General features: G+C 51.2%; 103 protein-coding genes (1 of these 103 running past the window's edge). 55 read left to right on the top strand and 48 right to left on the bottom strand.

What is annotated here, in order from left to right; translation table 11 throughout:
* The 6 genes from JI741_RS04830 to JI741_RS04855 all read left to right on the top strand — a co-directional run.
* Positions 1-423: the 3' end of an RNA polymerase sigma factor gene (locus JI741_RS04830; protein WP_202007861.1), read on the top strand. 810 nt of this gene lie to the left of the window's left edge; only the last 423 of its 1233 coding nucleotides appear in the window; its start codon lies beyond the left edge, outside the window; it ends in the stop codon at positions 421-423.
* 198 nt (positions 424-621) lie between these two features.
* Entirely contained in the window at positions 622-1017 is a 396-nt protein-coding gene (locus JI741_RS04835; protein WP_236675865.1) for a response regulator, read from the top strand.
* Between the two features lie 3 nt (positions 1018-1020).
* Positions 1021-2631, top strand: a complete 1611-nt coding sequence (locus JI741_RS04840; RefSeq protein ID WP_202007862.1) for a sensor histidine kinase — start codon at positions 1021-1023, stop codon at positions 2629-2631.
* A 325-nt stretch (positions 2632-2956) separates the two neighbouring features.
* Complete coding sequence (locus JI741_RS04845; RefSeq protein ID WP_202007863.1) at positions 2957-3304, top strand: PadR family transcriptional regulator; 348 nt, start codon at positions 2957-2959, stop codon at positions 3302-3304.
* Positions 3304-5886 carry an ABC transporter permease gene (locus JI741_RS04850; protein ID WP_236675866.1) on the top strand — a complete coding sequence of 861 codons (2583 nt, stop codon included), beginning with the start codon at positions 3304-3306 and terminating at the stop codon, positions 5884-5886. Before JI741_RS04845 ends, JI741_RS04850 begins: the two co-directional genes overlap by 1 nt.
* Before the next feature lie 438 nt (positions 5887-6324).
* The gene (locus tag JI741_RS04855; protein WP_202007864.1) at positions 6325-7590 is read left to right on the top strand and encodes an amidohydrolase family protein; all 1266 of its coding nucleotides are present in this window, start codon (positions 6325-6327) and stop codon (positions 7588-7590) included.
* Positions 7591-7946: 356 nt separating this feature from the next.
* On the opposite strand, the gene JI741_RS04860 is transcribed toward JI741_RS04855, so the two are convergent.
* Positions 7947-8315 (bottom strand): hypothetical protein, encoded by a 369-nt coding sequence (locus JI741_RS04860; protein ID WP_202007865.1) that lies wholly within the window; start codon positions 8313-8315, stop codon positions 7947-7949.
* A 257-nt stretch (positions 8316-8572) separates the two neighbouring features.
* Between JI741_RS04860 and JI741_RS04865 the strand changes: the two genes are divergently transcribed.
* Both JI741_RS04865 and JI741_RS04870 read left to right on the top strand, forming a co-directional pair.
* Positions 8573-9163, top strand: a complete 591-nt coding sequence (locus tag JI741_RS04865) for a hypothetical protein (protein WP_202007866.1) — start codon at positions 8573-8575, stop codon at positions 9161-9163.
* A gap of 396 nt (positions 9164-9559) precedes the next feature.
* Positions 9560-10843 carry a Shedu immune nuclease family protein gene (locus tag JI741_RS04870; RefSeq protein WP_202007867.1) on the top strand — a complete coding sequence of 428 codons (1284 nt, stop codon included), beginning with the start codon at positions 9560-9562 and terminating at the stop codon, positions 10841-10843.
* 148 nt (positions 10844-10991) lie between these two features.
* On the opposite strand, the gene JI741_RS04875 is transcribed toward JI741_RS04870, so the two are convergent.
* Entirely contained in the window at positions 10992-11234 is a 243-nt protein-coding gene (locus tag JI741_RS04875; protein WP_202007868.1) for a DUF1059 domain-containing protein, read from the bottom strand.
* Positions 11235-11261: 27 nt separating this feature from the next.
* Positions 11262-11708, bottom strand: a complete 447-nt coding sequence (locus JI741_RS04880; protein ID WP_202007869.1) for a hypothetical protein — start codon at positions 11706-11708, stop codon at positions 11262-11264.
* 257 nt (positions 11709-11965) lie between these two features.
* Here JI741_RS04880 and JI741_RS04885 point away from each other — a divergent pair, with 257 nt between their 5' ends.
* From JI741_RS04885 to JI741_RS04895, 3 genes are all read left to right on the top strand, one after another.
* Positions 11966-12778: an SMP-30/gluconolactonase/LRE family protein gene (locus JI741_RS04885; protein ID WP_202007870.1), complete on the top strand. Its 813-nt coding sequence runs from the start codon at positions 11966-11968 to the stop codon at positions 12776-12778.
* Between the two features lie 82 nt (positions 12779-12860).
* Entirely contained in the window at positions 12861-14099 is a 1239-nt protein-coding gene (locus JI741_RS04890) for a PQQ-dependent sugar dehydrogenase (RefSeq protein ID WP_202007871.1), read from the top strand.
* 316 nt (positions 14100-14415) lie between these two features.
* Positions 14416-14991, top strand: a complete 576-nt coding sequence (locus JI741_RS04895) for an arylesterase (RefSeq protein WP_202007872.1) — start codon at positions 14416-14418, stop codon at positions 14989-14991.
* Between the two features lie 3 nt (positions 14992-14994).
* Here JI741_RS04895 and JI741_RS04900 read toward each other — a convergent pair whose 3' ends face one another.
* Complete coding sequence (locus JI741_RS04900) at positions 14995-15378, bottom strand: response regulator (RefSeq protein WP_202007873.1); 384 nt, start codon at positions 15376-15378, stop codon at positions 14995-14997.
* Positions 15379-15734: 356 nt separating this feature from the next.
* Between JI741_RS04900 and JI741_RS04905 the strand changes: the two genes are divergently transcribed.
* The 3 genes from JI741_RS04905 to JI741_RS04915 all read left to right on the top strand — a co-directional run bounded on the left by JI741_RS04905 (position 15735) and on the right by JI741_RS04915 (position 17594).
* A complete protein-coding gene (locus JI741_RS04905; RefSeq protein WP_202007874.1) occupies positions 15735-16166 on the top strand; it encodes a VOC family protein in 432 nt (143 codons plus the stop codon).
* 177 nt (positions 16167-16343) lie between these two features.
* Complete coding sequence (locus JI741_RS04910) at positions 16344-16841, top strand: methylated-DNA--[protein]-cysteine S-methyltransferase (RefSeq protein ID WP_202007875.1); 498 nt, start codon at positions 16344-16346, stop codon at positions 16839-16841.
* Between the two features lie 84 nt (positions 16842-16925).
* Positions 16926-17594, top strand: a complete 669-nt coding sequence (locus JI741_RS04915) for a DNA-3-methyladenine glycosylase family protein (protein ID WP_202007876.1) — start codon at positions 16926-16928, stop codon at positions 17592-17594.
* 30 nt (positions 17595-17624) lie between these two features.
* On the opposite strand, the gene JI741_RS04920 is transcribed toward JI741_RS04915, so the two are convergent.
* The 10 genes from JI741_RS04920 to JI741_RS04965 all read right to left on the bottom strand — a co-directional run bounded on the left by JI741_RS04920 (position 17625) and on the right by JI741_RS04965 (position 32488).
* Complete coding sequence (locus tag JI741_RS04920; protein ID WP_202007877.1) at positions 17625-18995, bottom strand: DUF4302 domain-containing protein; 1371 nt, start codon at positions 18993-18995, stop codon at positions 17625-17627.
* 13 nt (positions 18996-19008) lie between these two features.
* Positions 19009-20379, bottom strand: coding sequence for a zinc-binding metallopeptidase (locus tag JI741_RS04925; protein WP_202007878.1), 1371 nt, complete (start codon positions 20377-20379; stop codon positions 19009-19011).
* Positions 20380-20399: 20 nt separating this feature from the next.
* Complete coding sequence (locus JI741_RS04930; RefSeq protein WP_202007879.1) at positions 20400-21875, bottom strand: RagB/SusD family nutrient uptake outer membrane protein; 1476 nt, start codon at positions 21873-21875, stop codon at positions 20400-20402.
* 48 nt (positions 21876-21923) lie between these two features.
* Positions 21924-25499: a SusC/RagA family TonB-linked outer membrane protein gene (locus JI741_RS04935; RefSeq protein WP_202007880.1), complete on the bottom strand. Its 3576-nt coding sequence runs from the start codon at positions 25497-25499 to the stop codon at positions 21924-21926.
* 247 nt (positions 25500-25746) lie between these two features.
* Positions 25747-26802 carry a FecR family protein gene (locus tag JI741_RS04940; protein ID WP_202007881.1) on the bottom strand — a complete coding sequence of 352 codons (1056 nt, stop codon included), beginning with the start codon at positions 26800-26802 and terminating at the stop codon, positions 25747-25749.
* Positions 26803-26837: 35 nt separating this feature from the next.
* A complete protein-coding gene (locus tag JI741_RS04945) occupies positions 26838-28730 on the bottom strand; it encodes a T9SS-dependent choice-of-anchor J family protein (RefSeq protein ID WP_202007882.1) in 1893 nt (630 codons plus the stop codon).
* A 133-nt stretch (positions 28731-28863) separates the two neighbouring features.
* A complete protein-coding gene (locus JI741_RS04950; RefSeq protein WP_202007883.1) occupies positions 28864-29439 on the bottom strand; it encodes an RNA polymerase sigma-70 factor in 576 nt (191 codons plus the stop codon).
* A 224-nt stretch (positions 29440-29663) separates the two neighbouring features.
* Positions 29664-30425: a LytR/AlgR family response regulator transcription factor gene (locus tag JI741_RS04955; RefSeq protein ID WP_202007884.1), complete on the bottom strand. Its 762-nt coding sequence runs from the start codon at positions 30423-30425 to the stop codon at positions 29664-29666.
* On the bottom strand, positions 30406-31425 hold the full coding sequence (locus JI741_RS04960; RefSeq protein WP_202007885.1) for a sensor histidine kinase: 1020 nt from the start codon (positions 31423-31425) through the stop codon (positions 30406-30408). Before JI741_RS04960 ends, JI741_RS04955 begins: the two co-directional genes overlap by 20 nt.
* A gap of 280 nt (positions 31426-31705) precedes the next feature.
* A complete protein-coding gene (locus JI741_RS04965; RefSeq protein ID WP_236675867.1) occupies positions 31706-32488 on the bottom strand; it encodes a DUF1223 domain-containing protein in 783 nt (260 codons plus the stop codon).
* 413 nt (positions 32489-32901) lie between these two features.
* Here JI741_RS04965 and JI741_RS04970 point away from each other — a divergent pair, with 413 nt between their 5' ends.
* From JI741_RS04970 to JI741_RS04990, 5 genes are all read left to right on the top strand, one after another.
* Positions 32902-33846 carry a heme-binding domain-containing protein gene (locus JI741_RS04970; protein ID WP_202007887.1) on the top strand — a complete coding sequence of 315 codons (945 nt, stop codon included), beginning with the start codon at positions 32902-32904 and terminating at the stop codon, positions 33844-33846.
* A 10-nt stretch (positions 33847-33856) separates the two neighbouring features.
* Positions 33857-34312: a hypothetical protein gene (locus JI741_RS04975; protein WP_202007888.1), complete on the top strand. Its 456-nt coding sequence runs from the start codon at positions 33857-33859 to the stop codon at positions 34310-34312.
* A gap of 83 nt (positions 34313-34395) precedes the next feature.
* Positions 34396-35172 carry an alpha/beta hydrolase gene (locus JI741_RS04980; RefSeq protein WP_236675868.1) on the top strand — a complete coding sequence of 259 codons (777 nt, stop codon included), beginning with the start codon at positions 34396-34398 and terminating at the stop codon, positions 35170-35172.
* Between the two features lie 162 nt (positions 35173-35334).
* Positions 35335-35802, top strand: coding sequence for an organic hydroperoxide resistance protein (locus JI741_RS04985; protein WP_202007889.1), 468 nt, complete (start codon positions 35335-35337; stop codon positions 35800-35802).
* Between the two features lie 89 nt (positions 35803-35891).
* Positions 35892-36917, top strand: coding sequence for an alpha/beta fold hydrolase (locus JI741_RS04990; RefSeq protein WP_236675869.1), 1026 nt, complete (start codon positions 35892-35894; stop codon positions 36915-36917).
* Positions 36918-36920: 3 nt separating this feature from the next.
* Here JI741_RS04990 and JI741_RS04995 read toward each other — a convergent pair whose 3' ends face one another.
* The 6 genes from JI741_RS04995 to JI741_RS05020 form a co-directional block, all read right to left on the bottom strand.
* Positions 36921-37826, bottom strand: a complete 906-nt coding sequence (locus JI741_RS04995) for a DUF4249 domain-containing protein (protein ID WP_202007890.1) — start codon at positions 37824-37826, stop codon at positions 36921-36923.
* 4 nt (positions 37827-37830) lie between these two features.
* Positions 37831-40434: a TonB-dependent receptor gene (locus tag JI741_RS05000; protein WP_202007891.1), complete on the bottom strand. Its 2604-nt coding sequence runs from the start codon at positions 40432-40434 to the stop codon at positions 37831-37833.
* Positions 40435-40447: 13 nt separating this feature from the next.
* On the bottom strand, positions 40448-41398 hold the full coding sequence (locus JI741_RS05005; protein WP_202007892.1) for a FecR family protein: 951 nt from the start codon (positions 41396-41398) through the stop codon (positions 40448-40450).
* Positions 41399-41468: 70 nt separating this feature from the next.
* Positions 41469-41969, bottom strand: coding sequence for an RNA polymerase sigma-70 factor (locus tag JI741_RS05010; protein WP_202007893.1), 501 nt, complete (start codon positions 41967-41969; stop codon positions 41469-41471).
* Between the two features lie 241 nt (positions 41970-42210).
* Positions 42211-43074: an SDR family oxidoreductase gene (locus tag JI741_RS05015; protein WP_202007894.1), complete on the bottom strand. Its 864-nt coding sequence runs from the start codon at positions 43072-43074 to the stop codon at positions 42211-42213.
* A gap of 147 nt (positions 43075-43221) precedes the next feature.
* Positions 43222-43797, bottom strand: coding sequence for a Crp/Fnr family transcriptional regulator (locus JI741_RS05020; RefSeq protein ID WP_202007895.1), 576 nt, complete (start codon positions 43795-43797; stop codon positions 43222-43224).
* Between the two features lie 274 nt (positions 43798-44071).
* Here JI741_RS05020 and JI741_RS05025 point away from each other — a divergent pair, with 274 nt between their 5' ends.
* The 4 genes from JI741_RS05025 to JI741_RS05040 all read left to right on the top strand — a co-directional run bounded on the left by JI741_RS05025 (position 44072) and on the right by JI741_RS05040 (position 48950).
* Positions 44072-46459 carry an ABC transporter permease gene (locus JI741_RS05025; protein ID WP_202007896.1) on the top strand — a complete coding sequence of 796 codons (2388 nt, stop codon included), beginning with the start codon at positions 44072-44074 and terminating at the stop codon, positions 46457-46459.
* 336 nt (positions 46460-46795) lie between these two features.
* Positions 46796-47560, top strand: a complete 765-nt coding sequence (locus tag JI741_RS05030; protein WP_202007897.1) for an SDR family NAD(P)-dependent oxidoreductase — start codon at positions 46796-46798, stop codon at positions 47558-47560.
* 81 nt (positions 47561-47641) lie between these two features.
* Positions 47642-48547 carry a helix-turn-helix domain-containing protein gene (locus JI741_RS05035; protein WP_202007898.1) on the top strand — a complete coding sequence of 302 codons (906 nt, stop codon included), beginning with the start codon at positions 47642-47644 and terminating at the stop codon, positions 48545-48547.
* Positions 48548-48578: 31 nt separating this feature from the next.
* Positions 48579-48950: a VOC family protein gene (locus JI741_RS05040; protein ID WP_202007899.1), complete on the top strand. Its 372-nt coding sequence runs from the start codon at positions 48579-48581 to the stop codon at positions 48948-48950.
* Between the two features lie 80 nt (positions 48951-49030).
* Here the strand turns inward: JI741_RS05040 and JI741_RS05045 are convergent, their stop codons facing one another.
* Entirely contained in the window at positions 49031-49783 is a 753-nt protein-coding gene (locus tag JI741_RS05045; protein ID WP_202007900.1) for an SDR family NAD(P)-dependent oxidoreductase, read from the bottom strand.
* Between the two features lie 193 nt (positions 49784-49976).
* Here JI741_RS05045 and JI741_RS05050 point away from each other — a divergent pair, with 193 nt between their 5' ends.
* Positions 49977-50228, top strand: a complete 252-nt coding sequence (locus JI741_RS05050; RefSeq protein ID WP_236675870.1) for a winged helix-turn-helix transcriptional regulator — start codon at positions 49977-49979, stop codon at positions 50226-50228.
* A 34-nt stretch (positions 50229-50262) separates the two neighbouring features.
* Here JI741_RS05050 and JI741_RS05055 read toward each other — a convergent pair whose 3' ends face one another.
* Complete coding sequence (locus tag JI741_RS05055) at positions 50263-52659, bottom strand: ABC transporter permease (RefSeq protein ID WP_202007901.1); 2397 nt, start codon at positions 52657-52659, stop codon at positions 50263-50265.
* Positions 52660-52962: 303 nt separating this feature from the next.
* Complete coding sequence (locus tag JI741_RS05060) at positions 52963-53373, bottom strand: DoxX family protein (RefSeq protein WP_202007902.1); 411 nt, start codon at positions 53371-53373, stop codon at positions 52963-52965.
* Between the two features lie 139 nt (positions 53374-53512).
* On the opposite strand from JI741_RS05060, the gene JI741_RS05065 reads away from it, so the two are divergent.
* Together JI741_RS05065 and JI741_RS05070 are read left to right on the top strand one after the other, a co-directional pair.
* Positions 53513-53854, top strand: coding sequence for a winged helix-turn-helix transcriptional regulator (locus JI741_RS05065; RefSeq protein ID WP_202007903.1), 342 nt, complete (start codon positions 53513-53515; stop codon positions 53852-53854).
* Between the two features lie 295 nt (positions 53855-54149).
* Positions 54150-55295, top strand: a complete 1146-nt coding sequence (locus JI741_RS05070; protein WP_202007904.1) for an OmpA family protein — start codon at positions 54150-54152, stop codon at positions 55293-55295.
* 30 nt (positions 55296-55325) lie between these two features.
* On the opposite strand, the gene JI741_RS05075 is transcribed toward JI741_RS05070, so the two are convergent.
* On the bottom strand, positions 55326-55784 hold the full coding sequence (locus tag JI741_RS05075; protein ID WP_202007905.1) for a DUF4268 domain-containing protein: 459 nt from the start codon (positions 55782-55784) through the stop codon (positions 55326-55328).
* 179 nt (positions 55785-55963) lie between these two features.
* On the opposite strand from JI741_RS05075, the gene JI741_RS05080 reads away from it, so the two are divergent.
* The 4 genes from JI741_RS05080 to JI741_RS05095 all read left to right on the top strand — a co-directional run bounded on the left by JI741_RS05080 (position 55964) and on the right by JI741_RS05095 (position 60597).
* Positions 55964-58492 (top strand): trehalase family glycosidase, encoded by a 2529-nt coding sequence (locus JI741_RS05080; protein WP_202007906.1) that lies wholly within the window; start codon positions 55964-55966, stop codon positions 58490-58492.
* Positions 58493-58498: 6 nt separating this feature from the next.
* Positions 58499-59362, top strand: coding sequence for a helix-turn-helix transcriptional regulator (locus JI741_RS05085; protein WP_202007907.1), 864 nt, complete (start codon positions 58499-58501; stop codon positions 59360-59362).
* A gap of 87 nt (positions 59363-59449) precedes the next feature.
* Positions 59450-59674 carry a putative antibiotic biosynthesis monooxygenase gene (locus tag JI741_RS05090; RefSeq protein ID WP_202007908.1) on the top strand — a complete coding sequence of 75 codons (225 nt, stop codon included), beginning with the start codon at positions 59450-59452 and terminating at the stop codon, positions 59672-59674.
* Between the two features lie 14 nt (positions 59675-59688).
* Entirely contained in the window at positions 59689-60597 is a 909-nt protein-coding gene (locus JI741_RS05095) for an NAD(P)/FAD-dependent oxidoreductase (RefSeq protein ID WP_202007909.1), read from the top strand.
* Between the two features lie 60 nt (positions 60598-60657).
* On the opposite strand, the gene JI741_RS05100 is transcribed toward JI741_RS05095, so the two are convergent.
* From JI741_RS05100 to JI741_RS05120, 5 genes are all read right to left on the bottom strand, one after another.
* Positions 60658-61332 (bottom strand): energy transducer TonB, encoded by a 675-nt coding sequence (locus tag JI741_RS05100; protein WP_202007910.1) that lies wholly within the window; start codon positions 61330-61332, stop codon positions 60658-60660.
* Positions 61333-61493: 161 nt separating this feature from the next.
* Positions 61494-63962, bottom strand: a complete 2469-nt coding sequence (locus tag JI741_RS05105; RefSeq protein WP_202007911.1) for a hypothetical protein — start codon at positions 63960-63962, stop codon at positions 61494-61496.
* Positions 63963-63982: 20 nt separating this feature from the next.
* Positions 63983-65671: a RagB/SusD family nutrient uptake outer membrane protein gene (locus tag JI741_RS05110; protein WP_202007912.1), complete on the bottom strand. Its 1689-nt coding sequence runs from the start codon at positions 65669-65671 to the stop codon at positions 63983-63985.
* Positions 65672-65683: 12 nt separating this feature from the next.
* The gene (locus JI741_RS05115) at positions 65684-69118 is read right to left on the bottom strand and encodes a TonB-dependent receptor (protein ID WP_202007913.1); all 3435 of its coding nucleotides are present in this window, start codon (positions 69116-69118) and stop codon (positions 65684-65686) included.
* Positions 69119-69282: 164 nt separating this feature from the next.
* On the bottom strand, positions 69283-70353 hold the full coding sequence (locus JI741_RS05120) for a FecR family protein (protein ID WP_202007914.1): 1071 nt from the start codon (positions 70351-70353) through the stop codon (positions 69283-69285).
* Between the two features lie 134 nt (positions 70354-70487).
* On the opposite strand from JI741_RS05120, the gene JI741_RS05125 reads away from it, so the two are divergent.
* The 3 genes from JI741_RS05125 to JI741_RS05135 all read left to right on the top strand — a co-directional run bounded on the left by JI741_RS05125 (position 70488) and on the right by JI741_RS05135 (position 71844).
* Complete coding sequence (locus tag JI741_RS05125; RefSeq protein ID WP_202007915.1) at positions 70488-71024, top strand: RNA polymerase sigma factor; 537 nt, start codon at positions 70488-70490, stop codon at positions 71022-71024.
* A 200-nt stretch (positions 71025-71224) separates the two neighbouring features.
* A complete protein-coding gene (locus tag JI741_RS05130) occupies positions 71225-71569 on the top strand; it encodes a hypothetical protein (RefSeq protein ID WP_202007916.1) in 345 nt (114 codons plus the stop codon).
* A 44-nt stretch (positions 71570-71613) separates the two neighbouring features.
* Entirely contained in the window at positions 71614-71844 is a 231-nt protein-coding gene (locus tag JI741_RS05135; protein WP_202007917.1) for a hypothetical protein, read from the top strand.
* A 128-nt stretch (positions 71845-71972) separates the two neighbouring features.
* On the opposite strand, the gene treY is transcribed toward JI741_RS05135, so the two are convergent.
* The 11 genes from treY to JI741_RS05190 all read right to left on the bottom strand — a co-directional run bounded on the left by treY (position 71973) and on the right by JI741_RS05190 (position 88558).
* A complete protein-coding gene (gene treY / locus JI741_RS05140; RefSeq protein ID WP_202007918.1) occupies positions 71973-76154 on the bottom strand; it encodes a malto-oligosyltrehalose synthase in 4182 nt (1393 codons plus the stop codon).
* Positions 76147-77982: a malto-oligosyltrehalose trehalohydrolase gene (treZ, locus tag JI741_RS05145; protein ID WP_202007919.1), complete on the bottom strand. Its 1836-nt coding sequence runs from the start codon at positions 77980-77982 to the stop codon at positions 76147-76149. Before treZ ends, treY begins: the two co-directional genes overlap by 8 nt.
* The gene (gene glgX / locus JI741_RS05150) at positions 77975-80134 is read right to left on the bottom strand and encodes a glycogen debranching protein GlgX (RefSeq protein ID WP_202007920.1); all 2160 of its coding nucleotides are present in this window, start codon (positions 80132-80134) and stop codon (positions 77975-77977) included. The genes treZ and glgX overlap by 8 nt, the downstream gene beginning before the upstream one ends.
* Positions 80124-81437 carry a glycoside hydrolase family 57 protein gene (locus JI741_RS05155; RefSeq protein WP_202007921.1) on the bottom strand — a complete coding sequence of 438 codons (1314 nt, stop codon included), beginning with the start codon at positions 81435-81437 and terminating at the stop codon, positions 80124-80126. The genes glgX and JI741_RS05155 overlap by 11 nt, the downstream gene beginning before the upstream one ends.
* Entirely contained in the window at positions 81421-83004 is a 1584-nt protein-coding gene (locus JI741_RS05160) for a glycosyltransferase family 4 protein (RefSeq protein ID WP_202007922.1), read from the bottom strand. Before JI741_RS05160 ends, JI741_RS05155 begins: the two co-directional genes overlap by 17 nt.
* Positions 83005-83440: 436 nt before the next feature.
* On the bottom strand, positions 83441-83800 hold the full coding sequence (locus JI741_RS05165) for a hypothetical protein (protein ID WP_202007923.1): 360 nt from the start codon (positions 83798-83800) through the stop codon (positions 83441-83443).
* A gap of 273 nt (positions 83801-84073) precedes the next feature.
* On the bottom strand, positions 84074-84304 hold the full coding sequence (locus JI741_RS05170) for a hypothetical protein (protein WP_202007924.1): 231 nt from the start codon (positions 84302-84304) through the stop codon (positions 84074-84076).
* 266 nt (positions 84305-84570) lie between these two features.
* A complete protein-coding gene (locus JI741_RS05175) occupies positions 84571-85002 on the bottom strand; it encodes a chemotaxis protein CheD (RefSeq protein WP_202007925.1) in 432 nt (143 codons plus the stop codon).
* Between the two features lie 51 nt (positions 85003-85053).
* Positions 85054-86499, bottom strand: coding sequence for a sensor histidine kinase (locus JI741_RS05180; protein WP_202007926.1), 1446 nt, complete (start codon positions 86497-86499; stop codon positions 85054-85056).
* A gap of 14 nt (positions 86500-86513) precedes the next feature.
* Complete coding sequence (locus tag JI741_RS05185) at positions 86514-87569, bottom strand: ATP-binding protein (protein WP_202007927.1); 1056 nt, start codon at positions 87567-87569, stop codon at positions 86514-86516.
* A 23-nt stretch (positions 87570-87592) separates the two neighbouring features.
* Positions 87593-88558 (bottom strand): histidine kinase, encoded by a 966-nt coding sequence (locus JI741_RS05190; RefSeq protein WP_202007928.1) that lies wholly within the window; start codon positions 88556-88558, stop codon positions 87593-87595.
* Positions 88559-88829: 271 nt separating this feature from the next.
* On the opposite strand from JI741_RS05190, the gene JI741_RS05195 reads away from it, so the two are divergent.
* Entirely contained in the window at positions 88830-89891 is a 1062-nt protein-coding gene (locus JI741_RS05195; RefSeq protein ID WP_202007929.1) for a sensor histidine kinase, read from the top strand.
* Between the two features lie 4 nt (positions 89892-89895).
* Positions 89896-90627 carry a LytR/AlgR family response regulator transcription factor gene (locus JI741_RS05200; RefSeq protein ID WP_202007930.1) on the top strand — a complete coding sequence of 244 codons (732 nt, stop codon included), beginning with the start codon at positions 89896-89898 and terminating at the stop codon, positions 90625-90627.
* A 38-nt stretch (positions 90628-90665) separates the two neighbouring features.
* On the opposite strand, the gene JI741_RS05205 is transcribed toward JI741_RS05200, so the two are convergent.
* The 3 genes from JI741_RS05205 to JI741_RS05215 form a co-directional block, all read right to left on the bottom strand.
* Positions 90666-91082, bottom strand: coding sequence for an SRPBCC family protein (locus tag JI741_RS05205; RefSeq protein ID WP_202007931.1), 417 nt, complete (start codon positions 91080-91082; stop codon positions 90666-90668).
* A 102-nt stretch (positions 91083-91184) separates the two neighbouring features.
* The gene (locus JI741_RS05210) at positions 91185-91688 is read right to left on the bottom strand and encodes an SRPBCC family protein (RefSeq protein ID WP_202007932.1); all 504 of its coding nucleotides are present in this window, start codon (positions 91686-91688) and stop codon (positions 91185-91187) included.
* The gene (locus JI741_RS05215) at positions 91685-92011 is read right to left on the bottom strand and encodes a metalloregulator ArsR/SmtB family transcription factor (RefSeq protein WP_202007933.1); all 327 of its coding nucleotides are present in this window, start codon (positions 92009-92011) and stop codon (positions 91685-91687) included. The genes JI741_RS05210 and JI741_RS05215 overlap by 4 nt, the downstream gene beginning before the upstream one ends.
* A gap of 386 nt (positions 92012-92397) precedes the next feature.
* Here JI741_RS05215 and JI741_RS05220 point away from each other — a divergent pair, with 386 nt between their 5' ends.
* Complete coding sequence (locus tag JI741_RS05220; RefSeq protein ID WP_202007934.1) at positions 92398-92823, top strand: DoxX family protein; 426 nt, start codon at positions 92398-92400, stop codon at positions 92821-92823.
* Between the two features lie 114 nt (positions 92824-92937).
* Here JI741_RS05220 and JI741_RS05225 read toward each other — a convergent pair whose 3' ends face one another.
* On the bottom strand, positions 92938-93435 hold the full coding sequence (locus JI741_RS05225; RefSeq protein ID WP_202007935.1) for a PepSY domain-containing protein: 498 nt from the start codon (positions 93433-93435) through the stop codon (positions 92938-92940).
* Between the two features lie 130 nt (positions 93436-93565).
* Between JI741_RS05225 and JI741_RS05230 the strand changes: the two genes are divergently transcribed.
* From JI741_RS05230 to JI741_RS05275, 10 genes are all read left to right on the top strand, one after another.
* A complete protein-coding gene (locus JI741_RS05230; protein WP_202007936.1) occupies positions 93566-94450 on the top strand; it encodes an AraC family transcriptional regulator in 885 nt (294 codons plus the stop codon).
* Between the two features lie 127 nt (positions 94451-94577).
* Positions 94578-95657: a class I SAM-dependent methyltransferase gene (locus tag JI741_RS05235; protein ID WP_202007937.1), complete on the top strand. Its 1080-nt coding sequence runs from the start codon at positions 94578-94580 to the stop codon at positions 95655-95657.
* A gap of 122 nt (positions 95658-95779) precedes the next feature.
* On the top strand, positions 95780-96190 hold the full coding sequence (locus tag JI741_RS05240; protein ID WP_202007938.1) for a MerC domain-containing protein: 411 nt from the start codon (positions 95780-95782) through the stop codon (positions 96188-96190).
* A 308-nt stretch (positions 96191-96498) separates the two neighbouring features.
* The gene (locus JI741_RS05245; protein ID WP_202007939.1) at positions 96499-97191 is read left to right on the top strand and encodes a hypothetical protein; all 693 of its coding nucleotides are present in this window, start codon (positions 96499-96501) and stop codon (positions 97189-97191) included.
* Positions 97188-97523 carry a hypothetical protein gene (locus tag JI741_RS05250; protein WP_202007940.1) on the top strand — a complete coding sequence of 112 codons (336 nt, stop codon included), beginning with the start codon at positions 97188-97190 and terminating at the stop codon, positions 97521-97523. The genes JI741_RS05245 and JI741_RS05250 overlap by 4 nt, the downstream gene beginning before the upstream one ends.
* A 106-nt stretch (positions 97524-97629) precedes the next feature.
* Positions 97630-99672, top strand: coding sequence for a chemotaxis protein CheA (locus JI741_RS05255; protein ID WP_202007941.1), 2043 nt, complete (start codon positions 97630-97632; stop codon positions 99670-99672).
* A gap of 15 nt (positions 99673-99687) precedes the next feature.
* Positions 99688-100179 carry a chemotaxis protein CheW gene (locus JI741_RS05260; RefSeq protein ID WP_202007942.1) on the top strand — a complete coding sequence of 164 codons (492 nt, stop codon included), beginning with the start codon at positions 99688-99690 and terminating at the stop codon, positions 100177-100179.
* A 24-nt stretch (positions 100180-100203) separates the two neighbouring features.
* Complete coding sequence (locus tag JI741_RS05265; RefSeq protein WP_202007943.1) at positions 100204-101868, top strand: methyl-accepting chemotaxis protein; 1665 nt, start codon at positions 100204-100206, stop codon at positions 101866-101868.
* Between the two features lie 13 nt (positions 101869-101881).
* Positions 101882-102730, top strand: coding sequence for a CheR family methyltransferase (locus JI741_RS05270; protein WP_202007944.1), 849 nt, complete (start codon positions 101882-101884; stop codon positions 102728-102730).
* 84 nt (positions 102731-102814) lie between these two features.
* A complete protein-coding gene (locus JI741_RS05275; RefSeq protein WP_236675873.1) occupies positions 102815-103861 on the top strand; it encodes a protein-glutamate methylesterase/protein-glutamine glutaminase in 1047 nt (348 codons plus the stop codon).
* A 40-nt stretch (positions 103862-103901) separates the two neighbouring features.
* On the opposite strand, the gene JI741_RS05280 is transcribed toward JI741_RS05275, so the two are convergent.
* Complete coding sequence (locus JI741_RS05280; RefSeq protein ID WP_202007945.1) at positions 103902-104468, bottom strand: ankyrin repeat domain-containing protein; 567 nt, start codon at positions 104466-104468, stop codon at positions 103902-103904.
* A 174-nt stretch (positions 104469-104642) separates the two neighbouring features.
* On the opposite strand from JI741_RS05280, the gene JI741_RS05285 reads away from it, so the two are divergent.
* From JI741_RS05285 to JI741_RS05310, 6 genes are all read left to right on the top strand, one after another.
* Entirely contained in the window at positions 104643-105212 is a 570-nt protein-coding gene (locus JI741_RS05285) for a Crp/Fnr family transcriptional regulator (protein WP_202008120.1), read from the top strand.
* A gap of 108 nt (positions 105213-105320) precedes the next feature.
* Complete coding sequence (locus JI741_RS05290) at positions 105321-105863, top strand: YceI family protein (protein ID WP_202007946.1); 543 nt, start codon at positions 105321-105323, stop codon at positions 105861-105863.
* Between the two features lie 12 nt (positions 105864-105875).
* Positions 105876-106094, top strand: a complete 219-nt coding sequence (locus tag JI741_RS05295; protein WP_202007947.1) for a tautomerase family protein — start codon at positions 105876-105878, stop codon at positions 106092-106094.
* A 6-nt stretch (positions 106095-106100) separates the two neighbouring features.
* On the top strand, positions 106101-106835 hold the full coding sequence (locus tag JI741_RS05300; RefSeq protein WP_202007948.1) for an SDR family NAD(P)-dependent oxidoreductase: 735 nt from the start codon (positions 106101-106103) through the stop codon (positions 106833-106835).
* Between the two features lie 65 nt (positions 106836-106900).
* Positions 106901-107281, top strand: coding sequence for a nuclear transport factor 2 family protein (locus tag JI741_RS05305; RefSeq protein ID WP_202007949.1), 381 nt, complete (start codon positions 106901-106903; stop codon positions 107279-107281).
* Between the two features lie 13 nt (positions 107282-107294).
* Positions 107295-108380 carry an NAD(P)H-dependent flavin oxidoreductase gene (locus JI741_RS05310; protein ID WP_202007950.1) on the top strand — a complete coding sequence of 362 codons (1086 nt, stop codon included), beginning with the start codon at positions 107295-107297 and terminating at the stop codon, positions 108378-108380.
* A 36-nt stretch (positions 108381-108416) separates the two neighbouring features.
* Here the strand turns inward: JI741_RS05310 and JI741_RS05315 are convergent, their stop codons facing one another.
* Positions 108417-109061: a hypothetical protein gene (locus JI741_RS05315; RefSeq protein ID WP_202007951.1), complete on the bottom strand. Its 645-nt coding sequence runs from the start codon at positions 109059-109061 to the stop codon at positions 108417-108419.
* A 186-nt stretch (positions 109062-109247) separates the two neighbouring features.
* Between JI741_RS05315 and JI741_RS05320 the strand changes: the two genes are divergently transcribed.
* Positions 109248-109589 (top strand): PadR family transcriptional regulator, encoded by a 342-nt coding sequence (locus JI741_RS05320; protein WP_202007952.1) that lies wholly within the window; start codon positions 109248-109250, stop codon positions 109587-109589.
* A gap of 6 nt (positions 109590-109595) precedes the next feature.
* Positions 109596-112226, top strand: coding sequence for an ABC transporter permease (locus JI741_RS05325; protein WP_202007953.1), 2631 nt, complete (start codon positions 109596-109598; stop codon positions 112224-112226).
* Positions 112227-112330: 104 nt separating this feature from the next.
* Here JI741_RS05325 and JI741_RS05330 read toward each other — a convergent pair whose 3' ends face one another.
* Both JI741_RS05330 and JI741_RS05335 read right to left on the bottom strand, forming a co-directional pair.
* Entirely contained in the window at positions 112331-113554 is a 1224-nt protein-coding gene (locus tag JI741_RS05330) for an MFS transporter (protein WP_202007954.1), read from the bottom strand.
* Positions 113555-113619: 65 nt separating this feature from the next.
* Positions 113620-114201, bottom strand: coding sequence for a TetR/AcrR family transcriptional regulator (locus tag JI741_RS05335; protein ID WP_202007955.1), 582 nt, complete (start codon positions 114199-114201; stop codon positions 113620-113622).
* A gap of 327 nt (positions 114202-114528) precedes the next feature.
* Between JI741_RS05335 and JI741_RS05340 the strand changes: the two genes are divergently transcribed.
* A complete protein-coding gene (locus JI741_RS05340; protein ID WP_202007956.1) occupies positions 114529-115254 on the top strand; it encodes a DUF4386 domain-containing protein in 726 nt (241 codons plus the stop codon).
* The last annotated feature ends 89 nt before the right edge of the window (positions 115255-115343 follow it).

The following is a 115343-nucleotide window of genomic DNA, read 5'->3' on the forward strand; positions in this document are numbered from 1 at the left end:
GACAAAAATCTGATTGCCCAGGGAACCCATTTTCTGAACATGGCATCTACGGGGCCAGCGGTCACAAAATATCACCTGGAGGCAGGCATTGCCTATTGGCACACGCAAAAAGAAAACACGGATGAAAAGTGGCAGAACATTCTGAGTCTTTACAACGAGCTGCTGATTCTGGAATATTCGCCGGTGGCGGCCCTGAACCGAACGTTCGCCCTCGCCAAAACCAACGGCAAGGCCGAAGCGATTCGCGAAGCCGAAAAACTGAAACTGACCGACAACCCCTTCTACTACTCATTGCTTGGCAGCCTCTATTCTGATTTAGACAACGGCAAGGCTATACAACATTTTGAAGCCGCCCTGGCGATTACAAACTCGCCGACGGATAAGGTGACGCTGGCGCGGAATATTGAGCGCCTAAAGACATAGCTGCCCTGCCCTGTTTGACGAACGTTAAATTAGCCTCCCTTGGTGGGGCTTTTTTTCCACACTCCCGGGAAGCATCAGCGTTTGGGTTGCCGTGTGCAGGTTTTTCCAACAAAGGCCGCCCCGTGCCACCTCTCTTACCGAAATTGTTTAACACAATCCCTCAAAAAGCGTTAAATTCATATAATCTAACGCGCAACATTGAACAAATCTATACTCTGCCTGCTCATAGACGACGATCAAGATGATCAGGAAATTTTTTCCATGGCGCTGGAAGAGGTGGACCGGGAGATTGAGTGCATTATGGCAAACAACGGCATCTCGGCCCTGAACACCCTGCGGTCGGACAACGCGCCAACTCCCGACTACATTTTTATTGATCTGAACATGCCCAAAATGAATGGCCTGGAGTGCCTGCAGGAAATTCAAAAACTCTCGCACCTGAAAGATGCGCGGGTGTTTATGTATTCCACTTCTGTGGATGACTATGTGCTTCAGAAAAGCAAGGCGCTTGGCGCAATGGAATTTATTGTGAAACCCACGGGCATCACGCCCCTGATCGAAAAGTTGTCGGAGGTTTTCACGCAAAACAGATAACGCATGGCCACCCTCCACACGCCTTCTACCGAACGGGACTTCATTAAAGCCATTGACGAACTGCGAAAGAGTGAGGAGCGCTATCATAAAATGATTGCCGAGGTGGAAGACTATGCCATCATTCTGCTCGACACCGACGGCATCATTCAAAACTGGAACAAGGGCGCCGAAAAAATAAAACAATATAACGAGTCGGAAATTCTGGGGCAGCACTTCAGCAAGTTCTATCTGCCCGAAGACCTTGCGCGCAACCTGCCTAATGTTCTTTTAAACGAAGCCAAACAAAACGGCCGCGCCACACAAGAGGGCTGGCGCAAACGAAAAGACGGCTCGCGCTTCTGGGGCAGCATCACCATCACGGCGCTGCACGATTCTGACAACGCGCTTATCGGCTACTCGAAAGTGACGCGCGACCTCACCGAACGCAAACTTGCCGAAGACGAGCAACGCAAGATTACCGAAGACCTGCGGGAAGCCAATGCCGAACTGATGCTGAGCGAAGAACGCTATCACCAAATGGTGGCCGAAGTGCAGGACTACGCCATCATTCTGCTCGACCCCGAGGGCAACATTCAGAACTGGAACATGGGTGCGCAATACATCAAAGGCTACTCGTCGGAAATTATCGGTCAGAATTTCAAACTCTTCTACACGGCCGAAGATCAACGCAACAACCTGCCGGGTTCCCTGCTCGAAAAAGCGAAGTCCACAGGCAGGGCGGTTCACGAAGGGTGGCGTGTGCGCAAAGACGGCACAAAATTCTGGGGCAGCATTGTGATCACGGCCCTGCACAACAAAACGGGCGACCTCATTGGCTACACGAAAGTGACGCGCGACCTCACCGAACGAAAACAAGCCGAAGAGAAACTGCTGGCCTATGCCAAAGAACTCGAAATTCGCAACCGCGACCTCGAACAGTTTGCCTATGTGACCTCGCACGATTTGCAAGAACCCCTGCGCAAGATCAGAACGTTTACCGACATCATTGAGAAAAATCCCGACAACACCGCGCTGGTGAATCGCTATTTTGCCAAAATAAACAAGGCGGCCGAACGCATGACCGACCTCATCAAGTCGGTGCTCAACTATAGTCGCCTCTCGCAAAACTCGTCGCCGCTCGCGATGGTTGACCTTAACGACGTGGTGGCGCAAGTGAAAAGCGATTTCGAATTGCTCATTGCCGAGAAGCAGGCGGTGATTGTCCACGACACACTGCCCAGCATTCCGGCAAACCGCCCGCAGCTGGAACAACTGTTTTCTAACCTCATCAGCAACGCCATCAAGTTCAACGAAAACAACCCTGTGATCACCCTTCGCGCACGCACCGTGAACACGCACGAGGCACTGAACCCACCCCACGACCTGCCCGCACAAATGCTAATGGAAATTGCCGTGGCCGACAACGGCATTGGTTTCGAGCCGCAATATGCCAAGCTCATCTTCACCATGTTTCAACGCCTCGAAGACCAGGCCACCTATGCAGGCACGGGCATTGGCCTTGCGCTGTGCAAAAAAATTATGGAGAACCATCACGGCTACATCGCCGTGGCGAGCGAACGCGGCAAGGGAACCACGTTCTATGTGTACTTCCCACTGCATCCACCACAGCACTAAGAAACATTGTCTTGGCCGTGCCCCCGCCAGCCGGCGGGGTCGCGCTGTCCGTTGCAAGTCCGGCGCTCCGCAGACCAGCACACTTCGGGCTTTCTACTACCATCGCTCACGGACGTTTCTCTACGATTATGCAGTTCGAAAAACGGTGAGCGCATGAGACCAAAAATTTAATGACCGCATCCCTTCCCTGCGACGTTCATGCCCGGGCAAACCTGTTCACATGCGAACAACCCAAATGCCGACCGCCTTGCTATTTGCGCTGGTTTGCCCGATGTAGCGTTTGGCACAATTATTACTATTCCTACATTTAGGAATAAAGTCAGGCATGAAAAAATATCAACTCGGCGAGTTCGAAGAAATTGTTTTGCTCACCATTGGCGTGCTCTTCAACGAGGCCTATGGTGTGTCGATCAAAAACGAAATTCAAACACGCCTGTCGCGCACCGTGAGCATGGGCGCACTGCACACGGCGCTGGTGCGCCTGGAAGACAAAGGCTATATTAAAACCTTCGACGGCGAAGCCACGGAAGAACGCATGGGCCGACCAAAAAAATATTTTCAGATCACGGCCCTCGGCAAAAAAGCCATGGCCTATTCGAAAGCCACACGCGACGAGCTGTGGAACGCCATTCCGAAAGTGGTTTTTAAACTTGAACCGCTCGCCGGGCGCTGATGATGAAAAACGCTCCGCCAAAAATTTTTATGCGCCTGTTCCGGTGGTATGCACGCCCGTCGCTGGTCAATCACATTGAAGGCGATCTGATTGAAGACTACCAACAACGCCTGAAAACATCCGGACCGCTGAAAGCAAACCTGGGCTTTGCCAAGGATGTGTTGTTGCTGTTCAGGCCCGGCATTGTGAGACCCATTTTTGAATTTAATTCTGCAAACAACCTTCCCATGTTTAGAAGCTATTTTAAAATTGCCTGGAGAAACCTGTTGAAGAACAGAGGCTATTCGTCTATCAACATTGTGGGCCTGGCCGCGGGCATGACGGTGGCCACCCTTATCGGCCTCTGGATTGCCGACGAGCTTTCGTTCGATTCGTATTTCGACAATCACGCGCGCATTGCCGAAGTGATGCTGGACCAAACCGACAAAGGCATTGTGTATACCGGCCCCACCATTGCTTCGCCTGTGGAAGAACCGCTGCGCAGCAAGTTTGGCGGCGACTTCAAAGCCATTGCGCTCTGCTCTTATGCCAACGAAACCATTGTTGCGTTTGGCGACAAAAAACTGGTGATGCCCGCGCGCTGGGTGCAAGCCGACTTTCCCGAAATGTTTACGCTGCACATGCTGGCTGGCACACGCCAGGCCCTGAAAGATCCCTCCACCATTTTGCTGAGCCGCTCTGTGGCCAAAGCCTTGTTTGGCGATGCCGACCCCATGAACAAGATGGTGCGCGCCGACAACCGACACGACCTGACCGTGGGCGGTGTGTTTGAAGACCTGCCGCAGAACACCACGTTTGCCAATACCAAAATGCTGATGCCGTGGCACAACCCCCAGAACTGGAACTTTACGGTGACCGACTGGGACAACCATTCGTGCCTGCTGTTTGTGCAGCTGGCCGACCACGCCAACCTTGAACAGGTGTCGCAAAAAATCAGATCGCTGCCCACACCACACATCAAAGACTGGAAAGAAGAGATCACCCTCTTTGCCTTCGACAGGCTGCACCTCTATGGCTCCGAACAACTTAATGGCGAAGCCAACAATGCGCACATTCAATTTGTGTGGCTCTTTGGCACCATTGGTGGTTTTGTGTTGCTGCTCGCTTGCATCAACTTCATGAACCTTTCCACGGCCCGAAGCGAGAGCCGCGCCAAAGAAGTGGGCATCCGCAAAACCATTGGCTCGGTGCGCGGCCAACTGGTGGGACAATTTCTGACCGAGTCGATTGTGGTGGTGCTGGCTGCCTTTGTGCTTTCACTCGTGCTCACGCAACTGACCCTTCCGTTCTTTAACACCCTGGCCAACAAACAAACCACCATTCCGTGGACGAGCCCCGCGTTCTGGATGACAGCCCTGGGCTTTGCGTTGTTTACGGGTTTGATTTCGGGAAGCTATCCGGCGTTTTATCTGTCGGCCTTTAACCCTGCGCGTGTGCTGAAGGGCGCTGTGAAAACGGGACGTCTTGCTTTGCTGCCGCGCAAGGTGCTGGTGGTGGTGCAGTTCACCGTGTCGGTGACGCTGATCATTTGCACCGTGGTTGTTTTTAAACAGGTGGAGTTTGCTAAAAGCCGCATGGCCGGGTTTTCGCGCGATGGCCTCATTACCGTTTACATTAACACGCCGGAGCTGAACACCCATTTTGATATGATTGCCAACGAGGCGATGCGCACCGGTGCCATAGAGAACGTGGCGCGCACGTCGCAGTCGCCGGCACACTTTGGCAACAACAACAGCGTGGAGTGGCGTGGCAAAGATCCCAACCTGGTGATCTTCTTTAACAACGTGGCCGTGACGCCCACGTTTGGAAAAACTGTGGGCTGGAAAATTAAAGAAGGCCGCGACTTTCATGCCCACACACCCGACTCGACTTCGGTGTTGCTGAACGAAGCGGCCATTAAAGTGATGGGCTTTAAAGATCCAATTGGCGAGACCATTGTGTTCTGGGACAAACCCTACACCGTGGCCGGCGTGGTGCACGACATGATTACGCAATCGCCCTATGAGCCCGTGCAGCCCGCCATTTTTTTGCCCGACGGCTGGATGGGTGTGATTTTGATGAAGTTGAATCCGGCACTTACCGTTCAGGAAGCCATTGCCAAACTGGAGCCTGTGTTTAAGAAAAATAATCCTTCGGGCCCGTTCGAGTTCAGCTTTGTGGACCAGGCGTTTGGCCACAAGTTTGCCAGCGAAGAGCGCATTGGAAAGCTGGCGGCGTTCTTTACCATTCTGGCTGTGTTCATTTCGTGTCTGGGGCTTTTTGGTCTTGCCTCTTTTGTGGCGGCACAACGCACCAAAGAAATCGGCATACGCAAAGTGCTGGGTGCGTCGGTGACCAACCTGTGGCAAATGCTGTCGAAAGACTTTGTGGTGCTGGTGCTGATTTCGTGTGCCATCTCCATTCCCCTGTCGGTGTGGCTGATGGGCGACTGGCTGGAACACTATGACTACAGAACGTCCATTACGTGGCATGTGCTGGCGGGATCGGCGTTTGGTGCGTTTGCCATTACGTTGCTGACGGTGAGCTTTCAGGCGATTCGGGCGGCGGTTAGTAATCCGGTGAAGAGTTTAAGGTCGGAGTGAGATCTGCTTGTTTTGTTTTGCCGAATCTATTGCTGGGTGCTTGAGTTGTTCTTGTTTCGAAAGCTAATGCGATGGTGGGCTAGTGTTCTTTTTGGTGCTGAGCGTTTGGTGCGATAGGAGAAAATCTGCCTGGGAGTTCTTTTGCTTTTCATAGCCCCGCTCCCGGGCCGCGGGGGCCCCGCATGCCCCCATCAGGGCTAAACCTTACCCGCACTTGCCATGACCAGGCCGAAGGTAAGCTTATGCCCTGATGGAGGCATGCTGGAGATTGGGTGTGGCTTGAGTGTGAGGGGGAGGGATGGAATAAATGCAAGGTAGCGTTATGACCCAAAAGGGTTATTGAGCTTCACGCAATGAGGCATTAATTTGAATGCAATATTTAGCCACAACCCGCCTTAGTGGATTCTCACCCCTGGGGCATTAAAAAAACCTGACACTATGCGTTCGATTATTGAAGGCCAGAGGATGCGCGTTAAAAAAGCTTCTATGAAGGCGCAAAATGTAGTTTCTTCAAGCATTGACAGAAGGACTGCCTTAAAAAATATTTCGTCGATGGTGGCGGCGGTGACGCTGCCTATTGCTGCGGAATCGAAAGAAAAAGACTCAACGCAAGAATTGCAATCGGACAAACCGCCAAAACCCTTGCGCAAGATCGCTACTGAAGAAGCGTTCAATATTCCTGAAATAGCGGAGGCGATCGCAGACGTGGTGAAGGAGGGAGGAACAAATCTGGATTTACTTCTTTTGAAACAAATTTATGCCGCGCCCCGCACGTCGCCGCCGACATCGTCGTTGCCCGAAAATGCTGTTGCTGATCGGGACCGCGCTGCGCTGAGTCTCCTGCCAAAGCTTCTTGATTTGAACGAGATACGGCTGGCTGACATGGAAAAAAGTGGCGTCGACATGCATGTTCTTTCACTGGCCATGCCCGGTGTGCAAATTTTTGAGCGCGACAAGGCTGCACAACTGGCCAGTCTTTCGAACGACCGTTTGAGTGAAGCCATTCGCCGCAATCCGAAACGATTTGCCGGTCTTGCCAGTTTTGCTCCTCACCATCCGGGCTCGGCGGCAAAAGAAATGCAACGGGCCATTCATGACCTGAAGCTGAACGGCTTTATTGTGAACTCGCACACCGAAAATTTCTATCTTGATGATGCCCGGTTTTGGCCCATACTGGAGGCTGCCGAAGCACTAGGCGCCCCGTTGTATATCCATCCACGCGCGCCGTCTGACGGCATGGCTGCTCCCTTTCGTGACTACCGTTTGGAAGGAGCCGTTTGGGGCTACGGTCTTGAAACCAGTACACATATTCTACGGCTGATCTTTAGCGGCGTTCTGGACAAGTTTCCGAAGCTTCAAATTGTTATTGGACACATGGGCGAGGCGCTGCCGTTCTGGCTGTGGCGGCTCGACTTTATGGGGGCACCCGGTGCACGCGCCGGCCGCAAGAATGCGCTCAAGCCCAGTGAATATTTTCAACGCAATATCTCCATCACAACCAGTGGTGTTGAAGATCCGCTTGCCCTTCGCTTCTGCATTGACAAAATCGGAATTGATCGCATTATGTGGGCCATTGATTATCCTTTTCAACCTACGGCACCGGCTGTCGCATTTATTGAATCTGCACAACTCTCGGACACTGAACGCGCTAAAATTGCGCATGGCAATGCGGAACGTATTTTCAAAATTAAACCGGTGGACTAGTTGGTGGAAAAGCCAGGAAAAGAAGTCTCATGCTATTTTTTATAATTATTATAATTAAACTCTTCTGGCATAAGTAACAGAATCTAAAATTTATGCAAATCAATTTCAATCTGATGAACACAAAATATTTTTCAGCATTGGCGAGTGGCTTGCAAATGGCGATGTGCTCTTCAAAGCTGTTTGCTCTGGCGCAACATTCAAATATGTGCTCGTTGGTTATGTGAACAAAATCGTTCATGTAGTGCCTCGTGATTTGCGAAACAATGTTCTCGGCACCGTGTAGGTGATAGCCTGGGTAGTTTATGCCTGGTATGTTGGCTTTGATATAGGCGGCGAGCTCGTTAACGGTCATGACACTATGTGATGAGGTGAAGTTGGGCGGGGTTTAGCTGAGCGTCGAGGAGGGTGTCGATTTCTTGGAAGAAGTTTTTTGCGGGGACGTGATAGGTCGTAGTGTTTTGTATTTCTTTGACGATGGCGCTGTAGGTGGCAAGGCTGATTTTGGAAGCGGCGAGGTCGAGAAGCTTTTCCCTGATGATGTACTTATGATGGTTGTCGACTTTTAGATAGAATTTGAATTCTAGGTAGGTTGTGAGGTCGTTTAGGATGCGGTTGATCAGGTTGGAGCGATGCTCCGATAAGATTTCCTGGATTCGGAAGAGGGTGACGTTTTGGTCTGCTTCTTCGAGATGTTTTACGTCGTTTGCTATTCTGATGACTTTCATACACCATTACTATTAGTTTTTCTAAAGATAAATAACTAATAATATTAGTACTTTAAAATGGCGATTCTAAATCGTAAGGTTCTGGTTTTCAGTTACAAAAATTCAGAGAAAACGATACTCTCGATCATTCTCCCTTGTAAATTCACTTACAAAAGTGTATCATTACAATAGAGCCCATCAATAGCAGCAGTGCTATGGATGGGCTTTTTTTATTTTTTTGAAATTCGACACGTCGGCAACGCCTTCCAATTCATCTTATGGAAAAACTTACAACCCTGAACCTCACATTCGACCGAATTATAATTCAACTAGTGACCCCCGGTCTAATAGCCGCCTATCCATACATTCTCCTTTTTTTTCACGAGCGCGAGGACTCTAAGGAATTCTTTTTATCCAATAAAGACGGAATATTTATCGCCTTTCTGATCGTTATCGGACTGATTGTTGGACTACTGCTTGAAAACATAGGAAGCCGAATTGAACTACACTACTACGATCGAAAACAAAAAGAAAAGGATAGTGGCTTTGTTGATACTTGGCAAAAATTTCTACAGCTTCCTATAAAAGGGGATGGCGAAAATGAGCCGGTGGGACACGGCTATATCCGGAATATACTTTTTAGAATGAAATTTGAACTTTCCGTTGGCGTTGCGCTGCTGTTTATGGTTGTCGGCTTGGGAATCTATAATGCGGACAATACAATTTTTAAAAGTTGCTATTTGAATCTACTTCTCGTCTACGTTCTTCCAATTGCTCTAAGTCTCTACTTGATTCTGTTCGAAGGATACGCTAGCGCAAAGATTCTCGGAGAAACGCGAAAACTTCTGGTCATCAAATATTACAAATAGACATCCGTCGACTAAGCCAGAATATATTGAATATGTGTTCCAACCCTTTAAGAACGAACGATCTTAATAATTCAATGGCGCGGCTAAAGATGAAATATTTTTTGCCATTAAAATAATGGAGGAATGCCTGGTTTACTCGAGGAACTCAAGAATAGCAAGTCGTTAGAACTTTCTTTAACAAATAATGAACGATTTCTTTGAACTCTTGAGCCGGGATTCTAAAAAAAACGAAGCCTCATTAGTATGAAGGTACAGCCGAAGAAAGCCATCTCGAAATATGACGCATCAACGTGGATGCATGTATTAGCAGAAGAGCTATGAATAATATCTCATCCACTACAGGGCGACGGTCAAGTAAATTATGAAAGTGATTAATAATCTTTATTCAGATAAGTTATGCCAAAAGGAACCGAGTCGCGGACTAAAAACACGAAGCAACTTCAAACGTACTACTTTCAGCTTGAAGGGGGTAAGGAAAAACAGCTCTCAAGGGAGATTATCAAAGTTGGGAAAGGCTTCACGCAGATTCACTACCCAATTGGATTCAAGGGTGGACCGAAATACAAAACAATTAAGAGGTTTGTCTACAAAGGGTTTCCTCTGAACGATCTTCCAGTCGGAGTTTCTGCATCACCGACCAAGGGGTATGGATTCACAAGGCACCTGAAGACGTTCGAAAAGTTCATCGACAAAGAGTACAAGTTTGACGATATCGTCATTGAAAAAGGCGGCACGATACTTTTCGACCCCAAAAAAAAGGAACTACTGTTGAATGAGTCGGTATTGAGGGATCTAAAGAATTCCTTCGACACCATTGATCGCAGGAGTAAAGATGAAGCGAAGCAAGCATTGGAGACTGTCCTGCATGATTTATTTCCAAAGGTTTTCAAAAAATCAAAAAAGAATTCTTACAGAGCCGGTACCCTTGCCTATACAATTAATTCATGGGGTAATTCGATGGACGAGTTCTCTGAAAATGATAAGCAAGCAATTCGCGATCTATTTGATAAGCTGTCGCTTAAGGACGGCTTCTTGTCCGATGACTCTCTAAAGAAGACGAAGGAGATCATCGACGTTCAGTATTTGCAAAAAACACTTATCAAATATCAAAAACTTTTAGGGACGCCAACGGCAGAAAAACGGTGGCAAGATTTCTTAAGAACAAATAGTTGGATTTTTTCCAGCATCCTTGCTCAACCTGTTATACTCTATCAGGCGGAAGCATTTGTTGGTGGCAAAAAGCTAGACAATACCAACGGAAAAATCACTGATTTTCTCCTGCAAAACTCACTCAGCGATAATATCTCATTCCTGGAGATCAAGACGCATAAAACAAGCCTTTGTGAAAAAAATGCGTATCGTGGTGATGACGTTTTTAGCCCCTCAAATGATCTCGCGGGCTCTATTATTCAAGTCCTCAACCAACGCGACACTTTTCAGAAGGAATTTTATGCAAACCGGTATAAATCAGGACAAGGCAAGAAGCCAGAAGAAGTTCCGAGGTACGAGACGTATAACTCGAAATGCATCGTCCTTTGTGGAATGCTCAAAGATTTAACTCCGAACCAACGCAATGCTTTTGAGTTATTTAGAAACAATAGCCGTGATGTGGATGTATTTACATTTGACGAGCTGGAAGCGAAGATTTCAGCATTGCAGAACTTGATGAACAGAAAATAACCTTTATGAATATAATAACTGTTGTGCTACCTGGTTTGAGATTTATATGGCCATAATTTTACGTCAAAATCAACGTCAACGCAACAAATCTCCGATGCGTTAATGATTTCGCGCGCCCAGTGATTAACTCAAGTGGAGCTGAAAAAAATCACCCGTTACCCTCCGGCGCCGCCTCAAACGCTTTCCGCTTCTCATCCATCCACGCCACCATGGCATCGGGCGATGACATACTACTCCGCATTTCATTCATGGCCTGGATGTGGTCTGCGTCGCCTTGCTGCACTTTTTCGCGGGCGTGTTTGCTGACCATCATGGCGAGCTCGTCGAAGGTGTTGGCGGTGAAGGTTTGGTTGCAGGCGCCGCCCAGTTGGTGGCAGGTCATTGTTTTCATGTGTGCTGAGGTTGGTTGAATTTTTTTTTATAGTTTCTCGAAGGTGAGGAAGTCGGTGCCGCCGTTGCCGCCGCTGATGTGGCGGAGTTCGATTTTTGTGCTGGTGATGGAGAGGATTTCCCAGTCTTCGGTGAGTTCCTGAAAAGCGCTGGGTGTTGTGAAGGCGATGTTGAAGTCGATGTCGTCGTAGTTGGGGTTATCGTCGCTGCTGTCGTTATCGGTTATGGACCAGGTGCCGGTGTGGCCGGCGCTGATGCTGCTTGCCTTGAGCTCGCCGGCGTCGTTGAACATGAAGGCAAAGCCGTTGAAGTTGCTGGTTTGGTCGGAGCCGGAATCTTCGAAGCGGGTGATTTGCCAGGGACCTTGTTTGGCTATGTTTTCGACGTTGGTGGCCTGGGTGCTTTTTGAGGGGGAGTCGTCGTGGCAGGCGGCCAGGGAGAGGGCGGCCAGCAGGAAAAGGATGGTTGTTTTCATGGGGGCTGTGTTTATACGTTAAACATTGGTGAAGATAAAAAGAATGAACGGATTGGTGGGACGTTTATTTGATCGGTGTGGGTGGTTGGGCAAGTCGGAGACTTGGGGGAGGTGGGGCACGGTCCGCCAGCTGGCGGATCGCGCCGGGAATCGTGCCGGGACCATTGAAAAGAATTTATGGCTGTCTGTACCAAGTTTGATTGCCGGGTGGTTGCGGGGGTGTAACTTCGCCGTTAACCATTTTAAATTAAACCCTCATGAAAATTACACTTTCGTTTCTTTTTGCTTTGACGCTTGGTGTGAGCCAGGCACAACATTCTATTGAAAAAATCTGGGAGAGCGACACCACGCTGGCCGTGCCGGAGTCGGTGCTGTTTGACAAAACTATTCTCTATGTTTCACTTATTGACGGCCAACCCTGGGATGTTGACGGGAAGGGCGAGATTGCCAAGGTGGACACCAACGGAAAAATTGTGAACGCCACGTGGGTGACCGGTCTGAATGCTCCGAAAGGGATGGGCATCTGGGATAAAAAATTGTATGTGGCCGATGTTTCGGAAGTGGTGGTGATTAACACCGCTACGGGAAAGATTGAATCGAAAATTGCTGTGGACGGTGCCACCGGACTGAACGACATTACGATCGACAAAAAAGGTGTTGTGTATGTTTCTGACTCCAAGCTGGGACGGGTACATCAGATTAAAAAAGGCAAAGCAGAACTTTATCTCAGCGACCTGAGGGGTGTGAATGGCCTGAAGGCTGTTGACAACGATCTGTATCTGCTCACGGCCAACGACGTGTTCAAAACCGGTGCCGACAAAAAGCTGGTGACCGTGGCCACCACCGAGATGGGCGGCGATGGCATTGAGCCGGTTGGGAACGGCGACTTTGTGGTGTCGTGCTGGCCCGGGTTGGTCTACTACCTGGAGAAAGACGGCAAGCTGACCACGTTGCTCGACACGCGCGAGCAAAAACGAAACACTGCCGACATTGGCTACAACGCCGCCGAACGCATTGTTTATGTTCCTACGTTTTTCAAGAAGTCGATTGTGGCTTACAAACTGAAGTGAGCGGTTTGCTTTGTGCCCTGTGTGGGCGATGAAAAACCGTTTGCTCTTTATCTTTAATTTCGAAACACTAATTTTTTTTATAATGACCAAGACTATTCCCCTACTCGTTGCCGGAGCGGCCCTTGTGCTTGCCTCGTGTGGACCTAAAAAAACAGAACAGACCGCGCCGGTTGCCGATAGCGCAGCCGTGGCCAACGCGCCCGTGGAGACCAAGAAAGCAAACAGCGACTACAAGCCTGCCTTTGAAGGACAGACCCGCACCGCCGGCGTGAAATCGGCAACAGCCTATGAAGGAACCTTGCTTGACAGCACACTGACCAGACCGTGGGGCATTGCCAGCCTGCCCGACGGACGATTTGTTGTTACGGAAAAAGGTGGCTCCATGAAAATTGTTACGGCCGCCGGACAAGTGGGCGCAGCCCTTGGCGGCATGGTGAAAGTGGACAGCGACGGACAAGGCGGTTTGCTGGGCGTGTGCATTGACCCGGCCTTTGAACAAAACAGAATGATTTACTGGGCCTTCTCGGAACCCGTGACCGGCGGCAACCTGACGGCGGTGGCGAAAGGCAAACTATCGGCCGACGAAAAGAAGCTGGAAGGTGTGAAGGTTATTTATCGTGCCACACCGGCGTTTAAAGGCACGCTCCATTTTGGTGGCCGTGTGAAGTTTGCCAAAGATGGCAACCTGATTGTGTCGACAGGCGAGCGCTCGGATCTTGAAACCAGACCCCAAGCACAAGACCTGAACTCGGGCCTTGGCAAAGTGATTCGCATCACCACCGATGGCAAACCCGCAGCGGGCAATCCGTTTGAAGGCAAGGTCGGAGCAAGACCTGAGCTGTATTCGTATGGCCACCGGAATGTGCAGAGCATTGCGTTTCATCCGGAAACCGGCGACCTGTGGGAAGCCGAGTTTGGACCACGCGGCGGCGATGAGCTTAACCGCATTGAGGCTGGAAAAAATTATGGCTGGCCCACAATCACCTACGGCATTGAATATTCGGGCAAGAAGGTGGGCGATTCTATTCAACAGAAAATGGATCTTGAACAACCCACGTATTATTGGGACCCCGTTATTTCGCCCAGCGGTATGACGTTCTATAGCAGCGACAGCATTCCGGAATGGAAAAACAATTTGTTTATTTCATGCCTCAGCGGCATGCACATTTGCAGGCTGATTATCGAGAACAACAAAGTGGTTGGCGAAGAACGATTGCTGGCCGAAGTTGAACAACGCTTCCGCGACATTGCAGAAGGAAAAGATGGTGCGCTGTATGCGGTTACTGATCAGGGAAGGTTGTATCGGATTTATAAGAAGTGAGCGGTCGCTTTTAAATAATCTAGAAAAAAAGGGTTTCTGCATAAGAAACCCTTTTCTTTTTTACGCCAGGGCAGTTGGGGCATAATCCCCCAAATAGCCGCCGCCCAGGGCCAAATCTCCTCTATTGAACATTCAGAAAAGTGGCTTTTCATTTTGACGGGGGCGACGTGAGATTTGGCATGTATTTTACCATAGTGACCGCAAAAGACACCACACTTGGGTGAAACGAAACTATTTTGATGGAATTCAGGGTTTCGTATGGAGAAAAACGAAAACTTTGTTGAACATCTAAGGCACTTACTTCTTTAACGGAAACATGCAAAACATTCTCTTTTTTGGCGACAGCATTACGGCGGGCTATGGGTTGGCAAATCCGACGACGGAGTCTTTTCCGGCGTTGATCCAGCAAAAAATTCAGCTTGAGCATCTGCCCTATAAAGTGACCAACGGGGGCTTGAGTGGCGACACATCGTCGGGCGGGCTGAGCAGGCTTGATCACTGGCTACGGCAGCCGGCGGATGTGTTTGTGCTGGAGCTTGGCCTGAACGACATTATCCGCGGTCTTCCCAACTCGTCTACCCATCACAACCTGGAAAAGATTCTTCAAAAGGTTTCGCTCAAGTATCCTTCGTGCCAGCTGGTGATTCTTGGCGTTGAAGTTCCCTTGTTTAGCTCGGCCGAAAAAATTGAGGAGTTCAGAAAGATTTTTCGTGCGCTGGCCACGGCACACGGCGCCGTGTTTGTGCCGTCGTTGCTGGAGGGTGTGGTGGGTGTGAAACACCATATTCTCAAAGACGGTCTTCATCCTTCTGACAAAGGTCACCAGGTGATTGCCGAAACCGTGTGGGCTGTGCTGAAACCTTTGCTGGCACCGCAGCTGCACAAGCTGTGAAGTCTATTCCGAAGTGATGCTGGCCATGAAACCGCGCAAGGCCATCACCAGGTCGCTGAAGCTGTCGGGCTTTTTCAGGAATTTGACGTGGGGGTCGGAAAAATGGGCTGTGAGGGTGGGATTGAATTCGGTGCTGATGAGCACGATGGTGAGCGCACTCATCCCCGGAAGCGCACGGATGATATCTACGGATTCGTATCCCCCCAGCAAGGGCATGTTCACATCGATGAACAACAGGTCGGGTTTCAGCGTGCCTTCCTTTAAACACGCCACTATGTTTTGACCGCTTTCAATTGCAATGCAGGGCTGATGGGGATTTATTTCCAACAGCGCTTCACAAAACAGCACCCGGTCGTCTTCATCATCATCTACTACGACTATTACCATGGCCTATCTTTGATTTGACTTTGAAAGGGCGTTTCTCACCGTATGGATACACGCCAGTAAGCAGAAGTTGATAATAACCATGCCGTGTTTGCGAAACCCGTTAGATTGAACGATTCGCAGGTGTGCGTTGCTCCCCCATCGTGAAGTTGGGCAATTCGTTTCACGCTTATGGTGCGGCCGTCACCTTATGTCTACAACGCTGCCGGCACGCATCGGGAGTAAATTATTTGTCACTTGAGTTTGTGCCCACCTGCATTCCATATGATTTCTGTGTTCTGCGTGAAGTTTTAGTTTTATCTTCAGGTTAACGTATGACGCACGGGGTATCGCCCTGGCATTTGCAGACACGGACCATTATGACTAAAGTTAATCCCTACCTGTTTTTTGACGGCAACTGTGAAGAGGCTTTTCTCTTTTATAAGTCAGTTTTCCGGAGAGAGTTCAACTACTTAGGACGCTACAAAGACGTTCCGAAAACAGACCGGCACATCTTTGCCGCGCACGACGAAAAGATCATGCATGTGACATTGCCGATCAGCGACGAAACCACCCTGATGGGCTCGGACCATGCAGAATCGCATTCCGCATCAGCATCGGGACCGGTTGATAATTTTGCGCTCTACATCAATACGGACAGCCGGGCCGAAGCAGACCGGTTGTTTAGTGAACTTTCGGTTGGTGGTGACATTAAAGTGCCCATGACAGAAACCTTCTGGGGATCTTACTATGGAATTTTTAAAGATCGATTTGGAATCAACTGGAAGATAACGTTTGACTTGCCGCGATGAATAAACCTTCTAGCTCAAAAAAAATACGGCTTCTGGTTTGATGTGGCCGGGCCATCTCCCTATGCTGTGACGCCTGCCAATTTGGAGCACACAGTTCTATTTTTACTGCCGATGTCGCAACCTGATGTAGTGTTTGATGGTTTATGGTTTGACAACGACATGATTAAAACGGTGCGCATGGAATACGCTTACACAACCATCAACTCCCCCGTCGGCATTTTGAAATTGATTGCCAGCACACAGGCACTGGTCGCCATTTTGTGGCAACACGACGATGGCGAGCGCGTGTCGGTGCATGGCGATGCCGAAAGGGATGATGCACATCCCATACTCCTGGAAACAAAAAAGCAGCTGACGGAATATTTTGACAAGAAGCGCGAAACCTTCACGCTTGCGCTGGACTTTGAAGGGACGGGGTTTCAGAAAAAGGTGTGGCAGGCGTTGCTCACCATTCCCTATGGCACCACCACAACCTATGGCCACATTGCCGAACAGGTTGGCAATGCAAAAGCCGTTCGCGCTGTGGGCGGTGCGGTCAACAAAAATCCGATCTCGATCATTGCCCCGTGTCACCGGGTGGTGGGCAGCACGGGCAACCCGGTTGGGTTTGGCGGAGGGCTTCACAACAAAGCCATTCTGCTACGCCTGGAAGATCGGAATCCTTCGCTTTTTTAAACGTGGTGCGCAACTCTGTTGGTGTATTTTCGTCTTCACTTCTATTGTGGCTTCACCAACACCCCTTCATATCCCCCAACCTTTGTGATACAAACCTTCTCGACCGAAAACTTCCACACGCTGTGCGACACGCTGGCCGCGCAGGATCGTGCGCTGGATCTGATTCTGAAAACGCATGGCTACCCGCCCATGTGGACAAGACCCAACACGTTCGAATCGCTGGTGCACATCATTCTGGAACAACAGGTGTCGCTGGCTTCGGCACTGGCGGCGTTAAATAAACTCCGTGACAAGATAAAAAAGATAACGCCCGAACGACTTCTGTCGCTGACGGACGAAGAACTGAAAGCGTGCTATTTCAGCCGGCAGAAAATGGTGTATGCACGCCTGCTGGCCGAAGCCATTCAAAACAAAACGTTTGTTCCCAAAGCGCAGGAGAAATTATCCGACAGCGCGGTGCGTACCAACATCGTGGCCCTGAAAGGTCTTGGGAACTGGAGTGCCGATATCTACCTCATGTTTGTGTTGCGCCGGGCCGACATTTTTCCGCCGGGCGATCTTGCCGCCGTGAATGCCCTGAAGCAGGTGAAGAAGTTGCCCAAGGATGTTGATCCTGAAAAGTTGCTGAGCATCACGAAGCGATGGCAACCCTATCGCAGCGTGGGCACCATGATGTTGTGGCATCATTATCTGGAGACCCGGAAAAAACCGAGTGCTGCCGGGGAGAAGATCAAGAAAGCGATATCGTTGTGATATCGCTATTCTGCCTGACGACAATTCTCCTTACTGCGCGGGCAAGTATCCGCCGAAATGATAGTCTTGTTCCTCCTGGCTAAAAAATCCGGCCACCACGTTGAAGCCGCCGCCGACATACTTCACGGCAAACGTGTCGTTGTCGAAATGATTGAGCATGCCGATGAGGTCGTTGTAGAGCAGGCCTCCGTTCTGGTCGACGTCTTCCATTTTAAATTTCAGAATGCCGCCGTCGCGTAGCTGATACGAGTATGTGTATTGCGCTGCGTAGAGACTGACTGAACCGTTTTGTCCGGGCTGTGTGAACGTGACCACAAATTGCATGAGGCCGGTGTTGGGTGGGAACACCAACCGGATGTCGCGAAGGGTCAGGCGGTAGAGACCGTTGTATAGTGCGGCCGCCGTTTCATTGTAAAGATCCGTGAACGCGTCTGACTGGCCGGGCAGCGGGTAGATGCCTGCGCCTTCGGGCAAGGTGGCGGTGATCAGTTTTTTGTCGAGCAGGCTGGCGAGCGAAACTGTGGGTTCAAAAATGAACGTATCTTCCGAGCCCACCAGCGGCAGGCCATCGGCTTCGTTCACGAAATAGGATTTTGTTTCGTCGTTCCACAACAGCGCGTGGACGGAAAAGCCGTGAATGGTGATGGGGGCTTTCAGCACGATGCCGTTGATTGAAAACGTGTAGGAGGTGCGTGGCGATTTGATGGTTGTGCCGTCGCTGTCGATGTACTGGAATGACACCAGCTTTTGTGGAATGCTCAGCGCCATGGGCACCACCGTTTGGTCGGGCAGGGTGAGGCGATAGCCGTTGAAGGCTGTGAGGTAGGCGGACGTTTCCTGTAACAAATCCAGAATCCGATCGCCCACAATGGCGCTTTGTTCTTCGGCGCTGGCTTTCACCAACACCAGTTCGGCGCTGTGTTGCACACCCTTCATCACCACGCTGTCGCCCGCGGTGCGCACAATGGCAAACTCAAAATCCGACAACAGGCCACTGCCGGGCAGACCGTTGTTCACGTTGCCGTCGGGATCGGCTGGCAAGTGAATGTAGGAGTAGGTGGTGAAGCTTAGCGTGGCACGTTGCAGGGCCTTTAGTGCCCAGGTGGTTTCCATGGGCTCTCCTGCTGTTTCCTCGTTAAAGTCCGAGAGCATCGTTACCTGTCCGCCGGGTTTGAAATCGAAATAATAAAAATAGCCTGCGCCGGTGCCCGTGTAGAGCGATGCCTTCCAGCCATTGGGTGCGTTCATGAGCAGGGTGTTGTATTGGTCCAGTTCGGCCTGCGCGCGCTGGTCGGGTGTTTCTTTAAAGATGGTGTCATAGTTCCGGTCGCACGCGGTTGTCAACAGCAATGCACAGAGCCAGACGATGCCAAGGGTGGGCTGTATAAAAAGTTTCTTCATCGTTGTCGGGTCCTTAATTTTCCAATACACCAAAACAGAAATTTGCGGGAGAGTCTTGTGGATAGAGTCCAACATACACCTCGCCGCCACACGATTCCACCCAGTCGAAACGGAACGTCCGGTTCGCGAAGAATGCGTTGAGCGCTCCCACACCAAGGTCGTTGTTGAGATACATGCCGTTCTCGTCGGCATAGCTCATCAACACCGCGATGGTGCCGTCGTCCTGGGGAATGAGGAAATAATAGAATGTTGCCTGCTTGTATACTTTGTCTTCGTCGCTCAGATCGTAGTAATATAATTTCAGGGCGAGTTCGTCGGCGGCGGTGTAGTAGAGTTTGAAATTGTAGTCAAGAGCAAGACCGGCTTCGTGCAACACGCGATTGTCTTGTGCGAAGCGCAGCGAAAATTCGCTCGGCTCTGCCATTTGACTCAGGTCAAAACGCACGGTGGTTTTTTCTTTTTCAAAGCCCCACACATCGGCCAGCGGTGGCAGTTCTTCGGGGCCTTCGCCGGGAGGTGCAATGGCGTTGATGGCTTCCTGCACCTTGGTTTGCAACGCATAAAAATCGATGTTGAACGACTCGCGATAATATTGCACCACGAGCGCTTCTTTCTTTCGCAACAGTGAAAGGCTGTTGCTGTTTGTTCCACACGCCAGAATAGCCTCATAGCCTTCCTTGCCTTCGATGAGCATGGTGGCAATCATCTCCACAAAATCTTCGTCGGGCGACGCCATGGCATAGTTGGTGATGAACCCGGCCCCGCGTGCCTGCGCCACCGAGTTGAAACGCCAGTCGCTGGTGTATAGTCCGGGTGTTATTTCGCGGAAGGCCGATGGATAGGAAAGTGTTTGATTGAGGATGTGGCCAAATTCGTGTTGCACAATGTGCATGAGTTGCTTCACGGCCGAACGTTGTGTGGGATCGAACGCGTTCACCACATAGAGCATCACCTTGCGTCCGCCTTCGGCTGTGCCCAGCGTAAACGTGCCGTCGGGGTTGTAGCGCGCACTGCCGATGGTGACAAACTGTTTCGGGCAATATTGTTTCACAAAGGTGGCGCCGGCCAGATCGGAATAGGGATCGATCCACACTTTTTTCACCACCTCCATCACCGGCCGGATCTGCGAAACTTTGGGTGGCACAAGCGTGCGGAAAAGATCGCCTTCGGATGCATCCCAATGATATTTCACTTCGATGTTGTAGGGGTTTGTGAAATTGGACAGCAGCCATTTGTCAAGCTCCGAATCGGGATGGTTGTTGTCGTTGGTCACATAGTCGGTCCTGGAAGGATCGACCGCTTCGTTGTAGCCATCCTTGCACGCCAGCGGCAACACCAGCAGGAGGAGCATCAGCATCCCTATCGATAGTTTCTGTGTCTTCATGATCATGGTCGTTTGGGGCGTTAGCGCGGATTTGGGTTGAGACCGCCAACCGAAATAGCCTCGGCCGGAATTTGCAGTGTGCGTCGCGGATCGTTTGGTCCCAGCGTCAGGCTTTGTCCGTCGTACGATGTGTGTGTTACCGGAATTTTGTGCCGGAGAATGTCGAACCACCGCAGACCTTCGTGCAAAAATTCTACACGGCGCAGTTCCAGTATGCCGCGCACGATGGCCTTCTTGTTGTCGGTTTCCTCATAGAGATTGTAGAGGCGGTTAAACGTGACGTTGTTCACCTTGGGGTCGTAGTTGAGCACCCGCATGCTGATGAAGCGGTTCATGTCGTCGAGTGCTTCGTGAAGCTGCACCTGCATGGCCAGCGCTTCCGCACGACTCAGCAACACTTCTTCTACCGAGAACAACGGGATGATGGCATACGAATAGCCCGTGCTGGCGTTCATGCCCGTGCGCACAAAGTGTTCGCGAAACTTGAACACAAAATTCACCCCGGTGTTGGTATAGTATGTTGAATAGGCATAGTTGCCCGCAGCGGGATTGTTGAGGAAAAACATTTCTGCTCTCCTGACCGCGCCGGTGGAATAGCGCAGCTGGTTGAAGCTCGTGCCCCAGTTCGATTGCGTGTCGCACAACAACAGGTTTGCTTTTTCGGTGGAGCGTGTGTAGGTCAGCGTCAATTCATTCGACGTGAGCGTGCGGTAGGTTGTGGTCCAGGGGCGCAGCATCGACGGGATGTCGTTCACGTTGAGCACGGCGTTGGCGTGTTCAATCACTTTGTCATATTCTTTTTTGAACAGATAGAACCGTGTGGCAAAAGCATGCGATGCGGCCCGTGTGAAATGAAAGCGTGCAAGGTTTGCGCCGTTTGTGCCTGATCCTTCATAGGCATGATCGTCGATGAGGGGCAGGCCTTCGGTGAGATCCTTCTCGATCATGGCATAGACATAGGCCACGGTTTTGCGATCGTATAGTTTGAGCGACACGGTTTCCGGATCGGTCACATAGGGAATGCCCTGATCGCCCGTGGCGGTTTGGGGATCATACATTTTGGCAAACAGGCTCACCAGCATGAAGTGCGAATAGGCTCTTGCCAAAAGTGCTTCGCCTTTCTGCGCGTCATAAAACGTTGAGTCGTTGCTTTGGCGGATGGCACGCAGGGCGTGATTGGCTGCCGCGATGGCGGTGTAGCATCCGTTCCAGTAAAATTCGGGCGAGTCCTGCCACGTAGCCGACGCATCGCGCCAGAACCAGGGGTCGCCGTTGGTCACGTCTTCGGTGCCACCAAAGTTGTCTTCCACGTTGTCGGACAACGCTTCACAAAAGGGAATGTAGTTCGCCTCCGGATATGCCGTCACCAATAGCTCCGCGATCTTCTCTTTCGAATCGAGACTGGCCCGGTTGTCGGGCGTCTCCGATAAAAAGTCGTTGCAGCCCGTCATCAACACCACGGTGGCTGCAAACAGGATCGATACTTTCTTTTTCATCCGATTACGTTTTAATACTTCGTTTTCAAATTTCATCTCCACCTTTCATCACAAGGTTAGTTTTAGCGACAGCGTGATTTGTCGCGGCACCGGCAGCGCCACCCCGCCCGAGCTAAAGAACTCCGGGTCCTGTCCATACAATTTTTTGTCGGCATAGACCAGCCACAGGTTTGTGCCCGTCACACTGACGGACGCATTGGTGAATGTGGTGCCGGACACCAATTTGTTGGGGAGCATGTAGCTGAGGGAAATGGTGCGCATCCGCACAAACGAACCGTCGGCCACGCGGGCGTTTGAATAGTTGTAGGTGTTGTAGGGATAGGTTGAGCTGAGGCCCGCCAGTACGTTGAGGTCGGCAATGGCCGGAATGTCGGTGCTCTTTTCATCGCCCGGCCTAATCCAACGGTCAAGAAATTCGCGCGGCATGGCGTCGAGGTCTGAGTAGCCATTTTTGAATGAAGGGTTGAGCCTGATTTTGTTTCCGGCCTGGTAGGTGAAAAACACGTTCAGCGTAAGTTGCTTATAGCGGAACGTGTTTGACAAACCTCCGGTGATGGTGGGATCGACCGACCCTTCATATTTGAGATATTGTGTGTTGAGGCTTTGCAGAAAAACATTCGTGCCCAGTTTGCCTTCGTGATCGATGAACGTGGGCACGCCGTTCTCCGGGTTCAGGCCCTGATAGTCGATGGAAAAAAGTCCGCGCACCGGGTAGCCCTGTTGCGCGCCGCCGTCCTGGAACACCAGGTTGTAGATGCGTGGCTGATTCTTCAGGTTGGTGATGCGGCTCTTGTTGTGGCTGAAAACAAAGTTGGTTGTCCACGTCAGTCCGCGGCGATCATAGAGTGTGGCGCCCAGCGAAAAGTCTATGCCGTGCGATTTCATGTCGGCATAGTTGATGGCCTTGTAGGGTTCGCCGCCAATGCCCGATGTTTTGATGACGCTGATGAGGTCGAAATGATTCCGGTTGTAGTAGTCGAAGGTGACGGTGAATTTGTTGAAGAAGCCCGTGCTTAATCCTACGTTCAGTTCATATTGTTTTTCCCACGTCAGGTCCTGATTCTCCAATCCGTCGATGATGATCTGCGACTCGGTTTCGTCGAAGTGTGGATGGGGTGTGGTGCCGCTGCGATACACCACCGACGAGTTTGTGGCATTGCCCACGTTTGCCGTGAGACCGTAGCCCGCCTTGAGTGTGAGGTAGTCGATGGCGCGCGCGTTGCTCATGAAACGTTCGGCATCGAGGTTCCACGCGCCGCTCACGTTCCAGGTGGGAAGCCAGCGGGCCGTGCGGGCTTCACCCAGTTTGTTCGAGCCGTCCATGCGCGTGGTGGCGTTCAGCACATACTTGTCGTTGAACGCATAGTTTGCCGACGCATAGAAGCTTGCATAACGTTCTTTGGAATAGCCCATGCCGAAATAGTTGAAGTTGCCTTCCAGCAGTTGTTTGATGATGAGATAGTCGGTGAATGCCACACCGCCTTTGTTGAATTGATAGCCGTAGCCGTTGTTGTAGGAATTCTGCCGGTCGATCATGCGCAACTCGTGACCCGCCACAAAATTCACCTGGTGTTTGGTGTTGAACACCTGCTTCAGCGTAAGCTGATTTTTCACATAGTAGCTTCGCATCTGGTCGTCGGACCGGTTATAGAAACCGCCTTCGGGCAACACCACCACGGGGTCGAGGTTGGGATAGTCGGGATTGTAATAGAGAAATTTGTTTCCCTGGCGGATCACCTGCGAGCCAGCGGCGCGATAGGCATTGGCCATATTTGAATCGTCGCCCACTTTGTGTTCGGTGGTGGTGCGCACGTCGCGCACGGCGCCGACAAATTCATACTTCAAGGCTTTTACGATCTGATAGCTGAAGTCGCCCTGCAGGCGAAGGTCGAGCAGGTTCAGGTCGATGAAGTTGGTCTGCGATTCTTTGATGATGTTGAACGGTGCATAGTTGCGTGTGAAATATTCCAGGTTGCCCGCGCCATCTTCGGCGGTGAGCACGCGGCTGGTGTTGAGGGCATAGCTGAAGGGGTTGATGTCGAAGTCGCGGTTGTAGCGTCCTTCCACCACATCGACCTGTCGTGCCACGGTGCCGGGCACGCGTTGCTTGCGCGACGAGCCGTTGGCGGTGAGGCCGAAGCGAACCTTGTCGGAAAGTTTGAACGTTGCGCTGGCATTCAGGGTGTAGCGGTCCACGTGGTCGGCAATGGTCCAGCCGTTGTCGTCATAGTAGCTTGTGGAGAAATACAACTGCGACACCTCCGTGCCCGACGACACTCCGAGGGAATGTTCCTGCACAAACGAATTTTTGAAGAGCTCGTCGAACCAGTCGGTGTTGACCAGCGCATAGCGCTGCAAAAACGCGCGACGCTCCTGCGGCGTGTTCAACAATTCGAACTGATCGGTTTCTTCGTTGAACGAGCTGTTGATGATGTCGTACATTTTTTTGTAGACCCCACCGTTTGGTCGCGACACCAGGTCGGAATGATTCAGCAACCCCTTGCGCTCCATCTCGGCATAGACCGACATCTGATCGGCCGAGTTCAGAATGTTGTAGTTGTTGTAGGAAGGCTTGAGATAGGTTGAGAAGTTTCCCGTGTAGGTGATGACCGGCTTGCCCACACGTCCTTTTTTTGTTTTGATAACAATCACCCCGTCTTTGGCGCGCGCGCCATACAACGCCGTGGCCGAAGCGTCTTTCAGGATGGTGATGCTCTCGATGTCGTCGGAGTTGAGTCCTGCCACCGAAGAACCGATGAGGGTGTTGGGATCACCCGTGGTAAGTTGTTCCGCAGAAATATTCACCACGTCTTCCAGCACCACGTTGTCGACCACCCACAAGGGTTTGTTGTCGCCGGTGATGGACGTGGCACCGCGCACTCTGATTTTTGGCGCAGCCCCAAACGTGCCCGACACATTTTGCACCGACACGCCCGCAGCGCGGCCTTGCAACATGCGACTCACATCGAGGGTGCCGTCGGTTTTAAAATCTTTCGAGGCCAGTGTCACCACCGCGCCCGTGAACAAACGCTTGTCCACTTCCTGATAGCCGGTAGAAACCACGGTGACTTCGTTCAGCGTTTTTGCCTCCACCGCCAACTCGATGTTGATGGTTGTTTCGTTGGTCACCTTCACTTCGGAGCTGATATAACCCACAAACGAAAACACGAGCGTGACACCGGGGTCCACGTCCAGCACATATTCACCATTCACATTCGTAACAGTTCCGGTGCCCGTTCCTTTCACGGTCACGTTCACACCGGGCAGCGAAGATTTTATGTCGGCACCCGTCACTTGTCCGCGCACTCTTATTTTTTCGGGACTGTCTTTCAGCACGATCACGATCAGCTTGCCCTCCAGAAATTTATGAGTGAGCTGTGTGTTGTTCAGCATGCGAATGAGCAGGGCACCGATGGGTTCGTTCTGTGCCGTGAGTGAAATTTTCTTTTCCAGGTCTCGAAACGAATCGTTATAGAAAAAAGAATATCCGCTCTCGCGCTCAATGGCATGCAACGCCTGACGGATGGTGACATCCTTCAGCTCAAGACTCACGTTTTGAGAATGCGCCGTGCCCGCCAGCGAAACACCGAGGGGGATCAATAGTAGCAAAAGCCAGATTTTCATAACCAACGCCGTTTTAAGTAATACTGGCCACAGGTTTCCTTGGCCGTATCCATTTTTTTTCATAGAATTCGCTGGGATTAGGTAAAATAATATCGTTCCACTCCGTCACAGGGTTGGTAACTGTTTTGTCTGTCCTAAGGGATCAGGAGATGTGTCAGCATCTTTTGATCCCGCTTTTTTTCAGGCGATGACTATGGTTATGTGAGGTTGTATTGTCTTTTCATCGATCGGGGTTTAAGGTTTGTTATCAAGGTGTGGGTGTTGTCTGATATTTTGATTTCGTGTTTTTGTTCTCGCGCAGTGTCACGCTTTTTTCGTGAATCACAAATTCGATCGGCGACGTGAGCGCCAGCGCCTTCAACACTTGTTCCAAACTGAATTGCTGAATGCGGCCGGTATATTTGTAAGCCTCCAGGTTTTCGTCTTCAAACTGAATGGTGACGTTGTAGAGCCGTTCGATTTTTTTTGACAACTCGCGCAACGATTCGCCGCGCACGGTCAGCCAGCCGTCTTTCCAATCGGCTTCCGCAGCACCATCGATATTTTTCTGAAGCACCAGCGGATGTGTGCCGCGTTCGGCGGGCAATCCCTGCAGGGTGAGTTTCTCGTTGGGGCGAATCAATATTTCTTCGGCCACACCGGCGGCGTTCACGCGGTTCACTTTCAGGCTGCCGCGGATCAGGGTGGTGCTCACCTCATCGTCGTCGCGATAGGCTTTCACATTAAATGCTGTTCCCAACACCGAAATCTCGTAGGCCACGGTTTGCACTTTGAAAGGAACCTTGCGTTTCTCCACATCAAAAAACGCTTCGCCTTCCAATGCCAGGTCGCGATTGTCGCTTCCGAAATGTTGATCGAACGAAATGCGCGAGCCGGCATTCAGCCACACGTGCGAGCTGTCGGGCAACGTCACATAGGTGCGCGCACCGGCCGGCGCTTCAATTCGCGTGAGGAGGGTTTGGGTGGTCGACGGTTTGCTGAACATCCACGCGCCATAGGCACTCACGATCACAAAGGCAAGCATGGCCGCATAGCGCAGCCACGTTGTCAACACAAATTGCTTCGCGGGTTGTTGTGTGGTCCGGATCTTTGCCAGCACCGTTTGCCAGTCTTCGCCCACATTGATCTTTGCATAGGCCGAGGCCTCGAGGGCATGCCAGTGTTTTTCGATCAATGCAAAATCATTTTTAAATTTTTCATTGCGCAGCACAACCTCCCACTCTACTTGCTCGGCATCGGAAAGACCTTCTGTTAACCGCTTCGAAGCGAGATACCAGTTTCTGTCGTCGTTGTTTTCTTCCATCGTGTTTGTATAAAAATGATTTCCTGTTTTGTCGATCAATGCGCGCCCGTGTCTTTCACCACCATGAGCTTGCGGGCTGTGGTGTTGCTTCCGCGCAGGCGCACCACATAGGGTCCTGCCGGAAGATGCGCCACATCAAGTTCCACACGCTCGTGTTTGCCCGCTGGCATAAACCCTTTGTCCTGAACATGCACCGTCTGGCCCATCGTGTTTGTTACTTCCAGCACCACGTTGGTGGGTCTGTGCAACAGCATGTCGATGTTGGCTTTTTCGTTTGTGGGATTGGGGTAGAGTTCAGAGAGCTCGTAGGAGAAAGGACCTTCAACGCCCAGGGGCACTTCGAATGTGAAGTCCAGGTTCACCACACCGTTGGCGGCGTTGGGATCGCCCGGGCCCGCGCCTTCGCCTGTTACACGAATGAAAAACTCCTGCCCATTGGCCACCGGGAAATTCGAAATGCGCGATTGCAACACCAGTGCGCTTTCGTCGATGTCTTTGCTGCACGCCAGCTGGTCGCCGTTCACATCCTGAATGAGCAGCATCGTGTTGAACTTGCTCGTGGACAGATCGACCGTGATCACCCCCGCGGCCGGTGCTTTGAAATGCCACCACACCGAGTTCGATCCATCTTTGGCCGAACCATTGTTGGGCGTGGCACAATAGGCAAGACGCTCCACCACAATCTCTGTTTCGAACGTGGCCTTATAGTTGTAAGAACCCGTGTGCACGGTGGTGCCGGGCGAAGGTTCAATTTCAATGGCATCGGCATAGTTGTCGTTCACCGGCACATCGGGCACCACGGCATGGGTGGCTGCTGTTGTGCTCAACGTGGTGGCATGTTCAACACCGTTCACCACCACACGCTCGAACGTGGCATCCACTTCGGGATAGGGAAAGGTGAGCACGGCATCGTCGGCTTCGAGCGTATACATGAGCCAGAAATAGTTGTCGCCGCGTGCAAGGTCCTGAAAACCTTCGATGGTGAATTCATTTCCGGGATCGGTAATCGAGCCATACACGTCGGCATACACTTCGCCTGTTTCTTCATTGGTAGACAGGAACGAATCGCCATAGGTGGTGTAGAGCATGGCTTTCTTGATCTTCACTTTGGGAGACGAGGCGGCCGTGGTGAAGGTGAGCGCCGAAATGTCGGCGCTGCCGTTGTCGCCCGCTGTGCGCACCACCACGCTGATGATGACCGTGGTGCCCGACTCCACCACGCGGATCACGTTGCTGAACGAACCAAATATTTCTCCCGCGGTATAGTCGAGCGGCTGCACGGCGCGTACCCACACGTTGTCGAGATACCAGTTCTCGCTTCGGGGAAATGGATTCTCCGGGTCGGAGCTCTCGCCCGTCACCGGATTTTTATGCACGAACGCAATGTAGATGGGCTTGTCTTTGTAGGCGGCAAGGTTGAGCAAGAGGCGCTCGGAATATAAATAGCCGGGAAACTCCGGTTCCGTATAACTCTTCAACACCGTGGTGAAGTCGGCGCGGTTAGCGGTCTTGGTAGAGATGCGTACTTCGTAGGTTGATCCATAATCATCCCACACAAACTCCTGGCCCGAGTCGAAGATGAGGTAGTCGTTGGCGCGGGGTGTGATCTGCGGCGTGACCAGCCAGTCTTCGTCTATTTTTCCGGGCAGCGCATACTCCACGCCGCTGGTCATCACTTTGGGACCAAAGAAGCCATAGACCGAGCGCACCCAGCCGTTGCCCTGGTCGCCGTTGAGCGAATAGGATTTCCAACCCACGGGCACTTCGCCCGAGGCGGTGCCGTCGAACGTTTCATAAAACGTGGGGTCCTGTGCCCGGGCCTGCAGCGTGGCCATCGCCAACACCACCGCCATGAATCCCTTCCGGAATTCAATCCCAATCCTAACCTTGCCGACGCGAGAAAAGAAGACCGTAAAAATTCTATCCATAGAAAACCATTAGGGTGAAGCGCTGCTTGAATTATGCTACAGACAGCAAAAGGATGAGCACCCCTTAAAAGGTTTTCGGATTTTTTTGAATATTTTTCTTGAGACGCTGCGGCGCGCCACGGAAAGACGCGTGTCAGAAGAGGGCGGTCAGTGCGTCGCAGCAAAACATCGCGAGGGTGATGACCCACTCGGCCAGGCGCTTCAGGGCAATGGAAATCTGGGTTTCAACCGTTTTCACGGAGATGTTGAGTTGGGTGGCGATGGCCTGGTGCGAGAGCCTGTTCATGCGGCTCATGACAAAAATCTCGCGGCATTTTTCGGGAAGGCGGTCGATGGCCTGCATCAGAATTTCTTCCTGCTCGGCGGCCATCATGTGTTCGAGCGCATTGTCGTTCGACACCAGGGGATAGTTATACCCCATCATGCGTTTCTTCTCCACCTTGTCTGACGCGATGAAATTGAGACAGGCGTTGCGCACACTTTGATAGAGATACATGCGCAGTGAAAAGCGGATGTCGAGCGTTGCCTGCTTTGACCACATGCGCACAAAAAATTCCTGCACAATCTCCTTGGCATCCTCCACGTCGCCCACATATTTTATGGCGAACACGGTGAGCGGACGGTAATAGAGATCGAACACGAGCTTGAATGCTCGTTCGTCTCCGTCGCGCATCCGACGAATCACATCCTCTTCCAGGTTTTCTTCCACAGGCTATTTGCTCCACTGCCGCACGGGTATGACCACATCGCCTCAAAAAAACGATCAGGGCTTCCGGGCAGGCGGATAAAAATAGCAAAAAAGTTTATCGCGCAACTTCAAACGATTGTTCGACGGCGGTGGGGCTGGATTTCCCGCGGCTTTAGCAAGAGGATGAAGGCGGGAATTTTTCCCGGTTGATCTTTGGATTATTTACAAAAAATGAAGGCGCCGCATTATCGCGTCTCCAGCCAGTTCAAAAAACCGCTGGTCTTTTCTTTTCCGATGAGCAGTTTGTCGGGCGTGGGCACCGTGAGTTTAACAAACAGCTTTCTGTCAAAATAATGCTCCACCTCCTTCACGGCACTGAAGTTGACGAGGTACTGGCGGTTGAGCCTGAAAAATTGTTTGACCGACAACATGGCCTGCACCTGGTCCATAGTCTGTGTGAGGTTGTATTCCTGCCCCTGGAAGGTCACGATGGTGGTGGATTCGTTTTTGATGTAGATGAACGCGATGGCGTCGGTTTGCACCGTGGTGTATTTGTTGCTCTTGAAAACCAGGAAGCTTTTTTTGCCTTCGTCGAGCCCCATTTTTTTTAGCAGCCCATCCAGATCGGGTTGCTGATTTTGCTGGAAGAAGTTTTTAAAGTTATCGACTTTTTCGAATGCTTCTTCCAGTTGTTCTTTCGAAAACGGCTTCAGCAAATAGTCGATGCCGTTTGCTTTTATGGCGTCCATGGCATATTCGCCAAAGGCGGTGCAGAACACCACGGGGCATTGAATTTTCACGGCCTTGAAGATGTCGAAGCACATGCCATCGGAAAGCTGCACGTCCATGAAGATGAGGTCGGGCTGTGCGTTCTGCGTCAAAAACTCCACGGCGCTTTCGATGCTCTGCAGTTGCGCCACCAGGGTGGCGTCGGGCCGGAGTTTTGCGATGAGTGCCGCCAGCGACTTCGCCGCTTTTATTTCGTCTTCAATGATTACTATTTTCATGAATGATGGGAAGTTTGATAGAGAATGTGGTCTCACTGACCTTGATCTCGATCTTCTTGTTGATTAAATGGATATAGCGCTGATTGATGTTCTCAAGTCCCATGCCGGTTGATGCTTCCGGGGTGCGTTTAAGTTGCAAGGCATTTTCCACCACCAGCTCATCGCGCTCGGCGTAGACACGAATGTGAAGCGGCCGGTGCAACGACACAACATTATGCTTGATGCAATTCTCTACGAGCAGTTGCAGTGTGAAGGGAGGAATGAATGATGCATAAAGCGCCTTGTCGATGTCGATGTTCAACGCGAAACCTTCTTCGAAGCGTGCTTTCAGCAGGAACACATAGGACTGCAATATTTCCAGCTCTTCGGAAAGTTTGATCAGGTTAAGCTTGCGGCTCTCCAACGTGAAGCGATAGAAATCGGAGAGCTTGAGTATAAAATCTTCGGCATGCGCATCGTGGCTTTCCACCATATACTTCAGGGTGTTCAAACTGTTGAACAGAAAATGCGGATTCACCTGTTGTTTCACCAATTCATATTGCGCGCCCATGTTGTCGGTTTTGGTGCGCTCCAGCTCGATGGCAACCTGCTGGTTCTGGTAGCTCTGATACACCAGGTGCAGAAACATATAGAACGTGAGGTTGATGAGAATGCCCCGCACCTCGATCATGAGCATGACCGGACCAAAGTCGAGGTGCGACAGGATGTACTGTTGGGCGCAGGCCAGAATAAACATCATGGCCATTCCGATGAGCAGGCTTTTCACAAGTCGCACCACAGACAACCCGCTGGCCACATCGCGCGAGGAATAGACCGGCAGCGTGTAGATGTTGTAGTACCATATAAATATGGCAAACAAAAACGTGATCAATGAATTGACGGCGGCCTCATAGGGATTGAAGTGCGACTCGGCCACTTTGGGCACCGACATGAGCACGCCCAGAAAAAAGGAGCTTAGCCAGACTATCCAGTTCGATATTTTAAATGCTTTTGTATTCATGTGTAGCGCCGCTGACGGCTCACTTTTTTTGTTGGCGTTTCGAGAGCATTGATACTTTACCTCCCAGGCCTGCGTAAAAATATTCAACATTCCGTATGATGTTGTCTTTTCAATAGCCGAAGTGGACAAATTTTGAGGTGAGGTTGGCCATTTCTCACGTCATCTGCCCGGCGTGAACCGGGTCCGGACCGTGTGGCGGCTGAATATACCACAGAATCCACGGTATACTTCATGCCATTGTCCAACCTACCTCCGCTCCTGCGCGTTCCAGCAGGAATCGCTAGTTCACATCAAACCGCGCCGCGCCGAGGATGTGACCATCGGATTTCTGCTGCACAAAGCCGATCACTTCCCACCCGTTGGCACCATCGTCCGGAAAATTGAGGGACACATTTTGCTGATCGTTGCGTGCTACAGGCACGCGTAACAATCCGCGCACGATTTGAATGTGGGCCAGGCTCCGGCCCATATTTTCGCCAGCCTTCACTTTGCTCAATGCCGATTTTTGCACCAACGCCAGCACCAGCTCCGTGTCTTTTTTCGAAACCGAAACCTGATAAACAATGTCAACACGCTTGTCTGCTAATGTTCCTTTAAGTGTCAACACATTTGCGGCGGATTGTGCCAGACCGTTGGCGATGGCGCGGCCGATGCGGGATTCGTCGGAACCAACATATTCGGTTGCGCCGTTCACGACCACCTGGGGTGTATACAATGTTCCGAGGTTGAGCCATTCGGCATACTGACGTTGCCGGTTCGAAAATTCGGGATCGCCAAAGCGGTCTTTCCATCCCTGGTGATCCCAATAGTCGACGTGAAAGGCAAGAATATAAATCTGATCGTTGTTGTTTTCGCGCTGAATCTTTTCCACCAAGGCATCAGCTGGAGGACAGCTCGAGCAGCCTTCGGACGTGAAGAGTTCCACTACGGCAAAGCCCCTGGCATCGTCCGCACGTCCTGGATTTTTAATTACGTCGGCCGCAGGCGAAAACGAAAAGGCCGCGGCGGCCACGACCACCACGGCAAGGACAAGAAGATTAATTGATTTCATTACGATGTTCATAAAAAGTTAAAATCAGGTCGACCGACCCGATTGCTGACACAAAATTATTTGACACACCACCGGGCTCATAGTGCATCGCCGCCCAAGCAGACAAATTCGGTGGTGAGCCTGGCAGCTTCCATCCTAAACTATACAGCCCGTTTTCCGCCTATGAGCCTGCACACGCCTTGGGTTGTCGTCCTAAAAGTTGAACGCAACACCACAGCATGTTTTTGAAATAAAGTCGTGCTGTCTGCCTGGGGTCGGCTTTGTCCACTTCACACCTCATTCTGCCGACTTAGCCCAGATTCTGACAGCCCACGTGACACGGGCCGCCTACTTTTGAAACGAACTCAAAAACAAACGCCCTGCGCGGCGCGACAATCACCTGCACACACTTCACTCATTATATCACGACTTAAAAAAATCAACACATGAAATTATCCAGCACGAAACGATCGAGAATACTCCTGGTGGCATTGGGCATTCTATCCCTGATTGTGATCGGGATGCAATTTGCAGAACCCGCAATCAGCAACCCTCCGCCAACCGGCACCTTTGCCGGGCCCGACTCGGTGGTGACTATACTTGAGCGGTCGTGCTACAATTGTCACTCCAACGAAACACGTCTGGCGTGGTATGACAAGATTGCTCCGGTGTCGTGGCTGGTTTCGGCCGATGTGCGCAAAGCCCGGAGCCGTTTCAACTTTTCGCATTGGGATAGTTTGTCGACTACCGATCAGGTCACCAAACTTTGGTATATGGTGAACATGGCTGATCAGGGAAAAATGCCGCTGGCGACCTACACCGCCGTCAACCCTTCCGCGAAATTATCTGAACGCGAAATCAGGACGCTGAAAAATTATGTGGTGGCGCTCGCCGCGAACACTTCGAAAACAAATGGCGCTAAAACTCCGCCATCAACACCCGTGACCCGTCCCTCCACAATACCCGCTTCACCAAATGGCATCCGCTACATCGAAGGCTTTCGGAACTGGAAGGTGATTGCCACTACCAATCGCTTTGACAACGGCACGATGCGCGTGGTGTATGGCAACGACATTGCCGTGAAAGCCATTACCGAAAACACCATCAACCCCTGGCCCAACGGTGCCATCATTGCCAAGGTGGTGTGGAACAAACAGGCTGAAGACACAACGGGAACCGTACGCGCCGGAGACTTTAACAATGTGCAGTTCATGGTGCGCGACGACGTCAAGTATAAAAACACAGAGGGCTGGGGGTTTGCGCGGTTCAGCACACCCAAGCTTGTGCCCTACGGCAACACGATTGCATTCGACGTGGACTGCATCAACTGTCACCGTCTTGCGTCGGCAAACGGCTTCGTGTTCGACATTCCCACTCACCAGAAATACTAAAACCCACATCATGAAAACAAAAACCTTGCTCTTTGCCATGCTGCCCCTGCTGGTTGCGGCATGCCAAACCCCATCCCAACCCGATCTGGCACCCGAGACGTTGTTTGACAACGCGGGGCTTGACGTGATCACCTCGTCGTTCAACACCCGCCAGCAAACCATGTCGACGCTCTATGGCAACACCGCGGCGCTGCGCGCGGCCACAGACTCCAGCAAACACGTGGCGGGCGAAGAATATACGCTGGTGACGTGGGAACAGAAACCCAATCCGCTGTGGTTTGGCAGCAACATTAACGGCGCCGTCAAAACCATCGAACACGTGACCACATCGCTCGACTCCGGAGGTGTGGTGGTTATGCACTACGAACTCGTTCAAGGCAAACCTGAAGACCGCGTGCCAGCTACCCCCGACGATGCGCAACGGATCGTGTATATCCTTCAGCAACGGGCGTCCTTTTTTCCATAGTGCATCGCCTCAGAATATTTTGTTTCATCTCATCATAAACACAGTTCATAACCTAATCAACAAACAAACAAAAAATGAAAACCATGATTCGTAAACAAACACTTCTTTCGGCCTTGCTTGCCGTTGTTCTTTCCTTTATCACGTTGGGTATGGCGAATGCTCAAACGACGGGCGCTGCAAAAAACATTGTCATTGTACACGGGGCTTTTGCCGACGGCTCCGGTTGGGAAACCGTTTTCAAAATTCTGACACGCCGGGGGTATCGCGTGACGATGGTGCAGAATCCGCTCACCTCGCTCGAAGACGACGTTGCCGCCACAGAACGCGCGCTCGACAAACAAGAGGGTCCGGTGGTGTTGGTTGGACATTCGTGGGGCGGCACGGTGATCACGCAGGCCGGTGTGTCTTCGAAGGTGAAAAGCCTTGTGTATGTGGCCGCCTTTGCACCCGACGCAGGCGAGTCTACCCTTGACCTGGCCAAGACCGCGTCGCCCTCGCCCGAAAATGGAATTCTTCCTCCCGACGACAAAGGTTTTATCTACTATGACAAGGCAAAGTTTCGCGCGGGATTTGCCGCCGATGTGAGCCAGGAAAAAGCCGACTACATGTATGCTTCACAAGGCCCGATTGCCGTGAAATCGTTTATCACCCCCGTGACCCAGGCTGCCTGGAAAACAAAACCAGCGTTTGGCATCGTGGCAACGGAAGACAAAAGCATCGCGCCCGACCTTGAACGCTCTATGTATAAACGCATCGGCGCTGTGGTGACGGAAGTGAAAGGCAGTCATGTCATTTTCATTTCCAAACCGGAAGCCGTGGCCAATGTGATCGAGGCTGCCGCCAAAGCCGCGGCGAAATAAACCCGCTCCGCGATGGACAACGTGAGCGGAGGTTCGCGGCGAGCAATGTCCACTTCGCGGCCGAAGTAGTCCAGTTGGAGGGTTTTGCTCCAACCCGGCCCTGAGGCCCGCGTATCTTTACATATCAAATACAAAACATCACTTACTAAAAAAAATAAAATTATGGAAACGCACACTGTAGATTCTGTTATCGCCACCAACGCCCCTGCGCAAATCACCGAAGCCGCCAAAGTATTGTATACCGGCAAGACCCACACCACCGGCGGCCGCGACGGCGCATCGTTAAGTTCGGATGGTCAGTTGAACATCAAGCTGTCAACACCCGGCACACCGCACCCCGGCACAAACCCCGAGCAGTTGTTTGCTGCCGGATGGTCGGCCTGTTTCATTGGCGCCATCGGCATTGCCGCCGGTAAACTAAAAATCAAACTGCCCAAAGAACTGGCTGTTGACACCGAAGTGGACCTGTGTAACCAAGACGGCGGCTACTTTCTGCAAGCCCGTCTTAATGTGAGCCTGCCCGGCATTGACCCTGAAGTGGCCCGTGCCCTTGTGGACACTGCGCATCAAACTTGCCCTTATTCAAAAGCCACACGCGGCAACATCAATGTGGCCATCAACCTGGTTTAATTTCATTCAGAAAAGAACCCTACCCGCGTTCATGGGCAGGGTTCTTTTTTTTTCCCATTCATCACGCAACACGTCTAACCGCTAAACCCATGTCGCAAGTCTCCACGCATACCCCGCGCAGCTTTTCTAATGCTGTCTCTAAATTTCTGATCGTTGCCGGAATTTTCATGTCCGGTCTCAGCACTGCCCAACCTTCATCAACACAAAAAACTGTTTCCGCTTTCAGCACACTGAAGCAGATCAATGCCGGGTTGCTCAATGTTGGATATGTGGATGCCGGACCTTCGCACGGCAAGGTGGTGATTCTGTTGCATGGCTGGCCCTATGACATCCACAGTTTTGTGGACGTGGTTCCCATCCTGACGTCGGCTGGCTATCGTGTCATTGTTCCGCACCTGCGCGGCCACGGCACCACGCGCTTTCTTTCCGATAGCACTGTTCGCAACGGACAACAGTCTGTGGTGGCGCTCGACATCATTGCTTTGATGGACGCGCTGAAAATAGACAAGGCCATTCTGGCGGGCTATGATTGGGGCGCCCGCACGGCCGACATCATCGCGGCACTGTGGCCAGACCGTTGCAAGGCGCTGGTGTCGGTGAACGGATACCTCATCAACAACCTGGAACGCAACAAACAGCCGCTGCCTGCGCGCGCCGAGTGGGGCTGGTGGTATCAATATTATTTTGCCACCGAACGCGGACGCGCCGGCCTTGACGCAAACCGCGCCGACCTGGCCAAACTCATCTGGAAATTTAATTCTCCGAAATGGAACTTCGACGACGCCACGTTCGCACGAACCGCCAAGTCTTTCGACAACCCGGACTATGTTACCATAGTCATTCACAACTACCGCTGGCGACTTAGTTTGGCCGAAGGCGAATCGCAATACGATTCCCTGGAGAAAACGTTGGCCGCCGGTCCTGTCATCACCGTTCCAACCATCACCTTAGACGGCGATGCCGACGGCGTGGTGCCTGCAACCGATGGAACATCGTACAGCAAAAAGTTTTCAGGCAAGCGCACGCACCGCATTGTTGCTGGCGCAGGTCACAACCTGCCGCTCGAAGCACCTCAGGCATTTGCACAGGCCGTGATGGATGTGGATGGGCATTGAACGCTACCGGACTTTGTGCTTCACCACCGACTGACTGTAGCCCGCAAATATTCCATAGCCGTTCTGAATGTTGTTGTAGATCTGCACCGGCTGGGCAAACGGATCGTCTTTTGATTCCAGTTGAAGATTGTAGGTGACGCGGTATTGATAATATTCTTCACCTATTGATTTCAGGATGATGATATATTCCAGCGGTGTTGCCTCATCAATATTTTGCTCAAAGCAGGCGACTTTAAACGTATAGTCGCTGCCGTCGAAAAGGCGATCGTTGAACAAGAGGTTGTATTCGGCGGTGCTTACTTTATAATGCTGAAACCATTCCGAGTAATAGTCTTCTGCAAACGTGGGGTTTAACGGCCGCGTCAGCATCGGTGTGTTTTCGCGGTTAAACGAGTTGTTGCTAACGTTTTGAATGGACAACGCATAATAGTTCAACCGGTGTGCCGGATCTTTGAACCGGATCTCGAAGATGCGCTGATAATACTCCGGCATTTCGGGAAACAAGGTGCGCTCGCTCTTCACTTCCACAATCTCAACCGCCTCGGGAATGGTTACGGTCGACGCGATGGTTTCGTAGCCGGGAGCCGACACGGTTAACGTATACGACTTTCCGGTCGTAGCTTTTTCTTTCGACCGAAAGGTGAGGTATTGTCCATCATAGGAAAGCGGATTGGCGGTGGCACCATCCTTCACCACCACGGTGGCATTGGGCACACGGTCAGCTTCCACGTTCTTGGCGTCGAGTGCATGTTTGCTTTTCCAAACGTGAACATCCCACACGCTGTCGGCTGAGAAAAAACAATTGGCCACGAGCTTTTGCTGTTCTGCGGGAATGTCGAGCTCAACCTGTGTTTGCAACCCGCAGGAAACAAAGACGAACAGCACAAAAATTATAGAAGCAGAGCGCATGTGTTCAAAACTTAAAGGTGTAGGAAATGGCCGGTATGACCGGGAACAAACTGTGTTGAATGACTTTTGAATTGGATTGCCCAGTGGGATCTTCCTGAATGGAGAGGTAGAACGGATTGTTGCGGCTGTAGGCATTATACAACCCGAAGATCCATTTTCGCTCGCCCCACTTTTTTTGCTTGAAAAAACTCAGGGTCACATCCAGGCGGTGATAGGCCCGCATGCGAAAATTGTTTCGCGACGGATAGGCATAGCCATAATGATATCCGAAGTCGGCATGATCATCGCCATGATAACCCGAATACGACGCTGTGGGAAGTGACGTGGGATATCCGGAGCCATACACCCAGGTGAACGCAAGGTCGATGCGTTTGTTCCAGGTGTAGATCACCGCCAGTTCAAGATCGTGGCGACGATCATATTTAAAAGGGAACCGGCGGCCGTTGTCGATGTTTTCAAATTTGCGATAGGCCCACGACAACGTGTAGCCGAGCCAGCCCGTCCAGGCGCCTTCTTTTTTCTTCAGAAAAATTTCACCGCCATAGCTTTCGCCGTTGCCGGTTTCAATTTTTGTTTGCCAGTCTTTGTCGAGGTTCATGAAGCTTGCGCCGTTCTTGTATTCCACGAGGCCGGTCATGTTTTTATAATATCCTTCCACTATCAATTCATAGGTGTTGTCGGGATTGTAGGTGAACCCCACGGCGCCCTGCCACGATTGCTCGGGTGTGGCTACGGATGTGGCCGGCACCCAAAGGTCGGTGGGCAACCCCACCCCCACATTGCTGAGCAAGTGGATGTATTGCTGCATCTGCGCATAGGATGCCTTCACCGAAATTTTGTCAGACACCAGGTAGCGCAGCGCAAGCCGGGGCTGCACGGAACTATACTTTTTTGCTTCCACATGAAAGCCCGAATAGTGAACCCCCAGGTTGACCTTGAGGCGCTTCGACACCGTGATGTCATCTTCGGCATAGGCACCAAACTCCACGGCATTAATTCGATAGGACCCAACGGTTGTGTCGGCAGCGCCTACGCGATAGGTGAGCGATCCCGGCGAAAACTCATGCGCGATGCCATAGCCACCGAACTTGATGGCATGCGTGAGGCTGGGAATGTAGTCTATGTCGGCCTTCAGGGCGAAGTCGCGGATCTCTGACGTATACAGATTTTTGAAATGATCGTGTTTTTCTTCCTTCGAGTTTTTGGTGAACTCGTCAATCTCCTTTCGGGTATCCATTTTGAAACGACTATACGTTGCTGTGATATTCGAAAACAACGTTGGCGTGAGCACGCTGTTGAGGCGCAGCGCGGTGGTGATGTTTCCCCAGGCCAGGTCATAGTCATCTTTCCGGCGGTAGTGCACATCGTCACGAAACAGTTCTTCGGTGGTTGACGTGCGGGTCTTGTCTCTGCCCGAGTATGCGCTCAGGTAGAGGCGATTGTGACTGTTGATGGTTTGATTGAACTTGGCGTTCACATCATAGAAATAATAGCCCTGATCTTCTTTGCCATCCGATGTTTTCCGGAGAATGGGGCGAACAAACAAATCGGCAAACGTTCGCCTGCCGGAAATGATGAACGACGATTTGTTTTTTTTGATAGGCCCTTCAAGCGTGAGCCGCGAGGCCACCAGCCCGATCGATCCTTCGCCGTGAAGCTCCTGCTGATTGCCTTCTTTCATGGTGATGTTCACCACCGACGAAAGTCGCCCGCCATACCGCGCGGGAAACCCGCCTTTGATGAGCTCCACATGGTTGATGGCGTCGGAGTTGAACACCGAGAAGAACCCAAACAAATGCGACACATTATAGACCGGCACGCCATCGAGCAGGATCAGGTTTTGGTCGGGGCTTCCGCCGCGCACATAGAGCCCGCTCGAACCCTCTGATCCACCCTGCACACCCGGCAGCAATTGAAGTCCTTTCATCACATCCACTTCGCCCGCAAGCCGGGGCAACGCTTCAAGCTGACCAACCGACATCTCCACGGTGCTCATGTGGGTGATGTCTCTGGCCGATTCATCGCTCGTCACCACCACTTCATCCAACACTTCCGACGTGAGGCTAACATTCAGCACAGTATCTTTTTCCAGAAAGAACTTCATGCGTTTTGTCTGATAGCCCACATAGGAGACGGAGAGCGTGACGCTATCCGACAACAGGGTAAGGCTGTAGTATCCGTATGCATTGGCGGTGGTGCCGCGAAAATCGGGAAGCGTGTAGATGTTTGCTCCGATCAGGTTTTCGCCGCTGGCCTCGTCGCGTAAAAAACCACTGACCGAATATTTTTTTGCGGGCGGAATGAGAATGATTTTGTCGCCCTGGATTTTATGGGTGAAGCCCGTGGCTTCCCTGATCAGGCGCAAAATCGTGGACACGGCAACGTTGGTTGTTTCAAATTTAAGTACCCGGTTCAGCGGAAGGCTGTTGCCATAGGAAAGCACAATGTTGCCTTGCCCTTTCATCTCCGTGAAAACAGTTTGGATAGAGCATTCCTTTTGGGGCACCGTGATGCGGCGCGAGGCCACATCCTGCGCCATGATTCTGAAAGCCATCAAAACCATCAGCACCAGGATAAGAAACACTTTGGTATAGATCGAACGACGCATAGAGATCTGACTATTATTTTATGTTGATCGTGATGGCTTTTCCCGACGATGCATACTCCATGGGCAGGATCAATTTCATTTCATCGAGCACTTCGGTTAAGGTCGGGTTGGTGAATGTGGATGTATATAACGGAACAACTTTTCCGACACCCCGCAGGGTTATACTAACACCAAAATGTTTCTCCAGGTCATGCACCACGCGGTCGATCGGCGCATTTTCAAAAACAAGAACATGGCTTTGCCACGACAAACGATTCGAGTCGTTGCTGGTTCTTTCGGTCAGCTGGTTTGTGCCCGGATCGAAAACGCCGGTTTCATTTTTCACAAGCTGAACCATTTGATTGTCGGGCGAGCGAAACGAAACCTTGCCGGTCTTCACCACAACTTCCACCAACGCGCTGTCGGCATCCACCAGAAACGATGTGCCCAGCACTTTCACTTCGCATTGCTGCGCCTGAATGGTGAACGGATGCTGCTCGTCGCGCTTCACATCAAAGAAAGCTTCGCCTTGCAGTTCCAGGTTTCGGGCCTCCGCAAAATTTTCGGCGTAGCGAACGGATGCCCCGCCGTTGAGATAGACGGTGCTGCCATCGGCAAGCACAATTTGTTTTTCGTGTTGTGTTGTGTTGATGGCTGTTGTATAGGCCACGGGCGCCGATGTGAATACGGTTTTGTAGGCAGCCACTCCCACCAGTCCAACCAAAACCAGCGAAGCAGCAATTTTGAGCCATAGACGACCACGTTGAGAATGCTGCTGAAGCTGTGCGTTCACCTTTTTCCAGTCGGCATCGGCATCCACAGCCAGCATCACCCGCACACCTTCCGGCGGTGTGGCCAGTTTCTGGAGCGTAGAGCGGTCGATTTCGTTGTGGAGCATCCAGCTTTCAACATGGTCGATCTCTTCCGGCGTGGCCTTGTTGGCCAGGTAGCGGCTGAGCAGTTCGGGATTGAGCGTGTCGCGCATGAGGTCGTGTTTCCCCTATGACAGCGCGGCCGGGCAAAACACGTAGGCGATCGAAAACTTTTTTTAGAATTTAGAATAAAAAGAAAGAAAGCGTCTCCCGCAGCAGGCGAAGGGCATTGGAAATCTGCGTTTCTACGGTGCGTATGGAAATGGACAGCGCATCGGCAATGTCCTGATTCTTACGATTGTCGAGACGGCTCATCACAAAAATCTGCTGGCATTTGGGCGGTAGCTTTTTGATGGCGTTATAGAGTTTGTGCTCCTCTTCTGTTTGCTCCACGGCCTCTTCAAATCCGTCGGTGTTCAACTCGCGTGCATAAAGTTCATGATGCCCCAGCCGCACGGCCTCGCTCTTTTTATGATTGACACAAGCGTTGAAAACCGCTTTATACAAATAGGCCTTCATGCTGTCGTGAACAAGCAGTGTGTCTTTTTTTTCGAAGAGTTTGATGAAGACGGATTGCACGATGTCTTTGGCCGTGTCCTGATCCCTGACAAACCGAAAGGCAAACGCCACCAGCATCGGATAATATTCCGAAAAAAGCTCTTGAAACGAACGGTTGCTTTTCATGAAGGGTCGGCGCGATGCAGCGCAAAACTATCAAGAAGGAAGTACTTAGTCAAATGCGAGTCATCGCGAACAACACTATGTTAATAAGGGAACACACCGCGGTGAATACCAAAATCAGTAGCGAAACGAAATTAAAACTCGTGTGTGCTCCTGTCGCCGCATCATGATTATCATCCACAAAAAACATAAAAGCCGGTCGGACCAAAACGATCCGACCGGCTTTGTCATGATGTGAAAATCATCAGAAGGGAAAGCCGTAGTTCTTCACCCATTTGTCTTTCATGGCGGCACGTGTATCCATGAACTCCTGATCGGCACCCAGCGCCACGGCGTCCATGGCGATGCGCAGCGGGCGTGTGCCTTTGGGCATTTCAATTAAGTTGAGAATGCCATCGGCAACCGTTTGGGGATTCATGTTGAAGTCTGCCATCTTGCCAAACAATGCACCACCCATCGCTTCGAAGCGCTTCGTGGCCTCCTCGCCATAGGCAACAACAATCGCCTCTTTGTTGGCACCGATGCCAGCCTTGGATCCGTTGTTCATTTCGGTTGGATAAACACCTGAAGCGATGCTCACGTTCTCGATGTTATACGGCTTCAATTCCAGGTCGAAACCTTCCACCAGCGATTCCATGGCAAACTTCGAAGCAAAGTAGGGAACCATAAACGGCAACGTGAAGCCGCTTGCTCCGGTAGACAGGTTGATGATCAACCCCGACTTCGCCGACCGCATGTGCGGCAACACGGCCTGGTAGGTGCGATACACACCGTAGAAGTTCACATCAAACATTTTCCTCACCTGATCCAGCGTGTAGGCTTCGGCCACCCCAAACCCGGCAACACCCGCGTTGTTCACCACCACGTCTATCTTGCCGTGTTTCGAAATCACTTGCCCGATGCCGTCTTCCACCGACTGGTCGCTGGTGACATCGAAGTCCAGCACTTCTATATTGCGCACCGCGGCAAGTTCTTTCGCGACGGCCTGATTTTTTCCCTTGGTGTCGCGCATGGCGGCAATGGTGGTGTGACCTGCTTTTGCCAACGTGAGGGCCGTTAATTTGCCCATGCCGGTACTTGTACCGGTTACTAAAATTACTTGTGACATGGTTTTGTTTTTTTTGTTGGAACAAAGCTATGTCGACCCTCGCCGCAGGAAAATGATCTGAAATAAGAAAGGAATTGATCTATATCAAGTGCCGGACAACGCGTGCAAAAAGACGGCCTGGTGTTGACACGTGATGACTGTGACTATTTATTTCTTGACCTGATTCCGGATCCGGCTCAGGGTTTCGGGGGTGATGCCCAGATAGGACGCGATCATGCCAAGCGGGATGCGAAGGATGAAATCGGGATACTTCTCCATCATGTCGAGGTACTTTTCTTCGGCCGTAAAATCCTTGTGGACCAGGAGTCTGTTTTGGGTGGCCACGAAACTTTTCTGGATGATGTCGTGCACCATTGTGGCCATGGCGGGAATTTCGCGGCAGATCACGTCAAACTCTTCCTTGCCAATCAGCAACACTTCGGTGGGCTCCACGGCATCGATGTTGAACTTCGACGGCTTGCCCGATAGCAAACTTTCGCGGTCGCCGGTCCACCAGTTTTCTTTCGCGAAATTAACCACGTGTTCCGTGCCCTTGTCGTCTACACGATACAGTCTCACCAGCCCGCTGACTACGAAAGCATTAAATCGCCACACGTCGCCTTCCTGCAACAGGTACTGTTTTTTCCGGAGCCTTCTGATGGTGCTCACGGCAGCAATGCGTTCAAACTCCGCATCCGTGATGACAACCCGGCTTAGAATATATTTCTTGAAAGACTCAAACACCTTGATTTTTTTTTGACGTGGCCCGAACCGGAACAACGGTTAAAGATACAACGTCTTTTTCTGTTTTAAATGAAATACCAAGTACTGTGGTGCCCTCTCGCGGACCAATTGTCCAACAGCAAACCAACGCAACACCGCCCAACCCAAGTCTCATTTCCGAACGATGTTGTTCGCAATCGAATTTATACATTGACAGGCACCGTGGCATAACCCGGAGAAAGGCGTAATTTTAGATTGGCCCAATCCTTGAATACCACGGGCAAAACCTTTGTCTATGTTCAGAAACTACCTCGTCGTTGCCTGGAGAAGTCTGTTAAAGCACCGGCTCTTCTCGTTTATCAATATTGCCGGGCTGTCGCTGAGCATGGCCGTTTGCATGATGATTATGGTGCGCACGATCGACTTTTTTGGCTACGACACCTTTCATCCCAACCTTTCACAATCCTATCGCATCCTGTCGCGCATCAACAGCGCCGGTGGCGACTCGTGGCGACTGGCCAGCACCCCGCTTCCCCTCACCGACGCACTTGTCCCCAACGACCAGGCTATTGCCGCCACTACCAGTTTGTATCCGGCACTGAACACCACGTTGGTGGGAGGCGTTGAAGAATTGCCGATGGCAGGCGCGTTCACCCAACCCTCGTTCTTTCGGGTGTTCGGATTTTCGCTGCAGCATGGCAACCCACAAACTGCGCTCAACCATCCCTACAGCATTGTCTTGTCGAACCGGATGGCCACAACGTTTTTTGGTAACGTGAATCCCCTGGGCAAAACCGTGACGCTGAAAAACTTTGGAGAATTTCTGGTGACTGGCGTGTTGAATGAACCTCCGGCAAAATCGCATTTCGAATTCGATGCCTACGTTTCGTGGTCCACCGTGGCGCCCCTTGAACACCTGGGACGCCTGTCGAAAAAATCGCAGACGTGGGATTCGTTTGAGTATGGCTACACCTACGTGACCTTACAACCACACGCCACCAAGGCCGCGCTGAACAATGTCCTCAACAACATCAGCCGCACGATCACAAAAGAATCGACAGCGGGAGGAAGTTATGCGTTCGAGTTGCAGCCCCTGGCATCGGTCACACCCGGCTGGGACCATATCAACAACGACATTGCGCGCGGAGGTTCGTGGGGCAAGATCATTGCCGAAGTGAGCATTGCTTTCATCATCCTCATCTCGGCAACGTTCAACTATACCAACCTGTCGATTGCCCGCTCGTTGTCGCGCACGCGCGAAGTGGGCATACGCAAACTGGCCGGTGCGCGGCGCACACAGATCTTTGCGCAGTATATTGTCGAAGCTGTTGTCATCGCTTTGGGGGCGTTGTGTTTTGCGCAGGTCATGCTGGAGTTCATCCTGGAATACAAACCTTTTAACGACAGCTATGAATTTATACCCAGCATGGCCATGAACTGGAAAGTGATGTCGTGCTTTTTACTATTTGCCCTGGTGGTCGGATTTCTGGCGGGGTCGCTTCCGGCGTGGATACTGTCGTCGTTCAGGCCGGTGAAGATGTTGCAGAACGTGGGGGCACAACGCATCATGGGCGCGCTCACCCTGCGCAAGGCATTGCTGGTGTTTCAGTTCTCGCTGTCGCTGCTGGTCATGATTTTTCTGAGCACGTTCTACCGGCAGTTTTCGTTTCTGGCCAGCGGTGACAATGGTTTTCAAAAAGACAATTGCATCAGCATTCACATCAATCCCAAAGACCGGTCGGTCATTAAAACAGCGCTCGACGAACGCAGCACCGTGCAACAGGTGGCGGCCGTGTCGCAGAGTTTTGGAAGCCGCGCGGTTTCAGCATTGCAACTGGGTTTGCCCGATCAGCAAAAGGTGAAGGTGTCGAGCTATGCGGGCGATGCCGGCGTGGTGCCCGTTTTTAATCTCACATTGGTGGCGGGTGCAAACTTCGACAAAACCGCCGAACAACGCGGCGACCAGGTGTTGATCAACGAAGCCGCCGTGAAAGCCCTGGGTTTGAAAACAAACGGTGACGCCATTGGCAAATACCTGCAGGCCAACGACAGTGTGAACCTGCACGTTGCCGGTGTGCTGAAAGATTTCTATCACGAAGGACTCGGCAATGCCATACGGCCCATGATGATCCGCTGCAAACCCGAAGGCTATGCGCTACTCACCCTCCGCGTGCACGAATCCAAAACATCGGCCGCGGTGAAAGACCTGGAGAACATCTGGAAAACTATCTATCCACAACATCCCTTCGTCTACCGCTGGCTCGACCGGACGCTGGAAGAATCTTACTCACAACGCGCCACGGTTTCGTTGCTGGGCTTCCTGGCGTTCACCACCTTGTCTATTGCCGCGTTGGGGTTGCTGGGGCTGGTTGTATACACCGTGGAAACCCGTCGCAAGGAAATCAGCATCCGCAGAGTGGTTGGGGCGCACATCGTGTCCATCATCGCGCTGCTGTCGAAAGGTTATCTGATGTTGCTGGTCGTTGCCGGTTGTATCGCGCTTCCTCTCGGCTATATGCTGAGCAAATTCTTCCTGACCAATTTTGCCAACCAGGTAACACTCGGCATCGGAAGTTTAGTGTTGTGCTTCGGGATGTTGTTGTGTCTGGGAATTTTACTGATCGTTCCACAAACCTATCGTGCATCGATTCAAAATCCGGCTGAAAATTTAAGGAACGAATAGCGCCTACTTCGGGAGCGGTTTGATATTCCACGAGGTCCACGCCGTCCATCGTGCAGTATTCAACTATCAAAGGCAGCGCGTTTATCTTGTTCAGGGGAATGACATAGGTTGTGTCGCCTGCACCGGTGAGTAAACTTTTTATTTGAAAGGTCTGCCACGCGCACTTTTTTCGCCACAAACATAAGATACCCGAATCTAAATTCCCAGCTGCCTTGTTTAGAGAAAAAACGATTCTTTTGGGGCCATCCTTGAAAAGTATAAGGAATGCGTGGATGGATATAAATCAGTCTTTGATTTTACGGTCAGCTTTGTGCCATATTAAAAACTTATCAAAAAATGGAAACAACAAAAATTGCCCTGGTAACCGGCGGAAGCCGCGGGCTGGGAAAAGACATGGCCCTGAGCCTGGCCCGGAAGGGAAACGACGTGATCATTACCTACAACTCCAAAAAAGATGAAGCCTCGGCAGTGGTCGGCGAAATCATAAAAATGGGTCGACGCGCGGTGGCCTTGCAACTCAACACGGGCATGGTGAAAACGTTCGACGCTTTTTTTCAAACTTTGCAGAGTGCTCTCAAAGACACCTTTCACGCCGAACGTTTTGATTTTCTGATAAACAACGCTGGCCATGGCATTGTTGTGCCGTCGTTTGCGCAGACGTCGGAAGAACAATTTGACGAGCTGGTGCAGGTGCACCTGAAGGGTGTTTTTTTTCTTACGCAAAAAGCACTGCCCTTCCTGAACGATGGCGGCGCAATTGTGAACCTGTCGTCGGGATTGACGCGCTTCACCCATCCGGGCAGCGGTGCCTATGCCAGTGTGAAGTCGGGCGTTGAAACGCTCACAAAATACATGGCAAAAGAACTGGGCTCGCGCTTCATTCGCGCCAACGTTGTGGCCCCCGGCGCCATCGCCACCGACTTCAATGGCGGACGGTTAAGAGAAACACCACAGGTGCAGGAACTCATCAAGTCCATCACCGCCCTGCCCCGCATTGGTCAGGCCGACGATATCGGAGGTGTGGTTGCCTTCTTGTGTTCGGACGATGCCAAGTGGGTGAATGGACAACGCATTGAAGTGGCCGGTGGAATGTATCTGTGATCAAAACCAGGCAGCACACCACCATGGCCGGAGATGTGCTGCTGACTGATCTTTATTTTTCTGTACTTTTATTCTATCGTCATGCCAAACCAATTTGTCGATATCACAACCCTTTCCGAACTGCATACCTTATACGGTTGCGCCAAGCCGCGGCATCCCTTGGTGTCGTTCGTGGACCTGAAAGAAGTGACACGCGAAAATTTCAGGGATGAGGAAACCGCCTATCGTTTGGGTTTCTATTCCGTCTATCTGAAACAACTGAAGGGCACCATGAAATACGGCAAGTCATTCTACGACTTCGACGAAGGCACCATGGTGTTCACAGCTCCCGGCCAGGCCATTTCTACCACACGGAAAATTTCCTACAACGAAGGCTGGGGTCTGTTCTTTCATGCCGACCTGCTGCACCGGACAGGGCTTGGCAAAAAAATCAATACGTATTCTTTTTTTCACTATGATGCCAACGAAGCCCTGCATGTGTCGGACGAAGAGAAGGCCATCCTGAGGGACTGTGCCGAAAACATAAAACGCGAATACACCCAGCCCATCGACAAACATTCGCAAGGCGTTATCGTGAGCAACATCGAGCTGCTGCTCAACTACTGCGACCGGTTCTATGACCGGCAGTTCATTACCCGCGCCAACGTGAACCACGACATCGTGCAGCAATTTGAAAAGTTGTTGCTGGACTATTTCTCGCAAGACTCGCTCATCGAAACCGGATTGCCCGATGTGAAGCATTTTGCATCACAGTTAAATTTGTCTCCTAACTATCTATCGGATCTTCTGAAACGCTACACGGGCAAAACCACGCAGGAACACATTCACCTGCAACTTGTGGAGCGGGCCAAGTCCATGTTGTGGAGTTCAGACAAATCGATCAGCGAAATTGCCTATGCCCTTGGCTTTGAACATCCCTCACACTTCACAAAACTTTTTAAGACAAAAGCAGGGAAGTCGCCAAAAGAATTCAGACACTTGAATTAGAAACCGAAGCCTCAAAACTAAAAAACAATTCATGGAACCAAACACAGTATCCATTCGTCCTTTCATCGGTGCCAAAAACTTTGACGTGTCGCGGAGCTTCTACAGAGCCTGCGGCTTTGAGGAAGTTGTTTTGGCGCCTGGCATGTCGCTATTCAAAATCGAGGCGTTGGGATTTTATTTGCAGGACGCCTATGTGAAGGACTGGATCGACAACACGATGGTGTTTGTGGAAGTGAAGGATGTGGATCGTTATTGGAATGATCTTGTGGCCTTAGACCTGCCATCGAAATACGAAGGTGTGAAGCTGGTTCCTATTCGCCATCACGATTGGGGACGGGAATGTTTTCTGCACGACCCGTCGGGAATTCTCTGGCACTTCGGGCAGTTTACCAAAGCAAAATAAATTCGCGTTAGCGTTCATCATAAAAAAACAGCACAGTCGTGCCATTGCTGCAGGAGCTGTGCTGTGAGATAACGCAATGCTCAAAACGGATAATGCCGCAAGCCACCATCCACTACGGCCACCGTGCCGGTGATGTAGCGGGCGCGGGGCGACACCAGGAATGTAACCATGTTGGCTACGTCTTGTGGTGCGCCAAAATCGCCCAGGGCAATTTCGCGTTCAGCAAATTTCCGACGCTCGTCGCCGGGAAAAAACGGGCGAATGTTTTCGGTGTCGATGAGGCCCGGTTGCAGGCAGTTGACCCGGATGCCATAGGGACCCAGTTGTGCCGACAGCTGCTTCGACCACACCACCACCGCCGCCTTGGCCACGGCCGACGCATTGATGGAACGCAACTCGTATGTGCTGGCCAGATTCACGATGGCGCCGGTCTTGCGTTCCATAAGATGCGGCAACAACTGCTGCGTCAGTTGTCGGTGGCGATCAAAGTCCAGCGTCATGGCGGCGCTCCACTCCTCCTCTGCTCCAACCACATCCAACGGGCGACTGCGGCCTGCGTTGTTGATGAGAATGTCTACATGGCCCAGGCTCGCCAGTGCTGCCGATGCAATTTTTTGCGGGCCATCGGGCGCCACAAAATCCTGTATGAGTGTGATCGGTGACACGCCCCCGGCCGCGACAACCTCCGCTTCAAGACTCTTCAACAAATCTTCATTTCTGGCCGTGGCCAGCACATGCACGCCTTCCAACGCCAGCGTTTTGGCAATGGCACGACCAATGCCCTGGCTTGCGCCAGACACCACCGCGGTTTTTCCTTTCAGATACAGATCCATAAATAATTCGGTTTTGAACTTTCCTTCAAAACTAGCGGTAGTCTATGCACGTACGCAGTGCCACCGGCATTTGTATGACACTAACAAACATGTAAGGAATGGCAGCGCGAAAGGAAAACTCAACGTATACCCACAACGAAAAAAATCTCACGGCCTGTGATCTCACCTATGCAATCAACACGATTGACGGGCGATGGAAACTACAGATTTTAAGCAGCCTGGAAAACAAAACGCTTCGCTTCGGCGAACTAAGAAAGAATTTCCGTCCATCACCGAACGTATACTGATCCTGCAACTGCGGGCGTTGGAAAACGATGGATTGCTGACGCGCACGGTCTATGCCGAAGTTCCACCCCGCGTGGAATATGAGCTTACGGCGAAAGCTTTGGAGCTGACACCGATTCTGAAGCAGCTTAGCGAATGGGGAGGCAAGCACCGGAATTAACGGCCTCCCCATTCGCAAAACAGAAACAAAAAACTTATTCCGACCGCAGAATCTTGGCGGGGTTCACCCAGGCAGCCTTGATGGCTTGCGTGCTCACGGTGAGTACTGAAATCAGCAGGGGTATGGCCAGTGCAATGACCAGCACAACCCAGCCCACCGTGGTGTGATAGGTGAATGTGGCGAGCCATTCCTTCATGAGCATCCACCCAATGGGCGTGGCAATGAGCACCGACAGCAGCACGAGCTTTGAAAAATCTTTTGTGAGCAGCAACACAATTTTCGCGACCGGAGCCCCCAACACTTTGCGGATGCTGATCTCCTGCAGGCGCTGACGGATCATGAACGTGGAGAGTCCAAACAAGCCCAGGCAGGCTATGAAAAATGACAGGGCAGCAAAAACATAAAACACCGTTTCCATTTTGCGCTCGTTGGCGTATTGCTGAGCGAGCGATTCGTCTATAAATTTATAGTGCAACGGCACTTCGGGCATGATCTTTTTCCAGGAGGTTTGCAGGTGTTCCATTCCCTCCTGCAGGTGCGCCGTGTTTACACGCACCGACATGTTGTCGCCGTTTATGGAATATCCAACAAGAAGGGGTTGAACGGCCACGTGGAGATTTTCGAAGTGAAAATCGCGCACCACTCCAACCACATAGCGTGTATTGTCGCCGTTACCAAAGGGTTTGCCCAGGGCATTTTCGGCAGTACCCCACCCCAGGTTCTTCACGGCGGCTTCGTTCACCAACACGGCCTTTGCCGAATCGGCTGTGCCTCGCAGAAAGTGACGACCGGCCACAAAACTCATTTTGTATGTATCGAAATAGTCAGGGTCCACATTCATTTGATAGATGCTGGTGGTCACTTCCTTGTCGTCTTTGTCGCGCGTGCTGATCCAGCCGTTGCCCAGGCCTCCCACCACACTGGCGCTGTGCTGACTGGTGCCCTCGATGTAGGGCGCCGTGAGCAACGCGTCGCGCAACACCTGATACCGTTTCTGCACACTTTCGTCGCCATTAAAATCTATCGTGAGCACGCCGTTGCCCTCATAGCCCAGGGGCTTGCTGGCGATGAACTGCATCTGTCGGTTCACGGTGAGAATGGAAATGAGCAACACGGTGGAGATGGTGAACTGAAGTACCACCAACGCTTTCCGAAAAGTTTGTCCACTCTCGCTGCTGAAGAATTTTCCACGCAGCGCCACCATCGGTTGAAATGAAGAAAGCACGATGGACGGATAGATGCCCGACAACAGGGTGACGACCAACACAAAGGCGCCGAGTCCCAGCACATGCAGACCGTCGAACGGTATTGAATACGACTGCCCCATCCACGTTGAAAAGAGCGGCAACACCATTTGCGCCAACGCCACGCCCACCACCACAGCAAGCACGGTGGTGACAAAGGTCTCGAAAAGGAATTGACGTATCAGTTGTCCTTTGCTGGCACCGGCCACTTTGCGCAGCGAAATCTCCTTGGCACGCCGCACCGAGGTGGCGGTGGTCAGGTTGATGTAGTTGAAGCAGGCCAGCAGCAACACCAGAATAGCCACGGCAATGAACACACGCACCGTCATCACATCGCCGTTGTTGGCCGAGTCGTAGCGGTGATGAGAATGAAGATGGATGCTTTTGATGGGCTGAAGAAAATATTGATACGACATTTTGTTGTCTGCCCAGGCTTTCTTCGAATGTTCGGCCACCACCTGGTTCACCATCTTTTCTACCGACTTCCATTTCGATGCATCGTGAATCTCAATGTAGGTGTGAGGCCAACCGCCTAACCATTGGTTGTCGAGGTCCTGCTTCCAATGTTCCATGGCATAGCGATGCATGGTCATATAGGGAACCACGATGTCGAACTGAATGTGGGCGTTGGCGGGGGCATCCTCCACAACTGCTGTCACCGTGACGGGCACATCATTCATGAGCACTATTTTGTCTAATGCCTTTTCGACGCTACCAAAATATTTGATCGCGGCCGAACGTGTGAACACCACTTGATCGGGATTGGTTAGCAGGCGTTGTGCCGAGCCAGACACGATGGGAAAATTGAAGAATGAAAAGAATGTGGAGTCTGCTATAACCACTTTGTTCTCCACATATACTTCGCCTTCATATTTAAACTGAAAGCTCGAATTGAATACACGGCAGGCGCTGGCGATGTCGGCAATTTCTTTGGGCAATTGCGCACCCAACGCGACACCCGATGGCGCTTGCGTGAACGTTTCGGCTTCGCTTTTAAACTCATTCCAGATCCTGAATTTGGCATCGGCGTTGGCATGGAAATTATCGAACGTCAATTCGCGTTCGGCCCACACCGCGATGATGAGGCAGGTGGCCAGGCCAATGGTGAGTCCGGTCACGTTGAGGATGGCCGACACTTTGTTCTTGGTGAGGTGTCGCCAGGCTGCATGGAATATGGTCTTAAACATAAGGCAGGTCAATTTACAACATCCTATATCAATATCATGCCAGTGCTGCCAGCGCGTAAAATGACTTCCATTCACCTTTTCAGAACCAGGTCATGTTCGTTGGTGGGGCGTGGCTGTTCATTTCCGGAACGTCATCAAAAGTATTAAGCCCTGTGGCATGAAGCCCCAGAAGCCCTATGAAAAAGTTATTTAAGAATGACTATCATCCGTAGATTCCCGGAATTATTCATTCAACAGCGCATGAGTGTTGGAGAAACGAACGTTCAGAATTCAGTGGATCATCACAACCTGAACCAACGGGTTTCATTTCGGAACAATAGGTGCTTTCATAAACCTGCCCCACGCCACAAACGCAGCAAGCACTGCCACCACCACATTCACACCAATCAACGAAGCTTCGCCGCGGGCAATGTGAAAAATGCTGGCGCACACCATAAGCACTATCATGAACAGCGCTGTGATGGGTATGAGTGTTGGCTTCACGCGCAACAGCGCGGGCAGTATCAATCCCACCGCTCCCATCAAATCGACAAGCCCCGTGAATTTCACCAGCGCCACCGAAACCTGCCCGGTCCACGGCCACATGGCCGACAATTGTTCGATGGGCTGAAACAACTTCACCATGGCAGCCCAGACGAGATTGATTGCCAAAAGAACTTGTACCACCCAAAGGCCGATATGAATTATCCTCGAAGGTTTTTGTTGATGTGTCATGCGATGCTATTTTTTTAATACAGCATCAAAAGTATTTATATTTGCTACCCCACCGACAGCGCTTCCTGTTTGGATAGCGCTATCCAACGGGATAGTATCGCCAGACAAGCGCACACATAACCTTCTTAATCCTCACACCATGCTGACCAACGGCGGTTGCCCCAAGACGATGCTTTCCATCCGCGATGCCCTGGAGGCCCTGGAAGGAAAATGGAAGCTGTTGATTTTGTTCGCCCTGTCGGCCGGCCCGAAGCGCTTCAAACAAATCTCAAAAGAAGTGCACGGCATCACCGACAAAACCCTTTCGAAAGAACTGAAAAGTTTGGAAGCGAACCGGTTGGTGAAGCGCGATGTCTACGACACCTTCCCGCCCACGGTAGAATATTCCATCACCGAACATGGCAAGTCTTTGGAGATGGTGATGGAAGCGTTACATTATTGGGGGTTATCGCATCGGCGTGAGATTATTGGAAAGAATTGACAATTTCAAACCCCTTCGCCCAACCGTCGCTTCAACCTCTCCAAACTGCACTTCACATTCGCCGGCAAACCATTCATCGCCGGAATCCGTATTGTGAAAGCTACTACCATCTCGTCTTCAAATTTTTATCGATTACCATCTGCTTACATTTCTTTTTCCCTTTGTATCAAGTGCTGGATTTGGAATCTGTGGAAATAGAATTTAAATCGCTGCTCGTTTAGATTATACTTAGATTTTTCACTCGTCGATGAAGTGGGCTTGTTCTGGAGTTTCCGAAATGCGAAATGCATTTTTAGTGTTTGTTATATTGTTAACGGTTGCCGTCAACCAAGCCTCGGGCCAGGGCCAGTTCTATCCTTACTACTATGTGGTGGTGGGCGGGTTTGCTTCCCAGCAGAATGCAGAACGCTTTGTGGCTCAGGTTCACACGCTTAACTATCCGGCCCGCTATGGGTTCAACACCAACCGGAAATTATTTTACGTCTATGTGCGGGTAACAAAAGACAAACAGATTGCGCGCGAAACAACCTACCGCCTTCGCCTCGAATCGGACTTCCGAAAAGCCTGGATCTATAACGGACCGCTTGAAGGCGGGGACATTGCCAAGTCTACAGCAGAAGCCGACAAGGCGGAAACGGATGAAGCCGCACAACACGCTCCTCCTACCATTGACCAACCTATTGCAGGCAAAGACACCACGCAGAACAACGCGACCCAACCCATCACGTCCACACCATCAACCCCTGAGCCGATCAACAAAACGTTTGTTTTTCAACTGACAACCGGTGCCGACAAAAGAACGGTGAACACACGCATCCACGTGCTCGACAAAGAGCCCGACGATCATGTTGAACACTACAACGCGAACGAACGGATCACGGTGAACGCCCCGGAAAAAGGAAAGCTCGTGGTGGTTTGCAATCCCTTGGGCTACAAGCTGGCAAAACGAACCATCAACTTTGCCGACCCGCTGCAAAGCATCAAAGGCGCATTCATTGGCACTGAAAACGAAGTGATCATTCCCATCACACTCATGCCCATTGTGCGGGGTGACTATATTGAATTGGAGAACGTGAAATTTTTCGACAAGACCGCGATCCTCACACCGGCTTCGGAAGAAGAGCTCACGGAGTTGCTGAACCTCATGGCCAACCCGCGCTACAAGATCAGGCTGTTTGGTCACACCAGCAGCGCCGAGTCTGGCGAGATCACGACGATGGGAAGCAGCACCAACTTTTTTGCGCTTGATCCGGCCAACAAACACGGGCAGGGTTCAGCCAAAGAATTGTCGCGCCAACGGGCCGAGGTTGTCAAGGCCTATCTGGTGAGCAAAGGCATTGCGGCCGGGCGCATCGCCATTCAGGGCTACGGCGCCGTGCTGGCCATCTACGAAAATGCGGATGCCAACAACAGAATTGAAGTGGAGATTGTGAGGAATTGATGCGTCAGGATGGAGCCTGTCTCCCGGGCTTCACCTCAACCCGTCAAAACTATACTTCGCGTTTTCCCAAAAACCATCCAGTGCAATGATGCGGGGTTTGAAAAACGAAATGAGGTCGGGCCAGTGATCTTTGTTCATCACCGATACCCCGGGCAACGTTTTGCTGATTCTGCTCACCACCTTTCCTTCCACGGCAACGTGCAGTTGCCATTCCCATTCTTCGTCCAGCGCTTCGTGCAGCAGGTCTTTAAATTGCTGGAACTGCTCGAAGTATAGTTCCTGTATGCCGGCATCGTGTTGTTCGAGCGAAATAGAAATGGTGGCCGACTTCAGACCGGCATCCATGCGAAAGTAGAGATCTTTGATTTTTGTGTGATAGTTGACCCAATTCACCTTGGTGCCTTCGGCGGAGAGCACGGGGTTCATGTATCGGCCAAAGGTGGTCCAGAACTCGTGTCTTGTGCGCGATGCCTCTTCCCGGGTAAACATTGACAATGATGTTGGTTCAATTCAGTCCGCTTGTGTGCAGATCGTATGATGATTAAAAGGCAAGGATAACAATTGACGGAGAATTTTCAAATCTGTGTTAATCCCCGTGACCGGGCGAAAAAAATATCTCAAATGAAGTATATTTAAATCCGTTCTTCCCACCAAACAAACACCAGCCCATGGCTATCCGCAAACCACTCTACTTCTTTTGCATCGTCAGCTTTTTTATTGCATGGCATAACGGCCTCGCGCAATCCGTGCAAATAAAAAACAACAGTAAGGAAAAAACAGTGGTTTTTGGAAACGGGAAAATAACCCTGACCCTTGACTATAATAAAAAAGCAAACATCTCGCTGCTGCAAATAAATGGCCAGCAGGTTGTTCAGGGTGATGCCGGTGTCTATTCAAACATCAGAACAAAGGACGCTACCTATTCCAGTCTTCAACTGCTGGCAGATCCAACGGTGAAGACCTCCAACACCACCGTCAGCATCGGCAACATCCGCTATGGCGACAAGAACCTGACGATAACCGAAACGTGGACGTTCACCATCAGCAACGACGCCGTAAAATTTGATATCGACAGGGTTGCTTCAAAAACCATCGTGGCCGAGCAAGTAGGTTTTCCGGTGTTCATGTTCAGCAGCATCGACACCTGGGAAGGTGCCTATCAGGATTATGGCGGGCTGGCCTGGTTCTATCTCTTCAACAAAAAACGCGACACCTATGGCGTGCACAGCAGCTCATCACGATTCTGGAACAGCAAAACCGGTAACGGCCTCACCATAGCAACTGCCGCGCCCGGCAAGCACGTGGCCATGGACTATAGCCGCACCATGAACGACCGTCTCGCCTACAGCATCGCCGTGTCGCCAACGGAAATTGTGCCACGCTTTGACGCCGACACTCACCGCCGACGCTATGTGCGCGACACCACCGATGTGTGGGCGCCAATCGAAATCGCGGCGGGCAAGTCAAGTCAAAGCATCACGCTTTCGTATTTTGGTTTCGAAGAAAAATTCGGCAGGGGAAAGTTGATGGGCATTAACGGGGAACAAGTGAGCGCCGTGCTCAACACCATTGCACGGATCGGTGTGATTGACAAACAACACTTTGGCGGCAACAGCTGGCACACACCCTATGGCCCCATCTGCCTGCACGAACAATACATCGCACAAATGGGCCTCGCCATAAACGACCCGGCCTACCTGAAAGGATATCAGCAATGTCTTGACTATTATCGCGACAACGCCATCAAGCCCGACGGCAGAGTGTGGCCACGGTGGGCCTACAGCAACGAAGACGCCATGCCCAAGGGCTTCACCGACAAAGGTTTTTATGAAGCTCAATGGGGATACCTGTTGGATTCAAATCCCGACTTTGTTACGAACGTTGCCGAACTCTACGACCAAACGGGAGATCTTGGCTGGGTGAAGTCGCAGCAGCAGGCATGCGAAAAGGCTTTGGACTGGATATTGAAACGCGACACCAACGGCAACGGGCTGGTGGAAATGATGACAGACAGCCACACGCAAAAACGGGGAAGCGACTGGATCGACATCATCTGGGCTGCATACGAAAATGCTTTTGTCAACGCCAAACTTTACCACGCGCTGGTGCTGTGGGCCGATATCGAAAACCAATTGGGCAACACCACAAAAGAGAAACTTTATACGGCAGCCGCCGAAAAACTGAAAGCGAGTTTCAACAAACCCACCACCACCGGTGGCCTCTGGGATGCAGAGAAAAATTGCTACATCCACTGGCGCGACAAAGATGGCTCCATCCACGGCACCAACATGGTGACGCCCGTGAACTTTATGGTGATTACCTACGGCATCTGCACGGACGATGTCCGGAGAAAAACCATACTGGACGACATTGAAACACACATGCAAAAAGAAAATCTTTTCTTCTGGCCACTGTGCCTCTCGACCTACGCACCCGGCGAAGGAAACGACTGGCAATTCCCTTTTCCCAACTACGAGAACGGCGACATCTTTTTGTCGTGGGGAGCGGTGGCCGTGAAAGCGTATGCCGACTACAAACCCGAACTGGCCCTGAAGTATGTGAAGAATGTGCTGGCCCAATATGCCAAAGACGGCCTGGCCTTTCAACGTTATGGCCGCGCCAAACAAGACGGTCTCGGCGACGACATTCTGTCGGGCAACAGCCTCTCGGTGGTGGGCTTGTATCAGGGCATCTATGGCATCAACCCGCGCTACAACCGTTTCTATCTTGACCCACACATCACCGAATCCCTGGCGGGAACGCAAGTGCGATACACCTATCAGAATCAACCCCTCACGATCGACCTCAACCTGAACCAGTACGCCGTTTCGAATGGCAATTTCAAAATAGTCTCCAAAACAAATTTTGGTTTCTTCGCGGCCGACAAGACGCTTGCCTACTTTCATGGTAACACAAACAAAGCGTCGCTAAATGTGACCACCGCCCCGAAGAGCAACCTGACGCTCGACATCAAAACCTGGAATGAGAATGAGCTGGCGTTTACGCAGTCGTCGAAAGATGTTGCCTCGAACAAACTGGTGTATCAAATCAACAACCTCAAACCCAACAGCAACTACACCATAGTCATCAATACCAAACCTCACAAGCAAGCAAAGACTTCTGAAAAAGGCGTTTTACAGTTTGAGTATAAGACTACCCAAAATGCCGATGAGATCGCGGTGCTGAACAAGGAATAAGCAGCCATGGAAACCATTCCCGTACGTCGTCTTCCTTCAGCGCAAAACGAGTTGAACCCGTCCGACAGTTTCAACATACGCGACGTGCGCAACATACTGGGTGGCAAAGACATGATTCAGGAACTGCACCGGCATGACTTCTTCCACATCTTTGTGTTGAAGAAGGGAACGGGTCGTCATGAAATAGATTTCACCTCACACAAAATAGCAGACAACTCGATTTTCATGATGCGCCCCGGGCAGGTGCACAGCATTGTGCTGGATGCTAAAAGCTCGGGGTATCTGATGGAATTCACGACCGACTTCTATCGTTCTCACGACAAGAGTGCAGGCGATGTGTTGCGGCAGGCTACGCAGCCCGATTTGTGTAAACCCGGTGCCGAACAATTCAAAAAAATAGAGGCCATCATGTCCACCATTTTCCAGGAATACACCAGCAAGCACGAACGCTACAAAGACGTTATCAAAGCGCACATGGGCGTTTTTTTCATCGAGCTCATCCGAAGCCGACAAAATAGAAAAAGCGCATCAAAGCCTGTGGCCCCTTATGCACAGGAACGGCTCGACGAATTTCTGGAGCTTCTGGAAACACACATCGCCACGCACAAACAGGTTTCGCACTATGCCGATTTGCTGAACCTTTCTCCTTTTCAACTCAACGCCATCACCAAAGCCATGCTGGGCAAAACGGGTTCGGAAGTGATCACGGAACACATTGTGCTGGAAGCCAAACGAAATCTTCTGGCCACATCGGCGCAGGTGAACCAGATCGCCTATCAATTGGGCTACGAAGATGTTTCTTACTTTATACGCTTCTTCAAAAAACATACCCGCCACACACCCGACGCTTTTCGACGCGCGTTTCTGTGAGTCCTATCAAATCACAATTTTGTCCTATCACGGTGAATCGCTGTGCGCATACTTTTGCAGTACATAAACTTTAAAAGTAATTCACGCATGAAAACAAAAGCAAGATTGTTGGCTACGGCCAAAATATGGGTTGTCATCTATCCTTCCATCACATTGTTCCTCTATGTGTTTGGCGAGCCGTTGTCGCTGCTGCCCCTGTATCAGAGAACTTTCCTGTTGACACTTTCGTTGGTGCCGTGGATCGTGTTTGTGGGGGTGCCGTTTGTAGACTTTGTTCTCCGCATCATCGCGCCGCCTAGCGACAAGAAATAAAACCAGAACCAAAAATGAAAGACAACAGCCTTTTTGATGTCATCATCGTTGGCGGAAGCTATTCAGGACTTGCTGCAGGCATGGCGTTGGGCCGTTCCCTGAAGCAGGTCCTGATTATCGACAACGGCAAACCGTGCAACCGCCAGACCCCGCACTCCCACAACTTCATTACCCACGACGGCAAAACACCAAAAGAAATTGCAACGCTTGCCCGGCAACAAGTGCAAGCCTACAACACCGTTACGTTTTTCAACGGGCTGGCCACAAGCGGAACGAAAGACGGAAAGAACTTCAGCATCCGCACCGACTCGGGAGAAACGTTCCACGCCAAAAAACTGATCTTCGCCACCGGCATCAAAGACATCATGCCCGACATTGAAGGGCATGCCGAATGCTGGGGCATCACCGTGATTCATTGTCCGTATTGTCACGGCTACGAAGTGAAGCACGAACGAACCGGAATCCTGGCCAACGGCGAACCCGGCTTCGAGTTTGCTAAATTTATTTCGAACTGGACCCGCGACCTCACGCTGTTCACGAACGGACCATCGACGCTCACCGCCGACCAAACCGCGAAGCTGGAAACGCACAACATCAAAACCGTGGAAACAGAAATAGAAAAGCTGGAGCACACCAACGGACACCTCAGAAACATTCATTTCAAAGACGGCAGCACCTTTTCGCTGAAAGCCCTCTATTCGCGCACGTCGTTCGAACAACATTGCAACATTCCCCAAAGCCTTGGATGCGAGTTGAACGAGAGCGGTTTTATCAAGATTGACGCCTTTCAAAAAACCACAGTCGACGGCGTTTATGCTTGCGGCGACAACACCACAGGCATGCGCACTGTGGCCAATGCAGTGGCCATGGGCGCGGCGGCGGGAATGATGGTGAATAAAGAGATGGTATTGGAGGAGTTCTAATATTTTTTAGCGTTGGTGCTACTGTAACAAAACAGTAGCATCAATTGCCACTGACCACGCTTAGTTTGCCAGTTTAAATTTCAGTGGAAGCTTAACACACATTTCAACTGGTTCGCCGTTCAGCAATGCGGGACGTGAAAATTTAAGTTTTCTTATAACTCTCACCGCTTCCTTGTCAAGCAGCAAGTGCACGCCCTTTGTCACGGCAATATCCTGAGCCTTTCCTTCCTTTGTTAAAACAAAGGCCAGTTCAACTGAACCTTGAATGCCATGCCGTCTGGCATAAGCCGGATAGCGAAGGGAACGCCCCACAAATGCGCCGAGTCTTTTTTCTTCAAAATCGATTACGGGTGCTGTATATCCTACGGCGATATTGTCTGCAAAAAAATCCGTAAGTCCTTTCAACGACTCCACGTTCGAGCAAGTACTTTCCTTGTAGGGGACTTCAAAATTAAAATCCAGTTCCTCAGGGCCACGCCCTGTCCTACCCACCCAGATACCGTAAGGTTCGTCGCCTTTCCAGGTTTCGCTGTCTTCTATCGTCCCTTTCTTCAGGTTCTTTATTGTGGTGGTGATGGTGCCATTGTCGTTTGTAACTGTGCGCGAATAGTTCGCCTTGTTCTCAGGCACTTCCGTATCAAAGGGCCTCGTTCGATAGTATTTTGTTTCCGTGGTTTGCGCCACACCAACGAACGAAACCAGTAAAAAGGCAATAAAAAGGAATACACTCCGCATAGATAACTTCATTAAATCCGCGTGCAAAATAGTTGAAATCCCAAACTTTCAAGCAAAGAAGAATTACCCACAACAAAAGAATGCTGAAACATGAAAGCCAACCGCACATCCCATCGCGCGCTTTCACATTTCAGCATCTTCAATCTTCAACCCTTAAAATCTTATTCGTAGGTCAACGCGGCGGTTGCTTTGCAATCGGCACGTGCCAAAAACCGGATCCAGCGCGCCTGAAACGAATCTTCAAAAACATGTTCAAATTTTTCGCCAGCACCAACGGCAACTTCTTTATACATCATCCAGGTTCCGTTGCCAACCGGATCTACCTCTATTGAAAATGTTACCGGTGTGGCCGATTCGTGCGACAAGGTTAGTTTCCGTTTGTCGTAGAATCCAATCAGGTAGGGATCGGATGGAATGTTCTTTGTGACGGTGGCGTTTTTCCACGGGCCGCCATGGCCACGGGGTTTGCCAAGTTGCCACAGGTCGTCGATGGTGCCTGCCCAGATGCGGGCCTTGCCATCGGCCGAGGTGATCACGTGATCGTTCTTCACGCTTGCGTCTGCTGTCACGCCGGTCATCACCAGCAAGCCGCGATAGGATGCATAGTCGTGAACGGCCAGCGTGTGTGAGGCAACGGGTTTGAGTTTGGCAAAGCCGTCGGCATTTTCGGCGGGCAGCTCATAGAAGGTGCCGTGCACATTGAGCAAATCTCTTTCCGTAGCCACCTCGCGGCAAATTCTGGAAGTGGCCGAAGCAATCAGGTTGTTGTTGGCCGCATCGCCCAGCGGCAGTCGCCACCGTCTTCCCTTGTCGTCCACGATCAACACCGACGATTCGTCCACACTCACCACCTGCGAAGGAATGGCAAACTTGCTGCGGATGAACGCCGCCGTTTCTGCATCGTCTTTGCGCACCAGATTCATGTCGCTATCCAACTCATAGTAGCCCGTTTCGGCAAACGTGTTACCCGAGACATTTCCGGCCAACACACCCAATGCACGACGATCGTTGCCCAGCCCATAGAGCAGGCCCGCGGTGTGATGGCCACTGTTTGTTTTGGCCAACCCTTCAAACAGCGTTGACGACGGTGCGTAGAATCGCGACCGATCGGTGTAGTCAAAATGCACAGTTGCTTTCGTAGCGTTGTCGGTTGCTACGCGAACCCATTCTCCCGTTTCTTTGTCGGTGAACGAAACACGAACGGCTTTGCCGGCCGGCACGCGAATGGTTTTTAGCGAAAGCCATTTGCCGGTTCCGGCTTTGTCAACTTCAAATGTAAAACCTGTCTCGGCGCTGCCTTCGTTAAACACCCAGGCCATGCGCGTGGTCCATCCCGAAAACAGGAATGGCTCCGATGGTTTTTTTGCTTCCACGGTTTCCGACAACCACACGGCACCTTCGGCGGTGGATGGGCCAAGCTTGTCGGGTTTGTTCAGCGGCACAAACCAGAGGTTTGAGTTGGACTGGCCCGGGCCTTCAATGTTTCCCTTCACCTTGCGTTTGTTCAAAAATTCTTTCTGCGCCGAGTCGTCACAGCCAAACACAAGCTGTTCGTTCCAGCGGGTGTAGTCGCCGATCACTTTCAGGTAGGCCGACCGTGGGCGGATGCCTGCGGTGTTGGCAGCGCTGAATGTGCCGGGAAATTTCCAGAACAGGCCGTGCATGGTCATGAGGTAGTCGGGCTTGCCGGGGCTGCCCACATCGCGGATGCGGGGCCACTCGGTGTTCCAGCCGTGCGCGCCATCATAGCTGTGGCTGGACTTGGGCAGGCGATAGAACGACCATGTGCCGTTGTCGCGCACGCCAACCAAAACCGACTTGTGATCCCACCCGGTGGCCCACAGGGGGTCCGTTGTTTTTGCGTTGCCATAGATGCCGCCGGGGCCGGTCACTTCCACAAACTGGTTTCTGCGGATCACTTTCCAGTCTTTTCCGTTCCACTCGGCCAGCACGCCAGCCTCTACATCAAATTTTTCAAGCGCTTCTTTGCTGGCCTCACCGTTGTTGGAAAACACCAGCACGCCTTGTCCGGAATAGAGGCCTTTGCCGTGTGCGCCGGGAAGCAATCCGCCGTGGGGGTTCACCCCCGAGTCGTTGTGTGTGCCTTGTTTTGCATTGGCGTCGGCATACAGTTGTGTTGTGGCGAGCGTGTTCACATTCACGTCATAGAATCCTTCTTCCATGGTGGCGATGTAAAGTTTGTGCTGCGGATCGGTGAGATGGCGCGCCGCGCCGGTGTAGCGTCCCTGTGCCTGCGTATAGGGAATGACGCGCACCTTGCCGGTGGAGTCGATCGCATATGGACCAATGAACAATTGACGGCTTTCGCGGTGTATCATCCGGTTGGCCGGTGTGCCGCCGGTACTTTCCGGCCGCACAACCTGGTTCAGGTCGGGCGTTATTTCATAGAGTTTGTCGGACGAGCCAAACGGCAAGTGCGGACCATAGGTGATCACCCAAAGCTTGCCGGCCCAGGGCACCACGGCACCGGTTCCACATTCGCCTTCCTGGTTGTAGTAGGCCAGGTGTGGATAGATGCCACTGAAACTCCGGCGCGGTTGCCCCACAACGATGGTACTCATCGCGACACAAAAAAACAGCAGCGCGTATACTTTAATATTCACTCTCATGTAGTCGATTTTAGCGGCGGTCAATAATTTGGATTCTGCGAAAGGTTTTTGTTCAACAGGCGGTCCGATGCCGGAACGGGCCAGAGATACATTCTGCTTTCGTCAAAATCATAGTCTTGCAGGAGGCGGGCAAATTTTCCCTGAATAAGTGCATCGGCATCAAAGACCACCACGCCATCTTCATCCACATCAGGGAGTATGACATCGGTGAACGGCCACTGAGCGCGATCCTGATCTGCTGGATTGGGAAGACCGATCAATTTTTTGTCCAGTGCTTTTTTGGCGATGCGCCAGCGGATCAAGTCCTGGTAGCGAAGTCCTTCCAGCATCAATTCTACGCGTCGTTCTCTTCTCACCCGCACGCGCAAACCATCCTGATCCAGCTCAGTCACGGCAGGATAAGCCGCCGTGTTGTCGACGGTCGTTTTGTAGGCGCGTGCGCGCACCTGGTTGATGGCCTGTTGTGCCTTGTCGAGTTCCTGGTTCAGTTCGATGAGGGCTTCGGCATAAATGAGCAACACATCGGCATAACGCAGAATGATGATGTTTGAATCGGCCATGCGGTTGTCGGCCCACGATTGCTCCACACCTTTTCTCCAGAGAAAGCCGGTGTAGGCCGCGAAGTTAGACACGCCGCGCGAGTCGTTGTTGTTCACGAGCGTGTTGTTCCGCAGGTTCTTCACTTTCAGCGTGTCGGGATGCGGCTGATAGCGATAGCCAAGCCACGACGCACCAAACTCCACCACGCTGGCCAGCAACCGCGGGTCGCGATCGGCAAAGGGATGATGGGGATCATATAACGGCGATTCATCGATGGGCAATCCGTCGGTACATTCAAAACTATGCACGGCTTCCCACGTGGGCATCTCGGCACCAAACCCGCCGGCGTTGCGCGGCAGAAAGTCGCGTGTGGTGGTTTCGTCGGTGGTCACCTTGAAGGCAAACGACTGGGGCACAAAATAAATATGCTCGGGGCTGCTGGCACCGCTTTTCAGAAACAGGTTGTCATAGCTCGCGTCAAGTGAATAGGTTTTCAAATCGATCACGGCTTTCGCGGCGTCGCGGGCGGTGTTGTAGTCGCCCACATACAACGCGATGCGTGCCTTGATGCCATGGGCAAAACCTTGTGTGGCGCGGTTGTCGCTTGTGTTGGGCAACACGGCTGCAGCGGCGTCGAGTTCGTCATACACAAATTTCAACACCTGCGCCTGGGGTGTGCGCTCAATGCTCAACGCTTCCTGTGCGCCCAGTCTTGTGGTGATGAGCGGAACGTCGCCAAACTTGGTGATCAGTATGCCATAGAAGTAGGCGCGGATGGCGCGCGCTTCGCCTTCCACCCTGCTGAACACGCCGGCGTCGACATTGCCTTTTGCTTTCTGCATTTCTTCCAGCAACGTGTTGGCGCGTTTGATGCCGTCGTAGAGATCGCGCCAGTATTCGCCCGACAACGCTGATTGCGAGTTCAGCGTGGCGCGCGAAATGTCGTTGGTGGCACCGCCGCCGCGGTGGTGCATGTCGTCGGTCCAGAAATCGCGATCCACTTTCCAAAGTTGTTTGTCGTAGAGGCCATTGAGGGCGATGTCGAGTTCCTTGGCATTGTTAAAAAAGTTGGCCGACGATATGGCCGTCTTCGGCGTCACGTCAAGGTCTTCGCAGGCCGTGAGCCAGAGCGCCGCGATGAGGGTTATATAGAGCGTAGTGTTTCTCATGATTCAGGTCTTTTAAAGTTTCACATTCACACCAAACAGCACCGACTTCATGATCGGGTAGCCGGTGTTGCTGGCTTCGGGATCCCAGCCCGGAAGAAAATTGCGCTGCACGGTGAAGTAGTCGCGCAGGCCCACATAGAACCGAAGTTGCGTGAGCTTGATCCGTGCAATCGCCGACGCAGGCAGCGTGTAGCCCAGCGTTATGTTCTTCACCCGGAAATAGCTTCCGTTGAACAACCAGAAATCAGACACGGCATTGTTGTTCACTTCCGACTTCGACGACAGCCTGGGATATTTCGCCTGCAGGTTTTGTTCGGGCGTGTTTGTCAGGCTCCAGTAGTTTCCTTCCAGCACCGACGGCGCATTGCCAAAGTTCTCGCCAAAGGGCGTCACCTGAAATCCATCGTAGCGGCGCGTGTGTTGGCCCACGCCATTAAACACCACCGACAGATCAAAACCTTTGTATTGCAGGTTGATGTTTCCACCATACGTGAACTTGGGTAGCGACGCACCCAGGGGCACACGATCGCGTTCGTTTATGATTTTGTCGCCGGCATCGGGAACGCCGTCGTTGTTGGTGTCTTCGGTCAACTGATCCACAATCCACACATCGCCGGCCGATGCCTTCACACCATAGTTGTTGGCCTCTTCCACGGTCTGATAAATGCCGCGGGTCTGATAGCCATACCACTCGTTGAATTCGCTCCCCTTGATGTTGATCTTGGTTCCGCCTTCTGTGGTGAAGTCGTTGCGGCCACCCACATCCGTTACTTCGCTCGCCACGCTGGAAACATTTCCGCTTACGCTATACGTCAGGTCGCCGATCGAGTTTTTGTAAGTCGCCTCCAAATCAAGACCCGTCACCCGCATCGAGCCAACGTTGGTTTTGGTGTCGTCCTGATAGCCCAGATAGTTTGGCAGGTCAAGGGTGAGAATAATGTTGTCGGTGTTTTTGCGGTAATAGTCCAGCGACAACAGAAACTTGTCGTTAAACAACCCGATGTCTATGCCACCATCCACCGTGCGCGTGGTTTCCCACACGATGGATTGGTCGGCCAGAAAATCCTGGCGGATGCCGGTGCGCGGTGTGAAGGCGGCGCCATCATAGAAGATGACATTCGAGCGCTCGTACAGACTTTGATAGGGATAGAAGTTAAAAAACTCATTGCCATCGGTGCGCTCCTCGCCGATGCGTTCGTTGCCCACTTCACCGTAGGACACACGGGCTTTCAGATACGAGATGAACGCGGGCAATGCAAAAGATTCATTGCTCACCACCCAGCCCAACGAAAGCGACGGGAACAATCCCCACCGGTTCTCGGGTGCAAACCGCGACGAACCATCTGCGCGCAGGTTCGATTGCAACAGGTAGCGTCCTTTGTAGTCGTAGCTCAGTCTTCCAAAATAGGAACGCAACGCGTTTTCAGATGCGAACAGATTGTTGGTTGTGAGCGACGGGTCGCCAAAGGTGAGCGAGGGCAGGTTCACCACCAGGTTGTTGCTGGCGGTGCGCACTTCTTCATAGGCGGTGCCGATTTCTTCATAGCCCGCCAGCACATCGAGGTGATGGTCTTTGAATTTCTTTGAATAGTTGATGGTCACCTGGCGCGTGAGCGTGGTGATGTCGGTCTCGCGTTTGTCGAGACCGGTGGGCTTCTGTGGCCAGAATTGTGTGGTGCTTCCCTGCCGGGGAATGAGGGGCGGGGTCACAAACAAATCGTACTTGTTGAAATTGTAGGTCGGCGAAAAATTTCCTTTAATGGTCAACCCTTCCAGCGGTGTGATGGTTACGCCGATGATGCCGCTCAGCTGTTTGTATTTCTGATCGAGCGTGCCCCCCTGTTGCGTCACGGCAAGATTGTTTTCGCCGTCCTTTCCTTCACCCCACAGGTTGTCGGTGCGAATGGCCGAATACACATTGGGATACAATCGCGCCAGGCGCATCACGTTGTCGGTGCCAGCCAGGCTTGGGTCGAGCGAGTTGGTTTGTTTATAGTAGAGGTCGATGTTTGCCTCCAGCCATTTGAACATTTTCAAATTGTTGTTGACGCGAAACGTGTAACGGTCATATTTCTTGTTGGCATACAAACCATCTTCCGACACATAGCTCAGCGATGCGCGGGTTTTCACTTTGTCGGTGCCCACAGTCATGGAAAGATCGTGGCGCTGGCGGTTGGTGGTTTTCTTGCTGAGCGTCAGTCCTTGCCAGTCGGTGTCGGGATAGAGATCGGGGTTGGTGGCATGCAGCTCATCGTACTGATCGTTTATGGCTTGATCGTAAATTTTTCCGCCGCCGTCGTTGGTGGACCTTTCGTTGATCATGTTGCGATAGGTCTTGGCTCCGACAAACGTGGGCAATTCCGTGGGGCGGCTGACGCCGTATTCGTAGTCATAGTTGAGTTGCAGCTTTCCTTCTTTGCCGCGCTTGGTGGTGATGAGTATAACCCCCGCGGCAGCGCGTGCTCCGTAGATGGCCTGCGAGGCTGCGTCTTTCAACACGGTGAGACTTTCCACGTCGTTGGGGTTCACGTCGTTGATGCCCAGGCCGGGAACACCGTCAACAATCACCAGCGGGTCGTTCACGTTCAGCGATGTGACACCGCGTATTCTCACGGTGGAGCCGCCGCCGGGTTGGCCATCCGTGCGCGTCACCGTTACACCGGCCATGGTGCCTTGCAACGCATCCGAAACCTGCACCGACTGACGGTTGGCAAGTATGTCGCTCGTTACCGACGACACCGATCCAGTGAGGTCTTTTTTCTCTTGTGTGCCATAGCCCACTACCACCACTTCGTTGAGCGATTGCACATCGGGCATCATGCGCACCGCCAGCGTGGTGCGATTGTCTAACGCAACGTCCTGTGTGGTGTAGCCGATGAATGAAAACACCAGCGTGGCGTTTTCGGATACGCTCACCGAGAATGCGCCGTTCGCATCGGTGGTGGTGCCGTTTGATGTTCCTTTTTCCAGAACGTTCACGCCGGGCAACGCTTCGCCCAGGTCGTCGGTCACCGTTCCTGAAACTGTCACGTTCACGGTGCGGGGTGGCGCAGTGTCGTCGGGTTTCAGTTCCGATGTGTTGGCGGGAAACAGTGAAATGCGGCCGCCGATAAATTCAAATGAAATGCCAAGGGGTGACAATAGTTTCCGAAGCACCACGCCCAGCTTTTCATTTTTCACCTCTACCGAAACCAGCTGCTGATCGTTGACCACGCGCGAACTGTAGGCAAACTTGATGTCGCCCGACTTCTCGAGCTGTTGCAAAACTTTTTCAAGCTTCACATGCGAAAACGAAAGGGTGACATCTCTTTCAAGCACCGCCTGGCCGAGGGCCGTGTGTGCATAGGAGAGTGACGTTAGCGCAAGGGTCAGAATCAGTTGTATGAATGAGATCTTCATTACCCTTCTCAAAAGAACATAGCGTTCCGGCCATGTATAAATATTCATATATTTACATGTTTTGTTTTGAACTACGATTTAAGGCAAAGCACCCTGAAGGATGGTCCTGCAAAGATTCTCTTCAGGGGTACGAGGGCTGACAGGCTTCCTGTTGGCCCTTCTTTTTTAAGCGCTGGATTGGCGTGTCATAAGATTGTTATTGACTTAGGGGTTTAGTGATTGCCAGTGGCGCATCCGGGACCCGACAGGAGGATGCGTGTTCCTTTGGTTTCATAGTCGGCACCGATACTTTTACAGATCACTTTCAACACGTCGTGCAGACCCATTTCGGAAAGATCGCCGGTGAAAGGACAGCCATAGATACGATCGTTGGAAACCAGTATCTCGATTTGATAGAGCGCCGCCACATCTTCCAACACATTTCGCATCACGCGGTTCCGATAGACGAGGGCCGGAATTTTTTCGACCTCCGACACCACCGGCATCGGATTTTTGACCAGCTCCGTCACCCACTTGTCGTCGTCTTTGTAGTAGGTAACTTTTTGATTGGGCGTTAGAATCACACCTTCTTTCACACCACCGGCCGCGTGTTTCGCGGGCGCGTTGTCATAGACCGAAACGCTGCCGGTGCGCACATCCACTTCCACCACCGAGGCCACCGCATTCACTTTCACCAGGAAGCTGGTTCCCAACACGCGCGTCACAATATCGCCCGTGAGCACTTTGAAGGGACGTTCCGAATCTTTTTCAATATTAAAAAACGCTTCGCCGGTGAACTTCACCACGCGTTCGTGGTCTTCGAAAGTTTTTGGATACTCAATGCTCGCGTTTGGCTGCAACGTAACCCGACTTCCATCGGGCAACACCAGTTGTTCTTCGACTGCGTGTGCATTGGTCTTCACCGTCCATCCAAGACCGAAAGCATCGTTGGCCAAACCGGATTTGTTCTCGCGCACCTGGCGCCACGTGAAGAGTCCGGCCACGGCCAGCAACGCGATGGCCGCTGCCCATTTCAGGCGTGGCCATAAAGAAGGTGTGTCGTTGTCATGTTGATCGGATGCCAGGGGTGCGACCTGTTTCAGATTTGCCCACACTCTGGCTCTGGCTTCATGCTCTTCCAACACCGTTGTTTCGCGATCGCCGGCAAGGCTTTCATACCATTGCTCCACGGCCTGCCGCTCTTCGTCTGTGCAGTTGTCGTTCGCATACTTGTCAAGAAGAGCCTGCAGCTTTTCGAGCGCTTGCGCATCATCGCCATCCATATCCTGGGGTGTCAACTTCATCTTCCATCGGTATTTGAAATCCTAGTCGACACTTTCATACAAATCCCTAAAGGCTGCGGCAAATATTTTTTTCTAAGCCGAATTATTACAAACGATTGCGCCAATGCTTAAATTTACACACCTTACTGCCCGATATGCCCCTCTATCAATCCTATACGGACCAACGATTGATTGAACTTCTGCGAAGCGGAAGTGCGGAAGCGTTTGAAGAAATCTTTAACCGCTATTGGTTGGTCGTCTATCGCAGGTTCTTTAAAAAACTGCAATCAAAGACTATCGCAGAAGAATGCACACAGGAATTGTTCACCCGGTTGTGGGAGCGCAAGCACGAACTGGTGGTCACCACATCACTCATTCAATATTTTAATGGTGCTGTCCGGAACATGGTGGTCAACGCCATTCGTCAGGAAGTAAAAAATAAAATTCTACACGAAACGGTGCGCCACGACGTGTCGCTGGTGGATGTGGATGACGAACAACTGGTGGTGAACCTGCACCGCGCCCTGAGCGACTTGCCCGGCAAAACCGGCAACATCATAAAACTCAGCAAGCTCGAAGGCCTGAGCGTGAAAGAAATCGCCGAGCAACAAGCCCTCTCCAACAAGGCCGTGGAATATCACATCACGAAAGCCCTGAAGATGCTGCGGGATTATTTCAAGAAAGTAAAATAATCAAGCCCTACTCCAACGACGCTGTCTTACGAACAGGTATCGGATCAACTATCAGGACTGTCATCACAAACATAAAGGAAGGTTTGCGCACAAATGACCCAAAAGGGTTATTTCAAAACTCTGCTCATTGGTGTATTCTTACTTAGCCGGATTTCGCTGCCTAAAGCCGTCTGTCGCCTAACCATTTCCGGCCAAGCCATATGAAACGCAATAGCTTTCTTCAATTCTGTCGGGCCACCGGCGCGGTCATGATGAGCCCTGTGCATGCCCTGACAAAACCAATCAAAAAATTTCTGCACGACAAAGGCTTCATGGTCGCCTCCGGAAAAGACAGAAACGACAAAAGCATCTCCCTGCTGGAAGGCGACATCTTTGATTGCAAGGTTTCCACAAGCGATACAAAGGCGACATCTATGTTTTCGAATCAACACGCGTCAAGGAAGGCGGGCCCTCTCATCACTATGCAAAATGACGGAAGCCGAGCAAGACCAATTCAGAGAAGAACCTGGATTCAAGCGCGTGGGTCCGCCGATAAAGGAATTTAAAAGGTGGTAGTTGTTCGAGGCACAAAATTTGCGTTCCATCCGCTATGGACGAAAAGGAACTGAATCAGGAGAAAAAATTTACACGGGCCTTTTGCGAAATTATGGAAAGCGCACCGGCCACTGTGAAAGAGACATGGGACGGCACCATTCACTGGAGTGAGCAACCCACCGAGGTAGTGCCCCAATTCACAAACGGGCTTATCGAAAAACTGCCTGCCGACATACGGGAGCGGTTCGACGTGTTGCTGGGGAAATACAAAAACAAACAGTTGTGATTGTTTCGGATCACGGATCATAAATTTTTCACGCATCAAGTCATTGCCCCTGCCGTGCCCGACTGCTGACATATCGCACCACGGTGTGTATTCCATTCCACGAAATGAAGTTGTCAGAAATCCCGCGCTCAACGGTCGTAAAGAATTGTCAACGCGCGAACCTTTCTCGCCAGCGCCGCATCGGGTTGTGTTGTTAACCGCCATGTCCAGTTTCCTTTGGCCGAACCCGGCGTGTTCATTCGCGACGCGCCATCCAGTCCCAGCAAATCCTGGAGGGGCACGATGGCTATCTTGGAAACCGATCCATACGCCAACTGCATCAACACCTCGTGCACATTTTTGTGCGATACGGGACGCCCTGCATACTGCTCCAGCCTAACCCGGTCGGCGGGTGTGAGGTCTTGTTCGAACCAGCCCACGGTGGTGTTGTTGTCGTGTGTGCCGGTGTAGACCAGAAAATTCTTTTCGTGATGGTGCGGGGCATACAACGAGCGGGGCAGGTCTTCGCCAAACGCAAAATGCAACACCTTCATTCCGGGAAGCTCAAACATGTCGCGCAGTTCAAAAACATCGGGTGTGATTTCGCCAAGGTCTTCGGCAATGAAAGGCAGATGTCCAAACGCGGCGCGCACGGCGTCGAAAAATAAATTCCCCGGCCCCGGTTTCCACTCACCACGCACGGCGGTGCTTTCGCTTGCGGGCACTTCCCAATAGCTTGCAAACGCCCTGAAGTGATCGAGTCTAAGCAGATCGTAGCGCTCCATGTTTTTTCGCAGGCGTTGTTTCCACCAGCCAAAGTCATCGTTGCTCATTGCATCCCAGCGATACACAGGCATGCCCCACAGTTGGCCTTCGTCGCTAAAATAGTCGGGAGGCACACCCGCCATGCCCACAATGGAACCGGTGTCGTCAAGCGAAAAAAGTTCACGGTTTGCCCACACGTCGGCAGCGTCGTGGATCACATAGAACGGCAAGTCGCCCACCAGCTTTACGTCCCTGTCGTTGCTGTAGGTTTTCAACTGCTGCCATTGTTCATCGAACATAAACTGCTGCCACTTCACAAAGGCGATGGCATTGGCATGCTCGTTCGAAAACTTCCACAACGCTTCCGGTTGCCGGTGTCTTAGTGGCGCAGGCCATTCTGTCCAGCTTGTTTGATACACATTGCGCAACACGGCAAAAAGAGCGAAGTCGTTGAGCCAGTAGGATTCCCGTTGTGAAAATGCTATCAACGCTTCTTCCGAAAACTTACCGGTATCTTCCTGAAAATTTTTCCAGGCTTTGTCCAGTATAAAAGTCTTTAGCACAGTGGCCTTATCAAAATTCAATGAAGGTGTTGACGTGCGTAACGGTTTCAGATCTGCCTCGGTCAGCAGTCCACCATCCACGAAAAGATCAGGGCTGATCAGCAGCGGATTTCCAGCCATGCTGGAGTAGGCACTGTAGGGCGAATGTTCATGCGACACGCTGGTTGGATTCAGCGGCAAGACCTGCCAATAGGATTGTTTGGCCGACGAAAGAAAATCTACAAAACGATACGCTTCATGCCCCACATCGCCAACAAAATAGGAACCGGGCAACGAGGTGATGTGCATCAACACGCCAGCTCCCCGTGCCGAAGTGTGCGCACGGAAGTGAAGCACGGCAAGGGGAAAGGACTGAAATATGTCCCGTATCAAAATGGCGCCGTTGTGTGCGCGTTCTTCCTTCGTGAACAGGTGCATGCAGGTTGTTGGCATTTCTTCCGGCAACAACACGCGCGTGTCTTTCCAGTCTAGGGCTGTCAAAGCGTTTCCCTGTGTTGTGGCAAGTCGCAGGGCAAAGCGTGGAATAACTGTCACCAGCCATTGTGTGTTGTGCTTACGTGCAAATGCCAGCACGTGATCCTGGCAAGCACCTTCCACCGCCAGCGGAATATAGTCTCCTCTCAAAAATACTTCTGCATATTCGGACCGAACGTCACACAACGCGTGCGTGAGCCACACCTTAATGCGTGCGTCTTCACGGCTTGACCACAATTCCCGAAGCACATGCTTTCCAGTGAGAGACAACACTTCTTTCAAATCTTTTTCACGTTGCTCGAACGCGACCGGACGCCGGTTGTCAGGGTCGACCAGACTAAAATTCCAGCCCTCGGAACCTTGATACACGTCGGGCACACCCGGACACATAAACTTCAAAACCACCTGCACCAGCGAATTCAACAGGCCCGCATCTCCAAATTTTCCAAAGATGTCTTCAAGCGTTCGAAATGCTGCTGTGTTTTCATCCAGCACCTGTGCAACCCTGTCGACCGCGGAAGCCTCGTAGCGTTCGTCGGGCGCGGCCCAGTCAGTATGACGTTTGCCTTCGCGAAGCGCTTTCACAAGGTACGCTTCCATGCGGGACATAAACGACCCGCGCTCTTCCGGACGCCATGCCCCGGCGAGCGTTTGAAGAATAAAGTAACTGTCATTTTCATCGGGCGTTTCTGCCTGTCGCAACAAACTGCGCCATGCCCGAACGTGCGCGATCCATTCGTCGGGTAGCTCGGTAAAGGCATTCAGTCGCGCGCGCACATCTTCGCCGCGTTTGGTGTCGTGCGTGGAGCTGGCGTTAAGTGCCAGCGGCCAGTGGTGCTGTCGGTCCGCCATGCGTGTGTGAAACTCCAAAGCCGTCATGCCGAAATGCTCGGGGCCGTCGCCCACTTCGTTGTGCCCCATGAAACGGTTGTAGGTATACATGAGCGTGTCTTCCACACCCTTCGCCATAAGCGGTCCCGTGAACTGCATGCAACGCAAATAGAATTGCGCTACGCGCGCTGCGTCACGAGCATCGGCCTCCATCCATTTTCCAAGCAACGCCTCTTCCACCAGGCGAACGGCGCGTTTCAATTGCGGCGTGTGCCTGCGAACGTCTTCCAACACCGCGCGTAAGCGCAACGCATCTTCTTCGGGAAGGGGAAAGCGATTGTCGTAGTAGCGATACACCGGGCAGCGAATCAGAAACTCCGCGATGCATTCCTTCACCTCTTCGGGAGGAATGGCGGCGAGTTCAATTTTATCGGCCAGGTTCAACTCCAAAAACAGGTGATAGAGATTGTCGAGCTCGCCCCGCATGTGATGATGCAGCATGTGCGATTTCTTTTTATATATCTCCGCATCAAGGTCGGGTGTTTCTCCCAGGAGGTCGCTATAAAAATTATCCAGCGTTTTTTTCGCCGGGGCAAAGGTCATCAGCTGGTTCACATCGGCCAGAAATTCATAGCCGGTGGTGCCTTGCACGGGCCAGGCAGGAAGCGACTCATCGCGTTTCAAAATCTTCTCCACCACAATGGGAATGTCGCCTGCGTGTTGGCGAAGCTGTTCAAGATAGTATTGCGGATCATAGAGCCCATCCACATGGTCGATGCGAAGGCCCTGGATCATTCCCCTGGAAACAAGACTCAGGATATATTCGTGATAGTGCTGAAAAACCTTTTCATGCTGCATGTTCAGGCCAATCAATTCGTTCACCGTGAAAAACCTGCGGAAGGTTATGCGATGGTCGGTGAGTTGCCAGGGGGTGAGCTTGTAGGTTTGTTCGTCGAGAAGTTGTTGCAGGCGCATGCCCGATGCATTCACGCTCGCCACACAGTCTTCCATAAACGTCCGTGTGGCGGGCACCTGCAACAACGCGTCCAGCTGCAACAGCAGCTCGTGCCAACGCAACGCATAGGACACGGGCTCGTCGGTTTGGTGCAAGTCGGAAATCTGATTTGTGAATTGCCGAACAGCCTCAGGTGCATCGGCATATTCGAAGAGCGTTCGGTAGGAACGTGGATGCAAAGGATAATGTCGTTGTTGGTACGCGAATGACAAACGCTGCTGATGATAGTTGAGCTGAATTTCCTGACGAAAAAAAATATTCTCCAGGGTGTCGGCCAGCACGGGCACGATGCTGCGGCCGTGAAAGAGATCGCTCGTCCATCCCAGATCAAAGAACGTGGCATACACGGAGTAGCGTCCTTTCTCCAGCACATCCATCAGCCAAAGGTTGTTGGTGTGGAAGGCCATGTGGTTGGGCACGATGTCTTGTAGCCATTGCATGTTGCGTTTTCTAAGCGCGGCGGCAATGGAAGCGAGTTCGGCTTCGGTGCCCACCTCCGGGTTGATGCGCAACGGGTTCACCACATCATAGCCGTGCTGGCTTCCGGGCACGGCTTCGAAAATTGGTGAGGCATAGATCGTGCGCACACCCAGGGCGTGCAGATAGGGTATCCATCGTTCGAAATGGCGAAACGTGAAATCTTTGTGAAACTGAATGCGATATGTCGAGGTCAGGTCAATCATGCCGGGCGGTGTAAACAACAAGGGATTGGGATGGGAGAGTGAAGTTGCCGTCGAGAAGCACATCGGGCGAGGCGGCGAGGCCTTGCCAGCGCGCATCACCCGAATCCAGCACTTTCTGCAAATGCCCCTGTTCGGGAATAAGAAACGGCTGAGGAAGTTCAGAGAAATTCATGGCGCACCATACGTGTTGCGGTCCGTGCCACCGATGCAGCAACAGGGTTTGTCCTGCTTCGTTCGCCGTTGCGTCGAGGGTGGTACGGTTCAGGTAGCGCAGGGCGTTGTGCGATTTTCGCAGGACTATTAGCTCCTGGTAGAAAGCAAACAGCACGTGATGGCGTTCATTTTCCAATAGCGACCATTGAAGCCTGGAGCGGAGAAACGTTTCTTGCGCCTGTGGATCGGGTGCTTCTCCCTCGCTTTGAAATGACGCAAACTCCGCACGACGTCCCCGGCGTACAGCCTCGATCAGGGCAGCGTCACCGTGGTGCACGAAATACAGAAACGGATTGGTCTCCCCATACTCCTCGCCCATAAAGAGCAACGGCAAATACGGACTTAGCAACACCGCGCCCGCCATCACTTTCAACAATTCGAACGACACCAGGGTGCTGGTGCGTTCACCCATCATGCGGTTGCCCACCTGGTCGTGATTCTGCGAGAACACTACAAACTTTTCGCCCGCGCAACCATCGGCCTTCACCCCAAAATATTTTTGACGATGTGTTGAATACTGTCCATCGTAGACATAGGCATCGCGATAGGCCTTGGCCAGATGACCCACACCATCGAAGTCTTCGTAGTAGCCTGTGCGCGCCTGCCCGGTGGTCACGCGCAGGGCATGATGAAACTCATCGATCCATTGACCGTCCATGCCATAGCCACCTTTTCGCGCGGGGTGAATGAAGCGCGTGTCGTTCAGATCCAGTTCAACCAAAAGGTAGTGGCGTCGCCATGCTTCACAGATCAACGAAGTGGTATAGCGACGGATATCTTCCAGAATGTGTACCGGACTGAAGTCGCGAATGGCATGCACGGCATCCAGCCGCAGTGCGTCAATATGAAAATCGCGAAGCCACATCAATGCGTTCTCAATAAAAAAATAACGCACGCCGTCGCAGCCTGCATCGTCAAAATTGATGGCATCGCCCCAGGGTGTGTTGTATTTTTTTGTGAAGTAGGGACCAAACTCCCGCAGGTAGTTTCCTTCCGGTCCAACATGATTATAGACCACATCCAGCACAACGGCCAGGCCGTGGCGATGACAGGCGTCTACCAAGCGTTGCAGTCCGCGCGCACCACCATAGCAGTGGTGCACGGCAAAGGGAAACACACCATCATACCCCCAATTCCGATCGCCGGGAAATTGCGACACCGGCATGATTTCCAGCGCAGTGATGCCAAGTGATTTCAGATGCGGAAGTTTTGTGATGACCGCATCAAATGTGCCGGTGTCCGTGAAGGTGCCGACATGAAGTTCGTAGAGTATATAGTCTGCGAGGTTGGGATTCGCCCACTCCGTGTCGGTCCAACCAAAGTCAGCGATGTCGATGGCCTGCGACGGACCATGAACACCATCTGGTTGACTGAGCGATGCCGGGTCGGGCAGAAGTTTTTCGTCCAGAAGAAATTGATAGGCATCGCCGGGTTTCATATCGGCCGTCACCAGCTCCCAGAAGCCATGCTCCTGTTTCAGCAGCGACCGTGTGCCATGCTTCAGTTTCAGCGAAACACTTTTTGCTGTTGGCGCCCATAGCCGCACCACGGCGCGACCGTCTTCACGGAAAGTGACACCGAGCGAACGTCTTGAAGTGTCCGCCAGATCACGCATGGTGCTTGGGGTGAAGCAGCAAAAGAATGGAACGGCCCGCCACCTTAATCGTTGACCCGGCCTTGTGCGCCTGGCCTTCGCCTATCTCACCCGTTGCCGTGTTCAGCACCGGCGTCCACTGCGCACCATATTTTTTTGATGGCAAAACAAACTCAAGGTCTTCGTGATGCGCATTGAAGATGACGTAGAAACTATCGTCCAACACAGGTTGTCCTTTTCGCCCACGGGTGTGAATGCCGTGCCCGTTCAGAAACACACCCAGCGATTTCGCAAAATCGTTGCTCCAGTGCGTTTCATTCATCTCCTCCCCTTCGGGCAAAAACCACGCAATGTCCAGCAGCCCCATGCCCTTGATCGGCTGGCCCTGAAACCACCGACGGCGACAAAACACCGGGTGATTTTTTCGAAGCGCGATCAATTGTTGCGTGAAGTTCAGCAACTCCGAATCAGCATCTTGCCATTGCAACCACGACACCTCATTGTCCTGGCAATAGGCGTTGTTGTTGCCCTGTTGCGTGCGACCCATTTCGTCGCCAGCCACCAACATGGGCACGCCTTGCGAAAGAAAAAGTGTGGTGAGCATATTTCGTTTTTGCTGCATGCGCAACGCCACAATAGCTTCGTCTGTTGTGGGGCCTTCATGTCCGCAATTCCACGACCGGTTATGCGATTCGCCATCGGCATTTCCTTCGAGGTTTGCCTCGTTGTGTTTTTCGTTATACGACACCAGGTCGTGCAACGTGAACCCATCGTGGGCTGTGATGAAGTTGACGCTGGCCGTGGGGCTGCGATAGTCGCCTTCATAAAGATCGGGGCTGCCGGCAAAACGCTGGGCAAATTCACCCAGCATGCTGTCGGCTCCACGCCAATAGTCGCGGATGCAGTCGCGGTATTTTCCGTTCCACTCGGCCCATCCCGGTGGAAATTTCCCCACCTGGTAGCCACCTTCACCAACATCCCACGGTTCGGCGATGAGCTTCACCTGCGAGATCACGGGGTCCTGATGAATGATATCAAAAAAGGCACTGAGCTTGTTCACTTCATGAAGTTCGCGTGCCAGCGTGGAGGCCAGATCAAACCGAAAACCATCCACATGCATTTCCAGAATCCAGTAGCGCAGGCTGTCCATCATCAGTCGCAAAACATTCGGGAGATTTGCGTTCAGGGTGTTGCCGGTGCCAGTGTAGTCAAAGTAAAAACGTTTGTCTTCCGAAAGTCTGTAGTAGCTGGCGTTGTCTATTCCTTTGAACGAGAGCGTGGGACCAAGCTCATTTCCTTCGGCGGTGTGATTGTAGACCACATCCAGAATCACTTCGATGTTGGCTTCGTGCAAGGCTTTTACCATCTCCTTAAATTCAATCACTTGTTCGCCCAACACGCCGCGGCTTGCATACCGAACTTCGGGGGCGAAAAAACCGATGGTGTTGTAGCCCCAATAGTTGGTCAGTCCTTTTTCGAGCAGGTGGCGATCGGCAATGAAATGATGCACGGGCATGAGTTCGATGGCGGTGATGCCCAGGCTGGTGAGATAGGCAATGGTGACGGGATGTCCCAACGCCGCAAACGAGCCACGGATAGATTCCGGTATGTCGGGATGTTGCATGGTGAACCCACGGACATGTGTTTCATAGATCACAGTCTTATGATAGTTGGTTTTGGGCGGACGGTCGTTGCCCCAGTCGAACGAAGGATCGATCACCACACACTTGGGCAGGTGACGGACGCTGTCGGTTTCGCTCATTGAAAGGTCGCCATCGGGATGACCAAGCTCATAGCCAAAAAGCGAATCGTTCCATTCAATTTTTCCGGCGATGGCCTTGGCATAGGGGTCCAGCAAAAGTTTGTGTGCGTTGAACCGGTCGCCGCTGGCAGGATCGTAGGCGCCGTGTGCGCGATAGGCATAGAGTTGCCCGGGTTTGAGGTCCGGAATGTAGACATGCCACACCATGTGCGAATGTTCTGTCATTTTTATTATGTGCGCTTCCCGAACGTCGTCTGCATGATCAAACAAACAGAGCTCGATGAATTTGGCCCGCTCGGAATACAAGGCAAAGTTCACTCCCTCTCCGTCCCAGGTTGCGCCCAGGGGATAGGCATCGCCCGGGTAGGTTTTCAATACAACACCGTCAAGTGTATCAACTTTATTTTTCATAGCTATTTTCCAGTTTCATGGCCCACACAGGCGTGTGCATTTCTCGTCGCTCGGCTTCGGCCTTCAACGATGCTTCCTGTTCGTTGGCCACCGACAGATCTTTTTCGCGCGCCCCAACCAGGCCCGTGAAATCATGTATCACATTCATGTAGTTCACAAACGCTTCATAGGGCGATGCATATGGACTGAAGTAGGCATGCACTTCGCCATCGTTGCTTTTCTTGGTTGACATATAATAGAAATGATCGCTGGTGAGCAGCCTGCGCCAGCGGTCGGTGAGTTCAGCATCGTGCAGGGCTTTCACACGCGTTCCCAATTGCACCAGGTTTTCGAAGGCGTCCTGTTGCATGTCGTTGCCGAGCCAGGCCGAAAGATCTCGCTCGGTGTCGGCCCATGAAATGGTGTCGGGCACATCCAGTGGACCAGCGGGCAGAACAGTGGTTACGGCGTCGGAAGGTTTGATGAGATGAAAGCGGCCCGATGTTGCCAGCGACGTGAGCAGGCCTTCCAGGAATTTAAAAATGCCGCTTTCTTTTTTCTGATGTTCGCCAAAGGTTTCATAGTCCATGGCAAGCGTCACCACTTTTGCGTGGGCCGGTGTTTTTGCGAGGCTCGTCATAAATTTCTCGGGCGTCAGTTTTTTGCCGTGCTCCTGAAAGCGAAAGGCGATGTCGTCACTCAGCGTATAGTCGCGAAGGAAAAGGCGCAGGCCGGTGTCTTCCGGATGATGGTAGAGTTGATGGCGGCTGCGGGTTCCCAGAATGTTGCCAATGCCATCGAGGAACACGCCGTTGAAGCCCAGTCCGCATATTTTTCTTCCTATGGCATTGCTGTAAATCAATTCCGTGTTCCGGAACACACTGGGATGAACGCCCAGATACTTCTGAAGCTTCGCGGTGTGGTCAAGCACCTGTTCCTCAAACTCTGTTCCCGGCACAACACTCGCCAGTGAATGATAGTCGGTCTCTCCCAGAAATTCAACAGACCCGGTAGTCGCGAGCTTCCGAAAGCTGTCAATCACTTCGGGACAAAACCGTTGAAACTGATCGAGTGCCACGCCCGATATGGAAAACGCAACTTTTAGCTGTGGATATTTTTGAATGAGTTTCAAAAGCAACGCGTTGGCCGGCAAATAACATTGCCGTGCCACGCGTGCAGCGATCTCCTCGTTGTCGGGCGTGTCGAAATAGTCGTGGTTCGAGCCGATGTCAAAAAAATGAAACGGACGAAGTCTCCAGGGTTGATGTATTTGGAAATACAAAACGACCTGCGTGGCCAGCGGTGATTTATCGTGTGATTTCATGGTATAGTGTTTTAATTTTTCTCGCGGGCTTTGCCCAGGTTATGTTTTTGATTTCGTGTTTGCTGTTCTTTCGCAGGGTAGACGACAGACTTTTGTAGGCAAGCACCGTGCAAATGGCATTGGCCAGTGCATCGATGTTCCAGAAGTCGACCTTGATGGCATGTTGCATCACTTCCGAAACGCCCGATTGTTTTGACACAATCACCGGGATGCCGGCTTGCACCGCTTCGAGCGGTGTGATGCCAAAGGGCTCCGACACCGAGGGCATCACATACAGGTCTGACACAGACCAAACCTTGTCGACATGGTCGCCCTTCAGAAAACCGGTGAAGTAGAATCGCGACGACAACCGAAGATGTGCCACATGTTCGACCACCGCCGGAAAAAGATCGCCCGAGCCGGCCACAATGAAATGGGTGTCCGGAAACTTCTGCAACACCTTGAAGGCTGCCTGCACAAAATAGAGCGGGCCTTTCTGAAACGTGAGCCGTCCCAAGAACGTGACTACCTGCGAGCCGGGGCGACGCGCCAGGGCGGCGCTGCGTTCTTTTGGAACAACACCGTTGTGCACCACCGAAATTTTGGCGGGCGAAATTCCATAGCGCGACACCAGAATCTGTTTGGTCCAAGCACTCACGGCCACCACATGGTCGGCTCCCTGAAGGCCTTCGCGTTCCATGGCAAAAACCGCTGGATGCGGATGGTCGCCCGAACGATCGAACTCTGTGGAATGCACATGCACAATCAACGGCTTGCCGCTTTCTGCCTTTGCCGCGAGGCCGGCCGGAAAAGTCATCCAGTCGTGAACGTGAATAACATCGTGGTCATGGTGCTGCGCAATGCTGCGCGCCACGTCTGCATAGCGTGCAGTCTCCTGCATCAAATCGCCACCATACGCTCCCGAAAAAGGATACGTTGTAAACTCCGTCACCTCAAGTTCGTCCAGCGCGACGTCCTCTGCACCCGATGAACTGACTGTATTCAACACGGGCGACACACCTTCGCAGTCCTTCAGGTTCGTCGCTGATGCTTGAATTTCCGAACGAGTGTCAGCAGCCTCGCCGTTGTCATATGCTGATTCAAGACTTTCTTCGATATCAAAAGGAACATTCTCCTGGGCGACAACAAAATCTATAGCATAAGGCAACGCGGGCACGGCATAGGGCGTGAGATAGGAAGGCACCTGCACCACAGTCATGGAAGCTACGGCGCGCGGCGCGGCGAAGTGCGGACGAGGCGTAAGTGAAATAACTTGTGTTGATGTTGGCGTTGTCGTCATGGTGTTTCCGTCAGGCTTCGCCTGACGTGCGTCCAAAATCGTACCGGTCACAGCCGTGATTTGTGGCAACGGTGTCTTCTGTGATGAAGGCCGGGCTACCGGAATCGGAATGTCGGCACCGCTAATCATCTGCATGCCCGGTGCGTATTCGTCGCCACCCATTTTTGGTACAACAAAAACAACGTTCACGCCATCCTGCACCAACGATTCGGTGAGGCCCTGGCATGCCGTGCCGAGGCCTCCCGATATGTGCGGAGGAAATTCCCACCCAAACATTAGAACTCTCATTGCCAATCCCTCATGAATTTCAAAATCTCGCCTTGCCAACTATATATCACCAAACCTGGGGTTGCTGAGAAAATAATCTAACTCAACTCCCTTGGTCATCTTTCCAAAGGCCATGCCGCATGTTGTGCGCAGGGTTGGCGGTCGTTGCCTCGCCCGATGGTCAGTATGGATAGTTTCGCGCAGAGCCGCACGTAAGGCTGAGGTCCTTTTTTCCCGGGCGGAAAACCGATTGTGTTCAAATTTCCACATATCTAAAAACGCTCGCGCCCATGTCTGAGCAAACCGCAATGGCGATAGCATGTAGACAAAAAAAAGTTGCTTGCAGTTTCGAAGCGTGGCTTCTACCGCAAACAACTTTCGTTCAACTGTGAGTCGTCGTTTGAACGGAGGTCTACCCAACGCTCTGGACAAAGACGCTTCGCAGGCGAATCTTTACCTACTCCTTTATAGGCTTGCCGTCAGCATCAAAACGGAAGGTTTGTTTTTGTCCGGCGTTCAGCATTTCAATCACGTAGCCGTCGTTGGCTTTGCTTCTGTAGATACTCGAATTTTCCCAGCCTTTGTATTCCGGGCTTTGAAGCGTTTGCTTCAAAGACGCCGGAACTTCCGCGACTTTGATCTTCGTCATGTCTTTTGTATAATTTTGGCTGGGCTGTGTACGATCGTTTTGTTTGATCGTTGCAGGGTCGCTGGTTTGGGGCGTGGTCTTGTCGGTATTGGTGGTGTCCTGCTGGGCAAACGTTGCGGTTACTGTCATAAACAACAGTCCCGCCACAAATAACATTACTCTTTTCATGGATATTGTTTTTTTAAGTTTAACATGCGATCAGTCGATCTATTTTCCTTATTGGGAAAAACATGCCAACACATTCCGGAACCGTAATGTCGTCACAACCCACATGAGACCTGTTTTACCATTCACACCCTCACCCCGCATTGTCGGATGACTTGCCCACAATGCATCGCACTGGTGTGTTAATTCCCCAATGTTCGCTATGGGTCACTTAAAAAAAATGTCCCAGGAAAATCCTGAGACATTTTTTGCAATTTGCGTGAAGCGGAACACTTTCTATTGCGCATCGTCGCCTGATTCCTGTGCGCCTTCTTCAGCGTCGGCCGCACTATCCTTTGCGCCCGAAGCGGGCTTGGCTTTCTTCACCGATTTGTCAACAATTTTTTCGAGCGCACCAATCGCTTCCTGGAGAGGCTTCAGTTTCACCAACAGTTCCACTTCCTCCTCTTTCAATTTCCGTAGCGCGTCCACAACGGGATTTTCTTTTGCAATGCTTTCCTTGGCCATAAATTCGATTTTTGTTTTTTTACTGTGAAATGTCATCCCTGTGCAGAGCAAAACGTTTTGCTCCTCGCCGGAAAAACGGGCCGCTAAAATATCCAAAATTGTGAAGATCGCCAGAACGGAAATAAAATGCAGTCGCCCGACAACGCGCGTTGAATGCAACACCAATCAGAAGTATTTCAACACCAGATATTTATAAAAATGTCCACATCAAAAAGAAACCCGTTAAATCACATTTTATCAACGCACCCCTTCACCCGCACACGCGTTTAAAGCCCCGGCAGGAACTGCAAGCGCACCTGCCCGGTGTCTGTGGTGAAGGTTATTTTTCGTCCCTTTTTCCCCGCGACATTAAATCCTACAATAGGAATATTAAGCGCATATAAAACCTCCTTTGCACACTCCACATTGCGCAGCCCCACTTCATAGGGTTGATCGCCAAATTGCTCAGCCCCGCCAAATACTTTGGCCCGAAGGCTTCCGGAAGAAGAACCGGCGTTGAGCAATTTTTCAACCAGCATTTCGATTGCGATGTCGCCATATTTTTCTGACGGTCGCCCTTCACCTGTCCAATAGGGAAGCATATAGTGATTCATGCCACCGATGCGCAACACGGGGTCGAACAAACAAATGGCGACGCAAGAACCCAATATGGTTTTTACTTCTGCAGGCCTCACATCGAAAAATATTCTGGAAGGCAACAGAAAGTGGTTTTGTCGGGCAACAGATTCTGAAGTACTCAATTTCGAAAGTTACTGTGGCAGGGCCACGTGCAGGTTCATGTTTTCGCGGGCTACTCTGTTGGTCACTTCATGCTGAAGCCCTGGAATGACGACGGTGAAGACGGTTCCGATTCCCACGTTGCTCTTCACGGTGATGGAACCGTTGAGCAAGGTGGTGAGCTCTTTCACAATGGCAAGACCAAGACCGGTTGAGTTCTCTTTGCTGGTGGGCTTGTTGGCCAGACGTTGAAATTTTCCAAACAGTTTTGGCAAATCGTCTTCGGCAATTCCCGGACCTTCGTCTTTCACTTCAAACTGAACGGCATCGCCCAGGGGCGTGGTGACCAATTGAACGGTGCGATGCCACGGAGAAAACTTTATGGCATTCGACACCAGGTTCTCCAATATCCTCGACAACGCATCTGAATCGGTATGAAGGTTAGCGCCGATTTTGTTTACGATCAGCGTGATTCCTTTCTGTTGCGCGTGTTGAAAAAATTCCGCTTCCACGCGTTCCACCAACCGGCTCACATCGATGGATTCTTTTTGAATGTGCATCATGCCCTGGTCGATCCGGTTCACATCGAGCAGATCGGTGATGAGGCGTTGCATTTTTCTGCAAGACTCTTCCATGCGGGTCAGGTATTCAAGGTCCGGGGAGTTTCGTTCGCGTTGTTCCAGTTTCATGAGTCCAACCAAACCCAACACACCCTGCAAGGGCGCTTTCAAATCGTGTGTGGCGATGCCCAGAAAGTGATCTTTCGCCTGGTTCGCCGCCACCAGCTGGCGTGTTCTCTTCTGCACTTTTTCTTCCAGCTTCAAATTGGCCATGCGCAATTTTTTCAGCAACCGACGATTGCTTTTTTCATTCCGCTGCAGCGTGACAAAAGCCAGAAAGCACGTAACGCCTATGAGGCCAAAGGCAGAGAAACGCAAGGGGTCAAGTTTACGGTTGTCGGCCAACACGATGTTGTGCTCTTGCAACACCTGCTCCTCCTGCGCAACAATGTCTTTCACCAGCATGCGCAGGGAATCCAGCTTCTGGTTTCCCGTTGCCGCGACCAACGTTGCGTGCGCGCCGAGCGCGTTGGCCCGGTTAAAAACAGCGCGATCAAGTTCATCGCGTTTGGCCCGGCTAAGCGTCAGGATTTCGCGTTGACGACGATCGTGAAGCACCTTGTGCGACGTTAGCCCCGACAACGTGGCGATCTCGGTTTGCAACATCACATCGGCTTGCCGGTAGTCATCCAAAAACGCGCTGTCGCCGGTAATGGCAAAGCCGCGTTCGCCCGTTTCCATATCCATAAAAAGCACCAGCAATTGCGTTGACGACTGAATGATCTTGTAGGACTTGATGATCTGATCGGTCGACTCTTCCTTCTCGCGTATGTTGTCGTAGGTGATGGCCGCGTTCACAATGGTCAGCACCATGGAGGCAACGAGCAGGCCATAGATTGTTTTGATCTTCATTTTCATGCTGGCGATTTCCATTATGCAGAGGGGATATGTATGCTGGCGGTCACGTTGTGCTGTTCCACTTGCAAGCGCAGTTGCCCGCGAAGTTTGAGCGTTATTTTCTTGGCCGAATAGATGTCGGTAAAATCAGGGTCGTTGAGAACCTCTGCGTAGCTAAAATTCATCAGGTCGATTTTGGCCTGCTGGTCTGGCGTGAGCCGAATGCCGCCTGCACGAAGTTCGAATGCGTGACCTGCCTTGGTGACGGCCGCCTGCAATTTCAAATCGCTGTTGCGCGCACCATGCTGAATAAAAAACGACCTGACGTTCAGCAACAGCGCCAGAATCAACTCGCCGTTTTCAAGATCCGGAACAGTTTCCGAACACGGCGCTGACAGAGCAGACAACGAGTCGTTGGCCATGCATTGAAACTTGCGTTTGATGGCCTCCAGGGTGATGCCACCATCTGTATAAGAACCGCTCTTGTCTGACTCCGCGTAGTAAATAAGTTTGTGCAGACGCTCATCGAGGCGGTCGGCATAGTATTTCATTTTCTCCATGAGAAAACCATAGTCGTTGTTTCCCGGCAATTTCATCAGGTTGAGAAGACCTTTCATGGTGGCCAGTGGCCCCCTCAGGCCATGCGATGTGGCATAGATAAAATCGTCCAGCGCAGCGTCATGCCCATTTGTTTTTGGCGAAACACCGTCTGCTTCCGAAAGGTTTCTGAACGTGAGAATGATGAGTCCTTCCACGTCGGCCACCAACCCCATGTGAAAACCCGACACACTGAACCGCACAACGCCGCCGCTGCTATTCTGTAGCAACACGGTGTAACCTTCAAAGAAGCCGGCTTGCAACAACGTCGCAAGCTCCGTTTCAGAAAGGGCCGATCCCGCGAGGGCAGAAAGGTGAAGTCCATTGAAGTGACCTTCCGGAAATCCCAGAACATCACAAATGTTTTTTCCTGCCGATGCAATGGTGTGGGAACGGACAAGAACGACACCGTCGGAAAGTATTTTTCCGATCGCGTTTGTCAACGTCTGTGCGTTGACAAGCCGCGTTAGATCATCCATCAGAATAGTATTCATGGGTCTTATAGTTAATGGTTCGCCTATTGTCGCGCGAAGGGAATGGACAGGATCACCGTCTTGCCAAGGGCTTCGCCGTTCTCCACATTGTCGGTAATCGAAATTGAAATCGACTCTTCCGAATGCATGAGGCGCAGACGTTCTTCGGTGATCATGGCACTGACCGACATCTCGCGCCGGCGATGGTCGGCGGGTGGCTCGCGGTCAATGCCGTTGTCTTTAATTTTTATGACCACCTGTTGGTGCCCGGTTTCCACCGACAACGCCAGCGTTCCCTTTTTCTCCGCACCACGTCGCAACCGGTGCACGATGGCATTTTCCAGGAAGGGTTTAATGATCATGGGCGGAATCTTCATGGTGAGATCCACATCGGCCGCATGGGTGAGTTTGAAGTCAAACTTGGCTTCGTCGCGCATTTGCTCAAGGCTCACGTAGTTCTTCACCAGCTCTAGTTCTTCGCCCAATCGCGTCGTGTCAGACACGGTGCTGTCGCGAACACCGCGAATCAGTTTGGCAAAAGAGGCCAGGTAGTTGATGGCGCTCTCCTGATCGTTTTCTATGATGTAGTGCTGAATGGAATTCAGCGTACCAAAAATGAAATGTGCGTCAATGGCAGCGCGCCATGCGGCCAGTTTCAAATTGTTAATTTTTTTTCGGGCGGTCTCGATATCGTGTTCCAGATCGATGATGCGATGTCCTTCCGTGAATCTTAGCGATGACTTGTTCCAGCAATACACAGCCAGCCCATCCCTGACCGGATAGATCTGATTTTCCCACCAGGTTTCGTCGGCGATATGATAGACTTCGAGCGTGGCCGGTTTCTGATCTTTCAACACGCGAAGGCAGGCTTCATAAAAAGCGCCGCCCACTTCTTCGGGATGTTCCGCCCAATAATTCTTTCCGGCAACCAAGCGATCGCGAAGCCCGGGGTCGTTGATGTTCACATAGGTGAGCACGCCGTCTTTGTCGACTGAAAAGAAATTTATCATAATGCTGCTTTTAAGTATGAACTAAAGAACCAACATCATTCTCCTCAGAAGTCCCCATCTGCTGTGGTACAACGTAAAGTTGTAAAATAGATTAAGGTGATTGGACGATAGTTGACCAGCCAACGGACAATGCGGAAGCAAACCTGTTTCCCGTTGCCCAGATGGCTATGAGATTGACGAACGACGTTCGTATCCGAAAAGGAATGTTTCGAATACAAATCGGGAGGAGTGTCCCCCATTCGTAGTTTAATTTTCTTATTTTTAAAAAGCTATGGATATTTCCTTCGTGTATTCAAACCAATTGAAGTTCTGGATCGCCAGACATGGAGCATTCTGGGGGGTGATGTTTGCTTACCAATGGCTCGTGGACTTTCTTGTTCCCGCGTTTTTCGAAGGACCAAGCTATGCCGCCGCGCACAAATCATTGCTCTATTCGCTCGTGTATCTTCCAGGACAATTTCTCCTGGTTTATGGCCTGCTGTACATTGTTATCCCTTACTTTATATTAAAGTCAAGCTATGTGTATGGCGCCTTGCTGCTGGCACTGTTTTGCCTGCTGGCCGGCTTTGCCAACGAAACGTTCTATCGGCTGGCCGTATCCTACTCCATCCTCCCCTTGTCCGACACACATTCGCTTGGCATGCATCGCATTTTGGGTGTGGCCGGATTTGCCGGGTGTATCAAGTTCATGAAATACTGGTACGAGAAAAAATACCTGAACAGTGTTCTCGAAAAAGAAAAACTCGTCATCGAACTTCAATCGCTCAAGGCACAGGTTCATCCTCACTTTCTTTTCAATACCTTAAACAACATCTACTCCGTCACCGAAAAAACTTCACCCGTTGCATCCGAAATGCTGCTGCGTTTGTCGGCACTGTTGCGCTACATTCTCTACGAATGCAACAAGCCGGAGATTTTGTTGCAGCAGGAGTTTGAAACGATAAAAGCCTACATCGCCCTGGAAGGCGTGCGGCTCAACACGAACGTAGACATCCAGATGAACTTTGCGCAGGCCACAGGAAACTACCTGGTGTCGCCTCTGTTGTTGCTGCCACTAATTGAGAACTGCTTCAAACACGGCGTCAGCAAAATGATAGACCAACCCTGGATCAACATCCAGGCCGAACTGAAAGGCGACGTGCTCCTCGTGAAGCTCATGAACAGCAAACCCGACCACGCCACCAACGACAGCGTGCCGCACGGCATCGGGTTGACCAACGTAAAAAAACGACTTCAACTTCTATATCCAGAAAAGCATGAACTGAAAATCCACTCCGAACCCGATGTGTTTGTGGTGGCGCTGAAAGTTGAATTGCACAGGGTATCATCGTAACGCCATGAAATCAGCTTCAAAAATATGTAGATGCATTGTCGTGGACGACGAGCCCCTGGCACGCGAGGTGCTAGTCCGCTATGTGGAGCGAATCCCTTCGCTCCAGCTGGTGGGCCAATGCAGCAATGCCATTGAGGCCATCGAGATATTGAAGCAGAACAGTGTCGATATTATTTTTCTCGACATCCAGATGCCCGAGATACTCGGCATTGATCTTATCAAAATATTAAAGAATCCTCCGTCCGTCATCATCACGTCGGCCTTCCAGGAATATGCCATCGAGGGGTATGAGTTGGATGTGGTTGACTACTTGCTGAAGCCCATTAAATTCGAACGGTTTCTCAAATCCATTACAAAGGTTTATCGGCGCCACGACAAGGAGCCCGACAATAGCGACGTCGACGAGGAAAGCGCGGAACCACAGAAAGAGCGTTATCTTTTTTTCAGAACCGATCGCCGCACGGTGAAAGTTATGCAAAACGACATTCTTTATGTGGAAGGGATGGGCAACTATGTGAAAGTGTTTACCGAGGGCGGCGTCATCATCACCAAAAGTTCGATGACCACCCTCGAGACGATGCTTCCCGAGGATGGTTTTATCCGAACACACCGGTCGTTTATTGTTTCCAAGGCCAAGATCAATTCGTTCAACAACGAAGTGGTTGAAATCGGCAAACACCAAATTCCGATAGGCAAACTGTTTAAAAATAATGTACTGCGCGCATTAGGAAGCTAGTGCCTGGCGCTCGCAACGCTGCAGCTGAAACGATAACCTCAATTTGCCTCAGCATATTTTTTGAAGTTGTCGAGAATGGCCTGCCACCCGCCTCTTTGCATCTCCTCCGAATTTTCAGTCTCGGCATCAAAGGTCACGATCACGTTTGTTCCATTGCCCTGCGGTTTAAACTCCACGGTGGCTACGCGGCCATCGCCCAGCACATAGGTGAATGATTTCTGATCCGTCACCTCGCTGTAGGTCGCCTCAAAATCAAATCCCCAGCTTCCGTCTTTGGCCTCCATGCGCGCGCTGTATTTGCCACCCACACGCAGATCGTTTTCGGCTTTGGGGCATTGCCAATCGGGCGATGCAAAATTCCATTTCGTGATATGCTTGGGATTTGTGTAGTAGTCCCAAACTTTTTTTGTGTCGGCCAAAATGTTTGCCTGAACAGAGATCTTTACGGTATTCATTTGTTTTAAGATTTTAGACGTTGTTGGAATCAATTGTTTCACAGAAAGATACTTTGCGGCGGTTGTCCGAAAAGACAACCCACCACAAAACATCCATCGGCGCTATTTTTTTAGTTTAAGCAACAGGTCATCCAGGCGCTCAAGCGTTGATGTCATGCCTTCCTTCATACCCATTTGTATCACGGTTTCCAGATCGGCCAGGGAGCGATAAGACACGATGGTTTGCACGAGCGAATGTTGGGCAAGGTCCTCGAAGGTCACATCCCACTGGGCGCGCGGAAGGTTTGGGTTTAGTGTTCCGGTTTCGTCGCAGAAGCCATCGAGTGCGGTATACTTTTCGATGGGTTGAATTTTCACATAGTCAAGCCTTGCCCAATACTCTTTTCCTTCGGGTTCTACCATGGCATAGAGCCAGTGACCACCGTCGCGGAAGTCCATCGATTTTGTTTTGGTGATGAGCGGCCTTGGGGCAAACCACTGGTCGAGGAGTTCGCGCGTGGTGTGTGCATCCCAAACCAATTGGCGGTCGGCTGCAAATTCACGTCTGATGGTGAGGGTGTTTTTTTCCTTGTCTACAAGGAAATCGAATTGCATGATGTTCTTCATTTTTTTCGTTTTTGAATGGTTGCTAATACGTTGTCAAGTTGATTGAAGCGCGTTTCCCAGATCTTTCTGAATTGCGCCAGCCAGGCATCTATTTCTTTCATTTTGTCGGCCTTTAGTTGATAGGTAATTTCTCTCCCCTGCTGATTGGCTTCAATGAGTTCGCACTCGTTCAGTATTTGAATGTGTTTCGAGATGGTGGGCCGTGCCGTGTCAAAGTTGTCGGCAATGGCGCCGGCGGTCATGGCCTGCGCGGCGAGCAACACCAGGATGGCGCGACGTGTGGGATCGGCTATCGCCTGAAAAGGATCTCTTCTAAGTTTCATAGCTGAAATTTCATCTGGCGCTATTGTGAAGCCATTTGACTACAAATATATGCGTAGCCATATAACTACATATATTTTCCCCCGTATTTTTTTCAAAAAAGAATGATTGATGATTCAATCAGCGTCAAAAAACCGCCATTTAAGACTCACGATCAGGCCGTTACAAAGCTTGTGATCGTTGATTAAAAAAGTTGAAGCCGCGTCATTCAAAAGGACATTGAACGGGTTCATGCCCAATACCAGCTTTTCACTCGGACGTTCGACACGTCCCCAACAGCTATTGTCCATCCCACCCCTCAATTTGTCCACCTCACCCCGATTGCACTCCGACAGGGTCGCTCATTAAAACACCTTTGTCGCATCAATCACATAAACACATCAAGACTATGAACTTAAAAACAACAAAGGCGATCTATTGGGTGGGTGCAGCATTAACCTCGTTATGGTTTGGAGCCAGCGGCTTTTTTGAACTCACCACAAATCCCGTGGTATGGGACATCACGGTGAAGCTGGGGTACCCTTCACATTTCATCTACATTCTTGGCGTGGCCAAACTTTCGGGCGTGGCCGTGCTCCTCACACCAAACCGTTTGCTCCGGTTGAAGGAATGGGTGTTTGCCGGAATCTTTTTCGACATCACATTTGCGTTCTTTTCCAAACTGAGCGTGCTCGGTTTCGCCGACACGGCCGACGCCATCATCGCGTTTGTGATGGTGACCGTGACCTATTTCATGTTCAGGAAACTGTATCCGGCAACCTACACCGACGTGACGACCAACGGTGCGACCGAACAGGTTTCTGCCAACGCCTGAAAAATTCAGACACACGGATTGTCCCGGGAACCTGACCAGTTCCCGAGACATTCTGTTTTTAAATGTGTATTGCTAAGGATTTTAGATTGAGGGCTATGCCTTATACGGAAGTGCTCAGAGAAAAAGCAGCAGTATGGTCAACACAACGCCACCCAGGGTGAAATACAATCCCTTCCTGAACACGGTTGTGTTTGGAAAAAACATCCAGAACGACGACACCACAAAAAACAACAACGACACTCCAAAAAAGATATTCAAAAAGAAGAGCGGTGTCTTTGTGTTAGCCTTGTGCAACCGGGTGATCTTTTCGGCCAGAAAAGGCAATTGCTTTGTGCGATAAACAGCCATGCCGGTTGTCTTATTGTAGGTCCCCTCCTTGAAGGTCACTACGTCGCCCGCTTCTTTTTCGATCTTGAAGTCGCGCATCCGCATTTCGCGACCCAACGCTTCGGCTGTTAACTGCGGGGCGAGTTGCCGTTCGATCACCTTCTCTTCTTTCAGAAAATCGGTGTCCCTGAAAATCAGAATAATTCCGCTGATGGCGTAAACAGCCATGATGCCCGCGAGGAAGAAACCTAGATAGCGATGGTATACTCTCATTCTGCTGTGCATATATCTCTCGTATGTTTTCGATTTGATGGGCTGCAAATAACACAATTATCTCCTACTATTTAAATCTCAAAAAGACTACGCCAATTTCGTAACTTAGGGTGGTTCGCTGCCGGGAATGCACAACAAAACCATGCAGAATCACGTAAGTCCCTCCATGAATAACCTCTACGAGTTCAACCTCAAAACCAATTACAACAAATTGGAATGCGACGGGCTTCTGTTCGTGGAATATCAATGTATGCCGGGCGATGTTCGCAGTGGCATCTGGTCGCAGCACAACTACCTCGCGTTTATTCAAAGTGGCAAAAAAACCTGGATCACACCCGACGGCGAATTTCCCGTGACCGTGGGCGACGCGATCTTCTGCAAGAAGGGCGCACACGCCATCAAAAATTATTACGACGAGCAATTCTGTGCCTTGCTCTTTTTCATCCCCGACGATTTTGTGAAACAGGTCATCCTGGAATCGGAACTTGTTCCCAAACACACCGAGGTTCAATCCAGCATCTTCAGGCTAAAGGTCGACCTAAGCCTGCGAATCTATTTTGAATCGATGATCAGTCAGTTTTTAACCGAAGAGAATCCTTCGAAACATTTGCTGAAGCTCAAGTTTAAAGAGCTGATTCTTCAGGTTGTCACAGCCAACATCAACCCCGAGCTAACGTCTTATTTCTTTGCGCTGGCCCGCGAGGAAAAAGCAAACCTGAAACAGGTCATGCTCAACAACTATCTGTACCGGCTCAGCCAGGAAGACTTTGCAAAACTAACACACCGCAGTCTTTCCAGTTTCAAACGCGATTTTCAGCAAGCGTTTGGCACGTCGTTCACCAAGTGGTTAACCGACATGCGGCTGAAGCATGCCCGCGTTCGTTTGCTCACTACCGAAGAAAGCATCAGCGAAGTGGCCGATCAATCCGGCTTCGACACTACCACGCATTTTATCCGTTGTTTCAAAAAACAATACAACGCACCACCCCAACAGTTCCGCCAGCAAAATGCGGTCACAACCTCCTGACTTTTCCTTGGCCTAAATGAGCAGTTTTTTGGACTAAACTGCAATCTCTGCCCTTTAAGGTTCCCATACTTTTGCCTTCGTGATCACAACGATCACAGACAAAAAAAACCTTAAAGCACAAAAACCAATGTCAGTTTTAGCAACAGAAAAAAAAGCAATCGACTCCCAAAAAGTCGAACAATTTGCCGGGCAGTTCATCCTCGATCTTTCCGCAAACTATTCCGGAGTCATGACGTTCCTCGGCCTGGAGCTGGGGTTGTATGAAGCAATGCGCGGAGCAGGTCCGTTAACGCCCGGGCAACTCGCCGTGAAAACAAAAACCTTCGAACGTTATGTTCGCGAATGGTTGAACAACCAGGCAGCCGGCGGCTACGTGGCGTATGACCCGGGAACAAAAACCTATGCCCTGCCCGAAGAACATGCGCTGGTGTTGTTAGAGAAGGACAGCCCCGTGTTGCTTGGTCCAGCCTATTTCATTGTGAGCAGTTTGTGGAAAGACAAAACCAAACTGATCGACGCTTTCAAATCGGGCATCGGCATTGGCTGGCACGAACATCATCACGATCTGTTTCATGGCATCGAAGCGGTTTACCGGACCGGCTACCTGGCCAACCTGAACACGGCGTGGATTCCTTCGCTGGCCGGCATGGAAGAAAAACTCCGCCGCGGCGGGCGCGTGGCCGATGTAGGTTGCGGGCATGGTGCATCGACCATTCTGATGGCCGAAAAGTTTGTGAACTCCGAATTCTATGGCTTTGACTATCACCAGCAATCTATCGACGTGGCCAGGCAACGCGCCACCGAAAGGGGTCTCACCAATGTATTCTTCAAGAAAGTGGACGCCGAAGCCTACGAACAAGGCAACTTCGATCTGATTTGTTTCTTCGACTGCCTGCACGACCTCGGAGATCCCGGCTTCGCACTGCGCCATGCCCGCACAAAGCTGGCACCTTCGGGCTCACTCCTTATTGTTGAGCCAAACGCCAGCGACAACGTGGAAGAGAACTTCAATCCCATCGGCAGAATGTTCTATGCCGCATCCACGGCGCTCTGCGTTCCACACGCACATGCCGAGGGCGGCGACTATTGCCTTGGTGCACAAGCCGGCCCATCGGCCATCAAAGAGATTGCGGAAGACGCGGGCTTCTCGGTTTTCAGAATAGCCCAGCAAACACCTGTCAACCTGATCTATGAAGCTAAAGTGTGACGGTCGCGCAATGCTATAGCATCCCTTTCCCTCGTATCAATCATAAAAAAACAAGGGCAGGCATTTTCTGTCCCTTGTTTTTTTAAAGACCATGACAATTCTCTTAATCACTTTTGATTTTTATGAAACCTGATCATAGACATCTCATTCGTTTTGAAAAACCTTTAAGTTCAACGCTTGTGCTGCTGGCCGACTTCTCGGGATTGTTTGCATCGGGTTTGTGTTTCATCCATTGTTGGGCTTTGCCGCTGTTGCTGATTTTTCTTCCCGGGTTGATAACACACAATGAACTTGTGCATCCCGTATTGTGCAGCCTGTCCATGGTGAGCACGGCACCGATGCTCTTCAAAAAAACTTTCCGGCAGCAAAGCATCTTCTTCCGATCTGCGCTGGCCCTGGGAAATTTAATGATGCTGATCATTCTGCTAGCGCACGACAGCTTGCCGTTTGTGGCCGAAATTGTGCTGAACACCGTTGGTGGTCTGTGTCTGATTGTTGTGCATTACAATAGTTTACGGCGAAGTAAAAAATAATCTTTCAGTGTGTTTTCAGAACACGCAACGGGGTGTGCGTGTCCAATTAAAAAATACAGACTCCACTTCCGAAAATCCCGAAAACGATTGTCAAAATGACACACCGTGACCGGTCTTCGTTACGTTTTGCCCGCAATGATGGACCATCCCGATTCGGGAGTTCTCTAACATGATGTTTTGACACGGCCGCCTGCGCAATCAGAGTGGCCACTTACTCACTCAGGTGGCCCGTTTGTATGCTGAGGGTAGAAATACTAACGGGTCCATAGTAGTTTCGATGAAAATTAGCACGTTTCATCCCCCGTTTCATGCAGCCAATTTTGACCAGAAGGTGTTTCCTTTTTTACACGGCAGTTCCCCTGTCGCTGCTGGCCCTGGTGATGGTGCGCGGTTTCGAACCTGAAACATCAAACACACTTTCGCAGCAACAACAGCACAGCACGCTGTTCTCCATTTCCCGATTTAACAACACTCCCACGCCATCGACCACAAACACTTCCTCCCAAACAGACCAGGCAGGTAACGACACAACAATTTCTTCCGAGCAGTTTATGACACAGCTTGACATGGAGTTGTTGGCTGACGAATCGGAACATGAATTTCACAAAGTAAAACTGACGCCCGAGCAGTGGAATTCTCTTCTGTTCTTATCCGCGACAGGCCGCTTTCTTTCAGGATACAATTATTCCGGCTACAAAAAACCATTCCTTCGCCTGATGTGCATGCTTAAAATGGGAGGTCAGGAAGATGCATTGTCAGCGGCCCTACCAACACCGCTGCCCTTCAATCATGTTCTTCCCATTAACTCGCCGTTAGCGCAACACCACCACGCCACATGGGCCAACCCGATCGGCGAAGACAAGCCTCAGGCCAAGCTACCGACCACCCCGCAAGCCAACCACACGTTCTCCGCATCAACGCTTCAGAAAAAAATTGTTCACTCCCCTTTGAAACCCGCTATCCGAATTTCGGGACCTCGATTTCCAATTACCACATCATGAAACCAACTGCAAGCATAGCGCAAATTGAGCAAGGCCATCTTCGCGTAGTTTTTGGCGGCGAGCTCGTTCTCAAATATCAAAGTGAATTAAAATCCATTTTCACCGGCCTGAATGACCGTAGTGAACCCCTGGAGATTCAACTGCTGAAGCCGGAAGGAATCGATCTATGTTTCCTTCAGATGCTGGAAGCCTTTCGACGTGAGAAGAAGCGTGCCAATAGAAAAGTGACCGTAAGTGCTACACTGGAAGAAGAGAACGCAGACTTGCTGAAACGCACCGGACTATTGCACCTGTTGTTGGCCGACGAACCACTGAACACCGACACGATATGAGCAAAACAATTTTGGCGTACGAAACAAAAACAGCGGCTACCACCGCGCGCAGCGTTAAGCCTTCGCAGCAACTATCGACGATCATTCAAAACATAATCCGTTAACCATGGACAAGTTCAAGGCAATCTTTCTGGCCGAAGCAGAAGAGTTGATGGTTGATCTGGAAAAAGCCCTGCTGGACTTTGAACAGGATTTACACAACGATCATCCTGTGAAAGAGATTTTCCGCATCATGCACACGCTGAAAGGCGGCGGCAGCATGTTTGGCTTCGAACACGTGAGCTCCCTCACACACGACCTGGAGACCATCTATGACGGTATCCGCGAAAAGAAAATCACACCCACCAAAGAGATACTGGAGGTGACGTTGACCACCGTTGACCACCTGAAGAAAATATTGCACGACCCCATGCTGGAGGAGCGCGAACACCAGCTTCAGCAGGAAATACAGCGCAACAAAATAAAAGCCCTGCTCGGCGACGTGAAGGTGGTTGTGGCCGTGGCTCCGGAAAAACCAAAAGAACTTTCCACCTACTATGTGCTGATTGAACCCATCGCTACCATTTTTAAAAACGGCACCAACCCGCTTTACCTGGTAGACGACGTGACCGCATTGGGCGAAGCCTTTGTGATGCCCGATCTCTCCGCAATTCCAACCTGGGCAGAACTTCAGGGTGATGTGTGCTACACGCAATTTGAAATCGCCCTCGCGACCGAAAGACCTGCCTCGGAAATCAATGATGTTTTCATCTTTGCCGAAGAGCTCTGCAAAGTGACCGTGCAACTGCTGGCGCAAGAAAACCTGCTGGCTCATCCGGCCTTTCTTCAACCTTTGCAACAGAAGTCGCTGCATGCGCCGGGGCTTGGCTATGACGGCATGAAAGCCTTGGCCGACGCGCTTCGCACAACCGCGGAAGACGAAAACACCAATGCCGCTAAAGTCAACACAAAGACCACTACGGGCGAGAAGCGAAAAGAAACCAGCATCCGCGTGTCGTCTGACAAGTTGGAGGAATTGATGAACCTGGTGAGCGAACTGGTGACCAGCCAGGCACAACTGAGCATGATTGCCGGCAGCAACACCATTGCCGCACTGGCCGGACTGTCGGAGAACATGGAAAAAATCACACGGCGGCTAAGAGACAATGCGTTCTCCATTTGTCTTGTGCCCATCGAAACCCTGGTGACCCGCTTTCAGCGTCTTGTTCGCGACCTCTCTAAAGACCTGCAAAAAGAAATCAGCTTCACGGCATCGGGCACCGAAACCGAGCTCGACAAATCTATTATCGATACGTTGAGCGATCCGCTGCTTCACATCATTCGAAACAGCCTGGACCACGGCATTGAATCGCCCTCGGAGAGATTAAAAAATAACAAGCCCGCAAAAGGAACCATACACCTGCATGCATTTCATGCCGGCACCCATGTCTACATCCAGTTGAAAGACGATGGTAAAGGAATTGATCCGGAAAAGATCCGGAAAAAGGCCATTGAAAGAGGATTGTTGTCGCCACAGGCAACTCCATCGCAGAAGGAAATACTGGACTTCATTTTTGCGGCGGGTTTCTCGACGGCCGAGAAGATCACGGATGTGTCCGGACGCGGCGTTGGGATGGACGTTGTGCGCAGAAACATCGAAGCCATCCACGGCGAAGTGTCGATTGAATCAGAACTTGGAAAAGGCACAATCATCACCTTAAAACTTCCGCTCACCCTTTCCATTATCGATGGCATGCGGGTGCGTGTAGGAAACTCCGACTACATCATTCCCCTCAGCTATGTGGAGAAATGTTTCGAGATGCCTACGGCCAAAATAAAAGCCGAGGTCATTCAACGCCATGTGCTGGATGGAGAGTTGTTGCCGGTGATCAACCTTCACGAGGCTTTTCACGAACCCGCGCCCGACCAGCCCATCACGCAGATCATTAAACTGAAGTATGCCCAGTTTCCCGTGGCCATCACCATCGACGCCATCGTGGGCGAATACCAGGCGGTGATGAAACCGCTGGGCGACCTCTACCAGGGACAGGACGAATTTAGCGGCGCCACTATCCTGGGCGACGGAAGCGTGGCCCTGGTGATCGACACCGACAAACTGGTTCATCAGCTCATCGTCCAACAGGAAAAATCCCTATCGTATTCACATTGAAAATAATACAGCACTATGTCATCAGAAACTTTATCGATTCAATCCTACCTCACGTTCCGGCTCGGGGATGAATATTTTGCCGCCAGTGTTGCACAGGTAAGTGAAATACTGGAGTTGTCGCGCATCACCAAGGTGCCACGGTCTCCGCATTTTATGCGCGGGGTCATTAACCTGCGGGGCAATGTGCTTCCCGTTATCGACACCCGCATCAAATTTGGGTTCGACAAAATCGAAGACAATGTGAACACCTGCATCATGGTGCTCAACGTTGAAATCGAAAATCAAACCATAAGCATCGGCGCCCTGGTAGACGCGGTGCAGGAGGTGATCGAGATCGATCCGTCCACCATTCAACAACCACCCTCCATCGGCGCAAAATACAAAACCGAATTCATCGAGGGCATGATTCAAATGAACGAACATTTTATCATGCTGCTCAACCTGAACCTTGTGTTCAACACCGAAGAAATGTCGATACTCCAACATGTCGCTGAAGAAAAAAATTAAACTCAACATTTATCCATCATACTTATGAAACTTTCCATTAAAGCCCGCCTCATCGCAGCCTTCACTGTGCTGGTGGCATTGTCGGGTGCCATTTTTTACCTGGGCAACAGCAATGCAAATGTGCTGAACGACCGCATCAACTCCATTGTGGACCTGAACGTGACCCGCCTCATGCTAGCCGCCAAAGCGTCGGAAGATATCCAGTTCATCACCAAACGTGAAAAAGAACTGATCCTGACGAAAAACATTGACGACGTGCACGACTACATCAAAATGATCGAAGACCGCGCCGCAGACATGACTGCCCGTATCGATCAGCTCAAAGGCATGTCGGACGAAAAAGGAATTGAAATCCTTGAAAACTTCAGCGCCAGCTGGACCGCTTATCAGAAAGTGTATGCCAAGGTGAAGACACTGAGCCTCACCAACACAGATTCTACCGCCGACGCCGCCTTCAGACTGTCGAGCAGCGAAGGACGTGAAGCCGCCATGGGTGCCGTGAGCGCATTGGCGAAGATTGTGAAGAAAAACGAAAATGCGTTGGCGCTGGCCAAAACGGAAGCCGACCAGGTATATGCCGATGCACGAACCAACATGATCACTTTGCTGATTATTGCCGTGGCCATTTCCATTGGGCTTTCGTACTGGATCATCACCTCCATATCAAAATCGATACAACAGGCAAAGGTAGCCATCAAAAGCATCTCCGAAGGCGACCTCACCATCACCGTAGAAAATACCACGCACGACGAAGTTGGCGAACTGGTGGACTATCTCAAAAACATGATCGAAAAATTGAAGGAAGTGCTCACGTTTGTTTCTACTGCTTCTGATCACATTGCCACGGCCAGCAGCCAGATGAGTTCCACCTCGCAGCAGATGTCGCAGGGTTCGCAAGAGCAGGCCGCTTCTGCCGAAGAGATTTCGTCGTCGATGGAGCAGATGGTTTCCAACATTCAGCAAAACACCGACAACGCACAACAAACCGAAAAGATCGCCTCGAAGGCAGCCGACGATATTCAGGAGGGCAGCAGGTCGGTGAACCAAACGGTTGACTCCATGAAAAAGATTGCCGAAAAAATTTCCATCATCGGTGAGATCGCCAGACAAACCAATTTGCTCGCGCTCAACGCCGCCGTGGAAGCTGCACGTGCCGGCGATCATGGAAAAGGATTCGCCGTAGTGGCCGCTGAAGTGAGAAAGCTTGCCGAACGGAGCCAGGTGGCCGCCGCCGAAATAAACGAACTCTCGTCGTCGAGTGTTTCCATTGCCGACAAGTCGGGCAAATTGCTGGAGCAGATTGTGCCCAACATTCAAAGCACGTCTAAACTGGTTCAGGAAATTTCCGCGTCCAGCATCGAGCAAAACACCGGCGCCAATCAGGTGAACACCGCCATCCAGCAGTTCAACCAGATCATCCAGCAAAATGCTGCCGCGTCAGAAGAGATGGCCACGGGCTCCGAAGAATTGTCGAGCCAGGCAGAACACCTGCGCGAAACCATCTCGTTCTTCAAGATCGACAAAACCCACAGCGCCGCACAACGCGCTTCGGCTTCGAAGTCGCGTGCCACGGCACCACAACCCCTGAAGACGGTCTCGAAAGTAAATTCATCCAGGAAAGGTATCGCGATCGACATGAGCACCAACGGACACGCCGACGCACTCGACAACGCATACGAGAAGTACTAAGCGACCAGGCGGCATGAGCACACCCGATAGCATGACACGGACAGGCATTTCCGATGCAGAATTTTTCCGGCTGCGTGATTTCATTCACAAGCAGTGCGGCATCAACCTGTCCGTATCGAAAAAGATTTTGATGGAAAGTCGTCTGCACAAAAGACTGAGCGCCCTAAAGCTTGACACCTACACGGCCTATTGCAACTATGTGATGAGCCCTGCCGGACTGGACAGCGAACTGGTGCACATGATCGACTGCATCGCCACCAACAAAACGGACTTCTATCGCGAACCCGGCCACTTTCAGTTTATGACCGACGTGGTGATTCCAGAATGGCTCAACGCCAAAGTGCCCCACAAGCCCTTCAAGGTGTGGAGCTCCGCGTGTTCCAGTGGCGAAGAGCCCTACACCATCGCCATGGTTTTACAAGACCTGGCCGTGCGGCATGGCTTTGACTATCGCATTCTGGCCACAGACATCTCTACGAAGATCGTGCAACAAGCTATTGAAGCTGTCTATCCGGAGAGCGCGGCGATACCCATCCCCATAGAAGTGAAAAAACGCTACCTGCTTCGCAGCAAAGTTACCACACCACCCACCGTGCGCATCGTTCCCCAGCTGAGAGCAAAAGTTCAGTTCAGGCGTTTGAACTTAATGGACACTGTGCTGGATGTGGACAAAGATTTTGATCTCGTCTTTTGCAGAAACCTGCTCATTTATTTTGACCGCGCCACGCAAGAAAGAGTTTTGCAAAAGCTGGCCTCCAAGCTCAAACCCGGTGGCTATCTTTTTATCGGGCATTCGGAATCCATCTACGCCATGAACCTTCCCTTGCAGCAGGTTCGGCCAACGGTTTTCCAACGTGTGTAACCTAAAAAAAATATTGTATCAGCTTTTGCCGGCGTCTATTCGACGCTGGGGCAAACGAATGATCACACCTTTATCGAAGCGCAAATGATGAACAAAATAAAGGTGTTGGTGATCGATGATTCGGCCGTGGTTCGCCAGGCGTTGACGGCGTTGCTGGAGAGCGACAAACAAATCGAGGTGACGTCGGCGGCCGACCCATTCATCGCAGCGCAAAAAATGATGAAGGAAGTTCCGGATGTGATCACACTCGACGTGGAAATGCCCCGCATGGACGGCATCACCTTTCTGCGCAAAATCATGTCGCAGCATCCCATTCCCGTCATCATCATTTCCAGTCTGACGGAAAAGAACACAGAGACCGCCATTCACGCGCTTGAACTGGGCGCCATCGATGTTTTGAAAAAACCCACGTTCGACCGGAACGATCACAGCGACTATGCGCAGTCCATCATCCGGGTGGTGCGCGCTGCGTCGAAGGCGGTGGTGAGAAGGAAGCAGGTTGAAACGCTGCGGCCTGTCATCAACAAGCCTGCGCAAAACATGGCCATGATTCGCACCACCGAAAAGCTGGTGGCCATCGGCGCCTCTACCGGCGGCACGGAAGCGCTTGTGGAACTCTTGCAGGCACTGCCGGTAGATTGCCCCGGGATGGTCATTGTTCAGCACATGCCCGAAGTATTTACCAAATCGTTTGCCGAGCGCCTTAACCGCATTTGCAAAATCACCGTGAAGGAAGCCGCGCACGGCGACAGTATCTTGCGCGGACACGCACTGATTGCCCCCGGAAACAAACACATGGAAGTGAAGCGCAGCGGCGCAAGATATTATGTTGAAATCTCACAAGGCGAACCTGTCAATCGCCATCGCCCTTCGGTGGATGTGTTGTTTTCGTCTGTATCGAAGTATGCCGGCAAAAATGCCATCGGTGTGATCATGACCGGCATGGGTGCAGATGGCTCGAAAGGGTTGTTGCAAATGAAAGAAGCGGGAGCCTTCACGATCGCGCAGGATGAAAAATCGTGCATTGTGTTTGGCATGCCGAAAGAAGCTATCAGGTTAAATGCTGTTGACAAAATTGTGGCGCTGAGAGAAATCGCGGGTCAGATACAGACGGCCGCTCACGCCCACTAAGAACACCGGCGCTTTCTCTGCGCATATTTGCCGCGCATCATTATTCTGCTCCTTTCCTAATCAAACAATCAATCTTTTGTTGATCCTTGCCATACCTGGCCAGCATCAGTGCCGTATACCCGTCAACTGTTCTTTTTGCGTGGATGTTCGCACCGCTGCCAATTAATAGTTCCATCAATTGAATATCGCCAAAGGACGTTGCACCCATAAGTGCCGTCCAGCCGCTTACGTTACTTCGATTGGGATCAGCGCCCTTCCTTATCAGCATCTGAGCGATCTTAAGTTCGTTGTGCAAAGATGCCTCCATCAAGGGCGTCATCATGTCTTTATCTGAAAGATTTGGATCGGCTCCATTTCTCAACAAAAATTCAACTGTTTTTAAAAGCCCCTTTTTCGTCGCAACTTTCAGAGCAGTCCATCCCGCTTTATTCTTTAGGTTAATGCTAATCCCTAACTTCACAAATTGTGTAACACCAAGAGTATCGTTGTTATAGGCCTGCTTCATCAAGACCGTCCATGAAGATTGATCAAAGTCCCAGCGTTCTGAATGAGCGTATCCCTGTACGAGCACGAAGGTCAACACCACGACATAGATTCCTCGTTTCATAAAATCTTAAACCATCCCCAATATACAGTGTACCGGATCACCTCGCAATTGTTCGCATGTATGATGCTTGTCCTTATATATGGAGGTAAAGTTTTTTCGTTTCCTTCAGTCTAAAAGAAATTCGGCATTTATACTGGAAATTCACAAATTTACACCAGACCAACTATGCCAACCATGGACGCCAAACAGGCCCTCAAGACCACCATCAGCAAAACATCCACGTTGACAGACGAACAGTTTGATTACTTCTTTTCCCATTTCAAACCCTTGAGCTATAAAAAAGGACAGGCCATCATCAGCGCGGGCGACCTGGTCGACCGCGAATATTTCGTGGTTTCGGGGTGCATAAAGTCTTTCTTTATTAATGAAGACCTGAAAATGTTCATCCTCCAGTTTGCAATGCCGGGATGGTGGAGTTCGGACTACAATGCGCTGTACAATCATACCAAAGCCACCATCAACCTCGACTGCATTACCGATGCCGAAGTGTTGTGCCTCACAAGCGACGATCGCGAAAAACTTTGCAGTGAGCTTCACCCGGTGGAACGTTTCTTCCGGTGGCGAACCAACAACGGCTATGTGGCCACACAAAAACGACTGATGTCGTTCATGAATAACAATGTGAAGTATCGCTACGAAGAGCTTTTGAATCTTTATCCCGAGCTTTACAATATGGTTCCCAAAAACCTGATCGCCGCCTACCTGGGCGTGTCACGCGAGACGCTTAGCCGGCTCCGCGACTGAAGTGATCTACATCACATAATCCATCCCGCCCCTCAAAAGTGATCTAGGTCACCCGACCTCCTTCGATGCGTCCCGTTTATTTGTGTAGTTATTTAAACACACAAAAAAATGAAAAACACAACAGCAAAAATCGAACGTGCACAAAGCACAATTGAATGGGTCGGTAAAAAAGTGACCGGCGCACACAACGGAACGATCGACATCAAAGAAGGCGAACTTGTCTTTTCGGACAACACGCTGACGGGTGGCCATTTTGTGATCGACATCACCTCCATCAAAATTCTGGACATTGAAGATCCTGCAACCAACGCACAGTTTGCCGGCCACCTGGATTCGGATGATTTTTTCTCCACACAAAAATTTCCGGAAGCCACATTCGAAATCACTTCCGTGAAAGGTAATCACGTCGTGGGAAATCTCACCATTAAGGGCATAACCCACCTCATCGGCTTCGAAGCTGCCATTGATTTCAAAAATGAAACAGCAACCGCCACGGCCAAAATCATTGTTGACCGGACAAAGTATGACATGAAGTTTCGCTCCAGCAATTTCTTTGCAAACCTCGGCGACACACTCATCTACAACGACTTTGAATTGAACGTGTCGATCACCGCGCGTGTGGCCACCAAAAATTCATCTGTGTTAGCTTAACCCCACAACGCCATGCCATACATTAAAATCGACGTGACCCGCGAAGGTGTCACCAAAGAACAAAAGAAAGCCCTCATCAAGGGTGTTACCGATCTGATCACCGATGTGCTGAACAAGGACCCTCAGCTGACGCACGTGGTGATTCAGGAACACGACCTCGACAACTGGGGCTTTGGTGGAGAGCAGGTTTCAGAGCTGCGCGCAAAAGGAATCACGGCCGACAAAAAATAAAGCGTCATGAAAAAACAAACCATCATCATTACCGGTGCCTCGTCGGGCATCGGTAAAGAAATTGCCCGTCACTTTCTGCGAAAAGGCGACAACGTCGTGATCAATTCATCGACCGCCGAAAAACTCCAGGAGGTCTATGAAGAACTGGGCGGCGGCGAAAGCCTGGCGTGGGTGGCCGGCAATGTGAGCGAAAAAAGCACAGGCGAAAAACTGGTGGCCACCGCGCTGGCAAAATTCGGCTCCGTAGACGTGCTCGTAAACAACGCCGGCATCTATGAAACCAAACCATTTCTCGAAGTGGACGAAGCTTATCTCGACAGATTTCTGAATACCAACCTGAAGGGAACTTTCTTCACTACGCAGGCGGTCATTCCCCAAATGCTGAGGCAGCACGATGGCGTGGTGATCAACATCGGCACACCATTAGTGAATCACGCACTCGGCGGTGCGCCCAGCACAGCACCCATTTCATCGAAAGGTGCGATCCATGCACTCACACTGCAACTGGCTGCCGAATTTGGACGGCATAACATACGCACCAACACGATTGCTCCCGGCGTGATACGCACCCCGATGCACGGAAACCTGGCCGACGAAAGTGCCTCGCTGCACCTTGTGAACAGAATTGGCGAAGTGGACGACATCGCCGAAATGGTCTATACCGTTGCCAAGAGCACCTTCGTGAACGGAGCCATCATCAACGTTGACGGCGGCATGGCCGCAGGACACAATCTGAATTGACACGAAGCCCTGGCGCGGCTCCTACGCTTCACAAATTTCTAAAACAACCCAAAATTTTAAACACCATGAAAAATAATAAGCAGGATATAATTGAGATCACCGAAACCTTGGAGAACTATTACTTCAAAGGAATCTATGAAGGCGACCTGGACGCGCTGGCAAAAATTTTGAATCCAGGCGCGCTGTTGTTCGGCGATGTGAAGGGCGTGCCCTATGCCAAAACACGCGATCAATACCTCGACGGCGTGAAAAACCGCCAAAGTCCGAAAGACACCGGCAAGCCCTTCAAAGGAACCATCGGTTCGATTGAAGTGATCAATTCCATTGCTGTGGCCAACGTTCAGGTGAAAATGTACGACTTTAACTATGACGAGTTCCTGTCGTTTCATAAACTTGACAACCGGTGGGTCATCGTCACAAAAATGCTCACGGATGTAGCGGCCTGAAAATTTCAACACTATGTGGTATCAAACCAAAGCATCGAAAATACTGGGCATCGACTACCCCATTCTTCAGGGGCCGTTTGGCGGCAACCTGTCGTCGGTTGAGCTTGTAGCGACCGTGTCTAATGCGGGAGGGCTTGGCGGGTATGGGGCATACACCCTGAGTCCGCAAGAAATCATAGCGGTTGACAAACAGATTAAGGCAGCCACCAACAAACCCTACAACATCAACCTCTGGGTTTCGGACACTGACACCGCCGATGGGACAGTTTCGGATGAGCAGTTCAAACAGGCTCAACACGTATTCAAACCCTATTTCGATGAACTGGGAATTGCCTTACCCACGAAACCCACGCCGTTCAAATCGCGGTTTGAAAACCAGGTCGACGTCGTCCTGCATCAACGCCCTGCTGTGTTCAGCTTTATGTTTGGTATTCCCGCGGCCGACATCCTGGAGCAATGCCGCCGGCTGGGCATCGCGACGGTGGGTGCAGCCACCACGTTGGATGAAGCCCTCGCGTTGGAGTCGGCCGGTGTGGACCTGATCATCGCTTCCGGTTTTGAAGCCGGTGGACACCGGCCCTCGTTTCTCGCGCCGGCCGAATCGTCGACAACCGGAACGTTTGTGCTGCTTCAACTGATCCGCGAGAAAGTGAAGACACCGATCATCGCCGCCGGTGGCATTGCCAATGGAAAAGGCATAGCCGCCGCCCTTACACTCGGTGCAGACGCCGCACAGGTTGGCACCGCCTTCCTCGCCACCGAAGAATCGAACGCCACAGACATTCACCGTCAAATGTTGTTTTCTGACAACTCAAAGTATACCACGCTGTCGCGCGCGTTCACTGGTCGCCTGGGCAGAGGAATCACCAGTCGACTTGCCAAAGACCTTGTTCATAAGGAAAGCAGTTTCCTTCCCTTCCCGCTACAAACACAATTCATGTCGTCGCTGAGAACGGCAGCCGTTGAGCAGGAGAAATGGGATATGATTTTGTTCTGGGGCGGACAGATTGCGCCACTATTGAAACATCGGAAAGCGGGTGAACTCATGTTGTCGCTTATTGAAGAGACAACAGCGCATTTTGAGCAATTGAAAAGATAAGGACATAGTTACTTGTGGCCGAACGTGTGAAGTAGATCAATCCTCGATAAAATAAGTCATGTAGTCTGTTGCGTGTCGTTTTATGAAAGGTTCCACATTTTCAGGCGCCTTCAACTTGTCCCTCAGAAACGCGACGATTTCCTCGTATTCTTTTGTGGACTTAAATAGCTCAAATTGACTATCCTTAAATTTTTCATAGTCTTCGTGTGCAAAGTCTTTTGATTTTGTGAACCGGCCCGACCTGATTTCAAGCAACGTATAATTCTCGTAGGTTGAGGCGTAGCCCATGTGCACGTACCGAACAAGCTTGCCGACGGGCAAAGTGAGTATGCCATTGAACCAATCCATCCACACCACGCTTTGGCCGGAAAAAACTTCCGCCATCACAGACTTTTTGCCATCGCCATAATCGCTATCAATGTCAATGTCGCGCAGAAAGAGAGTGCTGTCAATAATTTCAAACGTTGCCCGATAGCCCCTCCACAACGATGTGGATATTGAATTTGTTTTCGGCCTCTTTTCTTGAAACTTCTTGAAATAAGCTTCCAAAGGATTTGTCTGCAGGTTATACGTCTTCCCCTGATAAATCAGGATGTCGGGTTCCTGCGCCGTGCCATAGGCAAAGTCTGTTAACAGGATTAATACCAGGACAAACAACGAAGCTGAAAGCGATTTTTTCATAACGCGACCAAATGGAAACGATCAAATATACTAGAATGTAGCTATTTAACCTGGCTCACCACCACCGAACAAAAGTGTTCAACTCCGAACATCCATTCCGCTCAACACCTCACTCCCGCGCACGTATACGCATGATTTCACCCTGGCATGATTATTATTCCTACATTTAGATATTAATATTGACCAATGAAAAAATACCAGTTGGGCGAATTCGAAGAGATCGTCATCCTCACGGTGGGCATCCTGAACAATGAAGCCTATAGTGTGGCCATTAAAGACGAAATCGAATCGCGGCTTTCGCGCAGCGTGAGCATGGGCGCGCTCCACACCGCCCTGAAGCGAATGGAAGACAAAGGCTATCTGAAATCATTTGCCGGTGAAGCCACCGAGGAGCGGGCCGGCCGGCCAAAGCGCTATTTCGAAATAACCGCCCTGGGCAAGAAAGCCATTCACTACACCAAGTCCACCCGCGAAGAGCTTTGGCGCGCCATTCCGAAATCGGTATTGCAGATTAACCTGGAAGCTTAAGCGGCGATGACAAAAAAAACCGAACACCCACCAAAACTGTTCCTGAAATTTTTTCGCTGGTACTGCCACCCGCAAATGCAGGACTACATTGAAGGCGACCTCATGGAAGTTTATGACGCGCGCTTAAAAAAACTTGGAAAACGAAAGGCCGATCTGAAATTTATAGTCGACGTGCTGTTGCTCTTCCGGCCCGGCATCATCAAACCTGCAGAAGGCTACAAACATTCAACCCCCTACGGTATGTATAAGAGTTACTTTAAAATAGGTTGGAGAAACCTGATCCGGAACAAAGCCTATTCCATCATCAATGTCGCCGGACTGGCGCTGAGTATGACATGCGGGATTTTTATTTTCGCGTTGGTGAAACACAACCTGAGCTTCGACAACTTTCATCAAAACCCCGAACGAATCTACAGAGTGGTCACAGAACTTCATCGCGATGTGATTGCCTACAGAAACAATGTGCCGTCGCCGCTGGGAGAATTTTTCCGAAACGACTATCCCTATGCCGAGAAAGTGGCGCGCGTCTACACCGAAAGCGGCTCACTCATCACCCTGAGAAAAGGAAACGACCTCCTCAAATTTAAAGAAGATGGAAACGTGTCATTCGCCGAAACCACCTTCTTCGACATTTTCAATTTCCCGCTGCTGGAAGGCGACAAAGCCACGGCGTTGACAGCACCCAACACAGCCATCCTGACAAAACGCATGGCCCAAAAATATTTTGGCGACAAGAGTGCTGTAGGCGAAACGTTCTGGCTGGAAAACAAGATCCCTTGCACCGTCACCGGCGTGCTGCACGACCTGCCCACCAACACCGACATCCGGTCCGAAATTTTTGTCTCCTATGCCACACTCAAATCATACGATCCCTGGCTGGCCAGTGCCACCGACGGCTGGAATGGTATTCGCGATGGCATGAAATGTTATGTGCTTCTTCAGCCTGGCGCTTCCGTTGCCAAGGTTGAGGAAGTGATGTCGGCTTATGTAAAAATATATCGCCCCACCAGCAAGAACGTTCATCGCTACAAACTGCAGCCGTTGGCCGACGTTCACTTCAATGCGCAATATGGAGGCTCCATGGAAAAACGCAGCCTCTGGATTCTGTCCGTCATCGGTCTGTTTCTGATGGCAACCGCCTGCGTCAATTTCATAAACCTCGCCACAGCGCAAGCCCTGAAACGTTCGAAAGAAGTTGGTGTGAGAAAGGTTCTCGGCAGCATCAAACGCCAGCTCTTCTGGCAATTTATTTTCGAAACCGGAATGATCACATTCACCGGGTTGATCGTGGCCGCCATGCTCGCCTACATTGGTTTTCCCTATGTGAATGCCTTCTTCAAAACCCAGATCACCATCAACCTGTTTTCCGATTGGACCATGGCCCTCTTCATCGTGGGGCTGGGGTTTGTGGTCACGTTTCTTGCCGGCTACTATCCCGGCCTGGTGCTGTCGGGTGTGCAACCGGTGGCCGCTTTGAAAGGAAAACTTTCTCAACAAAACATTGGCGACTTCAATACGCGACGCACATTGATTGTGGCCCAGTTTGCCATCTCGCAAGTGTTGATCATTGGCATGGTGGTGATCATGAATCAAATGCGTTTTGCCAAACAATCGGATCTCGGGTTCGATAAAGAGGCCATTGTCATGATCAACGCTGGGCGAGACTCTACGGGCACGGTGGCCAACACCATGAAAAACGAAATCTCCAGGCTACCCGGTGTTGAGAAAATTTCGCTTTGCTTTGCCGCACCATCGTCCGAACACGACTGGGGCAATTCCATCCGGATAGACAACAACACGGAAGAAGTAAATTTCAGAACGAGCATTAAATCAGCCGATGCCGACTATGTCTCTACGTTCGACCTGGAGCTTGTTGCCGGAAGGAACCTCGTGACCTCCGACACCGTGAGAGAAATGCTGGTGAACGAAGCCATGGTGCGCAAGCTGAACCTGAAGTCGCCCGAAGACGCCATCGGCCACATCATTGTCGCCAACGGCGGCTCCATGAAGGCTCCCATTGTGGGTGTGCTCAGAGACTTTCACGACAAATCATTCCACGAAGAAATAAATCCTATCCTGGTCACCACCTATCGCGACGACTACTCAAACTATGCCGTGAAGCTCAACATGACCCAGGCAAAATCTACGCTGACCGCCATCGAAAAACTCTGGACGCAACAACACCCCGATCAGCTTTTTGAATATGCGTTTGTCGACGAAAGCATTGCACAGTTCTATGCCAACGAAGAAGCCACGCTCAAGCTCATTCAGATATTCTGTTTCATCGCCATCTTCATCGGCTGCCTGGGGTTGTATGGACTCGTGTCGTTTATGGCGTCGCAGAAAACAAAAGAAATCGGCATCCGGAAAGTGCTGGGTGGCTCGGTGGCGCACATCGCCTGGCTTTTTGGAAAAGAATTTGCACGCCTCATCGTCATCGCCTTTGCACTGGCTGCGCCCATCGGCTGGTGGCTCATGCACAACTGGCTCCAGGGCTTTGAATTTCAGATTTCCATAAACGCATGGACCTTTGTTCTCGCCATAGGTTGCTCATTGTTCGTGGCCACACTCACCGTGGGCTATCAGGTGCTGAAAACAGCCTTCGTCAATCCGGCGAAATCGCTGCGCATTGAATGACGTTCCGTGACCTTCACATCATAAATCATAAAGCCAATCGACTCGGAAGTTGATTGGCTTTATGATTTATCGCGAACCTCGCCGTGGAATTTCTGTATTATCCTTTAGACCGCTGGTGCGGCCTGCAACTGTTCCACCATTCTGCGTTTGTGCGCGTGAACAAACAAGATCAACGACAAGCTTATGAACGAAGCGATAACGAGATAACCAACGCCCAGCATCACCAGCGTTTGGATGTGAAGCAGGCTCACAATGGCATAGCTCACAATAGAGGTGACGATGAACGTGCCGCCACCGGTGATGCCACTGAGGATTCCTGCATTTTTTGAAAACCGACCAAGCGCGTAAGTATAAAAGGTGTTGAACGTGAACCCGGACCCAATATGCAGCAACATCACCATAACCATCATCGCGACGAGGTTGGGAAAGAAATACAAGACAACAACCGACAGGGCCGCCGAAACAAAAATCACCGGGCCTGCAATCAACATCTTCTCGGTTATTGCCTTATGGATAAGTGATTTGCTGAGGAGCCCGCCCATCATGACGGCCAGACCCGAAAGAAGCGATGAGTTGCCCGTGGCCACAGCCGACTGATGAAACACATTTTCGATGATGAAGGGACTGGCCATGTTATACAATATCACGTCTGCGAAACACAAGCCCAGAATCAAGACGCTTAGGGTATAGTCAGGCGTTTTTAAGACCGAAGCATAGACATTTAACAGCGGGCGGATTTTGAAGGGATGAAAAGTCTTTAGCGTTTCGCCACTATACACCAGTTCGAATAACAAGATGGTGAGTGTAGCCAATCCAAGAAAATAGAAGTTCGACTCCCATCCGAAATAAAATTGCAAAAATCCGCCAATAAAAGGAGCAATGATGGGCGCCGTGGACCACACGATGGCAAAGAGACTGGTGTAGTGTTTCAGTTGAGCGCCTGAATAAATGTCCATAAAGAAAGCCCGTTTGCCCACCACGATCAATGCCACGGCCATACCTTGCACAACCCGCATGGCCAGCAACACCGGGAGACTACCGGTTAGGGCGATGACGAAAGAAGAAATTGCAAAAATCAGCAACGCACCCAGGCTAATCCGATAGCGTCCAAAACTATCGAGCAGGCTTCCGACAAAAAGTTGGCTGACGCCACTGCTTATCACAAAAACGATGAGCGATAACTGAATGTCGCCGCGGCTGGTTCCAAAAAAATCGGCCATGGCGGGAAACGACGGAATATAAACATCCGTGGCAAATCCCGATAGCGGAATGAGCGCGAAGGCCAGCACAGTGCTGATGGCGGCATGACTTTGTTTTAATGTTTTCATAAAGTATGGGTATTGTTTTGAGTTGGTATTTTTAGACCGATCGGTCCATTTTCATTCAAAAAAAACTATAGGGTTTCAATTTCATTTTTCAGCACATCAACCACCGTCTTCATAAAGGTTTTGCTGCTGGTTACGCGCGATGCAAAAATGCCACCTTCAATCATGGCAAACATCTTGATTGCAAAAAGGCTCGCGTCTGTCGACTTTTTGAATTCGCCAGAGGCCTTTCCTTCTTCAACCAGTTTTGTCATGCGCGCCTGGCTCCGCTTCACAGCCTTGGCCACCAGCGTTTTCAATTCTACATTGGTGTCGTCGGCCTCGGTGCCAAAATTGAGGAGCGGGCATCCGCCCATATCGCCGGGAGCAAGGTTGTCCTGGTAGTAGTCAAGGAGGGCGAACAGTTTTTCGCGGGCCGTCGATTTTGAGGTCACAGCATTGTCGAGTCCGCTGGCAATTTTGCCGGCCAGGTAGTTGAAGGCCTCGGTGCAGATTTCTTCTTTGCTTTCGAAATTGCCATAGATTCCACCCTTTGCTAGTTTTGTGGCCTCCATCAAATCCGATATAGCCGTGCCGGCAACGCCTTTTTTATTCATGATGGCTGCCGATTGTTCGATGATGAATTGCCGTGTTTTCTCAGATTTTGTCATAGCGTCGTAAAATTAGACCGTTCGGTCCAATTCTTAACGCAGTTGCTCTGATTTTGTTCCCATGAACGGATAAAATTATTGCCACGCACTAAATTTTGTGATCCAGAACGCAGAATCCACGCTTTTCAAAGGTTACAGTATTGAGACCAATACCTGACGGCTCATGCGTCGGAAACCTGAAATGGTCGGTTTGGGAGGTTCAGTCAAGTCTGGCCGAATCTATTATATGGGGATTTCTCCTGTGATGCGTACTTTGCATAGAAATTATAAGAGACAGCGATTGTAACAAATTCAGCATATGATCGTCGTCGGGAGATAGATAAAGAAATGAGCACAGCGATCAACAAGTCCGATTTTTCACCACAATCCTATGCCAGGGTTGGGGGTGTTTTGTACCTTATCATCATCATCGCCGGCATCTTTGGGGAGTTTTTTGTCAGGGGCAAGCTCTTTGTGCCTGGCGATGCCACAGCCACGGCCCATCAGATCGCCGCCTCACCTTTGCTGTGGCGCATCGGCATTTGTGCTGACCTGATCATGCAAAGCTGCGACATTCCCCTGATGCTCATTTTCTATGTGCTGCTCCGGCCAATAAACCGGAATCTTGCCTTACTTAACTTGCTGTTCAACGTCATACAGACCGCTGTTCTGGTGGCCAATAAACTAAACTTGTTGATGGCACTCTTTCTGCTGTCGGATGCTCCCTACCTGCAATCCCTTGATCCAACCCAACTCCACGCCCTCTCCTACCTCTCCATCAAATTGCACGACCATGGTTTTGGCATCGGCCTCATCTTTTTTGGATTTGTGTGCCTGGTGGAAGGGTACTTAATTTTCAAGTCTGGCTATTTTCCAAAAACACTGGGCGTGCTCATGCAAGTAGCCGGTGTGTGCTACCTGATCAATACGTTCTCGCTGCTGCTGGCACCGAAGTTTGCAAGCCAGTTGTTCCCTTTCATTTTGATGCCCTGCTTTATTGCAGAGTTGTCGCTTGGGCTATGGATGTTGGTGAAGGGTGTGAATTTACCGAAGTGGAAAGAACGCGTTGGTTAACTAAGTTTGGTGACGAGTGGGAAGCCTGGCTTTTCGCGAGTTGGCTTCCTGGTGCCAATCGATACAGGTCGTTCAGAGAACTGATTGAA

The sequence above is a fragment of the Chryseolinea lacunae genome (genome assembly GCF_016735595.1).
Classification (GTDB): domain Bacteria; phylum Bacteroidota; class Bacteroidia; order Cytophagales; family Cyclobacteriaceae; genus Chryseolinea; species Chryseolinea lacunae.

Bases quoted from the DNA above. Each gene is read 5' to 3' on its own strand.
- JI741_RS05120 (WP_202007914.1), bottom strand. From the start codon at position 70,353: ATGAAGTTGACACCCCAGGATATGGATGGCGATGATGCGCAAGCGCTC.
- JI741_RS04970 (WP_202007887.1), top strand. From the start codon at position 32,902: ATGAAATTATCCAGCACGAAACGATCGAGAATACTCCTGGTGGCATTG.
- JI741_RS05310 (WP_202007950.1), top strand. From the start codon at position 107,295: ATGTGGTATCAAACCAAAGCATCGAAAATACTGGGCATCGACTACCCC.
- JI741_RS04925 (WP_202007878.1), bottom strand. From the start codon at position 20,379: ATGAAGACACAGAAACTATCGATAGGGATGCTGATGCTCCTCCTGCTG.
- treY (WP_202007918.1), bottom strand. From the start codon at position 76,154: ATGATTGACCTGACCTCGACATATCGCATTCAGTTTCACAAAGATTTC.
- JI741_RS05320 (WP_202007952.1), top strand. From the start codon at position 109,248: ATGAAAAAATACCAGTTGGGCGAATTCGAAGAGATCGTCATCCTCACG.
- JI741_RS05315 (WP_202007951.1), bottom strand. From the start codon at position 109,061: ATGAAAAAATCGCTTTCAGCTTCGTTGTTTGTCCTGGTATTAATCCTG.
- JI741_RS05270 (WP_202007944.1), top strand. From the start codon at position 101,882: ATGAGCACACCCGATAGCATGACACGGACAGGCATTTCCGATGCAGAA.
- JI741_RS05060 (WP_202007902.1), bottom strand. From the start codon at position 53,373: ATGACACATCAACAAAAACCTTCGAGGATAATTCATATCGGCCTTTGG.
- JI741_RS05235 (WP_202007937.1), top strand. From the start codon at position 94,578: ATGTCAGTTTTAGCAACAGAAAAAAAAGCAATCGACTCCCAAAAAGTC.
- JI741_RS05255 (WP_202007941.1), top strand. From the start codon at position 97,630: ATGGACAAGTTCAAGGCAATCTTTCTGGCCGAAGCAGAAGAGTTGATG.
- JI741_RS05110 (WP_202007912.1), bottom strand. From the start codon at position 65,671: ATGAGAAACACTACGCTCTATATAACCCTCATCGCGGCGCTCTGGCTC.
- JI741_RS05165 (WP_202007923.1), bottom strand. From the start codon at position 83,800: ATGAAAAGAGTAATGTTATTTGTGGCGGGACTGTTGTTTATGACAGTA.
- JI741_RS05125 (WP_202007915.1), top strand. From the start codon at position 70,488: ATGCCCCTCTATCAATCCTATACGGACCAACGATTGATTGAACTTCTG.
- JI741_RS04905 (WP_202007874.1), top strand. From the start codon at position 15,735: ATGACTAAAGTTAATCCCTACCTGTTTTTTGACGGCAACTGTGAAGAG.
- JI741_RS05330 (WP_202007954.1), bottom strand. From the start codon at position 113,554: ATGAAAACATTAAAACAAAGTCATGCCGCCATCAGCACTGTGCTGGCC.
- JI741_RS05210 (WP_202007932.1), bottom strand. From the start codon at position 91,688: ATGAAGAACATCATGCAATTCGATTTCCTTGTAGACAAGGAAAAAAAC.
- JI741_RS04895 (WP_202007872.1), top strand. From the start codon at position 14,416: ATGCAAAACATTCTCTTTTTTGGCGACAGCATTACGGCGGGCTATGGG.
- JI741_RS05240 (WP_202007938.1), top strand. From the start codon at position 95,780: ATGAAACCTGATCATAGACATCTCATTCGTTTTGAAAAACCTTTAAGT.
- JI741_RS05205 (WP_202007931.1), bottom strand. From the start codon at position 91,082: ATGAATACCGTAAAGATCTCTGTTCAGGCAAACATTTTGGCCGACACA.
- JI741_RS04945 (WP_202007882.1), bottom strand. From the start codon at position 28,730: ATGGATAGAATTTTTACGGTCTTCTTTTCTCGCGTCGGCAAGGTTAGG.
- JI741_RS05295 (WP_202007947.1), top strand. From the start codon at position 105,876: ATGCCATACATTAAAATCGACGTGACCCGCGAAGGTGTCACCAAAGAA.
- JI741_RS05325 (WP_202007953.1), top strand. From the start codon at position 109,596: ATGACAAAAAAAACCGAACACCCACCAAAACTGTTCCTGAAATTTTTT.
- JI741_RS05190 (WP_202007928.1), bottom strand. From the start codon at position 88,558: ATGATAAATTTCTTTTCAGTCGACAAAGACGGCGTGCTCACCTATGTG.
- JI741_RS05220 (WP_202007934.1), top strand. From the start codon at position 92,398: ATGAACTTAAAAACAACAAAGGCGATCTATTGGGTGGGTGCAGCATTA.
- JI741_RS05025 (WP_202007896.1), top strand. From the start codon at position 44,072: ATGTTCAGAAACTACCTCGTCGTTGCCTGGAGAAGTCTGTTAAAGCAC.
- JI741_RS05000 (WP_202007891.1), bottom strand. From the start codon at position 40,434: ATGCGTCGTTCGATCTATACCAAAGTGTTTCTTATCCTGGTGCTGATG.
- JI741_RS04840 (WP_202007862.1), top strand. From the start codon at position 1,021: ATGGCCACCCTCCACACGCCTTCTACCGAACGGGACTTCATTAAAGCC.
- JI741_RS05040 (WP_202007899.1), top strand. From the start codon at position 48,579: ATGGAACCAAACACAGTATCCATTCGTCCTTTCATCGGTGCCAAAAAC.
- JI741_RS04865 (WP_202007866.1), top strand. From the start codon at position 8,573: ATGGAAAAACTTACAACCCTGAACCTCACATTCGACCGAATTATAATT.
- JI741_RS05185 (WP_202007927.1), bottom strand. From the start codon at position 87,569: ATGAATACTATTCTGATGGATGATCTAACGCGGCTTGTCAACGCACAG.
- JI741_RS05265 (WP_202007943.1), top strand. From the start codon at position 100,204: ATGAAACTTTCCATTAAAGCCCGCCTCATCGCAGCCTTCACTGTGCTG.
- JI741_RS05015 (WP_202007894.1), bottom strand. From the start codon at position 43,074: ATGTCACAAGTAATTTTAGTAACCGGTACAAGTACCGGCATGGGCAAA.
- JI741_RS05010 (WP_202007893.1), bottom strand. From the start codon at position 41,969: ATGAAAAGCAACCGTTCGTTTCAAGAGCTTTTTTCGGAATATTATCCG.
- JI741_RS05085 (WP_202007907.1), top strand. From the start codon at position 58,499: ATGGAAACCATTCCCGTACGTCGTCTTCCTTCAGCGCAAAACGAGTTG.
- JI741_RS05340 (WP_202007956.1), top strand. From the start codon at position 114,529: ATGAGCACAGCGATCAACAAGTCCGATTTTTCACCACAATCCTATGCC.
- JI741_RS04890 (WP_202007871.1), top strand. From the start codon at position 12,861: ATGACCAAGACTATTCCCCTACTCGTTGCCGGAGCGGCCCTTGTGCTT.
- JI741_RS05245 (WP_202007939.1), top strand. From the start codon at position 96,499: ATGCAGCCAATTTTGACCAGAAGGTGTTTCCTTTTTTACACGGCAGTT.
- JI741_RS05115 (WP_202007913.1), bottom strand. From the start codon at position 69,118: ATGAATATTTATACATGGCCGGAACGCTATGTTCTTTTGAGAAGGGTA.
- JI741_RS05055 (WP_202007901.1), bottom strand. From the start codon at position 52,659: ATGTTTAAGACCATATTCCATGCAGCCTGGCGACACCTCACCAAGAAC.
- JI741_RS05180 (WP_202007926.1), bottom strand. From the start codon at position 86,499: ATGAAAATGAAGATCAAAACAATCTATGGCCTGCTCGTTGCCTCCATG.
- JI741_RS05200 (WP_202007930.1), top strand. From the start codon at position 89,896: ATGAAATCAGCTTCAAAAATATGTAGATGCATTGTCGTGGACGACGAG.
- JI741_RS05035 (WP_202007898.1), top strand. From the start codon at position 47,642: ATGCCAAACCAATTTGTCGATATCACAACCCTTTCCGAACTGCATACC.
- JI741_RS05280 (WP_202007945.1), bottom strand. From the start codon at position 104,468: ATGAAACGAGGAATCTATGTCGTGGTGTTGACCTTCGTGCTCGTACAG.
- JI741_RS05335 (WP_202007955.1), bottom strand. From the start codon at position 114,201: ATGACAAAATCTGAGAAAACACGGCAATTCATCATCGAACAATCGGCA.
- JI741_RS05045 (WP_202007900.1), bottom strand. From the start codon at position 49,783: ATGGATCTGTATCTGAAAGGAAAAACCGCGGTGGTGTCTGGCGCAAGC.
- JI741_RS04850 (WP_236675866.1), top strand. From the start codon at position 3,304: ATGATGAAAAACGCTCCGCCAAAAATTTTTATGCGCCTGTTCCGGTGG.
- JI741_RS04985 (WP_202007889.1), top strand. From the start codon at position 35,335: ATGGAAACGCACACTGTAGATTCTGTTATCGCCACCAACGCCCCTGCG.
- JI741_RS05260 (WP_202007942.1), top strand. From the start codon at position 99,688: ATGTCATCAGAAACTTTATCGATTCAATCCTACCTCACGTTCCGGCTC.
- JI741_RS04990 (WP_236675869.1), top strand. From the start codon at position 35,892: ATGTCGCAAGTCTCCACGCATACCCCGCGCAGCTTTTCTAATGCTGTC.
- JI741_RS04910 (WP_202007875.1), top strand. From the start codon at position 16,344: ATGGAATACGCTTACACAACCATCAACTCCCCCGTCGGCATTTTGAAA.
- JI741_RS04880 (WP_202007869.1), bottom strand. From the start codon at position 11,708: ATGAAAACAACCATCCTTTTCCTGCTGGCCGCCCTCTCCCTGGCCGCC.
- JI741_RS05215 (WP_202007933.1), bottom strand. From the start codon at position 92,011: ATGAAACTTAGAAGAGATCCTTTTCAGGCGATAGCCGATCCCACACGT.
- JI741_RS05155 (WP_202007921.1), bottom strand. From the start codon at position 81,437: ATGAAATCACACGATAAATCACCGCTGGCCACGCAGGTCGTTTTGTAT.
- JI741_RS05250 (WP_202007940.1), top strand. From the start codon at position 97,188: ATGAAACCAACTGCAAGCATAGCGCAAATTGAGCAAGGCCATCTTCGC.
- JI741_RS05065 (WP_202007903.1), top strand. From the start codon at position 53,513: ATGCTGACCAACGGCGGTTGCCCCAAGACGATGCTTTCCATCCGCGAT.
- JI741_RS04955 (WP_202007884.1), bottom strand. From the start codon at position 30,425: ATGAAAATAGTAATCATTGAAGACGAAATAAAAGCGGCGAAGTCGCTG.
- JI741_RS05195 (WP_202007929.1), top strand. From the start codon at position 88,830: ATGGATATTTCCTTCGTGTATTCAAACCAATTGAAGTTCTGGATCGCC.
- JI741_RS05160 (WP_202007922.1), bottom strand. From the start codon at position 83,004: ATGAGAGTTCTAATGTTTGGGTGGGAATTTCCTCCGCACATATCGGGA.
- JI741_RS04930 (WP_202007879.1), bottom strand. From the start codon at position 21,875: ATGAAAAAGAAAGTATCGATCCTGTTTGCAGCCACCGTGGTGTTGATG.
- JI741_RS04980 (WP_236675868.1), top strand. From the start codon at position 34,396: ATGATTCGTAAACAAACACTTCTTTCGGCCTTGCTTGCCGTTGTTCTT.
- JI741_RS04860 (WP_202007865.1), bottom strand. From the start codon at position 8,315: ATGAAAGTCATCAGAATAGCAAACGACGTAAAACATCTCGAAGAAGCA.
- JI741_RS05050 (WP_236675870.1), top strand. From the start codon at position 49,977: ATGGAAACTACAGATTTTAAGCAGCCTGGAAAACAAAACGCTTCGCTT.
- JI741_RS05170 (WP_202007924.1), bottom strand. From the start codon at position 84,304: ATGGCCAAGGAAAGCATTGCAAAAGAAAATCCCGTTGTGGACGCGCTA.
- JI741_RS05075 (WP_202007905.1), bottom strand. From the start codon at position 55,784: ATGTTTACCCGGGAAGAGGCATCGCGCACAAGACACGAGTTCTGGACC.
- JI741_RS04855 (WP_202007864.1), top strand. From the start codon at position 6,325: ATGCGTTCGATTATTGAAGGCCAGAGGATGCGCGTTAAAAAAGCTTCT.
- JI741_RS04875 (WP_202007868.1), bottom strand. From the start codon at position 11,234: ATGAAAACAATGACCTGCCACCAACTGGGCGGCGCCTGCAACCAAACC.
- JI741_RS05100 (WP_202007910.1), bottom strand. From the start codon at position 61,332: ATGCGGAGTGTATTCCTTTTTATTGCCTTTTTACTGGTTTCGTTCGTT.
- JI741_RS04900 (WP_202007873.1), bottom strand. From the start codon at position 15,378: ATGGTAATAGTCGTAGTAGATGATGATGAAGACGACCGGGTGCTGTTT.
- JI741_RS04935 (WP_202007880.1), bottom strand. From the start codon at position 25,499: ATGAAAATCTGGCTTTTGCTACTATTGATCCCCCTCGGTGTTTCGCTG.
- JI741_RS05230 (WP_202007936.1), top strand. From the start codon at position 93,566: ATGCAGAATCACGTAAGTCCCTCCATGAATAACCTCTACGAGTTCAAC.
- treZ (WP_202007919.1), bottom strand. From the start codon at position 77,982: ATGCGTGATCTGGCGGACACTTCAAGACGTTCGCTCGGTGTCACTTTC.
- JI741_RS04870 (WP_202007867.1), top strand. From the start codon at position 9,560: ATGCCAAAAGGAACCGAGTCGCGGACTAAAAACACGAAGCAACTTCAA.
- JI741_RS05300 (WP_202007948.1), top strand. From the start codon at position 106,101: ATGAAAAAACAAACCATCATCATTACCGGTGCCTCGTCGGGCATCGGT.
- JI741_RS05130 (WP_202007916.1), top strand. From the start codon at position 71,225: ATGAAACGCAATAGCTTTCTTCAATTCTGTCGGGCCACCGGCGCGGTC.
- JI741_RS05105 (WP_202007911.1), bottom strand. From the start codon at position 63,962: ATGAGAGTGAATATTAAAGTATACGCGCTGCTGTTTTTTTGTGTCGCG.
- JI741_RS05275 (WP_236675873.1), top strand. From the start codon at position 102,815: ATGATGAACAAAATAAAGGTGTTGGTGATCGATGATTCGGCCGTGGTT.
- JI741_RS05080 (WP_202007906.1), top strand. From the start codon at position 55,964: ATGGCTATCCGCAAACCACTCTACTTCTTTTGCATCGTCAGCTTTTTT.
- JI741_RS05305 (WP_202007949.1), top strand. From the start codon at position 106,901: ATGAAAAATAATAAGCAGGATATAATTGAGATCACCGAAACCTTGGAG.
- JI741_RS05030 (WP_202007897.1), top strand. From the start codon at position 46,796: ATGGAAACAACAAAAATTGCCCTGGTAACCGGCGGAAGCCGCGGGCTG.
- JI741_RS05090 (WP_202007908.1), top strand. From the start codon at position 59,450: ATGAAAACAAAAGCAAGATTGTTGGCTACGGCCAAAATATGGGTTGTC.
- JI741_RS05290 (WP_202007946.1), top strand. From the start codon at position 105,321: ATGAAAAACACAACAGCAAAAATCGAACGTGCACAAAGCACAATTGAA.
- JI741_RS04960 (WP_202007885.1), bottom strand. From the start codon at position 31,425: ATGAATACAAAAGCATTTAAAATATCGAACTGGATAGTCTGGCTAAGC.
- JI741_RS05285 (WP_202008120.1), top strand. From the start codon at position 104,643: ATGGACGCCAAACAGGCCCTCAAGACCACCATCAGCAAAACATCCACG.
- JI741_RS05225 (WP_202007935.1), bottom strand. From the start codon at position 93,435: ATGCACAGCAGAATGAGAGTATACCATCGCTATCTAGGTTTCTTCCTC.
- JI741_RS05005 (WP_202007892.1), bottom strand. From the start codon at position 41,398: ATGCGCGACACGCTCAATCCCGAACTGCTCAGCCGCTACCTGGCCAAC.
- JI741_RS04975 (WP_202007888.1), top strand. From the start codon at position 33,857: ATGAAAACAAAAACCTTGCTCTTTGCCATGCTGCCCCTGCTGGTTGCG.
- JI741_RS04940 (WP_202007881.1), bottom strand. From the start codon at position 26,802: ATGGAAGAAAACAACGACGACAGAAACTGGTATCTCGCTTCGAAGCGG.
- JI741_RS04845 (WP_202007863.1), top strand. From the start codon at position 2,957: ATGAAAAAATATCAACTCGGCGAGTTCGAAGAAATTGTTTTGCTCACC.
- JI741_RS04885 (WP_202007870.1), top strand. From the start codon at position 11,966: ATGAAAATTACACTTTCGTTTCTTTTTGCTTTGACGCTTGGTGTGAGC.
- JI741_RS05095 (WP_202007909.1), top strand. From the start codon at position 59,689: ATGAAAGACAACAGCCTTTTTGATGTCATCATCGTTGGCGGAAGCTAT.
- JI741_RS05135 (WP_202007917.1), top strand. From the start codon at position 71,614: ATGGACGAAAAGGAACTGAATCAGGAGAAAAAATTTACACGGGCCTTT.
- JI741_RS04920 (WP_202007877.1), bottom strand. From the start codon at position 18,995: ATGAAGAAACTTTTTATACAGCCCACCCTTGGCATCGTCTGGCTCTGT.
- JI741_RS04995 (WP_202007890.1), bottom strand. From the start codon at position 37,826: ATGCGCTCTGCTTCTATAATTTTTGTGCTGTTCGTCTTTGTTTCCTGC.
- glgX (WP_202007920.1), bottom strand. From the start codon at position 80,134: ATGAAAAATAAAGTTGATACACTTGACGGTGTTGTATTGAAAACCTAC.
- JI741_RS04965 (WP_236675867.1), bottom strand. From the start codon at position 32,488: ATGAACATCGTAATGAAATCAATTAATCTTCTTGTCCTTGCCGTGGTG.